This is a genomic window from Bartonella sp. AC329YNZD (assembly GCF_042196685.1).
In the GTDB taxonomy this organism is placed as follows: Bacteria; Pseudomonadota; Alphaproteobacteria; order Rhizobiales; family Rhizobiaceae; genus Bartonella.
On the sequence record NZ_JBHIQS010000001.1, the window covers coordinates 57,672 to 173,014 of the forward strand.

General features: G+C 37.3%; 88 protein-coding genes and 4 pseudogenes (2 of these 92 cut by a window edge). 48 read left to right on the top strand and 44 right to left on the bottom strand.

The genetic code is table 11. The features are described from left to right. Together uvrC and pgsA are read left to right on the top strand one after the other, a co-directional pair. Positions 1–1,185, top strand: partial view of an excinuclease ABC subunit UvrC gene (gene uvrC / locus ACFIMW_RS00260; protein ID WP_375607687.1) — the 3' portion only. It extends 795 nt beyond the left edge of the window; only the last 1,185 of its 1,980 coding nucleotides appear in the window; its start codon lies off the left edge, out of view; the stop codon is at positions 1,183–1,185. A 70-nt stretch (positions 1,186–1,255) separates the two neighbouring features. Then, the gene (gene pgsA, locus ACFIMW_RS00265; protein ID WP_375607688.1) at positions 1,256–1,837 is read left to right on the top strand and encodes a CDP-diacylglycerol--glycerol-3-phosphate 3-phosphatidyltransferase; all 582 of its coding nucleotides are present in this window, start codon (positions 1,256–1,258) and stop codon (positions 1,835–1,837) included. Positions 1,838–2,171: 334 nt separating this feature from the next. On the opposite strand, the gene ndk is transcribed toward pgsA, so the two are convergent. The 5 genes from ndk to bafA (ACFIMW_RS00290) all read right to left on the bottom strand — a co-directional run bounded on the left by ndk (position 2,172) and on the right by bafA (ACFIMW_RS00290) (position 14,788). Next, positions 2,172–2,594, bottom strand: coding sequence for a nucleoside-diphosphate kinase (gene ndk, locus ACFIMW_RS00270; RefSeq protein ID WP_375607689.1), 423 nt, complete (start codon positions 2,592–2,594; stop codon positions 2,172–2,174). Between the two features lie 383 nt (positions 2,595–2,977). Then, positions 2,978–5,545: a BafA family autotransporter gene (gene bafA, locus ACFIMW_RS00275; protein WP_375667042.1), complete on the bottom strand. Its 2,568-nt coding sequence runs from the start codon at positions 5,543–5,545 to the stop codon at positions 2,978–2,980. A 172-nt stretch (positions 5,546–5,717) separates the two neighbouring features. Then, positions 5,718–6,026 (bottom strand): hypothetical protein, encoded by a 309-nt coding sequence (locus tag ACFIMW_RS00280; RefSeq protein WP_375607691.1) that lies wholly within the window; start codon positions 6,024–6,026, stop codon positions 5,718–5,720. A gap of 354 nt (positions 6,027–6,380) precedes the next feature. Next, positions 6,381–8,945, bottom strand: coding sequence for a BafA family autotransporter (gene bafA / locus ACFIMW_RS00285; protein WP_375607692.1), 2,565 nt, complete (start codon positions 8,943–8,945; stop codon positions 6,381–6,383). A 359-nt stretch (positions 8,946–9,304) separates the two neighbouring features. Further along, positions 9,305–14,788 (bottom strand): BafA family autotransporter, encoded by a 5,484-nt coding sequence (gene bafA / locus ACFIMW_RS00290; RefSeq protein ID WP_375667040.1) that lies wholly within the window; start codon positions 14,786–14,788, stop codon positions 9,305–9,307. Positions 14,789–15,346: 558 nt separating this feature from the next. On the opposite strand from bafA (ACFIMW_RS00290), the gene ACFIMW_RS00295 reads away from it, so the two are divergent. Further along, positions 15,347–16,636: an MFS transporter gene (locus ACFIMW_RS00295; protein WP_375606276.1), complete on the top strand. Its 1,290-nt coding sequence runs from the start codon at positions 15,347–15,349 to the stop codon at positions 16,634–16,636. Here ACFIMW_RS00295 and ACFIMW_RS00300 read toward each other — a convergent pair. The 3 genes from ACFIMW_RS00300 to ACFIMW_RS00310 are packed head-to-tail and all read right to left on the bottom strand — an operon-like array spanning position 16,633 to position 17,508. Beyond that, a complete protein-coding gene (locus ACFIMW_RS00300) occupies positions 16,633–16,896 on the bottom strand; it encodes a hypothetical protein (protein WP_375607830.1) in 264 nt (87 codons plus the stop codon). The genes ACFIMW_RS00295 and ACFIMW_RS00300 overlap by 4 nt on opposite strands. Then, positions 16,886–17,062 (bottom strand): hypothetical protein, encoded by a 177-nt coding sequence (locus tag ACFIMW_RS00305; RefSeq protein WP_375607694.1) that lies wholly within the window; start codon positions 17,060–17,062, stop codon positions 16,886–16,888. Before ACFIMW_RS00305 ends, ACFIMW_RS00300 begins: the two co-directional genes overlap by 11 nt. Then, positions 17,062–17,508 carry a DNA polymerase III subunit chi gene (locus ACFIMW_RS00310; RefSeq protein WP_375607695.1) on the bottom strand — a complete coding sequence of 149 codons (447 nt, stop codon included), beginning with the start codon at positions 17,506–17,508 and terminating at the stop codon, positions 17,062–17,064. Before ACFIMW_RS00310 ends, ACFIMW_RS00305 begins: the two co-directional genes overlap by 1 nt. Before the next feature lie 389 nt (positions 17,509–17,897). Between ACFIMW_RS00310 and lptF the strand changes: the two genes are divergently transcribed. The 6 genes from lptF to rsmA all read left to right on the top strand — a co-directional run bounded on the left by lptF (position 17,898) and on the right by rsmA (position 25,437). Then, positions 17,898–19,088, top strand: a complete 1,191-nt coding sequence (lptF, locus tag ACFIMW_RS00315; protein ID WP_375607696.1) for an LPS export ABC transporter permease LptF — start codon at positions 17,898–17,900, stop codon at positions 19,086–19,088. Next, positions 19,085–20,176, top strand: coding sequence for an LPS export ABC transporter permease LptG (gene lptG / locus ACFIMW_RS00320; protein ID WP_375607697.1), 1,092 nt, complete (start codon positions 19,085–19,087; stop codon positions 20,174–20,176). The genes lptF and lptG overlap by 4 nt, the downstream gene beginning before the upstream one ends. After that, positions 20,177–22,537, top strand: coding sequence for an LPS-assembly protein LptD (locus tag ACFIMW_RS00325; RefSeq protein ID WP_375607698.1), 2,361 nt, complete (start codon positions 20,177–20,179; stop codon positions 22,535–22,537). A 109-nt stretch (positions 22,538–22,646) separates the two neighbouring features. Then, entirely contained in the window at positions 22,647–23,603 is a 957-nt protein-coding gene (locus ACFIMW_RS00330; protein ID WP_375606282.1) for a SurA N-terminal domain-containing protein, read from the top strand. After that, entirely contained in the window at positions 23,603–24,616 is a 1,014-nt protein-coding gene (gene pdxA, locus ACFIMW_RS00335) for a 4-hydroxythreonine-4-phosphate dehydrogenase PdxA (RefSeq protein ID WP_375607699.1), read from the top strand. The genes ACFIMW_RS00330 and pdxA overlap by 1 nt, the downstream gene beginning before the upstream one ends. Continuing rightward, positions 24,607–25,437: a 16S rRNA (adenine(1518)-N(6)/adenine(1519)-N(6))-dimethyltransferase RsmA gene (gene rsmA / locus ACFIMW_RS00340; protein WP_375607700.1), complete on the top strand. Its 831-nt coding sequence runs from the start codon at positions 24,607–24,609 to the stop codon at positions 25,435–25,437. The genes pdxA and rsmA overlap by 10 nt, the downstream gene beginning before the upstream one ends. Before the next feature lie 29 nt (positions 25,438–25,466). On the opposite strand, the gene gmk is transcribed toward rsmA, so the two are convergent. From gmk to ACFIMW_RS00375, 7 genes are all read right to left on the bottom strand, one after another. Continuing rightward, a complete protein-coding gene (gmk, locus tag ACFIMW_RS00345; RefSeq protein WP_375607701.1) occupies positions 25,467–26,144 on the bottom strand; it encodes a guanylate kinase in 678 nt (225 codons plus the stop codon). Positions 26,145–26,435: 291 nt separating this feature from the next. Further along, positions 26,436–27,545, bottom strand: coding sequence for an endolytic transglycosylase MltG (gene mltG, locus ACFIMW_RS00350; protein WP_375607702.1), 1,110 nt, complete (start codon positions 27,543–27,545; stop codon positions 26,436–26,438). A gap of 96 nt (positions 27,546–27,641) precedes the next feature. Then, complete coding sequence (fabF, locus tag ACFIMW_RS00355) at positions 27,642–28,904, bottom strand: beta-ketoacyl-ACP synthase II (protein WP_375607831.1); 1,263 nt, start codon at positions 28,902–28,904, stop codon at positions 27,642–27,644. Positions 28,905–29,005: 101 nt separating this feature from the next. After that, on the bottom strand, positions 29,006–29,242 hold the full coding sequence (locus tag ACFIMW_RS00360) for an acyl carrier protein (RefSeq protein WP_183193698.1): 237 nt from the start codon (positions 29,240–29,242) through the stop codon (positions 29,006–29,008). A gap of 262 nt (positions 29,243–29,504) precedes the next feature. Then, a complete protein-coding gene (gene fabG / locus ACFIMW_RS00365; RefSeq protein ID WP_375607703.1) occupies positions 29,505–30,242 on the bottom strand; it encodes a 3-oxoacyl-[acyl-carrier-protein] reductase in 738 nt (245 codons plus the stop codon). A 16-nt stretch (positions 30,243–30,258) separates the two neighbouring features. Next, the gene (gene fabD / locus ACFIMW_RS00370; protein WP_375607704.1) at positions 30,259–31,203 is read right to left on the bottom strand and encodes an ACP S-malonyltransferase; all 945 of its coding nucleotides are present in this window, start codon (positions 31,201–31,203) and stop codon (positions 30,259–30,261) included. A 76-nt stretch (positions 31,204–31,279) separates the two neighbouring features. Next, positions 31,280–31,867 (bottom strand): undecaprenyl-diphosphatase, encoded by a 588-nt coding sequence (locus ACFIMW_RS00375; RefSeq protein WP_375607705.1) that lies wholly within the window; start codon positions 31,865–31,867, stop codon positions 31,280–31,282. A gap of 335 nt (positions 31,868–32,202) precedes the next feature. Between ACFIMW_RS00375 and rpsF the strand changes: the two genes are divergently transcribed. The 10 genes and pseudogenes from rpsF to ACFIMW_RS00425 all read left to right on the top strand — a co-directional run bounded on the left by rpsF (position 32,203) and on the right by ACFIMW_RS00425 (position 42,223). After that, positions 32,203–32,610, top strand: a complete 408-nt coding sequence (gene rpsF, locus ACFIMW_RS00380) for a 30S ribosomal protein S6 (RefSeq protein ID WP_375606290.1) — start codon at positions 32,203–32,205, stop codon at positions 32,608–32,610. Continuing rightward, complete coding sequence (gene rpsR / locus ACFIMW_RS00385; protein ID WP_375607832.1) at positions 32,610–32,858, top strand: 30S ribosomal protein S18; 249 nt, start codon at positions 32,610–32,612, stop codon at positions 32,856–32,858. Before rpsF ends, rpsR begins: the two co-directional genes overlap by 1 nt. A gap of 151 nt (positions 32,859–33,009) precedes the next feature. Continuing rightward, on the top strand, positions 33,010–33,990 hold the full coding sequence (locus tag ACFIMW_RS00390) for a hypothetical protein (protein WP_375607706.1): 981 nt from the start codon (positions 33,010–33,012) through the stop codon (positions 33,988–33,990). Positions 33,991–34,015: 25 nt separating this feature from the next. Further along, positions 34,016–34,612, top strand: a complete 597-nt coding sequence (rplI, locus tag ACFIMW_RS00395; protein ID WP_375607707.1) for a 50S ribosomal protein L9 — start codon at positions 34,016–34,018, stop codon at positions 34,610–34,612. A gap of 590 nt (positions 34,613–35,202) precedes the next feature. Beyond that, complete coding sequence (locus ACFIMW_RS00400) at positions 35,203–36,693, top strand: replicative DNA helicase (protein WP_375607709.1); 1,491 nt, start codon at positions 35,203–35,205, stop codon at positions 36,691–36,693. Between the two features lie 649 nt (positions 36,694–37,342). Further along, a pseudogene (locus tag ACFIMW_RS00405) lies at positions 37,343–37,795 on the top strand (DnaB-like helicase C-terminal domain-containing protein); the annotation flags it as partial. Between the two features lie 6 nt (positions 37,796–37,801). Further along, positions 37,802–39,178 carry a DNA repair protein RadA gene (gene radA / locus ACFIMW_RS00410; RefSeq protein ID WP_375607710.1) on the top strand — a complete coding sequence of 459 codons (1,377 nt, stop codon included), beginning with the start codon at positions 37,802–37,804 and terminating at the stop codon, positions 39,176–39,178. Positions 39,179–39,320: 142 nt separating this feature from the next. Continuing rightward, on the top strand, positions 39,321–39,902 hold the full coding sequence (locus ACFIMW_RS00415) for a CvpA family protein (RefSeq protein WP_375607711.1): 582 nt from the start codon (positions 39,321–39,323) through the stop codon (positions 39,900–39,902). 78 nt (positions 39,903–39,980) lie between these two features. Continuing rightward, positions 39,981–41,471: an amidophosphoribosyltransferase gene (gene purF / locus ACFIMW_RS00420; RefSeq protein WP_375607712.1), complete on the top strand. Its 1,491-nt coding sequence runs from the start codon at positions 39,981–39,983 to the stop codon at positions 41,469–41,471. Between the two features lie 2 nt (positions 41,472–41,473). Then, a complete protein-coding gene (locus ACFIMW_RS00425; protein ID WP_375607713.1) occupies positions 41,474–42,223 on the top strand; it encodes an SDR family NAD(P)-dependent oxidoreductase in 750 nt (249 codons plus the stop codon). Positions 42,224–42,289: 66 nt separating this feature from the next. Here ACFIMW_RS00425 and pssA read toward each other — a convergent pair whose 3' ends face one another. From pssA to cysS, 5 genes are all read right to left on the bottom strand, one after another. After that, entirely contained in the window at positions 42,290–43,129 is an 840-nt protein-coding gene (gene pssA / locus ACFIMW_RS00430; protein WP_375606296.1) for a CDP-diacylglycerol--serine O-phosphatidyltransferase, read from the bottom strand. An 8-nt stretch (positions 43,130–43,137) separates the two neighbouring features. Further along, positions 43,138–43,836, bottom strand: coding sequence for a phosphatidylserine decarboxylase (locus tag ACFIMW_RS00435; RefSeq protein WP_375606297.1), 699 nt, complete (start codon positions 43,834–43,836; stop codon positions 43,138–43,140). 117 nt (positions 43,837–43,953) lie between these two features. Beyond that, entirely contained in the window at positions 43,954–45,837 is a 1,884-nt protein-coding gene (locus ACFIMW_RS00440) for an ABCB family ABC transporter ATP-binding protein/permease (RefSeq protein WP_375607714.1), read from the bottom strand. 116 nt (positions 45,838–45,953) lie between these two features. After that, a complete protein-coding gene (locus ACFIMW_RS00445) occupies positions 45,954–46,625 on the bottom strand; it encodes a DUF421 domain-containing protein (RefSeq protein ID WP_375606471.1) in 672 nt (223 codons plus the stop codon). A 40-nt stretch (positions 46,626–46,665) separates the two neighbouring features. Further along, positions 46,666–48,174, bottom strand: a complete 1,509-nt coding sequence (cysS, locus tag ACFIMW_RS00450) for a cysteine--tRNA ligase (protein ID WP_375607833.1) — start codon at positions 48,172–48,174, stop codon at positions 46,666–46,668. A gap of 489 nt (positions 48,175–48,663) precedes the next feature. On the opposite strand from cysS, the gene ACFIMW_RS00455 reads away from it, so the two are divergent. Then, on the top strand, positions 48,664–49,032 hold the full coding sequence (locus ACFIMW_RS00455; RefSeq protein WP_375606299.1) for a TIGR02301 family protein: 369 nt from the start codon (positions 48,664–48,666) through the stop codon (positions 49,030–49,032). 419 nt (positions 49,033–49,451) lie between these two features. Here ACFIMW_RS00455 and ACFIMW_RS00460 read toward each other — a convergent pair whose 3' ends face one another. Beyond that, a complete protein-coding gene (locus ACFIMW_RS00460) occupies positions 49,452–50,780 on the bottom strand; it encodes a dihydroorotase (protein ID WP_375607715.1) in 1,329 nt (442 codons plus the stop codon). Between the two features lie 64 nt (positions 50,781–50,844). On the opposite strand from ACFIMW_RS00460, the gene ACFIMW_RS00465 reads away from it, so the two are divergent. Together ACFIMW_RS00465 and ACFIMW_RS00470 are read left to right on the top strand one after the other, a co-directional pair. After that, a complete protein-coding gene (locus tag ACFIMW_RS00465; RefSeq protein ID WP_375606301.1) occupies positions 50,845–51,717 on the top strand; it encodes a YgfZ/GcvT domain-containing protein in 873 nt (290 codons plus the stop codon). After that, positions 51,710–52,327: a YfbR-like 5'-deoxynucleotidase gene (locus ACFIMW_RS00470; protein ID WP_375606302.1), complete on the top strand. Its 618-nt coding sequence runs from the start codon at positions 51,710–51,712 to the stop codon at positions 52,325–52,327. The genes ACFIMW_RS00465 and ACFIMW_RS00470 overlap by 8 nt, the downstream gene beginning before the upstream one ends. A 591-nt stretch (positions 52,328–52,918) precedes the next feature. Here the strand turns inward: ACFIMW_RS00470 and panB are convergent. The 11 genes from panB to rpoZ form a co-directional block, all read right to left on the bottom strand. Beyond that, positions 52,919–53,734, bottom strand: coding sequence for a 3-methyl-2-oxobutanoate hydroxymethyltransferase (panB, locus tag ACFIMW_RS00475; protein ID WP_375606303.1), 816 nt, complete (start codon positions 53,732–53,734; stop codon positions 52,919–52,921). Then, positions 53,731–54,591 carry a pantoate--beta-alanine ligase gene (gene panC / locus ACFIMW_RS00480; RefSeq protein WP_375607716.1) on the bottom strand — a complete coding sequence of 287 codons (861 nt, stop codon included), beginning with the start codon at positions 54,589–54,591 and terminating at the stop codon, positions 53,731–53,733. Before panC ends, panB begins: the two co-directional genes overlap by 4 nt. A gap of 43 nt (positions 54,592–54,634) precedes the next feature. Then, the gene (gene recO / locus ACFIMW_RS00485) at positions 54,635–55,366 is read right to left on the bottom strand and encodes a DNA repair protein RecO (RefSeq protein ID WP_375607717.1); all 732 of its coding nucleotides are present in this window, start codon (positions 55,364–55,366) and stop codon (positions 54,635–54,637) included. A 25-nt stretch (positions 55,367–55,391) separates the two neighbouring features. After that, positions 55,392–56,297: a GTPase Era gene (gene era, locus ACFIMW_RS00490; protein WP_375607718.1), complete on the bottom strand. Its 906-nt coding sequence runs from the start codon at positions 56,295–56,297 to the stop codon at positions 55,392–55,394. Next, positions 56,290–56,997 (bottom strand): ribonuclease III, encoded by a 708-nt coding sequence (gene rnc, locus ACFIMW_RS00495; protein ID WP_375607719.1) that lies wholly within the window; start codon positions 56,995–56,997, stop codon positions 56,290–56,292. Before rnc ends, era begins: the two co-directional genes overlap by 8 nt. Then, on the bottom strand, positions 56,978–57,790 hold the full coding sequence (lepB, locus tag ACFIMW_RS00500) for a signal peptidase I (protein ID WP_375607720.1): 813 nt from the start codon (positions 57,788–57,790) through the stop codon (positions 56,978–56,980). Before lepB ends, rnc begins: the two co-directional genes overlap by 20 nt. A 78-nt stretch (positions 57,791–57,868) precedes the next feature. Next, positions 57,869–58,270, bottom strand: coding sequence for a holo-ACP synthase (acpS, locus tag ACFIMW_RS00505; protein ID WP_375607722.1), 402 nt, complete (start codon positions 58,268–58,270; stop codon positions 57,869–57,871). Between the two features lie 37 nt (positions 58,271–58,307). Further along, positions 58,308–58,880, bottom strand: a complete 573-nt coding sequence (locus ACFIMW_RS00510; protein WP_375607723.1) for a DUF2062 domain-containing protein — start codon at positions 58,878–58,880, stop codon at positions 58,308–58,310. A 93-nt stretch (positions 58,881–58,973) separates the two neighbouring features. Next, complete coding sequence (gene pyrE / locus ACFIMW_RS00515; RefSeq protein ID WP_375607834.1) at positions 58,974–59,552, bottom strand: orotate phosphoribosyltransferase; 579 nt, start codon at positions 59,550–59,552, stop codon at positions 58,974–58,976. 16 nt (positions 59,553–59,568) lie between these two features. Next, the gene (locus ACFIMW_RS00520) at positions 59,569–61,794 is read right to left on the bottom strand and encodes a RelA/SpoT family protein (protein ID WP_375607724.1); all 2,226 of its coding nucleotides are present in this window, start codon (positions 61,792–61,794) and stop codon (positions 59,569–59,571) included. Positions 61,795–61,924: 130 nt separating this feature from the next. Continuing rightward, positions 61,925–62,323: a DNA-directed RNA polymerase subunit omega gene (gene rpoZ, locus ACFIMW_RS00525; RefSeq protein WP_375607725.1), complete on the bottom strand. Its 399-nt coding sequence runs from the start codon at positions 62,321–62,323 to the stop codon at positions 61,925–61,927. A 573-nt stretch (positions 62,324–62,896) separates the two neighbouring features. On the opposite strand from rpoZ, the gene ACFIMW_RS00530 reads away from it, so the two are divergent. Further along, positions 62,897–63,565 (top strand): uracil-DNA glycosylase, encoded by a 669-nt coding sequence (locus ACFIMW_RS00530; protein WP_375606474.1) that lies wholly within the window; start codon positions 62,897–62,899, stop codon positions 63,563–63,565. A 48-nt stretch (positions 63,566–63,613) separates the two neighbouring features. Here the strand turns inward: ACFIMW_RS00530 and smpB are convergent, their stop codons facing one another. Together smpB and dapA are read right to left on the bottom strand one after the other, a co-directional pair. Further along, positions 63,614–64,090: an SsrA-binding protein SmpB gene (smpB, locus tag ACFIMW_RS00535; protein ID WP_012231306.1), complete on the bottom strand. Its 477-nt coding sequence runs from the start codon at positions 64,088–64,090 to the stop codon at positions 63,614–63,616. An 18-nt stretch (positions 64,091–64,108) separates the two neighbouring features. After that, a complete protein-coding gene (dapA, locus tag ACFIMW_RS00540; protein ID WP_375607726.1) occupies positions 64,109–64,993 on the bottom strand; it encodes a 4-hydroxy-tetrahydrodipicolinate synthase in 885 nt (294 codons plus the stop codon). 250 nt (positions 64,994–65,243) lie between these two features. Between dapA and ACFIMW_RS00545 the strand changes: the two genes are divergently transcribed. Then, positions 65,244–67,331, top strand: a complete 2,088-nt coding sequence (locus ACFIMW_RS00545) for a lytic transglycosylase domain-containing protein (protein ID WP_375607727.1) — start codon at positions 65,244–65,246, stop codon at positions 67,329–67,331. Positions 67,332–68,104: 773 nt separating this feature from the next. On the opposite strand, the pseudogene ACFIMW_RS00550 reads toward ACFIMW_RS00545, so the two are convergent. Both ACFIMW_RS00550 and ACFIMW_RS00555 read right to left on the bottom strand, forming a co-directional pair. After that, a pseudogene (locus ACFIMW_RS00550) lies at positions 68,105–68,317 on the bottom strand (integrase); the annotation flags it as partial. 488 nt (positions 68,318–68,805) lie between these two features. Continuing rightward, positions 68,806–69,591 (bottom strand): energy transducer TonB, encoded by a 786-nt coding sequence (locus ACFIMW_RS00555; protein WP_375607728.1) that lies wholly within the window; start codon positions 69,589–69,591, stop codon positions 68,806–68,808. Positions 69,592–69,841: 250 nt separating this feature from the next. On the opposite strand from ACFIMW_RS00555, the gene ACFIMW_RS00560 reads away from it, so the two are divergent. From ACFIMW_RS00560 to ACFIMW_RS00580, 5 genes are all read left to right on the top strand, one after another. Beyond that, positions 69,842–72,019 carry a TonB-dependent hemoglobin/transferrin/lactoferrin family receptor gene (locus ACFIMW_RS00560; RefSeq protein ID WP_375607729.1) on the top strand — a complete coding sequence of 726 codons (2,178 nt, stop codon included), beginning with the start codon at positions 69,842–69,844 and terminating at the stop codon, positions 72,017–72,019. 266 nt (positions 72,020–72,285) lie between these two features. Then, positions 72,286–73,329: a hemin-degrading factor gene (locus ACFIMW_RS00565; RefSeq protein WP_375607730.1), complete on the top strand. Its 1,044-nt coding sequence runs from the start codon at positions 72,286–72,288 to the stop codon at positions 73,327–73,329. Between the two features lie 11 nt (positions 73,330–73,340). Further along, complete coding sequence (locus tag ACFIMW_RS00570) at positions 73,341–74,228, top strand: hemin ABC transporter substrate-binding protein (RefSeq protein ID WP_375607731.1); 888 nt, start codon at positions 73,341–73,343, stop codon at positions 74,226–74,228. A gap of 38 nt (positions 74,229–74,266) precedes the next feature. Then, positions 74,267–75,346, top strand: a complete 1,080-nt coding sequence (locus ACFIMW_RS00575; protein ID WP_375607732.1) for a FecCD family ABC transporter permease — start codon at positions 74,267–74,269, stop codon at positions 75,344–75,346. Further along, positions 75,343–76,149: a heme ABC transporter ATP-binding protein gene (locus tag ACFIMW_RS00580; RefSeq protein WP_375607733.1), complete on the top strand. Its 807-nt coding sequence runs from the start codon at positions 75,343–75,345 to the stop codon at positions 76,147–76,149. Before ACFIMW_RS00575 ends, ACFIMW_RS00580 begins: the two co-directional genes overlap by 4 nt. Positions 76,150–77,288: 1,139 nt before the next feature. Here the strand turns inward: ACFIMW_RS00580 and ACFIMW_RS00585 are convergent. Continuing rightward, positions 77,289–78,263 (bottom strand): phage tail protein, encoded by a 975-nt coding sequence (locus tag ACFIMW_RS00585; RefSeq protein ID WP_375607734.1) that lies wholly within the window; start codon positions 78,261–78,263, stop codon positions 77,289–77,291. Between the two features lie 2,337 nt (positions 78,264–80,600). Here ACFIMW_RS00585 and thiC point away from each other — a divergent pair. From thiC to ACFIMW_RS00630, 9 genes are all read left to right on the top strand, one after another. After that, positions 80,601–82,427: a phosphomethylpyrimidine synthase ThiC gene (gene thiC, locus ACFIMW_RS00590; protein WP_375607735.1), complete on the top strand. Its 1,827-nt coding sequence runs from the start codon at positions 80,601–80,603 to the stop codon at positions 82,425–82,427. Beyond that, positions 82,424–83,374: an FAD-dependent oxidoreductase gene (locus tag ACFIMW_RS00595; protein ID WP_375607736.1), complete on the top strand. Its 951-nt coding sequence runs from the start codon at positions 82,424–82,426 to the stop codon at positions 83,372–83,374. Before thiC ends, ACFIMW_RS00595 begins: the two co-directional genes overlap by 4 nt. A gap of 3 nt (positions 83,375–83,377) precedes the next feature. After that, positions 83,378–83,575 (top strand): sulfur carrier protein ThiS, encoded by a 198-nt coding sequence (gene thiS / locus ACFIMW_RS00600; RefSeq protein WP_375606321.1) that lies wholly within the window; start codon positions 83,378–83,380, stop codon positions 83,573–83,575. Positions 83,576–83,577: 2 nt separating this feature from the next. After that, positions 83,578–84,348 (top strand): thiazole synthase, encoded by a 771-nt coding sequence (locus ACFIMW_RS00605; RefSeq protein ID WP_375607737.1) that lies wholly within the window; start codon positions 83,578–83,580, stop codon positions 84,346–84,348. After that, positions 84,348–84,953, top strand: coding sequence for a thiamine phosphate synthase (locus ACFIMW_RS00610; protein WP_375607738.1), 606 nt, complete (start codon positions 84,348–84,350; stop codon positions 84,951–84,953). Before ACFIMW_RS00605 ends, ACFIMW_RS00610 begins: the two co-directional genes overlap by 1 nt. Further along, positions 84,944–85,702 (top strand): hydroxymethylpyrimidine/phosphomethylpyrimidine kinase, encoded by a 759-nt coding sequence (locus tag ACFIMW_RS00615; protein WP_375607739.1) that lies wholly within the window; start codon positions 84,944–84,946, stop codon positions 85,700–85,702. Before ACFIMW_RS00610 ends, ACFIMW_RS00615 begins: the two co-directional genes overlap by 10 nt. A 450-nt stretch (positions 85,703–86,152) precedes the next feature. Then, entirely contained in the window at positions 86,153–86,992 is an 840-nt protein-coding gene (locus ACFIMW_RS00620) for a uracil-DNA glycosylase family protein (protein WP_375607740.1), read from the top strand. A 73-nt stretch (positions 86,993–87,065) separates the two neighbouring features. Next, on the top strand, positions 87,066–89,696 hold the full coding sequence (pepN, locus tag ACFIMW_RS00625; protein ID WP_375607741.1) for an aminopeptidase N: 2,631 nt from the start codon (positions 87,066–87,068) through the stop codon (positions 89,694–89,696). Between the two features lie 288 nt (positions 89,697–89,984). Further along, positions 89,985–92,306, top strand: a complete 2,322-nt coding sequence (locus tag ACFIMW_RS00630) for an ATP-binding protein (RefSeq protein WP_375607742.1) — start codon at positions 89,985–89,987, stop codon at positions 92,304–92,306. A 9-nt stretch (positions 92,307–92,315) separates the two neighbouring features. Here ACFIMW_RS00630 and ACFIMW_RS00635 read toward each other — a convergent pair whose 3' ends face one another. Next, entirely contained in the window at positions 92,316–92,837 is a 522-nt protein-coding gene (locus ACFIMW_RS00635) for a methylated-DNA--[protein]-cysteine S-methyltransferase (protein WP_375607743.1), read from the bottom strand. Between the two features lie 708 nt (positions 92,838–93,545). Here ACFIMW_RS00635 and carB point away from each other — a divergent pair. The 3 genes from carB (at position 93,546) to ACFIMW_RS00650 (ending at position 99,020) form a co-directional block, all read left to right on the top strand. Beyond that, complete coding sequence (carB, locus tag ACFIMW_RS00640) at positions 93,546–97,031, top strand: carbamoyl-phosphate synthase large subunit (protein ID WP_375607744.1); 3,486 nt, start codon at positions 93,546–93,548, stop codon at positions 97,029–97,031. 258 nt (positions 97,032–97,289) lie between these two features. Continuing rightward, a complete protein-coding gene (locus ACFIMW_RS00645) occupies positions 97,290–97,499 on the top strand; it encodes a cold-shock protein (protein WP_100128310.1) in 210 nt (69 codons plus the stop codon). Between the two features lie 318 nt (positions 97,500–97,817). Next, positions 97,818–99,020 carry a pyridoxal phosphate-dependent aminotransferase gene (locus ACFIMW_RS00650; protein ID WP_375607745.1) on the top strand — a complete coding sequence of 401 codons (1,203 nt, stop codon included), beginning with the start codon at positions 97,818–97,820 and terminating at the stop codon, positions 99,018–99,020. Positions 99,021–101,073: 2,053 nt separating this feature from the next. Here ACFIMW_RS00650 and ACFIMW_RS00655 read toward each other — a convergent pair. Continuing rightward, a complete protein-coding gene (locus tag ACFIMW_RS00655; protein WP_375607746.1) occupies positions 101,074–101,979 on the bottom strand; it encodes a LysR family transcriptional regulator in 906 nt (301 codons plus the stop codon). Positions 101,980–102,021: 42 nt separating this feature from the next. Beyond that, the gene (gene trxB, locus ACFIMW_RS00660; protein ID WP_375606331.1) at positions 102,022–102,978 is read right to left on the bottom strand and encodes a thioredoxin-disulfide reductase; all 957 of its coding nucleotides are present in this window, start codon (positions 102,976–102,978) and stop codon (positions 102,022–102,024) included. A 310-nt stretch (positions 102,979–103,288) separates the two neighbouring features. Here trxB and ACFIMW_RS00665 point away from each other — a divergent pair, with 310 nt between their 5' ends. Further along, complete coding sequence (locus ACFIMW_RS00665; protein WP_375607747.1) at positions 103,289–104,683, top strand: TrkH family potassium uptake protein; 1,395 nt, start codon at positions 103,289–103,291, stop codon at positions 104,681–104,683. A gap of 1,234 nt (positions 104,684–105,917) precedes the next feature. Here ACFIMW_RS00665 and ACFIMW_RS00670 read toward each other — a convergent pair. Continuing rightward, positions 105,918–106,976 (bottom strand): glycosyltransferase family 4 protein, encoded by a 1,059-nt coding sequence (locus ACFIMW_RS00670; protein ID WP_375607748.1) that lies wholly within the window; start codon positions 106,974–106,976, stop codon positions 105,918–105,920. Positions 106,977–106,993: 17 nt separating this feature from the next. Continuing rightward, positions 106,994–107,467, bottom strand: a complete 474-nt coding sequence (gene greA / locus ACFIMW_RS00675) for a transcription elongation factor GreA (protein WP_375606334.1) — start codon at positions 107,465–107,467, stop codon at positions 106,994–106,996. A gap of 336 nt (positions 107,468–107,803) precedes the next feature. Here greA and ACFIMW_RS00680 point away from each other — a divergent pair, with 336 nt between their 5' ends. The 3 genes from ACFIMW_RS00680 (at position 107,804) to ACFIMW_RS00690 (ending at position 112,142) form a co-directional block, all read left to right on the top strand. After that, positions 107,804–108,118: an SH3 domain-containing protein gene (locus tag ACFIMW_RS00680; RefSeq protein ID WP_375607749.1), complete on the top strand. Its 315-nt coding sequence runs from the start codon at positions 107,804–107,806 to the stop codon at positions 108,116–108,118. 260 nt (positions 108,119–108,378) lie between these two features. Next, the gene (gene uvrB, locus ACFIMW_RS00685) at positions 108,379–110,688 is read left to right on the top strand and encodes an excinuclease ABC subunit UvrB (protein WP_375607751.1); all 2,310 of its coding nucleotides are present in this window, start codon (positions 108,379–108,381) and stop codon (positions 110,686–110,688) included. Positions 110,689–111,356: 668 nt separating this feature from the next. Next, a complete protein-coding gene (locus tag ACFIMW_RS00690; RefSeq protein ID WP_375607752.1) occupies positions 111,357–112,142 on the top strand; it encodes a BA14K family protein in 786 nt (261 codons plus the stop codon). A 68-nt stretch (positions 112,143–112,210) separates the two neighbouring features. On the opposite strand, the pseudogene ACFIMW_RS00695 reads toward ACFIMW_RS00690, so the two are convergent. Continuing rightward, positions 112,211–112,522 (bottom strand): annotated as a pseudogene (locus ACFIMW_RS00695) (MBL fold metallo-hydrolase); the annotation flags it as partial. A 4-nt stretch (positions 112,523–112,526) separates the two neighbouring features. Between ACFIMW_RS00695 and ACFIMW_RS00700 the strand changes: the two are divergent. After that, positions 112,527–112,925, top strand: a pseudogene (locus ACFIMW_RS00700) (sensor histidine kinase); the annotation flags it as partial. Between the two features lie 482 nt (positions 112,926–113,407). After that, the gene (locus tag ACFIMW_RS00705; protein ID WP_375607753.1) at positions 113,408–114,031 is read left to right on the top strand and encodes a BA14K family protein; all 624 of its coding nucleotides are present in this window, start codon (positions 113,408–113,410) and stop codon (positions 114,029–114,031) included. 67 nt (positions 114,032–114,098) lie between these two features. On the opposite strand, the gene ACFIMW_RS00710 is transcribed toward ACFIMW_RS00705, so the two are convergent. Next, positions 114,099–114,749, bottom strand: coding sequence for an MBL fold metallo-hydrolase (locus ACFIMW_RS00710; protein WP_375606477.1), 651 nt, complete (start codon positions 114,747–114,749; stop codon positions 114,099–114,101). Positions 114,750–114,893: 144 nt separating this feature from the next. Between ACFIMW_RS00710 and ACFIMW_RS00715 the strand changes: the two genes are divergently transcribed. After that, positions 114,894–115,343: the 5' portion of a response regulator gene (locus ACFIMW_RS00715; RefSeq protein ID WP_375606339.1), read on the top strand. Its footprint extends 255 nt past the window's final position; the window shows 450 of its 705 coding nt (coding positions 1–450); the start codon lies at positions 114,894–114,896; its stop codon lies off the right edge, out of view.

The following is a 115,343-nucleotide window of genomic DNA, read 5'->3' on the forward strand; positions in this document are numbered from 1 at the left end:
CGTGACCGCCTATCAGCCCTTTCTCACATACAAAGCCATCAAGGTATAAATCCTCAAACGATAAAAGAAGCGGATGTTTTTGCGATTGCGCAAAAAGAAGGAATGACCTGTATCCAAGTGTTCTTTTTTCGCATGGGGCAAAATTGGGGAAACCGTGCTTATTTTCCTAAAGCAGATCCCTCTTTTCCCCGTACTGAAATTTTAGCAAGTTTTCTTGCCCAATTTTATGATGATAAACCACTTCCCAAAAGCATCCTTTTATCTGAAGAAATTGAAGAAAAGACACTTCTTACAGAAGCGTTTAGTCTTAAAGCAAATCACAAAGTCTCTCTCTCTCTACCCAAACAAGGTGAACAGAAAAATCTTGTTAATCATGCCTATCTGAATGCTCATGAAGCACTTGAACATAAGCTTGCTGAAACAGCCACCCATACAAAATTGCTTCAAGGTCTTGCTGAAACATTCCAACTTCCTTCTCCTCCGCGCCGCATAGAAGTCTATGACAATTCTCATATTATGGGAACAAATGCTGTAGGTGTAATGATTGTTGCTGGTCAAATGGGATTTGTTAAAAATCAATACCGCAAATTCAATATTCGCTCAACAGATATTACGCCTGGCGATGATTTTGGCATGATGAAAGAAGTGATTAAACGAAGATTTTCACGCCTTATCAAAGAGCATGATCTCCCCAATAGAAATCATGACATAAAAGATGATGATCTTTTTCCCATCTGGCCTGATCTTATCTTAATTGATGGAGGCGAAGGACAAATCAACAGTGTACATGCAATACTTGATGAATTACAATTAAATGACCTCTTCACAGTTGTTGGAATCGCTAAAGGTGTTGACCGTAATGCAGGATGTGAACGATTTTTTATAAAAGGTTCCTCCTCCTTTACACTTCCCCCACGTGATCCTATCCTTTATTTTCTGCAACGTTTGCGTGATGAAGCTCATCGTTTTGCCATTGGAACGCATAGAATAAAACGAAAAAAAGCAACATTCAAAAACCCTCTTGATAAAATCGAAAATATCGGTCCAACAAGAAAGCGTGCGTTGCTTCATCATTTTGGAAGTGCCAAAGCTATTGCTAATGCCTCACTTGAAGATTTAAAAAAAGTTACGGGAATCTCTATGACAATTGCACAGAAAATTCATAACCATTTTCATGAAAAATAGACTTGTTTCATAACCTCCGCCTTGTTACGTTTAGGGAATATATTTTTTCACAAAAATTTAAAATGGCTCTATGAAAAATCATACTTTTTCTTTTCCAAATATTTTAACTTATGCACGAATTGTTGCAGTTCCAATGGTTGTAGCCTGCTTTTTTGTAGAAGGACGCCTACAATCAAGTGATATCGCACGCTGGATTGCCGTTTCCATTTTTATTATTGCATCTATTACCGATTTTCTTGACGGTTACCTTGCCCGTATTTGGGAACAAACATCCAATATTGGTCGCATGTTAGATCCAATTGCCGATAAACTTCTCGTCTCTGCTTGTTTGCTCTTGCTTGCCGCAGACAGCACTATCGCTGGATGGACTCTATGGGCAGCCATTATCATTCTTTGCCGCGAAATTCTTGTATCAGGATTACGTGAATATTTAGCTGAATTAAAAGTGAGTGTTCCAGTTTCTCGTCTTGCGAAATGGAAAACTTTTGTACAAATGATCGCTATTATCTTTCTTTTAGCGGGACCGGCCGGTAATAAAATTTTCCCTTATACGGTAGAATTTGGCATTACTATGCTGTGGATTGCTGCTCTCCTTACATTGTGGACAGGATGGGATTATTTTCGTGCAGGTTTAAAGCATGTTATTTTGTGAAAAGAATATGTAAGATTTATAATGATAATTTACCTTTTTGCCCTTAAACAAAAGAAGAAAGCCCGTGAGGCTTACTTATTTTAAATCTATTCACGAACAATCAATCAAAACACTTCTTTTGCACATCACAAACGAAGCTGGCATATAGATAAAAACTCTTTAAGAAAAAAATAAATATGCTTTTTGTCCCGCCTCGCAAAAGCAGTCGCAACATTAAAAGCTAAAAAAACGATGAATGCGATATGTCTTTGCAAAAAAATCTATAACTTTGTAAGCAAAAAACCCGAAACATAGTTTTTCAAGTTTTTTGCTTCTTATTTACTTTACGCTTTTATTAAGCAACAATTTCTATCTCAGAAAACCAAAAAGCGATTTCTGTTTTTGCTGTTTCAGCACTATCGGATCCATGGACAGAATTTTCGCCAATCGATAAAGCATGAACCTTACGAATTGTCCCTTCTTCTGCATCACTAGGATTCGTAGCCCCCATTACTTCACGGTTTTTAGCTATTGCATTCTCGCCTTCTAGAACCTGTACCACTGTTGGACCAGAAGACATAAATTCCACCAATTCGCTAAAAAAAGGACGCTCCTTATGAACAGCATAGAATTTTTCAGCCTCACGCTTACTCATCCAGACACGTTTAGATGCAATAACACGCAGTCCTGCATCCTCAAGCATTTTCGTAATTGCACCCGTCAAATTACGACGTGTTGCATCTGGTTTAATCATCGAAAAAGTACGCTCTAAAGCCATTTAACCACCTTTATTTCATTGATAACATTCTCTGGCTATTTCTATAACGAGCAAGCAGCCTTTTGCCAAGTGACTCTGCAAAAATCTACAAAAATTCTCAAAAATATAGAATGAATTATAAAGAACACTTAATAAAAATAGAAATACATTATAAGAGTGTACCCGCCTCTCAGAAAATGTTGAAGCTTCTTTTATACTCCCAAATGCTTCTCATCAAAATTATCATTTAAGCAATAAAAAATTATAAGAAAAATCCAACACGTAAAAATATATATACCTTTTATGAAAGCTTTATTTTTTTAAGAAAGCGAACCTAGACATTTCATATCTAGGTTTGAAAATCCCCTCACACACTGAAATCAATCAAAAAATACCCCTATAAATTAAAAACTATAGCGTACACCTAAAATACCCTGAAGGGACTGTTTTGTTTTACGTCCTTTAACATAATGGGCCTCACCATATAACTTTAACTTCTCACTCACCAAACTGCTTAAACCTATTCCTAATTTACCCGCATTGCCCGATAAGTCCGTGGTAAATGGATGGCGTTGATTAATTAACGTTTGATTATCATCTTTATTCTCACGCAACCATGCGGCTGTAATATACGCAAATGATGAAGAAGCCATGCGAGAACCAAATTCATATCCTAAAGATAAGCCCACCTCACTGCGTAATGAAGTAAATGGACGCATGTCACCTACCATGTCATTCGATAACTTGATTGCTTTACCCTCAACACGCAACCATGTAAATTGTCCATAAGGCTGCAGCCAACTGCTCTGTGACGTCTGAAGTCGATAACCGGCTTCAAAGGAAGTTCCCAATGCCCTTTGAGTATATGTTCCTTCAATCCCTAAGCCATTCGTTGAAACTGCCTTCAGAGTATTTTGATAATGATTGTATTTTAAAATACCGTCGAGATACCATCCACTATGATCCAAATAAGTGACATAAGCACCAACGCCATAAGTATTTATACCGCTGGTCCCCCCCCGTGCATGCGCAACACGGGCACGATCATAACTGCCAAAACCACCTATATAAAAATCTCCATTTTCCCATTCGTTTAAACCATTGATTCCTAAAACGATACCGGTCTGATCCAGTTTAAAATCTATATGCTTTGTCGCAATACTCTCTTTAGATTTGATCGCATAGGTCCATAAAGCCGTATTCTTTTTACTTTTATCTAGAATTCCTCTTCCCGCACGTACGGCTTGCATTTCATTGTGAAATACCATAGCTGGAGCTACAGACATAGACAATACGGCATCTGTAGAAGGCGTAGTTAAAAAGTCAGAAACTGGAAGCGTCTCACTCAAGTGTGGAGAAGGTTGTTCCTGAGTGTTTGGCCGCAAAGTCATCTGATCAGCTAAAGATGGTGAAGATGTTAAAACAGCAGCTTGTTGCTTTTCATCAGAAAGAGGATGAGGAACTGATGGAGGTAACGCTACACGAGTCTGATTTTCTTGAGAAGAAGATACCAAAACGCTAGAAACCTTCTGTGCTTCTCTTAAATGACGTGGAGGCCGTGACTTAGGAGGTTGCTTTTTAGATGGACGACGATCAGCCTTTTTTCCTCCAGAAGAATCCCCTTGATCAGACAAGGTAAGAGGAACCTTCATCTTCTTGTTTCCACATTGTATCTCAGTATTCGAACGTCCCATATCTTCAGAAGAATCCCTAGATAAATACCAAGTTGTAGAATAACCACTAGAACTCGCACATCTTTTTCTCTTCACTAATTGATACTGATAGGTCCCACCATCAACAGCTGTAATGCCCTTGCCCGAAAAATCTGTCAGAGTAAAATTAGCTCCTTCATTTTGGCTTCTATCGGTAACTAACGGAATCTCAGTAACAAAACTATTCCTTTGTGAGAGAGGACCTGTAATTTCAGCACCAGAATCTGCAACGTGTATTTTGTGATTACCTGCCCCCTCACCAATCGTCAAGTAATCACTTGCCTCCCAAGTAGCACTAATATTGAATCGAAAATGCAAATCCCCTGAAAGTTTCTCAACATGAAGTGAAATATGACGTGGATCATACGGAATAGAAGTAAAAATAACCGTTCCTCCATGTCCCCCTAAATCTTCAATTTCAATCTGAGGTTTTTCTCCTATATTCCGTTCACCGACCTCAAATATTGTTTCATCAGCTCTCTCTTCTATAGGAATCTTTTTCTTAGTGATATGGTTTGTCCTATCACCAGCAAACAAATAAAGTTCTCCATGATTATTGACCCTTACTTCTCCAACGACTTTTTGAATACCAGAGTGAAACCATGACCTAGCAGAATCCGTAATTGTTAAAGTATCCACAAACCCTTCAGGATATACAACTTGAATAGCCTTCTCCTTCAAAGTAGTAGCATAAGACTCTCCTAACGCTAAGACGTGTTGTCTGCCATTCTTAGAAATCTCAGCATACATTGATTTTCCCCCCTCTTGTCTTTGCTTCGCGTAAAGATTTTGTTCTCCGTTATCTCCTACTTTCGTATACCAAACCACTGCCCCATCATACACATTCTGCTGACCCACTGCTCCACTACCCCCAGAAACTGTAGTATTAGAAGCACTACTCCTTCTCTCCACGCTTGTAAGATCAAGGTTTGGTTCTTCATGAACAAACTGCTTACCTCCAAGAATTTTAGCATCTATTGCATTTCCTCCACGCGTAACTATTTGCATCCCCCCTTTTTTAATAGTGGAACCTACAGAAGTTGCTCCATTTTCAACAATCTCAACACTGCCATCCCCAACCACAATATTGCTGCTGAAAAGGGAAAGAGTCAGGGCTGAACCTTTTGGTATTTCTGCTCCATTTCCCACATATTCTACTATTGCTAGTCCTTTACTTCTGCTCTCAGCTGTACTTGCAATTTGCACAAGACAACTACTGATCATCAATACTGAAAAACTTAATTTGTATTTATACCGCATTATCCACACTCCATTCTCAATTATTTAGAAAAATATCCCACAGCTACGTAGGTAGCTCATTTTAGATTGTATCATAATGTGTTTTAATTATGTCTAAACACAATTTTTTAGTGTATTTTTTTAATCTAAACAACTATAAGTTGTTTATCTATAAACCACTAAAAACTCTAACTTAAGGCAGAAAAACTGAATAAAATTCAAAATATTTATTTGAATTCAAGGAATAATTTGCATATTTGGAATTATGGATGAAAAAAATGCTCGTGCCCTTTAATGGGGCACTATCTTCACGTGAAATAAAACGCCATTGGAGTGTACATTCACGCGCTTGTTTTAAAGAGATATCTCTCAAAGCCCCAAGCCCATTTCCTAACGTTGACCATGAATAGTATAATGGTAATCCATGAGCATCATCATCTTTACGCTTATGGCGAAGCAAACCAGCACCATCACGCACTTTTCTAGCTCTAAAATGCTGCAACGCAACACTCTTTTATACTTGAAGCAATTTATAAGAGGTACATTTAATTCTCTCTTGTACAATTTTTATCCACGCAAGCTTCCCCGCTTGTGACGTGTAAGAAAATGGTTTTGATTAATTTAACATGGAGCAGATTTGAAATAAGAGAATCTTACGATATTTGGAACTCTCATTCAACATGCAAAACAATGAACACTCTTTATAAATTAATACCTTATCTTAAAAGAGAGTATAAAAGCATCCTTACTCTTTGAGTAAGATCTCTATACTCTCGAGAAGACAGAGCTAGCTTTATCTGTTTAAGCTTACAAAATAATGACATTTATAAAGTTAATCAGCCGTGTACACACATATTTAGAAACTATAGCGTAACCCCAAAATACCTTGAAGAGCATTCTTAATCTTATGTCCTTTTAGATAGTATGTTTCCGCATAAAGTGTTAGTTTATCATTGACCGAACCGTTTAAGCCAATTCCCAATTTACCCGCACTGCCTGATAAGTCCGTGATAAATTTATGCTGGTTATTAATTGTCGTATAATTATTATCTATATTCTCACGCAACCAAGCTGCCATAATGTAAGCTGTTAATGAAGTTTCTGAATTCACAAAAAATTCATGTCCTGCAGTCAATCCAACTTCACTGCGGAATGAAGTCAATGGGCTTAAATCACCGACCATTCCATTGGAAAGTTTTATTTTTTTACCTTCAACCTGCAAACCTGTTAGCTTGATATAAGGCTGCATCCAAGTATTCTGTGCCGGTTCAAAATAACAACCAATCTCAAATGATCCACCTATCGCCCACTGATTGTAATGACTTTGAATCACTAAGCTATTCGTTGAGATGGCTTTCAAATCATCCTGGTAATAATTATATTTCAAAACACTATCCATATACCATCCACGATGATCAAAATAAGTTGCGTAAGTTCCAATGCTGTAAGAGCTCAAACTACTGTCACCACCTCGTGCATGAGAAACACGTGCTTGATCATAACTCCCAAAACCACCAACATACAACTCTCCATGCCTTAATTCACTCAACTGATCAGCACCAAAGACTAAACCTGTCTGCCCAAGTTTAAAGTGTGTATGGCCTGTCGCAACACGTTCTCTGCTCTTAATCGCATAAGTCCATAATTCGATATCTTTCTTATTTCTGTCCCAAATTTTTCTACCATTCCGTATAATTTGCAACTCATTGTTAAAAATAAGCCCAGGGACTACGGACAACGTTAACACTGCATCTGTAGAGGGAGTCGTTGATGTTTCACCAGGAAAAAAAGGATTTGTTGGATCTGGAATAGAGTTTTCTGGCCCACTGAGGCGGTCTGCCGATAAAAACCACACTTTTCCATTTTCATCCTTTCTTTCTTTCAATCCATACATATAAGTTCCACCATCAATGGCGTTAATTTTTTCACCCTTAAGATCTGTCAGCGTAAAATTCGCTCCACCACTTTGATCCGTAATTAAATCACGTTTATTTGAAAAAGGATCCGTGATTTCAACGCCAGAATCAGCAACAATTATCGTATGATTTCCTGCCCCTTTCTCAACCAAGAGATAATCACCACGATTATGGGCAATCGTAGTATTGAATGCAAAATGTAAACTGCCTGAAAGATTATTCACATGCAGCTGAGAATAATATGGATCGGAACCAGTAAATGCAAAAATAACACTCCCCTCACCACTTAATTTTTGTATCAAAGAGCTTTTTCCATCAAACTCATTAGTAATAGAGTACAGTTTTGTATCTTTTCCATTCAAAATAATATCTTCTACTGTAGTGCGATGTTGATTATTCCCAGCATAAAGATGAAGTTGCCCAGAATGATTTACCTGTATTTTGCCTTCTAATGTCGCTCCAGCATGCACCCATGATTTTGTTTCATCATTCATTGTTAGATTTTTTACAGATCCATCAGTATCTATTTCCTGAATAGCGTTCTCATTTAAAGTAACTCCAATGGCCTGACCACCTTTTAAGATACGCTGTTTACCACCACCAAAAACCTCTGTATCAAACGCAAAACCATTATTTTTTGCACTTTGAGATTTTTTTCCAATCTCTTGTACGCCCCCTCGCATAACTTTCGTATTCCAAACTTTTCCCCCATCATATACTTTTTGTTGGCCTAGTGTTTCATCTTGACCATAAATTACGGTATGAGAAGCACTACTCCCTTTAACCTCTTCTCCAACATCCCCTTCCCCAAAAACCAGTTGCTCACCACCATAAATTTTAGTCCCCTCTACTTTTCCTCCATTTCCAACACTTTGTTGTCCGCCTTCTTTAACAACAGCATTTTTCGAAAGTCCTTGTTTTCTCTTTAAAGCCTCAACATTTTCAATTCCACCATGTTCAATTTTACTATTCTCACTGAGACCTCCTGCATACACATAAAGCTCTGCACCATTCTTTACTGTATTATTAATGGATCGCCCAGGACTATCAATCTCACCATCATTTGAGATGTATGCTTTACCTTCATTATCAAGGATATAATTTTCTAGCAGGGCCCCATCTTTAATGGAGATAAGTTCAGGTTTTTTAAGAAACGCAGTATTTTGTTCTTGTGTATTATATCCAATATTGTCACGATAATTGCTGTCAAGCGCCTGTTGACTCACGAATACTCTAGAACCCTTATCCATAATAAAATCACTAGGCTTTTTTAAAAAGTCTAATTCATTGCGCGTTCTTACCATGACATCATGAGAGGCTCCAAGGATGCATCTTGCTGATTTCATATCCTCATTGTATTGATTGTGAAATACTTTGTCATTTTCATAACTTGAAGATTGACAAAAAAGCGGTGCCCCCCCCTCATTTGCAGAAGCAGCATGCACAAAACAGCTGCTCAACATGAGTATCCAAAAATTTCGTTTCCATTTATATTGTATCGCCATATCCTCCCCCTTCACGTCTGCATAGACACCAAACGTAATTAGCTCTACAAAACATATTTTCAACCTTAGATTGCAAACAATCCTTTTTAAAAATTCTCTTTATCTCATAAAAAATTGTTCTTTACAGTTTTTTAAATACTTTTTTGATCACGAATATAAGGGCGTTTTTATAGTGCTTCTTTAGCATTTCCTCGGAGTTTTCTTATCAAAGAAAAAAGTAATGCATAATAAAGTATATAAGGGTATACAGCTTATCATGAAAAGCAAAACTGCATGCTCTGAAAAATTGTTCTCTGAACCTTTATTAAAGACCTTTAAACAATCATACATTTAAAGGTAACTAAAAAATAACCATATAATTAAAAACTATAGCGTACACCTAAAATACCCTGAAGGGACTGTTTTGTTTTACGTCCTTTAACATAATGGGCCTCACCATATAACTTTAACTTCTCACTCACCAAACTGCTTAAACCTATTCCTAATTTACCCGCATTGCCCGATAAGTCCGTGGTAAATGGATGGCGTTGATTAATTAACGTTTGATTATCATCTTTATTCTCACGCAACCATGCGGCTGTAATATACGCAAATGATGAAGAAGCCATGCGAGAACCAAATTCATATCCTAAAGATAAGCCCACCTCACTGCGTAATGAAGTAAATGGACGCATGTCACCTACCATGTCATTCGATAACTTGATTGCTTTACCCTCAACACGCAACCATGTAAATTGTCCATAAGGCTGCAGCCAACTGCTCTGTGACGTCTGAAGTCGATAACCGGCTTCAAAGGAAGTTCCCAATGCCCTTTGAGTATATGTTCCTTCAATCCCTAAGCCATTCGTTGAAACTGCCTTCAGAGTATTTTGATAATGATTGTATTTTAAAATACCGTCGAGATACCATCCACTATGATCCAAATAAGTGACATAAGCACCAACGCCATAAGTATTTATACCGCTGGTCCCCCCCCGTGCATGCGCAACACGGGCACGATCATAACTGCCAAAACCACCTATATAAAAATCTCCATTTTCCCATTCGTTTAAACCATTGATTCCTAAAACGATACCGGTCTGATCCAGTTTAAAATCTATATGCTTTGTCGCAATACTCTCTTTAGATTTGATCGCATAGGTCCATAAAGCCGTATTCTTTTTACTTTTATCTAGAATTCCTCTTCCCGCACGTACGGCTTGCATTTCATTGTGAAATACCATAGCTGGAGCTACAGACATAGACAATACGGCATCTGTAGAAGGCGTAGTTAAAAAGTCAGAAACTGGAAGCGTCTCACTCAAGTGTGGAGAAGGTTGTTCCTGAGTGTTTGGCCGCAAAGTCATCTGATCGGCTAAAGATGGTGAAGATGTTGAAACAGCAGCTTGTTGCTTTTCATCAGAAAGAGGATGAGAACTTGATGGAGGGGCACCTTCAATCATTTGACCTCCCAGAGATGAAACAATTGGAGAAACAGAAGCTGAAGATTTTTGACTCAAGTTTCTGTGGTTTTCTCTTGGACGTGGCAATTTAATAGCATGCTCTTGTGGTGCTATAATCGTTGAAAGAGAAGAAACCTGTTGTTTTTGACTTAAATGCTGCGGAATTCTGCTTCTGCGTGGCGCATTATCCATGTAAACTGCAGTCAAATACCAAATTTTTCCCTCTTCATTCTCAATATTTTTGTGTTTTAAGCCATAAGTATAAGTTCCCCCATCAACCATTATAGTTTTTGCGCCAGAAAAACTTTGTAGAGTAAAAGATGCGCCGCCACTTTGATCAAAAATTAAATCAAGTCTTATTGAAGAAGGATCAACAATTTCAATACCAGAATCTACGACACTTATTGTGTGAAAACCACTCCCATTCTCAATAAAGAGGTAATCACCTTTTTCTTCTGCAAGACTAACATTAAAGTCAAAATGTAGACTCCCTGCTAGATTATCAATATAAAGCTGAGAGTAATATAAATTATCTTCAAAAGAGGTAAAAATAACTTTTCCTACACCGTTTAACTGCTGAATGCGTGTACTTTTGTCGTCAAACCCACAAGCAACAGAATATAATTGAGCGTCTTCTCCATTTAATTCAATGTTTTCTACTATAGTTTGTTGACCATCATCTCCAGCATAAAGATGGAGTCCCCCAAAATCCTGAACTCTTATTTCTCCTCTTAATATTGCACCAGGAGAAACCCATGAATTGGCATTACCTTCAATCGTTAGATCCTTTACAATTCCACCTGCATAGACTTCTTGAACACCACCAGTGCGTAAAATGGCTGTATGTGCTTCACCTCCTGCGAAAACACGCTGCATACCCTCTGAAAAGACTTCAGTATTTATGGCCAAACCGCCAGCTTTTTCTGCAAAGTTATCATCATCAGGAAACCATTTAGCAAGAGTTTGTATTCCTCCACTCATCACTTTTGTTCCTACAGCCATACCATCATCGTATACGTTCTGCTGTCCCAGTGTGTCACCTTGACCATAAATTGTCGTATCATAAGCACTGCTCCCAACAATCCCACCGTTCACGTACCCATCTCCGAAAACAAGCTGCTCCCCACCATAAATTTCAGCTCTCAATGCAGATCCTCCTCCCTCCACTTTTTGTTTTCCACCCTCGTAAATAATCGTAGATTCTGAAATCCCTTGTTCCCCTATAATCTCAGCACCACCATTTTCAATTGTCGTATTCTTACTGAAACCACCAGCTTGAACATAAAGTCTTCCTGATCCCTGAATTGTATTATTAATAGACTTCTTAAGAACACCTTGCTCTCCATCATCAGAGACATAAGCTACGTTATTATCACCGAGCAAAGAGCTTTGTAGAATTCCTCCTCCTTCGCCAATACTGTAATCAATTACATCAGAGATACTAAAATCTTTTGACGATGTCATATTTTCTTCTTTTTCAGGAAGCTTATCTATAGGTAACTCCGCGTGAGATGAAGGGATTACAGGAGCAGAAATTATTTGTGGCGTAGCCAAATACCAAGTCTTTCCCCCATTATCATCTTTTGTTTTTAAGCCATACATGTAGGCTCCACCATCAATCGTACTCGTCTCTTCACCAGAAAAATCTGTCAGAGTAAAATGCGCATTTCCGCTTTGATCATGAATTAAATCAAGCTCCAAAATTAAGTTCTGATTTTGTAGAAGAGAATTGGTAATTTCAACACCAGAATCGATAACGCTTATGGTGTGATTACCTGCTCCTTTTTTTATCAGAAGATAATCACCGCGCTGTTCTGCAAAATTAGTCTGCAACCTAAAATGTAAACTCCCTGAAAGATCATTGATCTCAAGTTTAGAGTAATGTGGATTAAACACGGTGGAAGTAAAAATAACACGGCCATCACCACTTAAAGCTTCAATCAAAGAGCTTTCGCCATCTATATTAGAAGCAATAGAATACAATTTTGTATCTCTGCCATTTAACACAATTCTTTCTACTTCAGTACGAGACTGCTCTGCACCAGCATAAAGATAAATCCGTCCAGAATCATTAACCGTTGTCATTCCTTCCAATGTTGCGCCACCATGTAACCACGTTTGTGCTTGATCCTTAACGGTTAAATCTTTTACATAACCTCCTAAATCTATTGCCTGAAAAGCAGTCCCTTCTAAAAGAACGCCAATCGCGATTCCTCCCGCTAAAACATGTTGCTGTCCACCAGAAAAGACCTTCGTATCAAAGGCAAAGCTGCTATACTCGTTTAGATCCTCTTCTCCATAAAGATTTTGTATCCCGCCTTCCATGATCTGTGTGTTAAAAACCTCTCCATCATCATACACATTCTGATATCCTCGCACTCCATTCTCACCAGAAACGATAGTGTCATGGGCGCTGCTCCTCACCATCGCACCCTTGATCTCAGACTTTCCTGAAACAAACTGCTCACCACCGTAAATTTTAGCTCCTTCAGCTTTTCCCCCCTCTTTAACCTTTTGTTGCCCCCCTTTATAAACAATAGTATCCTGCGAAAGACCCTGTGTTTTAATAATCTCAGTACCGCCTCTTTGAATTGTCGTATACAAGCTAAAACCACCGCTATAAACGGAAAGCTTTCCACCATCTTTAACTGTATTACTAATTGAAGTTTCTCCATTGCTATCAACTTCCTTGCTGCTCGTGTCAAAGCTAGGATCCGCAATAGAAACAGTTGTTCCTTGATCAATTGTGAGTTCTGTGAGTAAATCACTTGATGAACCAGTATATGGTTTCAATACACTATCAAAAACTTGAGAAGTTGTCTCATCAATGGTGTGGTTTGCATCTAAGTACCAAATTTTACCAGTACCCTTATTGTTTCTATGTTTCAAACTGTACCGATAGGTTCCGGCATCAACAGTTCCGATTTTTTCACCAAAAGTGTTTGTCAGAGTAAAATGAGCATTTCCACTACGATCAGTAATTAATTTAAGCTTTTTATAAGAAGAATTTGTAATTTCACGCCCAGAATCAGCCACACTTATTGTGTGATAACCTGAACCACTTTCTTTAATGACAAGATAATCACTAAGATGCTTGGCAAAGTTGACATTAAAATCAAAATGTAAAGAACCTGAAAGATCATCAATATTAAGCTTAGAGTAATGCTTATCAGCCCCTAAGTATGTAAAAATAACTCTGCCACTTCCAGTTAAATTCTGGATATTAACGTGAAGTTTTTTGCTGTTATCTTCAGGAGCAATAATGTATAGTTTGCTATCTTCTCCATTTAAATTAAGATTTTCTACTTCCGTAACAGCTTCACCATTCCCAGCATAAAGATAGAGGCTGCCAAAGTCATAAACATTTGTGTCCTTATCTAATATTGCCCCCGCAAAAGCCCATGACCTTGCTTGATGATTAATGGTTAGATCATCCGTATATCCAGAATCATATATCTTCTGCGTAGCTCTATCGTATAAAGTAACTTCACTCGCATTCCCTCCTGCAAAGATATTCTGCATACCATTTTTAAAAAGTTCGGTACTCAGTGCAAAAGCCCCTTCATTAATTGTAAAATCTTCATTTTCTATATCGGCTGTATCAGCATCTTCTGAGAAGCTATTATGAAAATTCTCTTTACCATCAAGATTCTGGACACCACCTTTCATAATCTTTGTGTCAACAGCCATCCCCCCACTATAGACACTTTGTATTCCTAACATTCCATCTGCCGCATAAATTTCAGTGCTATAAGCACTACTTTCCTTATCTTTACGCGACAAACCATCCCCAAGGATCCCCTTACCAAAAATAATCTGCTCACCACCATAGATTTTAGCTCCCTCAGCATTTGCACCACTCTCAACAATTTGTTTACCCCCTTTTTTAACAGTGGCATATTCCGAACTGCTCAGATTTTGGACGAATTCAATACCACCACTCTCAATTGTCGTATCCCTGCTAACACTTGCTGCATCAATGTAGAGTTTTCCACCTTCTTGAACCGTATTATTGATGGAATAGCCTGCTTCTTCATAGCTAAAGCTATTTATTTCAAAACCTTCAGAGTCACGTTTAGTAATATAGACAATAGCCCCATCGCTTATTACTGAATTTGTGAGAACTTCAAAGAATAGGTTTTCTAATCCCTTCCTTTCCTCTTCTGAAGACTTACTTCCTTCTACTGTCTGTTTATTCTCTATCTTTTTTGATTCCCCCTTTTTTTCTTTTAATCCCCTCACTTTTGATAACGATGTTCTTGTCTCTTCTAGATGTTCACTGATATCTACTGGTGTTAATAGCTTTTCTTTTGGTGTCTCTACTCCATCTGCACTCGCAATCTTGACAAAAAAACCACTGGTCATTAGTGCACAAAAACTTAATTTCAATTTGCGTTGCATTATTCACACTCCATCATTCCAAATTAAATCCCCCATTTAGAAAAAAATGCACAGACCAAAACAACACAATGTTGCTCACCCTCATGTCTTTTAAGATAACGAAGCATTCGATAAATTAAGCTTTGACAGATCAAATATACACCATGTGTTTTAAAATATATGCACAACTAAAAGATTTAATTAGTTTTATATACACCTAAAAAGTGTTATAATTACATCCATGAAAATATTTTTGAGACAATAAACACTGATCTACAAATAAGGCTGATCCCTCAAGAGATAAAAACAGCATTGAACTTTAAAGGAAACAGCAATGTGAATGAGAACAACGTTTATGGCTACGTATTTCCATCTTCTACAGCATTTAAAGCAGTGCCTTTATTCTATTCAATTTGTATAATCTATAGAACACTTAATTCATGCTCATCAGTCTATACTCATTGTCCTAATATAGAGGAAACGTCATAATATTGACTCGACACTGATTTGAAATTTTTATAACTATAGTTAGTTAATTCGTCATTTGATTTGTCATACACTGAAAGGGACATTCTATTCATGTCTACAAACTTAGAAATGCAAGATAAAAACAACAGAAATTCCCCTCGTCGCATTTTGTTTGCAAGCCTTATTGGCCCAACAGTTGAATTCTTTGATTTCTATGTCTTTGGCACTGCCGCAGCTCTCATATTTCCTCATGTGTTTTTTCCAACACAAAATGATCAGGTTGCCATTTTACAATCTTTCCTGATCTTTGGAGCAGCCTTTTTTGCTCGCCCCTTTGGATCAGTTGTTTTTGGACATTTTGGAGATAAAATTGGAAGAAAAGCAACACTTATCGCTTCTCTTCTCACCATGGGACTTTCAACAGTCATCATTGGTTTTCTTCCTACTTATGAAATGGCTGGGTGGTTTGCCCCTTTCCTGTTAACCTTATGCCGTATTGGACAGGGAATGGGATTAGGAGGAGAATGGGGAGGCGCTGTTTTGCTCGCAACAGAAAATGCCCCTCCAGAAAAGCGCGGCTGGTATGCGATGTTCCCCCAATTGGGCGTTTCAATCGGTTTGTTTTTATCTATTGCTGTTTATTTGGGTCTGCTGCATTTCCTTGATCGCGCTGAACTTTTAGCTTGGGGATGGCGCATTCCTTTTATTGCTTCAGTTGTTTTTATGATTATAGGATTATGGGTTCGTCTTTCAATCAATGAAACTGTGCAATTCAAAAAAACTCTTGAAAGTAAAGAACATGTCAAAGTGCCTATCATAGATGTCTTTTTAAAATGTCCACGAATCCTATTTCTTGGAATATTTTCTGGTATGGCAACTTTTGTTTTATTTTACTTGGTCACGACATATTTGTTAAGCTATTCAACAAACCATTTGCAATTGCCATTTCATCAAGCTCTTCAAGTCGAAATTGTCGGTGCTGTTTTCTGTGGAATTTTTACTGTCATCACTGGGAAACTCGCTGATCGTATTAGACGTAGAACTTTGATGATTTGGATTACAATCATCACCGGTATGTATTCTTTCGCAATTCCTTATTTCTTAAATTCTGGAGTTATGGGAGTCCTTGCAATGTCTGTCATTGGCTTGTCTCTCATGGGAATGATATACAGTCCTCTTGGTGCTGTTTTGGCTTCACCGTACCCAACAGCAATTCGTTATACTGGTTCTTCTATCACTTTCAATTTATCTGCTATCGTAGGAGCATCTCTTGCACCTTATATTGCAGAATATCTGGTACAACATTTCGATACGTCTTATCTCGGCTACTATTTGCTTTTTGCTTCTTTTATTTCACTGATTTGCTTCGTCGGATTTACAGAGGATGAAATATCCAACTAAAATATAATAACGAAGAATAAAATAAGGACTGGCAGCGAAAATGCTGCCAGTTTCATTTTTAAAGACATGGGTTGAGGTATCTTCCACCACAATATTCCCGCAAACAATGCACTCAAAAAGAAAAATAAAAAATCTGCAATATTGCTTATATAAGCAACAGTAAATATTTCTGATAAGATATGCGTTGTCCCCAACCACGAAACGCAAAAAAAAGCTAACATCACACCCCATAAAACAAGCAAAATCCGATCAATCATCATCATGGCATTTCATTTTTTTAATTATAGTCCATATATTTAGCATGCCTAAAAGAAAAACCACAATAAAAACCCAACGCCCTCCCCCTGATCCTTGCGCAATAAAAAGTGCTGGATTTACTATTCCTACCACTCCTATAAAAATCAGAACAACAGACACGAAACGCATTAAATTTGTTTTTCCCAACGATGATCTTCAGTCTGTTGCCAATACGTTAAATTATGATTTTCCATTTTATATTTTTTCCACTGTGCACGAACGAGATTCAACTGCTCCTCACTTTCACCATCAAATATCACGACAAGCCGTTGATAAGCATCAATATCCGAACAAACAGCGCCCTCTATGAGAAAACGAATCTTTGAATCATTCGGATTTTCTTGTCCTGTCGTAAGAAATACAGGCTGAAAGTTTGAATATTGATCACACTCAGTTCCATGTCCAATAAAGGATTCATCTGCATAAACCCATAAATGTGTATCCATAAAATCGCGTTGTTCTTTACTCACACATTGTATTGTTACTTTTCCAAAACGAGCCAATGCACGCTCCACAAGCGTCGGCAAAATATCTTTCAGCGTTGACTGCGTCAAATGATAGAATAAAATGTCCAACCTCTTAAGCCCTCATCATTCTTTATAAAAAAGCTAACGTCTTTAAAAAACTTCTATGTCCCTAATACAAAGGAAACGGTTCAAGATATAAACCTGTTTTTCGATTAAGATGCATTCTCTTTTTGCACATGTTTTTAAAAGACAAAAAATTGTTATTTACACATTAATAAGAAAGTTTTTAAGCTATCTCCTATATTCTAGGTAGACTATAGTTGGAAATAAAATATAATATATGGAAAAATAGAGAAAACTTAATAGGCAATTTTATATTATTTATTTGGTAAAAATGTGCATTTCATGGAAGTTTTTTTTAATTTTATTACATTTTAACCGAAAACAGTATAAAATATTTACTATCAAATTAAAGACTGAGGGTGTTCTCCAAGTTTATGCGTATTATTGAGTTCTACATCCTGAAACGTGTCTTTGTTTTATTTAGCTCTGTCATGATTGCAGCAGTGGGTGTTAGTTGGACAGTACAAATTCTTGCACGAATAAACTTTCTTACAACAAGTAAACAAACACTCCTCACAGTTTTACAATTTTCACTCTCATTGGTTCCTTCTGTTGTTTTTCTGGTCATTCCATTTGCATTAGTAATCGCAATTACAACCATCCTTTCAGCAATGAATCAAGACTCTGAACTTGCTGTTATCAATGCCTCTGGTTTTCCTAAAAGTACTGTTTGGAAACCTATTCTTCTTCTTGCTATTGTTGCATCATGTATCTCCTTTTCTATAGCCAATTTTGTTGTTCCTCAAGCACGTCTTCAGATGCGACAAATGCTAGCAAGTGCCCATTTTGATCTTATTAGTCTTTTCATCAGTGAAGGGAGCTTTCAAAAACTTGCCAATAACCTTTACATAGAAATTGGCGAACGGAATCCAAACGGAACCTTTGAACGTCTTTTCATTGCCGACCAGCGTGATCCTAAGACTAACCTTTTTTATTATGCAACAAAAGCATCAATTGTAAACAATCAAAATGGTCGTTTTTTAATCCTCAATAACGGTGAAATAGAAAGAGTCAATCATCAAAATAACAGCGTTTCAATCGTTCAATTTAGCTCATATACCTTTAGCCTAGGGGAGTTTATCCCCAGTGATAAAACACCTACTCTTTATCCAAAAGATCGGTCTCTTTCTTATTTACAAAATCCTGACCCAAAAGATCCTTACTATCAACGAAAACCGCTCCAATATAGAGCTGAGTTTCACCGCAGACTAACACAATGGCTCTACCCTATTGTTTTTTCACTTATTGCATTAGCAGCGGCAGGAGATGTAGGCTCCCATCGACAAGCTCGTCATTCCGCAAATCTCTCGGCCATTGCCCTTTCTTTGGTGGTATATTGGATAGGATATTTTTTCGCCGAAAAAGCAAAGAATGATCTTGCATACGTTCCGCTCCTTTATATTACACCCATAGGAACAAGTATATTTGTCTTTTTTATGCTTTTAACGAATCATAAAATTGGACTTCCCACAAAAGTTAATGAGGTACTGCAAATCGTTTTTCAAAAAGTAATGAATAAATTTGAACATCCACAATCTCAAGATTCCTCGGATAAAATATCATGATTGGGTGGACACTTGGACGATATTTTTTTATACGTTACCTTAAAATAACTTGTTATTTCTGGGGGAGCATTTTTGTTCTTGCTCTTTTAATCGATTTTACAGAAAATTCCAGTAAGCTATCCTCCCTTCCGCACTATACAGCAAAAAATGCATTTCTGCTCTCTGTTTTACGTATCCCTTTTATCATGCAACAACTTATCCCTTTTATTGCACTCTTTTCTGCAATGGCAACACTTATCTCGCTTAACAAAAAACTTGAACTTGTGATAACTCGTTCAATCGGTGTTTCTGCATGGCAATTTCTTATGCCAGCTTGTTTGGGAGCTTTGCTTTTGGGATTATTTTCAATTCTTCTCATTAATCCACTCGCAGCATGGGGATTTTCTCAATCAGAAAAAATGATGACTGAATGGCGCAATAATAATATACTAACACCTCTTCATAATACACGTATTCACTGGTTAACCCAGCGTACAAATTTAGGCAGAACAACCATTGGTGCTAAATTTATCACTGATCAAGGACTTTCTCTTCTCGATGCAACCTTTGTACAATACAATGACAACGCAACCGTAAAAAATTGGATTAACGCCCCAAAAGCAACATTAACCAATGGCGCTTGGCTATTAACAAATGGAACAATCTATAAAATAGGACATCCACCTGAAAAATTTACCGTATTGCAAATAAAAACCAATCTAAAACCTGAATTTTTAACGGAACGTTTAGTGAATCCCGCAACTATTTCATTTTACCAATTGCCACAAAAAATTATGATTGCACGTTCATTTGGCTATTCTGCTCATAATTTTGATATGTATTTACAATCTTTGATCGCATTACCAGCATTGCTAGTGGCAATGACTCTCATTGCAGCAACTGTATCTTTAAATTTTACACGTTTTGGGCAATCTAGAACGTTGATTCTTGGTGGTGTCATAGCTGGGTTTATGCTTTATGTTATTTCCGTACTCATTCAGGCTTTTGGTAATGCTGGATATATTCCACCAGTTATTGCAGCTTGGACACCTGTTGTTATTGCTTTATTCTTGGGAATCTCTTTTTTACTTCATAAAGAGGATAGCTAAGTGAAAGCATTAACAGGTAAGAAAATCATTTTAACAAAATTAAGTGCTCTCGCTTTTAAAAGTGTTATGGGGATTATTTTAGGGGGAACTCTGGTTTATTATGCGCACGCTCAAAGCCTTATGTCTCCCTCTCAAAGTCGCATTCAAAATCCGGAAAGTCCTCTTTTGCTCTCTGCGGATGAACTCATCTACAATCGTGATGAAAACACTGTTTCTGCACAAGGTAATGTCCAAATCGAATATGATGGCAATAAAGTTATCGCTCAAAAAATCATTTACAATCAAAAAACAGGACGGCTTATAGCACAAGGGAATGTTGAAATTACTCAAAAAGATGGTAATAAAATTTATTCCAATCAAATTGATATGACCAAAGATCTTGGCCAGGGTTTTGTAAACGCCTTACGTATTGATACAGCCAATAATGTTCACTTTGCAGCCCAAAATGCTACACGTAAAAACAATCAAATAACAGTTTTTGAAAATGCAACGTATACAGCCTGTGAACCTTGCTCTTACAAACCAGATAGAGACGTCCTGTGGAAAATTAAAGCAAGAAAGATCATATGGAATAATAACGTCAAAAAAATTCGGTTTGAAAATAGCAGTTTTGAAATTTTGGGCGTACCGATTATAAAATTTCCAAATTTTGAACTTTATGATCCAACGGTCAGACGTGCTAGCGGTCTGCTTACTCCTCATTTTTTTTATACCAATGATCTCGGCATGGGGATAAAGAGTTCTTATTTCTGGAATCTCGCTCCTCATTACGATTTCACACTTTCTTTTACGGTTTATACCCAACAAGGGCTTTTAACCGAAGGGGAATGGCGTCAACGTTTAAAAACGGGCCGTTATAACATTCGCTTTGCTCATATATATCAAATGAAACCGCATAGATTTGATAATGATACGATTGATGCCCAACATAAAAACCGTTATATGCTGGCGACAAAGGGGGATTTTCGTATTAATTCACACTGGACTTATGGATGGGATATTCTTGCACAATCAGATCGGCATTTTAGTCGTGCCTATAAACTTGAAAACTATAACAATCCCACACAACTTTCTCAGATCTATCTGAATGGTCTTGCAGGAAAAAACCATTTTGATATGCGTTTTTATCATTTTAAAGTTCAAGATTCGTTATTGAATGATTATCATTATGAACGTCACTCTCGGCAAGCATGGGTTCTACCACGCATCGATTATACTTTCACGCCAGATGAACCCATTTATAATGGAGAACTGACCTTCCATAGTAATATGCAATCAATTTATCGTCGTCATGCTGACTTCAATTCACCCGACAAGAACGGAAATCCTCTCAACATAGTAAGACTTTCTGGTATAGCTGGAAATAGTTTGCGTTTCACAAACGAGCTTCAGTGGAAAAAGCGCTTCAACACACACAATGGACTCATCTTAACCCCTCTTCTCTCTCTACGGGCTGATATCATTACAACCAATGTACGTGAAAATCATGATTCTTCTATAAAAAACACTGTGTTATCCGAAGTTCGTGGTTCAGCAATTCGTGGCATGGCAACAGCAGGGTTAGAACTACGCTATCCTTTCCTCATTACAGCTGATCATTCTAAACATATTATAGAACCAACCGCACAAATTTTTATACGCAATAATGAACAATATATCGGACAAATTCCTAACGAAGATGCTCAAAGCTTTGTATTTGATGCAACCACTCTCTTTCAACGGGATAAATTTTCTGGTTATGATCGTGTAGAAGGTGGCACAAGAGCCAATATAGGTCTAAGATACTCTGGAAGCCTTAATGATAATTGGTCTCTTTATGGTCTCATTGGACAATCCTTTCATCTAGCAGGAAAGAATTCTTTTGCAGAAAAGGACTTTATCAATGTCGGTACTCATTCTAGCTTAGAGGCAAAACGTTCAGACTATGTTGCAATGTTTGGTACAACCCATAAAAGTGGTTTTTCCTTAGAAACGCGTGGACGCTTTGACAAAAAAACAGGAAAAATCCGCCGTAGTGAAATCGAAGCATCACAAAAATGGCAAAATTTTTGGGCGGCTCTACAATATGCCTATATCGCAAAGCAACCAGATTATGAATATTCTCAAGAGCGCCAAGAAATTTCTTTTCAAACAGGACTTAAATTGGCAGATTATTGGTCCATTAATAGCAACGCCGGTTATGATTTAGTATCTGGTACATTTATAAAGCGAGGAATTAGCTTGAGTTATATGGATGAATGTTTCGGGTTAACATTCGGTTATCAACAGGTAACGAATCCAGGCAGGAAAGCACCCTTGCAAAACTTTAATTTCTCTCTTTCATTGCGTACGATTGCAGATATCGGAAAAAAGATAGATTAATTTATAAAGGGAATGTATCAGTCATTTAACTTATCATTGTTTTTATGAAAGAAAGCGTGTATTTTAAGTTGTTGATGAGAATTAATAAACAATGCGAAAGCCTATTTATATGAATAAATTGAAAAAGCGTTTTCTTGCTTTATTTTATATTGCGTCTTTGAGCGTAAGTAGCCTGTTAATAAATGGATTTTTGATTCCGACAGTCTTTGCGCAGACTTCTATTGTTGTTACAGTTAATGGCAACCCCATCACAAATTATGATATACAAAGGCGCCTTGCTTTTCTCAGATTACAACAAAAGCAAGGCAATTTGGTGGCACAGGCTAAAAAAGAGCTTGTTGACGAAAAGCTAAAAAATATTGAAATAAAACGTCTTAATATTGAAGTAAGCAATGATGAAGTTGATAAAGCTTTTGAGAATTTTGCAACACAAAATAATATGACGATTGATCAGCTCAACCAGATTCTGATCCAAACTGATATCACTGTGCAACACTTTAAAGATTACATCCGTGGACAAATAGGATGGGGACGTCTTGTTAGCGCACGCTATCAATCTGAAACAGGTATGATTAGTGAACAAGAAGCTGTACGCAGAATATTAAAAAATGGTGGTGTAAAACCTTCAACCAACGAATATACATTACAGAGAATTGTTTTTGTCATTCCAGCACATCGTCGTTCAGAAATCTTTGAAAGACGTCAAAGAGAAGCAAGTAATTTTCGCGCACATTTCCGTGGATGTGCAAATGCTCACAATCAAGCAAAAGGTATTTTAGACGTTACTATCCGTCACTTAGGAAAGTTTCTGGAGCCCCAACTCCCCAGTGCATGGGAACAAGCTATTCTTGCAACACCTGCTGGAAAAATGACAAAATTACAAGAAACATCTGATGGAATCGAAGCAATTGCTGTCTGCAAAATAAAGAGAGTTTCTGATGATTATGTCGCTCGGCTGATCTTTTCTCTTCAAGATAGTAAAAAAAGAAGCCCGCAAAAACTTGAAGAATTAAGCGACAAATATTTAGAAGAACTGCGCCGAGTGGCGCGTATTCAAAATTCATAATGGCTATTCTTGTTGTTAGCGGTGGTGATCCTGCAGGAATTGGTCCTGAAATAGTACTAAAAGCGTGGAATTTGCGTGTTACGCGTAAAATTCCACCTTTTGTACTTCTTGCTGATCCAGATGTTATTCGTTCGCGCGCTCGTTTTTTACAGATTGATGTTGAGGTGCAATCTGTTTTAATCAATAATCCTACAAAAAATTTTCAAAACGCTCTTCCTATCATACCGTTAAAAAACAAACAAAGTGATCAATTAGGTATACCTTCATCGAATAATGCTGCTGGAATCATTGAAGCGATTAAACGCAGTGTTCAATTGATTCAAAGTGGCCATGCATGTGCACTAATCACTTGTCCTATTGCAAAAAAAAATCTTTATGATGCTGGTTTTCAATTTCCAGGTCATACAGAATTTTTAGCCGATTTGGCATATAAAGCTTTTCATAAATGTTATCATCCCGTTATGATGTTAGCAGGACCTCGATTAAAAACGGTACCAATTACTGTTCATATTCCATTCAAAGATGTTCCTTCACAGCTTACCCGTGATTTAATTATTCAAACGGTACTTATTACTGAATGTGACTTAAAAACACGGTTTAAAATAACATCACCCCGACTAGCTGTTGCTGGTCTTAATCCTCATGCTGGAGAAGGAGGAGCAATGGGAAAAGAAGATATTGAAGTTATCACTCCTGCTATTGAATATCTTAAAAAGAAAGGACTCAATATTGCAGGCCCGCTGCCTGCCGACACAATGTTCCATGAATGCGCAAGAAAGGCATATGACGTTGCCATTTGTATGTATCATGATCAAGCCCTTATCCCTGTTAAAACATTAGACTTTGATACCACCGTTAATGTTACATTAGGTTTACCTTTTATTCGTACGTCTCCAGATCACGGGACTGCTTTTGACATTGCTGATAAAGGGATAGCCTCTCCCGAAAGCTTTATTGCTGCTCTTAAACTTGCAAATCAACTTGCAAAAAATAGTTTGAACCCATGCCAATAGATAATCTTCCTCCTCTGCGTGAGGTTATTGATATATATGGATTACAAGCACATAAATCTTTGGGGCAAAATTTCCTTTTTGATCTTAATTTAACCTCTAAAATTGCTCATCAAGCAGGAAATATAGAAGGAAAACCTGTTATTGAAGTTGGGCCTGGTCCTGGAGGTCTCACACGTGCCTTGCTGGCAAAGGGTGCCATTGTAATAGCAATAGAACGCGATGAGCGTTGTATACCGGCTCTCTTAGAAATAGAAAAACACTATCCTCAAAAATTAAAACTTATTTGTAATGATGCTCTGAAGCAAGATTTCTCAAAACTCTTTGAAACAAGCCTAGAAAAACCACGCATTATTGCAAACCTTCCCTATAATATTGGAACACAACTCTTATTAAATTGGCTTTTGTCTGAACCATGGCCTCCTTTTTATGAGTCAATGACATTGATGTTCCAACGTGAAGTTGCCAAACGGATTACGGCTCAACCTCAATCTGCTCACTATGGACGCCTTAGTGTTTTAGCTGGCTGGCGTACCGTTGCTAAAATTGCTTTTGATGTTCCTCCTCAAGCCTTTATACCAACGCCCAAAGTAACCTCTTCCGTTGTTCATATTATTCCGCGCCCCCGACCTCTTGCCTGCTCTGCACAAAAACTAAGCCTCGTTACAAAAACTGCTTTTGGACAAAGACGAAAAATGCTTCGTCAAAATCTCAAAACACTTGGAGGTGAAGAGCTGTTAGAAAAAGCTGGAATTGATGGAAGACGCCGTGCTGAAACACTCTCGGTTTCTGAATTTGTAACTTTAGCGCATCTAGTGCTCTAAAAAATGCACTTTTTGTTTTGCATTCTTTTTTAATAAAGGCATTTATCGATCTTTTCAGCAATAAGCCCATCAACAAAAGAGGCAAGATAAGAACAGCGCTCGCGTTTTTTGGTTTCAGCTAAATAAATCGACTTAATAAAAGATAAAGATTGATCTAAATCTTCGTTAATCACAACATAATCATAAGAATGCCAATGCTTCAATTCCGTTCGTGCATTTTCCAATCGTAAATTGATGATATCTTGACTATCTTCGGCTCGACGATGTAAACGCGAAACAAGCTCTTTCATTGATGGTGGAAGAATAAAAACAGATACAGTGTCTCCTAGCATTTTTTTTTGCAGCTGCTTAGTACCCTGATAATCAATATCAAATAGCATATCACGGCCGGTATTCAATGTTTTTTCAACAGTTTCACGTAAAGTGCCATAATAATTCCCGTGAACTTCTGCCCATTCAATCAATTCATCTCTATCACGCTTATATTCAAACTCTTCCTTTGAAATAAAGTGATAATGAAGTCCATCCACTTCACTGTGACGCCTCTTCCTTGTAGTTACACTTACCGAAAGCTCTAATTGTCCATCTTTTAGAAGTAATCGAGAAATTGTTGATTTACCAGCGCCTGAAGGTGAAGAGAGAATAAATAAAAAACCGCGGCGTTGATTTGTTTTTATGGCACTGAATTTACTTTCAAAGGCTGTCATCACACCACTCTACTTTGTTCATAAATTTTTCTTCAAAATTTAAATAATACATTACCTCAATGTTTCTCTCAACCAATGGTATTTGCTTTAGCAGCTAGATCTCAATGTTATCTTGTTCTTCCATTAAAATAATTTATTAGCAGTATATTTACTTCTTTCTTAAATATTTTTATCCATACGCTAACCTCTTTTGTAGCATACAAGAAAATGATTTTTATAATTCTTATAAAAAATTTTACTATACTTTGGATTTTCATTTTACGATGCAAACAGATACATTATCATTATAAATTAATTTCTTGCCTTAAATTCTCGCCACTTACGAACATTCATATTATGTTCCTCTAAGGTTCGAGAAAAAACATGCCCACCTGAACCATCCGCAACAAAATAAAGTGCATCACTGCTTGGTGGATGTGCCACCGCTTTCAAGGAATCTCGACCTGGATTTGCAATAGCTGTTGGAGGCAAACCATTAATCTTATAAGTATTATAAGGTGTTTCCTTCTCAAGATCTGAACGATAAATTGCACGACCGGATGGTTTTCCTTTTCCTCCAAAGAGACCATAAATTACTGTTGGATCAGATTGAAGACGCATATGCTTTGTAAGGCGATTATAAAATACTGCAGCAACCATTGGTCTTTCTGCTGCAATTCCCGTTTCTTTCTCAACAATTGAGGCTAATATAACAAATTCATCAATCGATTTAATGGGTAAATCAGGTGAACGCGTAGCCCATATAGCATGAATTAATTTTGTCTGTCCTTCACGCAATCTGTTTACAATCTCTTTACGCGTTGTCCCCCGAATAAAGCGAACAGTATCCGCCATTAAATAGCCCTCTGGAGGCAAATTTTTTGGAAGGTCTCCAATCAAAATTTCATTCGCAGCTAATCGATCGAAAACTTGCTGAACCGTTAAACCTTCAGGTACTGTAAATGTATACTCAATAGATTTTCCTTTCACAAGAATATCCATAATATCCTGCATCGAAGCATGAGCCGGAATCAAATATTCTCCAGCCTTCAAATGCGTTGTTTTTTGGTGATAACCAACCCCATAAACAAAAATATCTGATGATCGAATGAAACCACGTTTTTCTAGTAATGAAGCAATTTTACGAATTCCTGTACCAGGATGGATAAGAACAATTTGTTCTTCCTCAATTTTTCCCTTTTCTTCAAAAATACTTTTTCCAATATAAAGAGGAATACTTATGCCCAAAAGTATAACCACAATCAGCATGAGAAAAAAATGGCCGAGAACAACCAATGGATTACGTACGATAGATGATTTCTTTCGCTTTTTATGTGCTAACATGTCATGACTATCTGCTAAATGATTCGAAAAGGAATCACTTATGTCCTTTAGTGATTTTTCATTTTTCACGTCGGACATAAACCCTCAATAGCGATTAAATACAATATTATTACTTCTCATTCACCTTATAATAAAGTAAAAAACTCAGAATAAGAAATTAAATGAAAATACTTATTACCCTCTAAAACGTTGCATTACCAAAGATGCGTTTGTTCCACCAAATCCAAAAGAATTGGAAAGAACCGTGTCAATCTTTCGTTCACGCGGTTTGTATGGGACAAGATCAATTTTCGTTTCAACCGATGGATTGTCAAGATTAAGTGTCGCTGGAGCTATATTATCTCGGATGGCTAAAACACAAAAAATAGCCTCAGCAGCACCGGCAGCACCAAGTAAATGCCCGATAGATGACTTCGTTGATGACATAGAAATTTGTGATGCATAATTCCCTAAAACACGTTCAACAGCTGCTAACTCTATGGAATCTGCCATCGTTGATGTACCATGAGCATTAATATAATCAAGTTCATTCACATTCACTTGTGCACGCTTAAGAGCAGCCATCATACTACGCTGCGCACCTTCACCACTTTCTGAAGGCGCTGTAATGTGGTAAGCATCACCAGATAAACCATAGCCGATAACCTCAGCATAAATACGTGCCCCTCGTTTTTTTGCATGTTCTAGCTCTTCTAAAACAACAACCGCCGCACCTTCCCCCATCACAAAACCATCACGATCTGCATCATAAGGACGTGACGCTCGTTCAGGATCATCATTACGACAAGTAGAAAGAGCTCTACAAGCAGAAAAACCTGCAAGGGATATCCGATTTATCGGAGATTCTGCTCCCCCTGCGACCATAACATCCGCATCACCGAACATAATCAAACGTGCTGCATCACCAATCGCATGCGCTCCTGTCGAACAAGCCGTTACAACCGAATGATTAGGACCACGTAAACCATATTGAATAGACACATAACCAGAAGCAAGATTAATCAAACGGCCCGGAATAAAAAAAGGAGAAAGACGACGGGGACCTTTATCACGAATCGTATAACCAGCTTCAACAATGCCCTCAATTCCCCCTATACCCGAACCAATTAATACACCTGTACAAATCTGATCTTCATCACTCTTAGGAAACCATTCGGCATCTGTAAGCGCTTGGTTAGCAGCAGCCATTGCATAAACAATAAATGCATCAACCTTACGTTGCTCTTTAGGTTCCATATACAAATCAGCATTATAGGACCCCTCTTTTCCATCCCCTAAGGGGATACGCGCAGCAATCTGGCATGGCAAATCTGACACATCAAATTCAGTAATACGTCGAATACCACTTCTTCCTTCAATAAGCCGTTTCCAACTATATTCAACATTACCGGCTAATGGAGATACCAATCCTAAACCAGTAACAACAACACGTCTCATAACTTCTAACCTTGCACTAAACTTCACCTCTTAAAGCTCTTTTTTCAAAAGAGCTTCGAAGAATACAGGCAAAAGCAATTGACGCCTTTGCCCTTTAGTCATCATGCAGAAGCTTTATCAATGAACTTGACTGCATCACCAACGGTGAAAATCGTTTCCGCAACTTCATCTGGGATTTCTACACCAAACTCTTCTTCAAAAGCCATAACGAGTTCAACCGTATCAAGGCTATCAGCCCCTAAATCATCGATAAAGCTTGCATTTTCTACGACTTTATCTGCATTAACCCCAAGATGTTCCACAATAATTTTCTTAACGCGCTCTACTGTATCACTCATGTTGAAATCCTCGAATTTATATTTTCCTATAATTTGGTTAACTATATCGGCTCATCTAATCAAGCAATAGATGCATTACTTTAAAAGATTTTAGCAATAATTTAAAACATCCTGTGGATATCCCCTACAAAATGAACCAATCTGACATTCTGACATCAATTGATCAACGACCATTTTAAAGAAATAGATATATCTTTCCATTTCAATCGCTACTATCTAAAATAATATAGCTTATAAATCAATGTGGAATACAAGAAAATACTTAAATCATTGCCATTCCACCATTGATATGAAGTGTTTGACCTGTCATATAGGCAGCTTCATCGCTCGCTAAATAAATAGCTGCAGCGGCTATTTCTTGTCCACTCCCCATACGCTTCATTGGAATCGCAGCCATGATATGTTCTTTTTGCTTTTCGTTAAGCTTATCTGTCATTGCAGATTTAATAAATCCTGGAGCAATACAATTGACAGTGATGTTTCGTGAAGCAATTTCTTGTGCTAATGCTTTAGTAAAACCTATCAAGCCTGCTTTTGCAGCACAATAATTTGTTTGTCCAGGATTTCCCACAACACCAACAATAGATGTGATGTTAATAATCCTGCCATAACGGCGACGCATCATAGAATGTGTTAATTCACGTGTCAAAAGAGAAGCAGCTGTTAGGTTAACTTCTAAAACATTATCCCAGTCCTTATCTTGCATACGCACAAAAAGACCATCTCTGGTGATTCCCGCATTGTTAACCAAAATATCGACACCATTCATTTCTCTTTCTGCAGCTTCAGCCAACTGTTTAATTGATTGGCGTTCAGAAAGATTAGCGGGAAAGACAAAAACGTTCTGTCCTAATTCTGCCGCCAATTCTCTAAGCTTCTCTTCACGTGTTCCATGAAGTCCAACAATGGCTCCTTGTGCATGGAAGCAACGTGCTATGGCCTCACCAATTCCTCCTGATGCCCCCGTTACAAGAGCCTTACGTCCTGTTAATTTAAACATTTTTAACTCCTACAGATTAAACGCCAAGCATTCCTAGCGCTGATTCTATTTCATCAACTGTTCCAATTGTTACCCCCTTTATATCTCTGTTAATACGACGCGTTAAACCTGTTAATACTTTTCCAGAACCAACTTCAAAAAGCGTATCAATCCCATTCGCAGCAATCCATTCTATTGTTTCACGCCATCGCACCCTCCCAGTCACTTGTTCAACAAGAAGAGTAGCAATACGTTCTGGATCACTTTCTGGGGCAACAGAAACATTGGCAATCAAGGGAACAATAGGGGGCATTTTGTTAACAGTCAAAAGCGCTTTCTTCATGGCATCAGCCGCAGGCTGCATTAAAGACGAATGAAAAGGTGCAGAAACCGGAAGAAGAAGTGCACGTTTTGCACCTTTTGTTGATGCAATCTTTACCGCTGTCTCAATTGCTGTTGCTTGACCTGAAATAACAATTTGCCCACCACCATTATCATTGGCAATCTGGCATAGTCCTTCTCCAGAAACATTTTGGCAAATTTCTTCCACAACTTGCTCTTCCAAACCGATAAGTGCTGCCATAGAACCTTCACCAACCGCAACAGCAGCCTGCATGGCATTGCCACGAATACGCAAAAGCCTTGCCGTATCTGTGAGACTAAACGTACCAACAGCACAAAGCGCAGAATATTCTCCTAAAGAATGGCCAGCAACAAACCTTACCTTTTCTTCTATATGAAACCCTAATTGTTCCATCACACGAATGACAGCCATGGATACAGCCATTAATGCTGGTTGTGCATTTGCTGTTAACGTTAAAACATCTGCTGGTCCTTCAAAAATGATCTCTGATAATTTCTCACCCAACGCATCATCAACTTCCTCGAAAACCATCCGCGCCGCAACAAATTGCTCTGTAAGCGCTTTCCCCATACCAACGATTTGGCTCCCCTGCCCTGGAAAAATAAAAGCTGCACCCATTAATCAACTCCTAAATTGTGCAATTAAATTATTTTCTTTTGACCTTATTCATCCACACAAATCAAGACACAGTCCTTTATTTAGAACGAATATCTCTCTTAAAATTATATTTTAAGGGTGGAATTTGATATAAAAACTTAGGAAAATATGGTGCTATAAACTGAATAATACTCAAACTTATAAAACTTCCTAAAACTACACCTGCTAAAATATCAAAAGGGTAATGTACACCCACAAAGATGCGCGCCCAACAGATTAAGAATAAAAACACCACAGCAAATCTAAAAGCCACTTTGTATCGGTAAAAATAAAAGTTAGCTGTATAAGATGCAATGGTCAAGGCATGATTACTAGGAAAAGAAGCCGTTGCACGATGTTGAATCAGGGATGTTGTCAGCCCTACAACGAATGGGCGTGGATGAAAGTAAAAAAGAGAAATAAGATAGCCTATGAAAAGAGAAGTACAAATGCTCATGCAAATGCTTAACACGACACATCGTTCCCTTTCTCTACCACAAAACCACAACGCAAAAAGATGAATAGGAATGATGTAAATTAAAAACTTTGCACAAAAAATACTAAACAAAACTAAAATCGACCAAGATTGATGATTGCCAACAAACATTTCAAAGAGTGAAACATCAATCTGGTTTAAAAAGTCCATTTTTTTCTCCTTATTTTTATAGTGTTACAGAACTATCTCTTTGTAGAAGAGGAAAATATATCAAGATTTAATAAATCAATTTTTTTATGTGCGTAAACTTGCTATTTTTAAAGATAACCTGTAAATATGGAGTATTCGTTGCCGGCACTTTAGCTGGAGGTTGAACGGAGGGCTGTGAAATCAGTAGGAAATACAATGTTTCCGACCTCCCGTGTCTCCGCTCTGAGATGTCTCGAATTGTAAACGCGTCCTTTCTTCTTTGGGTTTCCAAAAAAGACAAGTCGCAGAGGCTTTGCGCTAAAACCGGTGAAATTTAATTGAAGAAAGGCAAAACAATGGCTCTTTATGAACATATGTTCCTTGCTCGACAAGACATTGCACCGCAACAAGTTGATGAACTTTTGAGTCTCTACAAAGGTGTCATTGAAGCGCAGGGTGGAAAAGTTGGGCGTGTAGAAAATTGGGGACTTCGTCCTCTTGCTTACCGTATTCGAAAAAACCGTAAGGCTTATTATGTACTGGTCAATATTGATGCACCAGCTACAGCAATTGCTGAAATGGAGCGTCAGATGCGCATCAATGAGGATGTTTTGCGTTACATGACCATTCGTGTAGAAAAACATGAAAAAGAAAAATCTGCTATGCTCTCACATCTTGATCGCAATAGCCACATTGGTCATGATGAGGAGCGTTCTCGTTCCCCACGTCGTCAACGTGAAAATGCTATAGAAGGGGTAGAATGATGACTGATACTAATCAAAACTCTGCACGTCGCCCCTTTCATCGCCGTCGCAAAACATGTCCTTTTTCAGGAATTAATGCACCGAAAATTGATTATAAAGATATCAAATTGTTACAACGTTATATCTCTGAACGTGGAAAAATTGTTCCTTCACGGATTACAGCTGTTAGTCAAAAAAGACAGCGTGAATTAGCTAACGCTATCAAACGTGCTCGCTTTTTAGGCTTACTTCCGTACGTTATAAAGTAAACTATAATACATTCTAGCAACTGGAGAATCTCTCCAGTTGCCTTTCTTGTATGATTTAGAAAAATGGCTTATTGTGTATTAGATTAAGCTGTAAAATATCAAAGTTGGGGTATTGATATACCTCTAACTGCAGAAAGCAGGACAGCAATAAATGAAAAAAAATCGTACTTATAAGATATTAACCGGCGTTTTGGCGGGATTATTTGCTGTTGTAGTAGGAATGGCCATCATCAGCGTTGCAAATATCGCGCCCTCTTTTTCTCTTTTTCTTGGCTGCTTTCTCTCATTGCCAATTTTTATTGTTGCGTTCGGTCAAGGAACATTTGCCAGCTTTGTTGCCTTAATAAGTGCTACTGTTGTTCTTGTCGTAACCGCTAATATCTATATTGCTCTTGGTCTTATGTTGTTATCTTTTCTTCCCGCTGTTTATGCCTCTTGGCTTCTTGGACTTGCACGACCAGCGCAAAAAGAAAACACACTGATATGGTACCCATTATCATCCGTTATTTTTCATTTAACCAACTTTATTGCTCTAATAGTAACCTTCATTGGACTCTATGTAAAATCCCGTCCAGACACCCCTCTCATTGCAAAAACAATCACTGAAAATATCGTACAAACCCTACAACAATCGCAGTCATTAAAAGAAGCTAATATCCTTACTGTTAGTGATTTTTTAATGGCGCATGCTGCAACCTTAGCAGCTATCGCTCTGACAGTTTATAGTTTGATTTTTCTCATCGGTAATCTTTATTTTTCAATGATAATAGCCCAATATATGAAGTGGCTGAAAAGACCTCGCGATGATTGGAGCAAAATGCTTCGCCTTCCAATTTCTGGAATTGTCATTTTCATTGTTGTTTCCATCGCGTCAATGGTTGAATTAAGCACTTCTCTTAATTTGGGTACACGTGTCTTTAGCTCTGCTTATACTGTCATTATATCAATTAGTGGTCTAGCATATCTTCACAATATTACAAAAGGGGTAAACGGTCGGATTATTATACTTTCTCTTGTTTATATTGCTATTTTAACTGTTGTTTTTTCTCCACCTATTTCTTTCATGATGCTTTTGATGGGTATTTGGGCTGCTATTCAATACAACATTCAATCACGTAAAAAACTTCACTAAATTTATTTGTTCGAAAGGAAAAACTATGGATATTATTCTACTTGAGCGCATTCCTCGTCTTGGTCAGATGGGTGATATTGTCTCAGTGAAAGATGGTTATGCACGTAATTTTCTCTTACCTCAAGGGAAAGCTTTACGCGCAAATGAAGCTAATAAAAAACATTTTGAGGTACAACGTGCGCAACTTGAAACACGTAATCTTGAGCGCAAAAGCGAAGCGCAAAAAATTGCTGAAAAACTTGATGGACAATCATTCATTGTTGTTCGTTCTGCTGGTGAAACGGGACAACTTTATGGTTCTGTATCAACACGTGATATTGCTGAAATCATAACAGATGAAGGCTTTTCTATTGGAAGAAATCAAATCGAACTTAATCATCCAATAAAAATGATCGGGCTTTACACTATCACTCTTAGTTTACATCCAGAGGTTCAAATTTCTGTGGTTATTAACGTTGCACGTTCCGCCAGTGAAGCACAACGCCAAGCAGAAGGTGAAACTCTCATTTCCACTAAAGAAATATATAATATTCAAGAAAAAATATCAGAAGAAAAGCAGGAAGAATTATTGGCAGAGGAAATTAATGACAACGATATAAATAATCCTCATCAAGAAGCTTAATTACTATTTTTGCTCTCTGTTTTGTGTTTTTATTCCATTTAATATTTGATCATAAAATACTCACTTCTTAAAACTGAGTATTTTATGACTGTCATACATAAAGAATCTAATTTTTATGCAAAAATTATAGGCATGTTATATAAAGGCATTGCACGCCAGAAATGATCATATCAATCAGAATAAATGCTCCTTATTTTCCAATATAGAAGCAAAAATGATTTAAAGTTCTACCCTTAAGGATAAAATTTACATGAGTGGTAAGTTGATTATATCCTTACATTATCTGAAATAATTTCAATTATAGAAAAGTCATTCTACTTACACCTATATTGGAATTTTAAGATTACGTAGCTTAAAAATACTTAAATTGAGAATATCAAAACGACCATTTAAAGAATCACATATTAAAAATTAAAACATAAGAAATAGATATTACTCATGCACTCATGATAAATGAGCCATTCAAAGGGAGTTTCAAAAATTATATGCTTTTAACTTAAAATGAAGATTTGTAGCTCTATTCTTTTACTATACGGCTTTCAATTTATCGCCTAAAGTAGCTAGACTTGAAATTTTAGTGGAAAAATATTATGGAAGAAATTAGTGTTGTTAATATCAGCTCTTCAAAAAAAGAAGATTCCCCTTCTTTTCGACAACTTCCGCATAATATTGAAGCTGAACAGGCATTGCTTGGTGCTATCTTTATCAACAATGATTCTCTTGACCGCGTTTCAGATTTTCTAAAACCAGAACATTTTTTTGAACCATTGCATCAAAAAATTTATCATGTTTTATCTCACCTTATTAAAACAGGAAAACTTGTAGATCCAGTTACAATCAAGCCCTATATTCAAATGGAAGAAAAAATTGGAGATATTACCGTATACCAATATGTTGTTCGCTTAGCCACTGAGGCTGTCACTATTATTAACGCTGAAGATTATGGACGCGTCATTTACGATCTTTTTATCCGCCGGTCTTTGATTAACCTTGGAACTCAAGTTGTCAATACAGCCTTTGATGCTCCTGTAGAACTCACGCCTACCCAACAAATTGAAACTGTTGAAAATCAGTTATTTGAGCTAGCAGAAAAAGGGAAATATGGAGGTGGATTTGAAAATTTTAATGAGGCTATTAAAAAAGCTATCGATATGGCAAGTGCTGCGAAAAAGCGCTCTTCACAATTATCAGGGATAGCCACCCATATTAAAACACTTGATGAAAAAATGGGAGGATTACAACCATCCGACTTAATTATCCTTGCGGGCCGCCCTGGTATGGGTAAAACCTCACTGGCTACCAATATTGCCTTTAATATTGCCAATGCTTATAATCATAATGGCAATATCCAAGAAAATGAAGGCGGCATTGTAGGGTTTTTCTCACTTGAAATGTCCTCTGAACAGCTTGCAACACGTATTATTTCTGAACAAACAGAAGTCTCTTCTTCTGATATTCGACGTGGTAATATTTCAGATGAACAATTTTCAAAAATTATTCGTGCAGTGAACCAGCTCCAAAAGGCACCGCTTTATATCGATCAAACTGGAGGAATATCAATTACGCAACTGGCTGCCCGTGCACGGCGTCTCAAGCGGCAACATGGTTTGGATATTTTAATTATCGATTATATCCAACTCATGACAAGTAAATCAAAACGTTCATCTGAAAACCGTGTTCAAGAGATTACAGAAATTACGACAGGACTCAAAGCCTTAGCTAAAGAATTGAATATTCCTATTATTGCTCTGTCACAACTTTCACGCCAAGTCGAAAATAGAACAGATAAACGTCCACAACTTTCAGATTTACGTGAATCTGGTTCTATTGAGCAAGATGCCGACATCGTTCTGTTTGTCTATCGTGAAGAATATTATTTCAAAAATGAAGAGCCCAAATTAGGCACTTTGGAACATCAAAAATGGCAAGATGAAATGGATAAAATTATGGGAAAAGCTGATGTCATTGTTGCAAAACAACGTCATGGACCAACAGGAATCGTGTCTCTTGCCTTTCAATCTGACTTCACACGCTTTAGTGATTTGGCTGATAGCAATTATCTTCCAGAGCAAATTGGCTAAACCACCATGGTACGGAACCGTATTCAATTTATCTGTCAAAATTTCAGAACCATCCATTCTCGTTGGGCAGGAAAATGGATGATTTTGGCCATTATTATTTGCTATCTAAAAAGCTCTTGAATAATATTAATCTTAATAATATGAAAAGATAATACATCTTTTTAGCGTTGCAAATAGGATACAAATATCCAAAATCTATAGCTAATCTAAATCTTTCTATATTGTTCCTTCTTTTAAAAAACGCCTTCTCACAAGACACTCATTTTCTTGTTTTTAAATTCAAAAATAATTGCTGATGTTGCGCAAGACTGGCTATTATGTAAAATATCAGAAAATTTCCTCTTTATAGGACAATCTCTAACCTTTTAACAAAAATATTTTCTAATCTATCTGAAAAATTACCCTAATTACCGCAATATAAAAAACAAGCAGTGTTTTAAATACTACAGCACAGAGAAAATTCTATAACATGCAAAATATTCTTGATATAAAATTGCATAAAAACTGATATATAACAAAAGGAAAATGTATAATTATGCTAGAAAAAAAAGAAGACTGCGATAGTGGATTTGACAGTCTTGATGAAGCTATTAAAAGAGTTATTGATATAGCAGGTGCTGCAAAAAAGCGCTCTTCGCAAATATCAGGGATAGCGACTCATATTCAACTCATGACAAGTGATTTAAAATACACATCTGAATATCGTATTCAAGAAATCACTGCAGAATTAAAAGCCTTAGCTAAAGAATTAAATATCCCTATTATTGCTCTTTCACAACTTTCACATCAAGTTGAAAACAGAACAGATAAACGCCCAAAACTTTTAGATTTAGGTGGATTTGGTTCTATTGAGCAAGATGCCGACATCGTTTTATTTGTCTATCGTGAAGAATATTACCTCAAAAATGAAGAACCAAAGTTCGGTAGCCTTGAACATATGAAATGGCTAGAAATAATGGACAAAGCTTTTGGAAAAGCTGATGTTATTATTGCAAAACATCGCCATGGGCCGACAGGAATCGTTCCCCTTGCCTTTCAATCTGACTTCACACGCTTTAGTGATTTGGCTGATAGCAATTATCTTCCAGAGCAAATTGGCTAAACCACCATGGCACGCAACCGTATTCAATTTATCTGTCAAAATTGCGGAACCATCCATTCTCGTTGGGCAGGGAAATGTAGCGCTTGTGGAGAATGGAATTCTCTTGTTGAAGAAAATATAAATGGCGGCATAGGAAGTGGTCCTAAGCAGAATACGCGTAAAGGACGCATCGTTGCCCTTACATCTCTTTCTGGAGATATCCAAGATGCTCCACGTATTCATTCTGGTATTGCGGAACTTGATCGTGTTACCGGTGGGGGCTTTGTCCGTGGATCAGCACTTCTTGTTGGTGGTGATCCTGGTATTGGAAAATCAACATTGCTGACACAAACAGCTGCTGCTTTATCCCGCAAAGGACATCATGTCATCTATGTCTCAGGTGAAGAGGCTATTGCGCAAATTTGTCTGCGTGCACAGAGGCTTGGAGCGAACAATACAGAAGTAAAACTTGCCGCTGAAACCAATGTAGAAGATATTCTGGCAACCTTAAGCGAACATAAAAACCTTGATATGGTGATTATCGATTCGATTCAAACTCTATGGTCAGATACAGCAGATTCAGCACCTGGCACTGTCACACAAGTACGTATTGGCGCTCAAGCAATGATCCGCTTTGCCAAGAAAACAGGAGCTGCTGTTGTTCTTGTTGGTCATGTTACAAAAGATGGGCAAATTGCTGGTCCTAGAGTCGTTGAACATATGGTTGATGGCGTTCTCTATTTTGAGGGTGAAGGTGGACATCATTATCGCATTCTTAGAACTGTAAAAAATCGCTTCGGGCCAACAGATGAAATTGGTGTCTTTGAAATGTCTGATAAAGGATTACGCGAAGTGATAAATCCATCCGAATTATTCTTAGGAGAACGTAATGAAAAAGCACCAGGCGCTGCTGTTTTCGCCGGCATGGAAGGAACACGCCCAATATTAGTAGAAATTCAAGCGCTTGTTGCTCCTTCTTCCCTTGGGACACCAAGACGTGCAGTTGTCGGATGGGATGGAAATCGTCTTTCTATGATTCTTGCCGTTTTAGAAGCCCATTGTGGCATTCGTTTTGGACAGCATGATGTCTATCTGAACGTGGCAGGTGGATATCGCATATCAGAACCCGCTGCTGATTTAGCTGTAGCCGCTGCTTTGGTATCCTCTCTTGCCAATATTCCTTTGCCAACAAATTATGTATATTTTGGTGAAGTCAGTCTTTCAGGAGCTACCCGCGCTGTTGCACATTCAGCACAACGCATCAATGAAGCAAAAAAACTCGGCTTTCAGGGAGCCTTTCACCCCACAACAACAACCGAAATGATGAATTCGCTCAACTTTCAACAAAAAACTTTCTCCGACCTTCCCGAACTCGTTGCTACTCTTACTGTAAGTAAAAAATGATCTGTACCACAGGCAAAGTAATATAGAAAAAAATATATAAAATACAAAATATCCTTGCTATAAGAACAAAAAATTGCATAACAAAAAATATATTTGCATACTGACTTAAAAGAACACAACTTTATGTATAAGGAACAAACAAATGATCATAACAATCCTTGATGGAATTGTCGTAATAATCATCCTGTTGTCCGCTTTTCTTGCTATGCTTCGAGGATTTTCACGTGAAGTGTTATCGTTGATTTCTTGGGCAGTTACAGCTGTTACGACACTTTTTTTATACAAGCCTGTCTTACCTTTCTTTGAACAATATCTCTCTAATAAAATGATTGCATTGGTCACAACATTGATCACAATTTTTATTATTGTTCTTATTATTACGTCAATTATTACAATGAAAATCTCCGATTTTATTATTGATAGTCGAATTGGTATCCTTGATCGTGCTATTGGTTTTATTTTTGGAGCACTTCGTGGTTTACTTATCACGGTTATCGGTATGTTGCTGATTAATGCACTAATTAAACCTGAGCACCAAGCGAACTGGTTAAAAAATGCGAAAACAAGACCTATTTTAGATTCACTAGGACAAAAAGTTTGGGAAATACTCCCAAAAGATATTGGATCTATTCTCGAAAAGGCAGAAAATTTATTTAAAGACAGGGATAAATATATGCATGAGAAACAATCTCATGAAAAGATGATTTTAAAAAATAAAGAATAGCTTTTCATGAAGAAAGAAAACTAAATGATGTAAAATGAGATATTAATGATTCCTCTATATCACAGCTGAAAGAATATCATGATAAAAAGCGATATTTTCTGTCAAGAATTTTCATTAGATGATGATACCCTTCATGAAGAATGTGGGGTTTTTGGTATTCTTGGGCATGAAGATGCAGCAACATTAACGGCTCTTGGACTCCATGCACTGCAGCATCGCGGCCAGGAAGCAGCCGGTATTGTTTCCTACCATAATAAAATGTTTCATCAAGAAAAGCATTTAGGTCTTATTGGTGATCACTATACAAACCCTGCAACACTTGCACGTTTACCAGGAAATCGTGCTATTGGACATACCCGTTATTCAACAACTGGAGAAGTAGCATTACGCAATGTTCAACCCCTTTTTGCTGAATTAAAAGCGGGAGGTATTGCTATTGCGCATAATGGTAACCTTACCAATGGTCTTACATTGCGCCGAGAACTCATCGCTTCTGGTGCCATCTGTCAATCAACATCAGATTCAGAAGTTTTTCTCCATCTTATTGCCCGCTCACGTTATGAATCGTCCTCTGATCGTTTTGTTGATGCGATTCGGCAAGTAGAAGGTGGCTATGCTATGTTAGCACTCACACGTACAAAGCTTATTGCTGCACGCGATCCAACAGGAATTAGACCCCTCGTGATGGGGGAACTTGATGGTAAGCCTATCTTTTGTTCTGAAACTTGTGCACTGGATATTATTGGAGCAAAATATGTCCGTGATGTTAAAAATGGGGAAATTATCATATGTGAAATACAAAAAAATGGGGAAATTACTAAAAAAATTATAAAACCAGAAAATACAAAACCAGAAAAACTTTGCTTGTTTGAATATGTTTATTTTGCCCGTCCTGATTCAATCGTTGGAGGGCGTAGTGTTTATACAACACGCAAAAATATGGGGATTCGTTTAGCACAGGAAGCTCCTTGTAAGGGTGATGTTGTGGTCCCTGTTCCTGATGGAGGAACACCCGCTGCAATCGGCTATGCACAAGAAATTGGAATTCCCTTTGAGCTTGGTATTATTCGTAATCATTATGTTGGACGGACTTTTATCGAACCAACACAACAAATTCGCGCTTTTGGCGTCAAGTTAAAACATTCTGCAAACCGTCCTGTGATTAAAGGAAAACGTGTTATTTTGGTTGATGACTCTATTGTCCGTGGAACAACATCCCTCAAAATTGTGCGAATGCTCCGCGATGCCGGAGCAAAAGAAGTGCATATGCGCGTTTCTAGTCCTATGATTTTCTATCCGGATTTTTATGGCATTGATACACCTAAAATTGAAAGCCTTTTAGCAAATCAATATCCAGATTTAAAATCTATGTGTGATTTTATTGGAGCAGATTCATTAGAATTTCTTTCAACGGATGGGTTGTATCTTGCTGTAGCAGGCGAAAAACGAAATAATGCTGATCCACAATTTACTGATCATTATTTTACTGGATATTACCCTACTCATCTAGTTGATCAAGAAAACCTCTCCAAAATTCATCAATCATCTGTTCTTAAAACAAAAGATTAACGATGGCAAAATATGACTTTAGTCTCCATGGGCGTGTTGCACTTATTACGGGCGCCTCAAGAGGAATTGGCTATTATTTGGCACTCGAGCTTGCTGCACGCGGCGCTCATATTATTGCTCTTGCACGAACAGTCAGTGGACTTACTGAATTAGATAATCAAATCCGAAAAAAAGGGGCTCATGCAACCCTTGTTCCCCTTGACTTGCATCATATGGAAAACATCGATGCTCTTGCTATCTCAATTGCCAAACGCTGGAAAAAACTCGATATTATCGTTGCTAATGCAGGAATCCTTGGAACACTTTCACCAATAGCACATATAGAAAACATGGTATTTGAAGATGTTTTTCAAATAAACCTTATCAGCCAATGGCGCTTAATGAAAGCCGTTGAGCCTTTATTACGTGAATCTGATGCTGGACGAGCCATCCTATTATCCTCAAGCGTTGCGCATGCTGCGCGCCCTTTCTGGGGAGCTTATGCCGCTTCTAAAGCTGCTTTAGAGATGATTGCCCGCTGTTGGGCAGAAGAACTTAAACAAACCCCTATAAAGATTAATTGTGTCAACCCTGGTGCCACACGAACTGCCATGCGCGCTGAAGCTATGCCTGGTGAAGATCCACAAACCCTTCCTACACCACAAGAGGTTGCAAAAAAAATAATCCATTTGCTATCGCCTGATTTAAAGGAAACTGGAAAACTCTTTAATGTCCGTAAAAATCGGTTTGTAGATTATCATATACCTGATTGATCACATCTGAGAGGTAAATAGTTTGGATCTCTCTCTTTTCTTTGCTACTCAAAAAAATGTAACATTTTATGATTCTTGGATAGCTTTAGCGTCAGCCTCTTTCTCTTCTAAAGCCGAACGTTTATTATAAGCAACAAAACTACAGGGGAGAAAAATCATATAGCTAATAGCCGTAATCAATAAAGTTTTCCACGTGTAAGTCGCAAGAAAACCGACATAAATAACAATGACCAACATGCACGGTATAACGATATCACGCCTTAAATTTTGATCAATTGTTTTTGCATTCCATACCGGTAAACGACTAATCAAAAGAAAAGCAATAATTACAGTATAAAGACTAAAAAATAATGCCCACCCCCAATTAGGTACCAAACCAAGAGCACCTAAATACGTAGGTAATAAAAGTAATAACGCTCCTGCTGGTGCTGGAACACCAACAAAATAACTTTTCTGCCACTTAGGTATATTGGGATTATCTAACATCACATTAAAACGTGCTAATCGCAAACAACAAGCAACACAATAAACAAGGGCTGCAACCCAACCAATGTGATACGCTTGATTTAAGATAAAGGAATAAACAATAAGGGCAGGAGTAACACCAAAATTTATAACATCAGCAAGAGAATCCATCTGTGCCCCAAAAGATGAGCTACCATCTATTAAACGCGCAATGCGACCATCAGCACCATCTAAAATTGCAGCGAAAAGCACCATTAAAATAGCAGCCTCATAGCGATGCTCAAAAGCCAAACGAATACTGTTCATCCCTGCGCAAATTGCTAAAATAGTAATAATATTGGGAATGACATACCGCATTGGGATAGGTGAACGCCTCCGATTTGCAACATCATCATGTTGCCCCTCAGGATTGAATGAAGAAAACGGTGAAAAATTTTTCATTGTGTTTCCTAATCATATCTGAAATCCGTTATGGCATTCTTATCATCAAAAGAACCCAAAACCGTCTCTCCAGCAATTGCTGTCTGTCCAACTGCAACACGCAATTTCATTTCAATTGGTATATAAATATCAAGGCGAGAACCAAAACGAATCAATCCAAATCGCTCACCAGTCATAACGGCATCGTTTTCTTTTGACCAGCAAACAATCCGGCGCGCAACCATTCCCGCTATTTGTACGACACCAATTTTACCATGTTTGCTATCAATTACCACCCCATTACGCTCATTAAACTGACTAGCTTTATCAAAGTCAGCATTGGTAAATCGACCTGGATGATAAACGATAGACTCTACTGTACCACTGATAGGAATACGATTAATATGGCATGAAAAAACATCCATAAAAATAGAAATACGGATCATTTCATCTTTCCCTAAACCTAATTCTTCAGGTGGAACACATGATTCCACACATGAAATACGCCCATCAGCAGGCGACATCACCCAATTTGAATTCAAAGGGATCACACGATCTGGATCACGGAAAAAGTATATACACCACACCGTGAGAACGAGACCAAACCAAAAAAACGGACTCCATATCCAACCAAGAATGAGCGAAATAACAAAAAACGCTACAATAAAAGGATAACCTTCTTTATGAACCGGTACAAAGCTATTATGGAAAGATTGCAGAATACTCATATAATTTCCTATTCATCGTAAACTTAAACAAGCAACAAAGCTTTTTGTTCCTCTTGTGTCTTTTTATGTATTTAATCAATCACTCCATATAAAGATATAGATTACATTTTGCTCTATTTATTTTTTACGATTAACAACACTCGTCTCATCTTCTTCACGCATTTTACGTAATTTTTCTTCAGCTTGCGATGCTTCAAGCTGCTTATTCCACATTGAAGCATAGAGACCTTTCTTGCGTAAAAGCTCTGTATGTGTCCCATTTTCAATAATACGACCACTTTTAAGAACCAAAATTTCATCAGCATTGATAACCGTAGAAAGACGGTGAGCAATAATCAATGTTGTACGTCCACGGCTTACAATATCCAATGCTTGTTGAATTTCCTGTTCTGTCGCCGTATCAAGAGCCGCTGTTGCTTCATCTAGAATAAGAAGTGGGGGGGCTTTTAAGAGTGTCCGTGCAATAGCCACACGTTGTTTTTCACCACCTGATAATTTGAGACCACGCTCTCCTACCATAGATTGAAAACCTTCTGGTAATATCTCAATAAATTTTGAGATCTGTGCCATTTCAGCAGCTTTGCGCATCTCTTCATCTGTAGCACTTGGACGCCCATAGCAAATATTATAGGCAATTGTATCATTAAATAACACCGTATCTTGTGGTACCATGCCTATCGCTTCGCGCAAACTTTTTTGTGCTACATCACGAATATCCTGCCCGTCAATTGTAATAGAGCCCGAATCAACATCATAAAACCGAAAAAGCAACCGAGAAATAGTTGATTTCCCTGCACCCGATGGACCAACAATAGCGACTGTTTTTCCTCCAGGGACTTCAAAATCAATATCTCGAAGAATCTGACGCGTCGAATCATAGGAAAACTTTACCTGATGAAAACGAATGGTTCCATCGCTTATCTCTAACGGTTTGGCGTCCGATTTATCAACAATCTCCTGTTGAACATCTAAAAGATCAAACATCGCTTCAATATCCGTTAAACCTTGCCGAACATCACGATAAATTGAACCAATAAAATTCAGTGGAATAGAAAGTTGCATTAAAAGTGCATTAATAAAAACAAAGTCTCCTAAAGTTTGTGTCTTATAATAAACTTCATAAGCTGACATCAGCATTATGATCGTCATTCCAATACCAAAGATAAGAGCCTGACCAAAATTAAGCCAGCTTAATGATGTCCAAATCTTTGTTGCGGCTTTTTCATAACATACCATAGAAGCATTGAAACGATCAGCTTCTAGAGTTTCATTGCTAAAATACTTGACCGTTTCAAAATTCAAGAGAGAATCAACAGCGCGCGTATTCGCCTCAGTATCCGCTGTATTCATTTGTTGCCGAATACGAATGCGCCAATCACTCGCCTTAATGGTAAACAAGGTATATAACCCAACCGTTACAACAACGATGAGAAGATAATACCACCCATAACTTATGTAAAATACAAGTGCTGTTAATATAAATTCTAAAACTGTCGGTATTGTATTGAGAATTGAAAATCTTACGATAGCTTCAATTCCTTTTGTACCACGCTCAATCACGCGAGAAAGCCCACCAGTTCGGCGTTCCAAATGAAATCGCAAAGATAATTCATGAATATGTACAAAGGTTTTATAAGCTAATTGACGAACAGCATATTGACCAACAGTGGCAAAAAGAGAATCGCGTAATTGATTTAATCCAGCCTGCATAATACGTGCAACATTGTACGCCAAAACGAGCATAATGGGAATAATCCAATTGGATGGAAACCATTCAGGTAACTGAAAGCTGGCATCAAGCACATTCGTAGAATATTTAAAGAAATACGGTACAGATATGAGAACGAACTTGGCCAAAACAAGATAAAATATTGCCCATAGCACACGCATTTTTAGATCACGCCGATCTACTGGCCACATATAAGGCCATAAATTGTAAAGTGTGCGCAGAGTTTTCCCCGTATCTGATGATACAGTTTTTGTTATTTCATTACGTTTCATAAAGCCCTTACTTCTCTATCATCCACACGAAAAAGGCAAAACACCCCCCTGTGGTTGTTTATAGGTTCATCTCTTCATTATGCTTCCAATAAGCTATACCTACTCGTTGTTTGAAGTTAGACTGTTTTTGAAAGAGGAACAAGAAATAATCCACTATATAATTTATTATTTGGGTCTGTATTCTCATACCACTCTGCTGCAAATAAATTTTCAACTTTTACATGCTTTTTTTTCAGTTCTGCATGAAGCCACTTTTTTGTTTTACCAATCTCTTTCAGCCCCTTATCAAGAATTTCGCCATTTTGTATTAAAATGATAGACTTCTTTCCTTCTTCCTTTTTAATAACAGAACAATCGCCATTGGTTTCTAAACGAACGAAAGCAGCTTCGTGTAAACTACAGCCTTTAATACGCAACATTGTAATCAGATCATTCACACTGATACCTAAGTTTTTAATCTTATCCACTTGAAATACTCCGTCTAAAACCAATGCAATATGACGTCCTGCAATGAGACGACGAAAAAAAACTGAATAGCGCATCAGAAAATTAAGAGTGGTGACCAAAGTCTGCCAAATAAATAAGACGATCAATAATTGAATACTGCTAACATCCGGACTATAAATAACGCCTCCAATGATACTTCCCATCACAAAATTACTTACCAAATCAACTGGCGTCATTTGACTAAGACTACCACGACCTGTGGTTCTTAAAATCAAGAGGAAAGCGATAAGGCCTACAACTAATTTTAGTGCGACATACCCATAATGATATAAAAATTCCATCATATTCTCCTTTTTCATGAGAGCTGCTGGAATAGAGACATTAGTGTCGCTTTATTTCCCACACGGTTATGCGCTTACCACTCTGCGGATCCTTACTATCTTTTAAAAGAACCCCCTCAGCTGCAAGCTCATCACGAATTATATCCGCAGCTTCCCACTCTTTATTATGGATAAGCTGTAGTCTTTCGGCAATGCGCTGATCAATAAATTTTGAATCAAGAAAAGTTTTTCTTGTAAATAATGGGCAGTCTATTTCTTTAATCCATTCTTTTCGTAACAGTCCTAATAAATTCATCCCATTAACAAGAGCCAAAGCATCTCCTTCTTTATAAAATTTTCGCAAAAGAGTCAGTGCTTTTGGAGTATTAAGATCATCACTAAGTGCATCTATCAAAGTATCATCAACTACTTCATTGTTTTTCATCTCACTCTTTTTGCTGCGAAGCAATTCATACCAACGATACAGTTCGCTGCTCGATTGTATTAAACGCTGTGCTGTCCAATTTAATGGTTCACGATAATGTGTTTGCAACATCGAAAAACGCGCAGACAAACCAGCCCAATTTTGCTTCATTTCATCGGATAAAATACCATTAAACTCCAAAAAATTATTCTCTAAAACAGAACGAATAGTTATGAAATTGCCAAAGCTTTTCGACATCTTTTTACCTTCAACTTGTAAAAAGCCGTTATGCATCCAAAAATTAGCCATTCGCTCCGTCCCAAAAGCTGAACAACTTTGTGCAATCTCATTTTCATGATGAGGAAAAATTAAATCAAGTCCACCACCATGGATATCAAAAATATTGGCGGTCGGATCATCACAAGTTAAACCACCACCATAGGGCGCTAATAACTTTGCCATTGACATTGCAGAACATTCAATATGCCAACCTGGACGACCTAAAACAGGAATTCCGCCCGGTGATTTCCAACCTGGTTCTCCTTCCTCAGAAGGCTTCCATAAAACAAAATCCATCTCTTCCCTTTTATAAGCAGCAACATCAATACGTGCCCCCGCCCTCATTTCATCTAAAGAACGATTTGCAAATGCCCCATAATAGGGAGGATTTTTTATACTACTTACAGAAAATAATATATGATTTTCCGCTTCATAAGCGTGCCCCTTTTCAAGCAACCTTTCAATTAAAGAGCGCATCTCCTCTAAATGCTCGGTTGCGCGCGGCTGGCTGGTTGGCAACAGACAACCAAGTGCTATTGTATCTTGTTGAAATTGGAAATATGTACGTTCTGTTAATTGACGAATAGCCTCATTCAATGACAAGTTTGGATATTCGCAAGCTGCTCGTGCATTAATTTTATCATCAACATCTGTAATATTACGTGCATATAGAACATGCTCATAGCCATAAACATGACGCAATAAACGAAATAAAATATCAAAAACAATAACAGGGCGTGCATTTCCTATATGTGCATAATCATAAACTGTCGGTCCACAAACATAAAGACGTACTCTTGTCGCATCTATTGGTGTAAAATTTTCTTTTTTACGTGTTAGCGTATTATAAAATCGCAACTCTTTCATCATTGGCTCCATGAACGATACCACGCACCGCTCTTTTTAAATGTATCTTACCTCAAATTATCGCATTATGCGGTTTAGGCTAGAACTTTTATCTTATAGTAAATTTTTCTTATCATTTTCCCATTGTATTCACGGCTGTATCCATCATTGATCGTAAAAACAATCTATTTTATTTGATTAGACAAAAGCATTCTGTAGATAGAGATTTTTTCTCTCCTTGAAGAAAACGAGCTTTAAAAAATTCTATAGGCGTTACACTATAAATTTATGTGAAAAATAGATTGCAGGAAGCAAATCTTAAATTTTTCACTACAAAAAACTCCGTCAGTATTTTCAATATTTCATTATGGTTTCCTTACTGTCTCTTACGCCCTATATTTTATAAGTAAGTGAGAATAATGTAACAATTAACCCTATTTTTTGACATCGTTTTCATGACACAATTATTTTATTTGTACAGAGTTTTATTCAAGGAAAACAATAACAATAATGCGTAATAGATTGATGAACATCATTATTTTAATATTCATTGTAAGTTCAATGCCAACCTTTGCGCAACAATCTCCACCTTATGAGAAAAAATTACTCCGACTAGCGGAAATTTTGGGATCTCTGCATTCTCTTCAAAATCTTTGCGAGACTCCAACAAACCAATGGTATGACTACATGAACGCATTGATTGAAGCAGAAAAGCCTATCCCACAAAGACGCGCTTATTTTTATGAAGCGTTTAATGAAGCATACCGTGCTTTCTCAGAAAATTATCATCATTGTACACAAGCAGCAATTGAAGCCAATCAAAGATACGTTGAGGAAGGAAGAACTTTATCCGAAAACCTCCTCATGCATTATAAATAATTAATCTATACAAAAAGTGTCTTCTTCAATTTCAGCAATATCAACCATGTTCTCTCACAAATGAGGGGAGCTGTAAATCTACTCTGAAAATAGAGAAGTTTTTGAAAAATAATTCCTCGACACGTTTTTATTCTTGTGAGCATCTTTCCCCTGAACAAAATCGTTCTTTGGCTTCCTGCCCACCCTCAGAGCTTGTTTATCAATAGGCTGGGTTCTTGTTGAACAGATTCTTCTTGGCTTCTCACCCATGTTATTACTTAAACTAAAAGTACTAAAGGCTTGACAAACAAGTCTAAAAATATTCACCATACACTTAAAAAAATACTTATGTGCCAAGGAAGCTAGCATGCCTTATATCACCGCTCTAAAAGGCGATGTTTTATGGCATAATAAAATAAAACCTATAAAGTTTAATCTATTTACACCAAAGTTTCTATAAATTTAACAGGCTCTCCTTGTGAAGAAGTAACAATTTCACCTTCCCACATCACACGCATACCACGGATAATGGTCCCAACAGGCCAACCTTTAACCTTTTTACCATCATAAGGTGTCCAACCGGCACGCGAACCAATTAAGCCATTCGTAATAATTTCTTCTCGCTTAAGATCAACAATTGTTAAATCAGCATCGTATCCAACAGCAAGGCGTCCTTTACAGCTTATACCAAAAATACGACTAGGGCCATGTGACGTGAGATCAACAAAACGCTCAAGAGATATCTTTCCTGCATTCACATGTGTCAACATAATTGCTGCTGTTGTTTGCACCCCTGTCATTCCTGAAGGTGAAGAAGGATAAGATTGAAGCTTTTCTTCCAAAGTATGAGGCGCATGATCTGAGCCTAAAACATCAATAATCCCCTGTTGAACACCGTACCAAAGAGCTTCACGGTGGCGCGGCTCACGAATAGGCGGATTCATCTGAATTAATGTACCAAATTGCTTATAATCATCAGCCGTGAGCGTCAAATGGTGTTGTGTCACTTCAATTGTTGCAACATCCTTATGTTTTTTTAGAAAATCAATTTCTTCTTCTGTCGAAAGATGTAACACATGAATCCGAGCCTTCGTCTCATGAGCAATTTTTACCAAACGCTGCGTACATTTTAATGCCGCAACTTCATCACGCCAAATCGGATGTGATGATGCATCCCCTTCAATACGCAGTATTTTACGCTCTTTGAGCCTCGCCTCATCTTCAGAATGAAAAGCCGCACGACGGCGTATATTCTTCAAAATAAGGCGTACACTTTCATCATCATCGACCAAAAGATCACCCGTAGAAGACCCCATAAAGACTTTAATTCCAGCTGCACCAGGAAGTCTTTCTAATTCAGACAATTCATGAGCATTTTCACGCGTTCCTCCAACCCAAAATGCAAAATCACAATGCATTCGATGAAATGCGCGTTTAACCTTATCGCTTAATGTAGCTTCTGATGTTGTCAATGGATTGGTATTAGGCATTTCAAAAACTGCTGTCACCCCCCCTAACACAGCAGAATACGAGCCACTTTCCAAATCCTCCTTATATTCATTACCTGGCTCGCGAAAATGTACTTGGCTATCAATAATTCCCGGTAAAATATGAAGCCCCGTACAATTAATCACCTCACCTGCCGATGCACATGTAAGGTCGCCAATTTCAGCAATACGGCCATTTGTAACACCAATATCACGCTTGCTTCTTCCATCATGATTCACAAGTGTTGCACCTTTAAAAATTGTATCAAATGTTTTAAACATAGCCACGCTCCTTACATATTCCTCTCTTATCGATTATGTAACTTTGAGCAGAAAGGCAAGAACCATGATTGAAAAACAAAATGCCATTTGCTTAAAAAATCGCGCAATTATTCAAATTACAGGCGAAGAAGCAACAGATTTTCTGCAATCCCTAATCACAACAGATGTAAAAAAAATCAACCCGCAAGAAATTTTCCCTGGAGCCCTCTTATCCCCTCAAGGAAAGGTTCTTGCTGATTTTCTTATTGGCAAAAAAGAAGATGGTTATTTGATTGATATTATCATGCCTTTAGCTGATATACTCTACAAGCGTCTGTTGCTTTATAAACTGCGTAAAAAAATAGAAATTACACAACCATTCCAAGAAGTTGTTACAGTTTCTTGGAAAAATGAATCAGATACTTTAAATTTTGATTCAAGTTTTGTTGATAAACGATTCCCAGAAAAAGAAAAAATAATACGAATCTATGGCAAAACATCTTTTTTGGCTTCAGAATATCATAACATGTGGAATCAATTGCGTATCCGTTATGCAATTGCAGAAAGTGGTCAAGATTATGAAGTTGGTAAAGTCTTTCCTCATGATATTAATTACGATCAAATAAATGGACTTGCATTCAACAAAGGGTGTTATATTGGACAAGAAGTTGTTTCACGAATGCACCACCGCCAAGCAGCACGTCGCCGTATTTTAATTGTAAAAGGCCAGCATGAATTGTCCCCTCAATCTAGCATTGAAGCAGGAACAAAAGTATTTGGATCCTTGGGAACATGTGTAGACAATGAAGCTCTTGCTTTACTGCGTATTGACCACGTAAAAGATGCTATGGATCATAACATCCCCTTTACTGTAAAAAACATTCCTATCACCATAAGTATTGCTGAAAATATGAATTTTACCTTTCCTGAAAATACTGTAGAAAATACGCATGGCTAAAGCTGAATTATTAAAAAATGGAGAAGCACGTGCTTGGCAAAGAATGCTTTCTGGAAGGCGACTTGATCTTCTCAACCCTTCTCCTTTTGATGTTGAAATTGAAGATATTGCCCATGGACTTGCTCGTGTAGCACGTTGGAACGGTCAAACACGAGGAGAACACGCCTATTCTGTTGCACAACACTCACTTTTGGTTGAACAAATATTTCAAAAACTTTTTCCACAATCGGGAAGCAATGAATGTCTTTATGCCCTTCTTCATGATGCTCCAGAATATGTCATCGGCGATATGATTTCCCCTTTTAAAGCTGTCATAGGAAAACAATATGAACGCGTTGAAAAGCGCATCCAAGATGCTATCCACATGCGCTTTTCTCTTCCCGTTGATCTTTCTCAAAAACTTTTAAAAAAAATTAAACAAGCCGACCGTATCGCTGCATATTATGAATCGATTACGCTTGCTGGATTTAATACAGAAGAAGCCCTTCGCTATTTTGGCTCTCCCAATAATATTTTACCCGATGATCTGAATTTATCCTCCTATTCTACCCAACACATTGAAAACGCATTTTTAACGCGCTTTAATGACTTGGATGTCCAAAGATTATAGCCCCTTCGCATTGTTGATTCCTTGTCATTACAGACTCATCACACTGACTTATAATAATAATTCATTGTTTTTTCATTTTGAATGAGAGCTCCTAATATCGTAAGCTTCACTCATTTCAAATCTGTTTATATTGGATCAATCAAAATCATTCTCTTGCACACCACAAGCGGGGCTGGCGTGTGAGTAAAATTTTTTAAAGAAAGAGTTAAAACGCTTCTTATGAACCATCTCAAGTGCTAAGCGCTGTCGCAGCATTGAAAATTGGAAAAGTGTGTGATGATACCGGCTTGCTCTCTTATGAAGCGTAAAGACGGAAGTGCTCTATAAATTTTATACATTTCATAAGGGAGTTACCACTATACTATTCACGAACGCCGTCGCGAAATAGGATTGGGTGCCTTAGAAAGCTTTCTTTAAAAAAACACCTGAATTAGCGACCCAATGGCGCTCTGTTTTGCATGAGGAACATGACTTCATTAAAGAAATGGAAAAAATCACAGTTCAAATTGCATACAAAATACATGAAATAATGACATTCATTATCAAAACAACAAATGTTCTCTTTTCAAACTGCTGATCTTAAACTGAAATCTATTTTAGTTTATAAACCTCATTATCCGCTGGAAAAGCACGAGAGGTAACATCCTCTGCATAATTCTTGATTGCAATTTCCATGGCTTGTTCAAGATTTCCATAACGACGAACAAATTTTGGCACATGGGCACCATAACCTAACATATCTTCCATAACCAATACTTGCCCATCACATTGATTGGACGCCCCTATACCAATCGTAGGGATAGAAAGTTTATCCGTCAGTTTCACCGCTAAAGGTTCAACCATTGCTTCTAAAACAACAGCAAAAGCACCAGCCTCTTCAATCGCTGCTCCATCTGCTTCAATTCTTTGCCAATCATTCTCCTTGCGTCCTTGTGTTTTAAAACCACCAAAACGATTCATTGCTTGGGGTGTAAGACCGATATGCCCCATCACTGGAATGCCACGTTTACACAAAAAATCTATTGTTTCGGCTATATAAACGCCACCTTCAAGCTTAACTGCACCACACCCCGTTTGTGCAAGAATGCGCGATGCATTTAAAAAAGCTTGCTCTGGACTTTCCTCATAAGATCCAAAAGGCATATCAATAACAACAAGAGCTTTTTGAGATCCACGCACCACGGCTTTCCCGTGTGAAATCATCATATCTAAATTAACAGGAAGCGTTGTCTCAAACCCATACACAACCATCCCAACGCTATCACCAACCAAAAGGATATCGCAATATGGATCAGCAATCCGCGCAGTATAAGCTTGATAAGCTGTTAAAGAAACAATTGGCTGTTGTCCCTTTCTTGCACGTATTTCGGAAGATGTCATACGCTTTACGGTTTTATGTACACTCATTTTCCACCCTTCTCTTGCAATATATATTGATCAATAAGTCTTACCTCACCAAAGCGGACAGTAAGGAGTAAAACCGCCGGTTTATTCAATGTTCCTTTGATCACGCATAAAGTTTCCATATCCCGTAAATCTATTGCTTCAATGATTGCACGCGTTTCTTGTTGTAAAATATCACGAACAGTTTTGCATAATTTATCAACCGACCGTTCACCTTCATGGTAAAGCTTTTCAGCAGCTTTTCCACTTTTAGGAATAATTTTGGCAGCTTTACGATCTTCTAATGTTAAAAACTGATTGCGTGAAGAGTGCGCAACTCCATCTGCTTCACGTAAAATAGGAACTCCAACAATCTCAATAGGAAAAGCCAAATCTTCAACCATACGCCGAATAATTAAAATTTGTTGAAAATCCTTTTCCCCAAAAAAAGCCTTATCTGGTTGGACAATGTTAAAAAGCTTAGCAACAACACTCGTTACACCACAAAAATGCCCTGGACGTAATTTTCCTATCAAAATACGTGATAATTTTTCCACCTTCACAATTGTCTCATTTCCCAGTGGCCACATTTCATCGACAGAAGGAGCAAAAACACATTCAACACCTGCTTCTTTTAACAAAGCACAATCGCCCTTCAAATCTCTTGGATATTGAGAAAAATCTTCATGAGGTCCAAATTGCTTTGGATTGACAAAAATAGAAACCACTACGCGATCACACATTGCTCTTGCATACTGTACTAATGCAAGATGCCCCTCATGGAGTGCCCCCATTGTTGGAGCAAAACCAATCGACAGACCTAAACGCCGCTTCTCTGAAGTATATCGGCGAACCTCAGCAATTGTCTTTAAAATTTTCATTTTCCCATTCTATTCAATTATTATCAGATCAACAAATTAACGCTTACATACCAAATCGGCGCTTAAACAATTGTATCAAATTCATGCGTACTGATGGCTGCTTTATATCTCGTGGCTCCCAAACATGACGCATAAGAAAAAATCCAGTTAGTATAAAACCATTGATTATGTCACTAAAATCAGCAGGACGGGTTGCTCTTTTCACAAGAAACTGTGGGAGAATGAGGAGCTTTTTTTTCCAAGGTTCCCCTGCTTCTTCACAAACAGCCCGTCCAGACTTTGGCGATACATAATAAAGCCTTTCCTGACGACCTGTTGCAGCACAACAAGATAAATCAAGACCAAAACCAAGTTCTTCAAGAAGCCGCATTTCAAAACGTACCAGCAATTCCGCATTGATAAATGGTTCATCAAAGTTCCGCATAAAAATGTGTAAAATATCATATAAAATGGGATGGGGATCACGCTCGGGAAGAAACCGTAAATGAAAAGCTATCAATTGCAAAGCATAAAGCGCTTCTGGTAAACAAATTAATCGAGCTGCATGCAAATCAAGAGCTTCAAGCCGAAAAAGCCCCAAATGTTCTTCTAAACGCGCCCACCATTCAGCCTCAACAAAATTTCCAGGTTGAAGAAGAGCGGCCATACGACGCGAACGTCCCCCTTTTACCACTCCCATATAACGACCACGTTCACGTGTCATAATTTCAAGAATAACACTTTTCTCACCATATTGACGTGTACCAAGAATAACGCCTTGCTCTTTCCACTTCATTTTATTTAAATTATTTTTAAAAATCTTATTTTAAAAAACCCAATCCCATTTCGTGATAACGTTCTGGATCGGCGTCCCAATTGTCACGCACTTTCACAAAAAGAAAAAGATGAACTTTTTGATCCATAATTTCCATGAGTTCCTTACGAGCGGCTTGACCAATCGCTTTAATTGTATCGCCTTTTGCTCCTAAAACAATTTTTTTCTGACTCTCACGCTCGATATAAATAACTTGATTAATTTTAACAGAACCATCTGAACGCTCTTCCCAGCTTTCTGTTTCAACCGTTGAGGAATAAGGAAGTTCATCATGAAGACGAAGAAAAAGTTTTTCCCGCGTAATTTCAGCGGCAAGATGACGCATGGGCATATCTGAAATCTGATCTTCCGGATAATACCATGGCCCCTCCTGCATCATGTTACTCAACGTATGAAGTAAATCCTTGCAGCCAGAACCGTTTAGAGCAGAAATCATAAATGTTTGTGCAAACTTCACACGTTCATTTATTTTAGCAGTTAACGCTAGAAGAGATGATTTAACAACTGTATCAATCTTATTAAGAACAAGAATTTTTTCCTGTTTCATATTTTTTACAATATCTAACATCATATAAACTTCATCCGAAATGCCACTTTGAGCATCAATTAAAACGAGCAAGACATCGGCGCTTTTAGCGCCTCCCCAAGCAGCAGATACCATAGCCCGTTCTAACCGCTTGTTGGGACGAAAAACGCCTGGTGTATCGACCAATACAATTTGCACATCGTCATGAATGATAATACCGCGGATCAAAGTGCGCGTTGTTTGGACCTTATGCGTTACAATTGAAACCTTTGTTCCAACCAATTGATTAACCAATGTCGATTTCCCAGCATTAGGCATCCCAATAAGCACAACAAATCCAGAACGCGTTTTCATAACGTCACTCATGATCATTTTTTCCTACTGTTTTCCAGACACCCTCTCGTCGCAAAATTTTTTCAGCTGCCATTCTTTCAGCATATCTTTTGGAACTGCCCTGCCCAATCTCTGAAGCAAAACCAGCAATATTTACCTCTACCATAAAAACAGGATCGTGATCTGGACCTGAACGTTTTATAACCTGATAATGTGGTTGTGCATTGCCTTGGATATGCGCCCATTCCTGTAATTCTGTCTTGGCATCACGTCGACCAGCATCCATTTTCTTTGCCCGACTTTGCCAATATTTTTGAATAAAAGGGCGAACGCTTTCCAATCCTCCATCGAGATATATCACAGCAATTAAAGCTTCCACGACATCTGCATGCATATTGATGAGTCGACGCCCTTCGAAATTTTTCATCTCAAAACCAACGTGGATCATGTCAGAAAGCTTCATTTCGCGTGCAATATCAGCACATGTCTGTGCATTGACCAAATGATTCAAACGGACTGATAATTCACCTTCACTTGCCTGAGGAAAAAGTTGATACAGCATTTCTGCAATCAAAAGCCCTAAAACCCGATCCCCTAGGAATTCTAGCCGTTCATAATTCTCCTGTTCCGAATCTTGTACACTCGAGTGTGTTAATGCCTTCTTTAATCTCTCTTCATCTTTAAAATGATGTCCCGTCAGCTTGACAAGCCGATCAATCATTAGACGTTTCATCGTTGTTTCCTTGCTTGATAAGCGGCAAATCATGAACCGTATTTATGAAAGAAAACAAACGCTTCCAACGCACATCAAATGGCCAACGCCAAATCTGCCAACCACTTGAACCATTACTGATAGAAAAGAAAATCACGCTCGCGCGACCAATAAGATTTTCTTCTGGAACATAGCCTACATCCAAACGACTATCATCTGAATTGTCGCGGTTATCTCCCATCATAAAATAATGTCCTTGAGGAACTTCAAAGACTTCTGTATCGTCAACTTTTGGGATGAAAGCTAAATCAAGTGTATCATAGCTAACACCATTAGGCATTGTCTCGCGATAAACCTTAACAGGATAGTTCACTTCTGTTATATCAGAATTATCAATCTCTCCCATAAAGTGACGCGAAACAGCCTCATCATTAATATAAAGAACACTTTGACGAACTTGTATACGATCACCTGGTAGCCCAACAACGCGCTTTATATAATCAATCTTCGGATTACTTGGTAAGCGAAAAACGACAACATCTCCACGTTGAGGTTGAGATGCCCAAATACGTCCGGAAAAAAGAGGAGGAGAAAAGGGGAGGGAAAAACGAGAATACCCATATGCATACTTAGAAACAAACAGATAATCCCCCACAAGCAAAGTAGGACGCATTGAACCGGAAGGAATACTAAAAGGCTGAAAAAAAATTGCTCGAATAAACGCTGCTAAAAGCAAAGCCTGTATTAAAACAGAGATAAATTCAAGAATTCCACCTTTTTTTTCTTTTTTATGCACTTTCTCTTTTTGGATCATCACCAACTGCCTTCTCATCTCAGATATAACTTTTTTATCATAATATTCAAATAACAAAAGCACAATCTCTCACGCTATCTATCCACGTGGAAGTGCTTCGATAATAACAAACGCCTGCGCCCAAGGAAAATCATCTGTTATGCTAAGATGAATAACTGCATCATGATGAGGAGGTAATAACTTTTGAAGTTGCACTTGCGCACAATTTGTTAATTGCATTGTTGGTTTTCCAGACGGCAAATTAACTACCCCCATGTCTTTCCAATTGATACCATAAGCGATTCCCGTTCCTAAGGCTTTAGCACATGCTTCTTTCGCAGCAAATCTTTTTGCATAAGAAGAAGAACTTTTTTTAAGATTTTCGGATCTAGTCCTTTCAATATCCGTAAAAATACGTTGGATAAAACGCTCACCATAACGAACCAACATCCTCTCAATACGTCGTATATCAATAAGATCATTTCCAAGACCAACAATCATAAGATATTACCCGATCTGTCCTACGATGAATGCTCCTTTAAACGCGCTTTTTTATAATCTTCTGATATCGCTTTTGTTTAAAACGAATCGTTGCTCTGTAAACACCTATATAAGATAAACCACCCAAAACAATACCTAAAAGAGTTCCCCCTAAAATCATAGGACTCATAATTGTGTCCCATGCGCCTTTAAAAAGGAGAGAGAGATTTGATAATGTCAAACTATTAAACAGAGCACGTATTTGCGAAAGAGAAATCTCTTTGACATCGCTAAAAAGTGATAAACAAAAATACCCTACTTTATAATCAGCCATGACAATCAATAAAAATGTGAGTGGATTAGAAAAAATCGTCCCAATGATTGCGGCAGCAAAGTTTGCACGCAAAAGCCAAGAAAAAAATATTGCCAAAATAATATGCAGCCCAAAGAAAGGGGAACACGCTAAAAAAACGCCAACAGCAACCCCTAATGCAACTTCATGCGGTGTTGCTGATATACGCAAAATACGTTTATGTATGTAGCATAATGAGCGAGAAAATGAACGACGCGGCCATAACCAAAGTCGAATACGCGTCACAAAATCTATTGGTTCTCGACGACGAAAAAGCATATGACTCTCAATATACATCTTTTGATGATAAAATAATTTATATCATCCAAATTAATCTTTTTAATCTTTTGCACAAAAAAAATAGCAAGACAATTAAATATTTCGACTGCCTGGTTTAATTGCTGGAAGAACAGAAAGGGCTGCAGGAAGTTTATCACTAGCATAAGAGGCAATCTCGTATTTAGCAAGCGCAATCAATGGAACTCCAACATTGACCTTCCCGCCAGAACGATCAAGAATACATGCACTTGCCAGTACCTCTGCTCCTACTGTAACGAGCGCTTCAACAGTCTCACGAATGGAAAGACCCGTTGTCACAATATCTTCGACGATAACAACCCGTGCGCCCTTCTTGATTTCAAAACGACGCAATTCAAAGACGCCATTTACACGCTCTACCCAAAGAGAAGGAACTCCAAGGTGACGTGAAGTCTCATACGAAGGAATAAGGCCGCCAATTGCAGGACCAACCACATAATCAATTTTTCCCTCGATAGAATTTTTGATTTTTTCAGCCAATCCACGACATAACTTTTCCGTCAAATTAGCATGCATGAATACTTTCGCCTTTTGCATATAAGTCGCACTATGGCGCCCCGATGTTAAAATAAAATGCCCCTCTAGAATAGCATCTGCTTGTTTAAAAATATCAATGACATCTTGTGTATTCATTGCAAAATCTTTCTTTTTATCCATGAACCCGCCGTACTGTACTTACTGAACCTGCCTTTTTTAACTGAGAAAAAATACGATTCAAATGTTTTAAATCCCAAACTTCCAAATCAATCATAATTTCCGTAAAATCTGGTGCTATACGGATACAAGATAAATTCTGGATATTGGCATCGTTAGCAGAAATTATTTGCGTAATTTCAGCCAAAGAACCAGGACTATTTACAACCAAAATATTCATCCGTGCAGGGAAACGTTCATTCATTTGGGCATCAATATCCCAGCGGACATCAATCCACCGTTCTGGCTGATCATCATATGCCATCAAAGCCGAAGACTGTATCGGATAAATAATGATCCCAGCCCCTGGCTGCATAATACCAACAATCCGATCTCCAGGCACTGCTCCTTCAGGTGAAAAGCGTACGGGTATATCTCCACGGGTTCCCCGAATAGGTAATGCTTTAGATTGATGATTCTCAATCATTTCATCCTTTTCATTTTCTGGGACTTTAAAAATCATCCCTTGAGCATTTTCAATATTAAACCACCCCTCTTCCCCAGGCTTAAAAGAGGACTTTTGTACTACACGGTGATCTTGATAATCAGGATAAACCGCTTTAATCACATCAGCGGAAAACAGCTCACCACGCCCCACAGCAGCCAATACATCCTCGACATCTTTACGTGCTAAACGTGATAAAACTTTCTTCAAAACGTCTTTTGAAAATTTTTTTCCCATATATTCAAATGAACGCTCAAGAATACGATATCCTAGACCCGAATATTGCTTACGTACCGCTGCACGACTTGCTCGTCGAATAGCTGAACGTGCTTTACCTGTAACAACAAGGAATTCCCATGCAGCTGGTGGAATTTGAGCATGTGAGCGAATAATATCAACCTCATCACCATTTTTTAATTTGGTCATTAAAGGCATAATACGACCATTGATTTTCACGCCCACACAAGAATCACCAATATCTGTATGGACAGCATAAGCAAAATCAATAGGCGTAGCTCCCTTAGGAAAAGCAATTAATCGACCTTTTGGCGTAAAACAAAAAACTTGATCTTGAAAAAGTTCCAGTTTTGTATGTTCTAAAAACTCTTCCGGATTATCTCCATCAGACAAAGATTGTATCGTTTGACGCAACCATGCATAGGCATTCGTTTCGCTTGACAACTTTGAAGTCGAATAATTAGAACCATGCTCTTTATATATGGAATGAGCAGCAACCCCATATTCAGCAACTTCATCCATAGCAGCCGTTCTAATTTGCAATTCAACGCGTTGTCTCGAAGGCCCCACAATTGTTGTATGAATAGAACGATAATCATTTTGTTTTGGTATAGAGATATAATCTTTAAAACGACCAGGAACCATCGGCCATGTCGTGTGAATGACACCAAGAGCACGATAACAATCATTGACTGTTTCAACAATTACACGAAATCCAAAAATATCTGATAACTGTTCAAAAGAGAGTGCTTTACTTTCCATTTTGCGAAAAACTGAATAAGATTTTTTCTGACGGCTTTTAACATCTGCTTTAATACCATTTTCCAAAAAAAGTTTTGTCAATTCATTTTCAATTGTGGAAAGCAAATCACGATTGTGTTTCAATAACTCAGAAAGTCGATGGGTAATCGTACGGTGACCTTCTGGATTTAAATAAAAGAAAGAAAGATCCTCTAATTCCTCGCGCATATCTTGCATACCCATACGGCCCGCAAGTGGCGCATAAATATCCATCGTCTCTTCAGCAATTCGTCGACGCTTATCATCACGCATAACACCAAGGGTACGCATATTATGAAGACGGTCAGCAAGTTTGACTAAAAGAACACGAACATCATCAGAAATAGCAATAAGAAGTTTACGAAGATTTTCTGCCTGTACAGCTTTCTTTGATACAAGATCAAGCTTATTAAGCTTCGTAAGCCCTTCAACCAACTTCCCAATTTCAGAACCAAAAAGCTGATCAATTTCTGCTCGTGTAGCGCTTGTATCTTCAATTGTATCGTGCAAAAGAGCAACAGCAATCGTTGCCTCATCCAACCGCATATCCGTTAAAATAGCAGCAACTTCCAAAGGATGAGAAAAATAAAGATCACCTGAAGCACGCTTTTGATGTGCATGCTTTCTCATTGCATAATCATAGGCTCTGTTTAAAAGAGCTTCATCTACGTCAGACTTGTAACGTTTAACACGCCCAACAAGCTCACACTGACGCATCATACGAGCATATCCTTTATCTTTTCATACCCCGAATCCTTATTGAACATGAATATCTTATCAATAAAGACAAGAAAAATAACTACTCTTAAATGATAAGGTCTATTTATTCCTGTAATATAAATTACCGCAATTAATAATCGTCACTTTTTTCTGGAACAACCAAACCTTCAATACCCGCTAAAAGCTCTTCTTCTGACATATGATCAAATGAAGTGCCTTCTTCTTGCGATGATATATTAAAAACACTTTCGGCTTCACTTGAATGGGTAATAAATTCATTTGCCATTTCTGGTTCATCTACTTCCACATGCTTTTGCAGAGAATGAATAAGATCTTCTTTTAAATCAGCAGGCGACAACGTTTCTTCTGCTATTTCACGCAAAGCAACAACAGGATTTTTATCATTATCACGATCAACCGTAATCTGCGCCCCTTGTGAAATCTGACGCGCCCGATGACCTGCTAAAAGTACCAATTCAAAGCGGTTATCAACTTTATCAATACAATCTTCTACTGTTACGCGGGCCATTTATGCCTCTTTCTTAAAGATTAAAAAACTTCATAGTGGGTATAGAGTATATACAATAATCAAAATAAAACACAAGGAAAACAACACAGACTTTCATATTTTTTGCTTAAAGAACTTACTTTAAGTAAATTCTTGGAAACTTTATACAAAATATATAGCGTATTCATACCCGATACCAAAACTGCTCTAAAAAGTATTCCAATAGATTAGAGCCAAACAAAAGAAGGGGTTTCTTGACAAAATACCTCTCTAGAATCCTTACCCTTTTAAAAAGAATACCAACTCTTAAAAATCCTTCGCAATAACAACAGTTTTATGCACACTTTTTATAATAATAGATTTATTAAAGACAAAATTTTTTCTTTGAATATCATATGGATTATACTCTTATTCATTGAATAAATTACTGAAAATATTGCCTCTTTTTACATAATAATGAGCAATAAGTTTATATTAAACTTTCTTCTAAAAAAGTTTATTTATATTCATTATAGATTGTTTATCAAACCATAACCCGTCATATACGCTATAAAAGACTCAAAAAAAATAGAAAAACGATTGATGCCTAACACCATGAATAGCCAATTAACATCGCTTTGCCCAGAACCACCCCCAAATTGCAATTTATGTCCTAGGCTTCATCAATTTATCGCTGGCTGGCGTGTAAAAGAACCAAGTTGGTATAATGCACCGGTGCGCCCATTCTTTCCTTATAAAGGGCCAGACACAACACGCCTTCTTATTGTTGGGCTTGCCCCTGGATTACGCGGCGCAAATCGAACTGGACGTCCATTTACTGGTGATTATGCTGGGCACTTACTTTATTCAACTTTAAAAAAGTTTGGTTTTGCCCAAGGAACCTTTGAAGAAAGAGCAGACGATACTCTTGAACTGATTGATGCAGCAATTGTTAACTCTGTTCGTTGTGTTCCACCAGAAAATAAACCCACCGGTGCAGAAATTAACACGTGCCGCTATTTCTTCTCACCTCTTTTAACAAATCTTCCCAAACTTAAAGCTGTTATTACTTTAGGCACCATTGCGCACCATTCAACAATACGTGCCCTTAATGCAAAAGTTTTAGCTCACCCTTTTGGACATGGCGAAATCAATAATATCGGTAGATTACGCATCTTTTCAAGCTATCACTGTTCTCGTTATAATACGAATACTGGCCGCTTAACAGACGCTATGTTTCACCAAATTTTTCAAGCAGTAAAAACATACTTAGATCAATGCTAAAACTGTTTTAGAAACATTCTCAATACAGGATATCCAAATCCTACCTCATCATCCATATCTTTTTAAAAGTCTTGCTTTTTCACGTCCCCAATCGCGTTTTTTTTCCGTTTCGCGCTTATCATGAAGCTTTTTCCCTCGCGCTAGAGCGATCTCCAACTTAACGCGCCCTCGTTCATTAAAATAAAGTTTGAGAGGAACAAGTGTCATTCCTTCACGAGACGTTGCATTAAAAAAACGTGCCATCTCACGTTTTGAAAGTAATAATTTGCGCAAACGTCGTGGTTCATGATTAAAACGATTAGCCTGCGTATATTCAGGAATATAGCTGTTTACTAACCATAATTCCCCATTCTCAAAACTCGCATAGCTTTCAGCAATATTGGCATGATTGGAACGTAAGGACTTCACTTCCGCTCCCTGAAGGACAAGACCAGCCTCGAGATTATTAAGGATTTCAAAATTAAAACGTGCTTTACGATTGTCAGCAATTATTTTCCGTACGGGCGCGTTCTTTTTTTTATTCATGACTTTTTCAATATCATTTTATGCTTTTAAAAGACCAGCATGGCTGAGGGCTACATCAATAACCTTCTTTGTGCTCTCTGTTAATGGAACAATCGGAGAACGTACAGTCTCACCACAAAGCCCCAATTTTGTAGCAGCATATTTAATCCCTGCTGGGCTAGGTTCAATAAACACAGCACGATTGAGAGGCATGAGGCGATCATTTAATTCTCGTGCTGTTTTATAATCACCACGAAAACACGCAGCTTGAAGCTCTGCACAAAGCTTTGGAGCAACATTCGAGGAAACCGAAATACACCCCATACCTCCATGTGCATTAAATCCTAACGCTGTACAATCATCACCGGAAAGCTGCATAAAATCCTTGCCACACTTTTCACGTTGCTCACTAACGCGCTCAATTCTGCTCGTCGCATCCTTAACACCAACGATATTTTTAAAATCTTGATAAAGATCTCTCATCGTTTCCACGGCCATATCGATAATAGAACGACCAGGGATATTATAAATTATAATCGGAATAGAAACAGCTTTGGCAATAGAAGAAAAATGCTTGTATAAACCAAATTGATTTGGTTTGTTGTAATAAGGAGTGACAACCAAAACTGCATCTGCACCAGCCTTTTCTGCATATTGTGCAAGCTCTATAGCCTCACTTGTGCTATTTGATCCCGCTCCCGCAATAACAGGAACACGCTTTGCGACCTGCTTGACACACAATTCTATAATTCGCCTATGTTCTTCATGACTTAAAGTTGCTGATTCACCTGTTGTCCCAACAGGGCTTACACCATTAATCCCTTGTGTAATCTGCCATTCAACAAAATCACAAAATGCCTTCTCATCAATTGCGCCCTTGTTATCAAACGGGGTGATAAGCGCAGTTACAGCTCCCTTGAGCATAATAAACTCCCTATAATATTCGCTTTTATTTTTTTAATAATCGCCTTTACAAATTTTAAACAGAGCATAATCTTGCTCTATCATTGAAGCAAGATGAATTTCAAAAAAAGCCTCTACAAGATGGACATGTCCCTCCTTAAATTTTGAACATTTCTTTAAAATAAGCTGTCTGTATTAACGCGTTTTTCATGCTTGTGTTCTATAAACCCTTAAGTTTTTACAAAAAGCAAGATCTCAAGGTCTTTTCTCTATGCGTGTATTTTCTACCTCTCTTTTCGTATCAACCTTTACTGCGATTATACTGGCAATAAAAATTTTATTTTCAAGTGCACATGCACAAACACCCCTTTTACATGGGAAAATACCAATCCCTTCGACACGTCCTACCCCCATTGCCATAAAACAAAAAGCTCAAGAACCTCTTCAACAGAGACACACGACATCGTACAATACCGTGACACTCAAACAACTAAAAGCTGGATTAGATGCCCTTGCAAATAACAATATTGCAAAAACAATAAATCTTCGTAATTCAATGGAAAAACATAGCCTTGATCGTTATATTTTGACATGGGCGCTAGGACTATCAAAGCAAAATAATATACCAAGCTCTGAAATATCTAATGCAATTAACATGCTAAAAGGATGGCCTGGTATAGAAACGATGCAACGCAATGCTGAACGTGCTTTTCTTAACGAAACCAATATCACACACGCCATTATCCAAAAATTTTCTCATCATCCCCCCCTTACAGCACAAGGCATGGCTCTCTTTGCTAAAGCACTCATTGCAACAGGACAAATCACCCGTGCTCAACACATTATTGCACCATGGTGGCATAAAACACGGCTTAATGCACAAGAAGAAGTATTTGTTCTTAAAAATGCAAGTGCTGCCTTAAAACCTATTGATCATTTAAAACGCATGCAGTTTATGTTGTATGCACATCGTTTTGATTCAGCGGCACGCGTTGCAAAATTAGCCCATGCTCAATCTCTTTTTGATGCTTTTGTAGCGGTTGAAAAAAATGATCCTAGCGCAACACAAAAATTAAAAGCTTTAGAAAGAGTATGGAAAAAAGATCCTCTCTTCCAGTTTGCTCGAATGCGCCATCTGCGGCGAACAGAACAATATGATGCAGCCGCAACACTCATGATGAAAACATCACAAGATGCATTCCATCTTATGAACCCTCAATCATTGTGGAAAGAGCAACGCGCCCTTTCTCGTGAAATGCTTGATTTAAACAAACCCCAAATAGCTTATCAACTCGTTGCAAGGCACACTGGTATGACATCTGCATTAGCCGTCGATGCTGAATTTCACGCAGGATGGTATGCACTACGGTTTCTTCATAACCCTAAGTTGGCAATGCAACATTTTTCACGCATTCCTCAACTCTCCTCTTTACCTTTTGCTGCATCACGTGGATATTACTGGATGGGACGAACAGCAGAAACGCTAGGAGAACATAAAAATGCCCAGCTGTACTTTCATCGCGCCGCTCATTTTGGCGCAACGTATTATGGTCAATTAGCCGCTGCGCGACTCAACCAAAAAAAAATTAATATCTCTCTTCCTAAACCAACAATCGCTGAGCGACAACATTTTAGTGCACGAAAAGCGATCAAAGCAATTCAACGTCTTGAAGAAGCTGGATATGCTGAGTTTGCTAAAGTTTTTTATAGAGAACTCGGAAAAAAAATAGAAAGCCCCGGTGAATTAGCTCTTCTGGCTGTTATGGCAGAAAAAAATGGTGACTATTATACCAGCCTCAGAATCGGAAAAATGGCTGCTTTCCTAGGAAAAAATGTTGGAGCACTCTCTCATCCTCTGGGAGCTATACCAGACTCTGCTCATATTTCTGTAGAAGAAAAATCGCTTATCTATGCCATTGCACACAAAGAAAGCGAATTTAATCCAACAGCCATATCACAAGCAGGTGCACAAGGGATACTCCAATTGCTTCCTACAACTGCAGAAGCACTAGCAAAAAAATACTCAATCGCATGGTCTCCTAAAAGATTTAGCAGTGATGCGCGTTATAATGTGACATTAGGCGCCCATTTTCTCAATGAACAATTGGAACGTTTTAATGGATCCTATATACTAACTCTTATTGGCTATAATGCGGGCCCCCGCCGTGTCAATGAATGGATCAAGCGCTATGGCGATCCTCGAGGACAACCTCTCAATAACGTCATCGATTGGATTGAACGTATCCCTTATACAGAAACACGGAATTACGTGATGTGTGTCATGGAAAATTACGGTGTTTACAAAGCGAGACTCACTGGGAAAATAGATATAAAAACCGACCTACTTTCTGGTCGATAAAAATAATTTGCCTTAACTTTCCAAATAGTATTGCGTTCTTAAGAGGCATTTTTATTCCTCCCTAAAGAGTATCCACCTATAGCCTCACTCTTGACGTGCAAGTAAGTGATTTTAATTGATTCAGTATCAGTAGAGTTGAAATGGAAATCAGTAGAGTTGAAATGGAAAAATTCTAAGCTATTCGAGGCTCGAATTTCAAATACAAAATAATAAATTATTTATTATAAATCATAATGTTGTATAAATCATTTAATCCCTCTCAACACATAAACGATAATATTATAGAGCTTATCAATGTAAAAAGACTAAAACGAATAACGCATCCTTTTATTATTGCTTATTTAATCAACATTCAAATATTTTAAAATGGCATGTTTTGAGGGTGTTTTTTCTGCTTACAATATTTCTATACCCAATAGGGGCGCATTATTGTGTATATCTTCTGGAGCAGAAAAACAGACTCATTGAGCTAGAAAACCTTAAAGGTAAAAATAGCTTCTTGCCCTTCTCCTTACGTTCGGCTTTACGACTTTCGAACATGTCGATAACAAGATCTTTAAAAAAATGAAGATTTAAGTATTGCCTTTCGTTTTTCTCATTTTTACATATGAGCTGCCATCCTTCACACAAAACAGAACATCCTAAAGCCCAAATCGTATGTGTTTCTTATTTATGTTTTTGTTTTAATTTAAAGGTTTCTAAGTCTATTTCATAATGGTATAGTTGAAGAGTCTTTTAATGGGCGAACGCCCTTCACGTAAAACAGAACGTCATTGGGTTACAGTTTCATGCGCTTGTTTTAAAGAAACATCTCTCAAGGCACCCAAGCCTCTTTCACGCTAGCGCTCGTAAATGGTATAATGGTAAATTCATTGAGCACCTCCATCTTTATGCTTATGGAAAAGCAAGCCGGTACTATCACACACTTTGCCAGATCGTGGGTATTGCGACAACATATTGACATTAAGACGATTCATAAGAACCATTTTTAGTCCTTTCGTATACAGTTTTATCCCCATACTCACTCCCACTTGTGATGTGCAAGAAAGTGATATTGATTCAACATACACAGATTTGAAATGAGAGAATCTGATGCAACTCAAGGTTCTAAATTCAATATGGACAACGATAATTATCTTTATAAATCAATGCATTATGCTTTTAAATATCCTATTATAAATGGTATAAAAATCTATTAGATAAGCCCATTACCTTTACTTCATAAAAGCTATAGCCCTCTCATCCCCTAACTCCCAATGTCGTAACAACTCTTTCATTTAGAGTATTCATAAGAGGTATGTTCACTGTTTTTTAAGTTTTTATGCCCATGCTCCCTACTTGTGTCATAAGTTAAACGAATGATTTTGATTGCTTAAATGTCAAAAAGATTTAGAAAAACTATCTTAGCTCTTTCATTTAAATGATAAACAAATCATTATAAATCAATATATTATCCGAATAGCCTCCATAAAAATTAGCTAAATATCAAAGATACTCTGATTGTTTTATTCACTTTTGATGGTGGAGGGGGAGGAAAAGAACCAACGCGTTGAAGTGCTGCCATAGCTAATCGATCAAGTTCTGGATCTCCAGCAGAAGTGACAACACGGCTAGCAAAAATATTCCCCTGCTTATGCACCTTAAATTCTAACTTAACCGTTCCTTTTACCCAACTGGTACGCTGTCCCACAACATAATTTTTTTGCTTTTCTAATTGTGACTGTACCTTTGCTAACCACTCCATTAACAATATATCTTCAAGCGCAGCTGTCCTGCCGCTCTGTCTAGCGGTAGATGAACGCATAGCCTTTGCAGACGGCAGTTTCACAACTGCTTTTGGTACCGGTATCGCTTTTTTTTTTAATATTGTATCTTCTACTTTCTGAGGAAGAGATTCTTCCAGAGATTTTACTGCAAAATCATCTTTTTCTACAGTATGTTGGAGATCTTCCGGTTGACCTTCCTCCACTGTTTCCAATATCTCTGGCTCTTGCTCTACAAGATCTGGCTGCAATCGTTCTGGTTCTGTGCTGACACTTGATAAATCTATATCACGATCTGGATTCGACGAATCTATATCAACATCAAGATATAGAGCCTCTTGGGCAAGAGTTAGCATAACCGTCGACGGGAGCATACCATTATTCACACCAGTATTTCGAAAATAAAACTGTGCTCCCAATGCTATATGCAAAGAAAGAGCGCCAACAAATGCACCAATCCAAAGAATTGATAACTGCCTCATATTTGTAAAGCTCATAGTTTCTTCCGCCGCACTTTCTCTGAAGTGCAATTATTGAGTATTTCATCTCATTAAAACAGGCTATTTTGAAATTGCAACTTTTTTCTTGACTGATTTTATCATGTTTAATATGGTCTCTACTATGATTTTATCTTTTTAAATCATTCCTGCTTGGTTGGCTAATTTATGATAGGGTTAAATCAAGCATTTTTATAGGTAAAACTTTAAACTGAGAGAGGGGATGTTTAAAAAAAGGTTATAATGTGTTATGCGAATAAGACGAGAAAATATCCATAAAAGCTGCATGATTTTAGGTGCGCTGTCAGTCTGTATACCTTCATTTGTTTTTGCACAAAATAGCGAGAAGAATGTTGTAACTGAGCTTAAACCAATCCTTATTAAAGGAAAAAAGATAGAGGATACTTCAAATTCAATAACCATTCTAACTGATCGTAAAACCGATAAAAATATTGATGAAAAACAAATAAGTGATGTTTATGACGTTAATCGTCTTAATCCTTCCGTATCCTATAATTCAGAAAATAACAGTTTTGTTGTTCGTGGCTTAGATGCAAATCGTGTTCTTACGACAATGGATGGTATTTCTCTTCCATGGTTTAATGATATATTCCGTGGTGGAGGTGGAAACACAACTTTTGACTTCAATGCTCTTTCTACGTTTGATACTATTCAAGGATCAGATTCTAGTCTTTATGGTTCTGGCGCCTTAGGGGGAATCATTGCATTGCGTACCCTTAATCCTGAAGACCTTATTGTGGAAGGAAAGAATTGGGGAAGCCTTATAAAAGGTGGTTATCACTCTGTTGATAACAGCTGGCGCATCGATCAAGCTTTTGCTGTACGTAATTACCAGACATTTTTGCTTTTCCAAGGATCATATGTAAATGGTCATGAGCGAAAAAATATGGGAACGGTGGGAGGATATGAAGAACGTACACGTAAAAACCCTTCAAACTTTGATAAAAATAACTTGCTTTTTAAAATTCATCAATATTTGAGTGATAATCACCGGCTTGGTTTTACCGCAGAGCGTTTTGGTCATAAGAGTAACACACATGAATTAAATGCGTCTAAAAGATATGCTCCAGGTTCCGTTTATGAGCGGGATAATAAGCTTCGTGAGCGGTTTTCTCTTTCTTATAATTATAATGGTAATGGTGATGCGGTTCTTGATGCGTTTAATGGGGTACTTTATTGGCAAAGGCAATCAAGTCGTTACGTTATGACTGGCGTTCGTGTTTCAGCCCCCAAAGGAGATTATTTAAGAGATAATTTCTTGCGTAATATCAATTATGGCTTCAATGCTGATGCACTTAAAGAAATGGACTTTGGCACTATAAACCATACGTTAAAGTTTGCAACTAATGTTTCGTCATCTAAATTTCATCACTATTTGTTAGGTAAAGACAATTGTCATGTAAAAGAATACGCTCGAGGATGTCTTTTTGTTCCTGCTAATCGGTCGGATTCACCAGACACCAATGGTTACAATTTAGGTTTTGTTTTTGAAGATGAAATTGGTTCGGTTGATAATCGTTTTCGTGTAACACCAGGAATTCGGTATGATTGGTACAAATATGTTCCTCAAAAAACATCTGCTTATGAAGAAGCACTAATTTCTGATAGATTCCCTCCGGAAAGGGCTGGATCGCGCTTTTCTCCTAAATTGCGCATGGAATGGGATATTCGGAATCAAATAACGCTCTATGCTCAGTGGGCACAAGCTTTTCGTGCACCACGTGTTTCGGAACTTTACGTCTCTTATATCAAACCTTCTGCTTATTATGTGAAAGGAAATCCTGATCTTCAACCAGAGACAAGCAATGGGTATGATGTTGGTCTTCGGTATGGAAATGTAAATTTCGGTGGTTCTTTCAATGCCTTTATCAATCAATATAAGAATTTCATAGATACCGAGGATAGAGGGCCCTCAGAAGAATTTAGGTTTGCGCGTCGGCATTACATGAATCGTTCGCGCGTACAAATTTTTGGTTTTGAAACAAAAGCGCATTTAGTTCTTAAAAATGGTTTTCATAGCAATGTTGCTTTTGCTTACTCCCAAGGAAAAGACCTTGATAAAAATGAATACCTTAACTCAATTCCCCCTTTGAAAGCCGTTATCGGATTAGGATATGCAAAAGAGATTTGGGGAAGCGATATTATCTTTACTTTGGCAGCCAAACGTGACAAAGTCGCTAAGGGGTCTGACTACCAAAAAATTCCAGGGTATCATGTCGTTGATATGACAGGGTGGTGGAAGCCATTCGGTGAAACGGGACCTGTTCTAAGAGCTGGTGTTTATAATCTTTTCAATACAAAATATTGGAATGCGTCGAGTCTTCCTTCTGGTAAAAGTTCAACACCGAAGGATTATTATAGCCAGCCTGGTCGTAACTTTAAGGTGTCGTTCGTACAAAAGTTCTAATCGCTTCTATTAACTATTAGGTCAATAGAAAATCATATCGATAAAAGGATAAATTATTTGTGTTTCTATTTTCAAATATCTTTAAAATTATAAAGGTTTGATAGAGCGATTTTAATTCTTTCTATTTTATCATTTTTTGACTGTTTTGCTATTGGTGATAGAGGCATATTTTGTGATAGATTGAACTCTTTAAGAGTTCAATCTATTGCCTAGGAATTATAAAATTTAAAAGTTAGTTCTTGGGTCAGTAACATAAGGTAAAATCCATGGCACATACAGCTGAAATGATTATTCGTTTGCGTGAAGAAAAAAAAGAAATGCGAAACCGTGATTTTGCGGTTTCTATTGGTATATCTGAAGCGGAACTTCTTGCAGCCTATTGTACAATTGGAAAAGCAAAAAGGCTACAAATTGATGTTGCTACTCTCTTAGAAAATGCTCCTCGGCTTGGAACAGTCATGACATTAACGCGCAATGAACATGCCGTTCACGAAATAACAGGGTGTTTTGAAAAAATTGTTCAAAACCAACATGTTCCTATAACACTTGGTGAAATTGATTTACGTATTTTTGCAAAACAATGGAAGTTCGGTTTTGAGTATGATGTCATTGTTCTTGGAAAACCTACAAAAAGTCTACAATTCTTTGATCATCATGGCGTTGCTATTCTAAAAATCTATTCTAAAGATATGACAAATATGGAAGAATGGAATAAACTTGTTGAAAAGCTCCTTCTTGAAGATCAGTCTCCTGTTCTTAACATTATTCCCGTTTCTCTCCCAGCCCAGTGTGACATAACAGAATTGGATATTGAGAGTTTTCGGGATCGTTGGCGGAAAATGACAGATGTACACCAACTTCATAAAATTATTTCCGAATTTAAGATTAATCGACATCATGCTGTAAAATATGTTGGCAGTGAATTTGCGGATGAATTACAAGTAGAAGCTGTTGAAATGATGCTTAACCAAGTCGCACGACAAGAACTGCCAATTATGTGCTTTGTTGGTAATAAGGGATGTGTTCAAATTTTTAGTGGGACTGTAAAAAATATTAAGCAAATGGGGCCTTGGCTTAATGTTCTTGATCCAAAGTTTGATCTCCATTTACTCACATCTGGGATTGCTAGTGTATGGCATGTTCGCAAGCCTATCAGTGATGGTTATGTCAGTTCACTTGAAGTTTTCGATAAAAATGATGAAATGATTGTTCAGTTCTTTGGCATGCGCAAAGAGGGTCAAAAAGAGCGTGAGGATTGGCGTTCTTTATTGAAGTCTCTTCCTCCATATCAAGAATCAGTTGTCGCTTAGAAAGATACAATATGCTGACTCTTCTTTTGTGCAGACAATTAAGGTTTTTTCTTCTTTTTATACTTCTTTCTTTTAGCTTCTTTTCTCAGCGCGCCATCGCTGAACCTACCACATATTTTTCTGAAAATGCGCGAATTGTCTCTATTGGCGGCTCTCTTACGGAAATTGTTTATGCATTAGGAGCGCAAGATCAACTTGTTGCCCGTGATAGTACAAGCGTTTATCCAAAAGAAGCCCTCAAACTTCCTGTGCTTGGTTATATGCGTGCTCTTTCACCTGAAGGTGTTTTATCTCTTGCTCCAGAAGGTATCTTACTCGTTGAAGGAAGCGGTCCTGCTTCAACAATTGAAATTCTCAAAAAAACATCAATTCCTATCGTGATCATACCAGAAAATTATTCTCGAGAAAGTGTGATAGAAAAAATTCGTCTTGTTGGAAAAGCCATCCATCGTGAAGCACAAGCTGCTGTATTAATTCAAAAAGTGAGCCGTGATTTTGTAGATAATGATGCTCTTTTGGCAAAAGTAACGAAACCAAAGCGTGTCCTTTTTATTTTGTCGGTACAAAATGGGCGCGTTATGGCATCTGGAACAGATACAGCAGCAGATGGTATCATAAAACTTTCAGGTGGGATCAATGCTATTACTGATTATAAAGGCTATAAACTTCTCAATAACGAAGCGTTATTGAAAGCGAATCCTGATGTTATTTTACTTATAAAACACGGTGAGAAATCCATTAATCTTGAAAAGGTTTTAGCTATACCAGCTATCCAAGCAACAACTGCAGCAAAAAATCATGCTATTAAACAAATGGATGCTATGTACCTTTTAGGATTTGGTCCACGTACTGCAGACGCATCAAGAGAACTTATTCATATGCTTTATGGTGCAAACTAAAATGGTAAAAACGGATAAAATTGGTAGAGAATCCATCTATGGTTTATGCATCTGAAACAAAAAAAAATAAAAAAATGAATCGTAAAAATTTGAGAACAATACTCTTATTAGGTCTAATAATGTTCCTTATCTTGAGTATTTTGGGCGGACTTTTAAATGGTGCTTCAAATACTTCTTTCTTTGATTTTCTTAATATCATGTTTACGCAAGAATTTTCTGTAAGTAGTAAAACACGTGATTATCTTATATTTATCGATATAAGGCTTCCTCGCGTTATCCTAGGATTATTGATCGGGGCTGCTTTGGCTGTCTCTGGTGTTATGATGCAAGGACTTTTCCGTAATCCTCTTGCAGATCCTGGAATTATAGGTGTATCAGCAGGAGCTGGTCTTGGTGCCGTTTTAGCAATTGTTTTAGGTTTTGCTTTTCCTGTTTCATTTGCGCCTTTTCTAGAGCCTTACAAAGTTATCATGGGTGCTTTTTTGGGTGGACTTTTATCAACGATTGTTCTCTACATAATAGCGACGCATCATAACTTTACCTCTATTGCAACTATGCTACTTGCCGGTATTGCTCTTGGTGCATTAAGCGGTGCAGTTGTTGGAACATTGATTTTTATTGCAAATGACCAACAATTACGCGATATCACTTTTTGGAGTCTTGGCTCTCTTGCGGGCGCGACATGGTGGAAAGTATGGCTCGTTCTCCCTTTCATTTTTATTGGTCTTCTTTTTTCTCCCTTTTTATCACGAGCACTTAATGCTCTTGCGCTTGGAGAAGCTGTTGCTGGCCATATCGGTTTCCATATTCAACGCGTTAAGAATATTGCAATTCCCCTCGTTGCTCTTATGTGTGGTAGTGCAGTTGCTGTCAGTGGTGGTATTGGTTTTATTGGTATTATTGTTCCTCATATTTTACGTCAGATCATTGGTCCTGATCACCGCTATCTTATTCCTTACTCTGCTCTCTTGGGAGCATCTTTACTTATTTTTGCTGATACGTTTGCACGTTTAATTGTTGCCCCCGCGGAATTACCAATTGGAATTGTAACAGCGCTTTTTGGTGCCCCCTTCTTCCTGTGGATCCTTATATGCAAACGAGGGACTGCCTTTTCATGATTGAAGCAACAAATATTTGCGTTCAGCGCGGAAAAAAACAGATTCTCAATCACATTAATCTTCAAGCTAAAAGTGGTGCTTTTACCATCATAATTGGTCCTAATGGATCGGGAAAAAGTACTTTTGTCAAAGCACTGAGTGGGGAAATTCCTTACAGTGGGAAAATAACCTTAAATGGTTATGATGTGCGCCAAACAAAAACTTATGAAATGGCAAAAATGCGCGCTGTGCTCCCACAATCAACAACGCTTGTCTTTCCATTCTTAGTCCATGAAGTTGTAAGACTTGGCCTTTCTGTAAACCAACTCACCATTGCCAAAACCGAGTTACAAAATCTTATCCAGAAAGCTTTAGATCGCGTTGACCTTTCTGATTATGGTAACCTATATTATCACCAATTATCAGGTGGAGAACAAGCACGCGTACAACTTGCTCGTGTTCTTTGCCAAATCTGGAAACCCATTTATAATGGAATTCCTCGTTGGATGATATTAGATGAACCTATTGCTAGCCTTGATATTCAACATCAAATTATCGTTATGGATATCGCTAAACAATTTACCCATTCTGGTGGTGGCGTTCTCGCTGTTCTTCATGATCTCAATCTCGCAGCACATTATGCAGATAGCATGATCTTGCTAAAGGAAGGAGAGATTTATTGCGAAGGAAATGCGACTAATGTTTTGACAACACAAAATCTACGCGATGTTTATCATTGTTCCTTAAACGTTTCTGAATTACCTAAAGAAGATATCCCTTTTATACTCCCTCAAACAGCATCCTCTTATGAATTTAGATCCTAAAGCAGTCAGCTTCAATCTAAAAATTAATGTACTTAGCACAATAAAGTACGCAAATATTCAAGATTCTATTTTATTTTTAATGAACTCCTTTCTATCATTTAACGTCTTCCGCTCACATCAAAGATATTTTTGGAAAAAACTATCTATTTAAAATCTTTCAAGATTTTACGTACTAAAAATATTTGAGATTTTGTTTTGCTATCATACTTTTATATAATGCAAGTTTATATGACATAAATATGTATTTTCCTCGCTCTTTCTATCACTCTTGTCTTTAATAAAAATGATCCAGAAATACATACAAATACCTTTGTCATAATAATTATATGGATTCTTTATATTTTCTAGGGACTAGATAAAAATTAAGTACCTCTTGACAATCTGTAAAATATTTATTTGTTGCTTTAACGGCGTTATTTTTTCTCATAACATATATGCTTTTGCTTTATCTTTTTTATATTGATTCTTTATCTATCTCTGTAGTCAATAAAAAAATTAAATATAATCGTATTTTTATTTTTCTTCCTCTATTAGAAAAATTGTTTATTGGTACATCAAAAGAATTAAACTATTGAATAAAATATTAAAATAAATTCAATAACGCTTCTTGCCGTCCCCTTAACGAAAAAACAATGCGTAATATAGGGATGAAAAGAAAGTATAACGATAATTTCACTCAAGGAATATACCATTTACAAATATAACCTACATCATAGCATTGCAAAGAAATAAAATTGATAAAGAGATGAGAAATCTCTTTATGAGATCAATTCGCGGATACAAAGATATACTGTTTTTTTGTAATAAAACGCTACAAATGTTGCACTTTTTCATGCCTCAGATTGAGTAATTGTATCACTTTAGCCCCTATCAAAACACCTGATGAAAAGATATATCTCCAAATCATTTAATGGCAAATTTAAAATAATTTTTACATATTTTCTCTTCATAATCATACAATTATAAAAAATTATATCATTAACTCTTCCCCCCCCAATCATTTAAAATTATTTTTTAACTCTCTCAAATATTGTATAAAGAGTATAGATTTCCTCTTCACATACATAAAAAATAACGCGGAATTGCTCCGCGTTAACAAAATTACCAAGGTGTATAGATTATTTATGAACCGACCATACTCATGATTTTATAGCATAGACAACAGTTGCATTAACAGGGCGCGTTTCTGCCTCACCCGTATGAGAAAGAGTTACCTTGTGTGTATGTGCACCAGCAGAAGCTGTTCTTCCTTTCAGGGTCGCATTATAAGTATAATGATTCGGTAGTCTTCCAATATCACCAGTTGGCCATCCTACCCCTTGATACTCAAAATTGTGTGCATGCTCGCCTGATTCTTCAATGGTTCCAATATGCGTATGCGATTTTATGCTATCTTGTTGTTTATCTGCAAATTTTCTACCACCATCTAAACCACGGCCATCATCAAAGCCGCGTAAAAACATACCTCTAAAATCAGGAACTTTAAAAGTTCCATAGCTGTTTTTCCCCCATTTATCACCTATTGCCTTGAATAACTGCGGATAATCCTCACACTTATAGGACTGACCATCACATAAAAGCCAACCATTTGGCACACTTTGCATAGCAAATGTTGCAATGAATCCAGCAGGAAAATTTTCTATTTTTGGTGATGTAGGATTTAATAAATACCACCCTTCATGCTCTTTTATTAAAACACCATTATTATATACCATTTCATAAATGCCACCTCTTTGCAGTTCTCCCCCTTCTAAGGGGATAACCCCCACATCAGTGGCTTTATAGATAAGCTTTTCTCCTATATTATTAACAGTTATTGTCGTCGTGCCAATATTCATGCCACGAGCTTTAAAACGTATGATGATATCATTGTTGTATTTCTTTATCGGTGAAACTGTCTTTAAGGTAATTAATGTTGTTTTATCTTCCGCATTTACCATAAAGCTTGAGTCAATAGATCCACCATTATCTGCAAGATATTCTCGTACGCGCTGCATCATCGCCCGAGCACTATCATTAACAGAACTAGGCGGCTGACCTTCTGCCCAATTAATGATACTATCTGAATGAGCATTTTCATCGGCCTTTAGCGACCAATCATAAATATTAGACATTTTAAATCCCCCATTATTTTCATAATTTTTCTAACAATTTCTCATTCTGTGCACTAGAATGCGCTGCCATTTTTTATTGCTACATCATAACCACTGCACCATCCGTATTTACACATTTTATCTCTCTTCCCTCCTTCCAATTTAATAACCTAAATTCATCAGACCTTCTTCATAACATCAGCATTAATACAACTAATTCTAATGTGTAATATGAGCCACCTCATCTGAGGTTACTTAATATCTTGTTTTGTTGTTGTGCTGTTGTTATACAGTTATATTTTCAATATCTTGCAATCTCATTGCAAATTATAAATACTGTTCAAAATTCCCCCTACTATGGATTTCATAGAACTGTTATTGAATGTAATAACTTATCATCCGCATAGAAAGTTTCTGATTTAAACATTCTCTTTTTTATTTTTTTCAATAGCTTAAATTTATTTCGTCGATATTTTATACTCTATATTTTAAACAAAGAATCTCTCTCTTTTGACTTCCATTTATCTTAAAATTCTAAAAGTTAACTTCAAATTCTTTGTATGCATCATTATGTTTTTATTCATATGCAAATACCTTGAAAGGCTCTATTTTATTCAATTTATTCCTGAAATTGTTTTACTCGATCAATACCAACATTTTTTAAACAAGCTTCTGTTCAATCTTAATGCACCATAGGAAATATATTCACTATGACAGTTTTTTTACACCTTAATTGAACTAGAAATGAAATACTTTAAATACTAAAGAAATATCACAAACCCTCATCAGATCTGATGAATATCAATTTCTTTTACTTGAATTAAAAAATAGCCCTTACCCCCTATAAAATGCGCGCCATTTTCACCTTTAAAGAGCTGTAAGCGCCCATTGTCCTCCCCCACCTAATGCGATTACCCACATGTAATATTCTATTATATATTGATTCTTTTTGCAAGAACAATAAATCCTTCTGAACATGCACTCGCAATTATTAGCTTTCTCTCTCCTTGTGGAAAGATAAGAGTAAAGATTTACTGTTTTGATAACAAATTCTGTACTGGCTAAAACAACAGAGCAAAATACATCATATCATCGAACTTCATTGTAATCATGATTTAAAAATTTAAGTAGGCTTTCTTAATATTTTACTTTGTTACATCATCAGCTTTTATAGAAAAAATCTCAACCGTGCTTACAATATCTATACCACCATTATTTCCTCTTAGAAGAAGAAAAAGATCTCTCAATAATGATAAATAAAATTATGAAAATTGAATAGCTTACTGTTTTATATAAGAGATTAAGCCATCATTCCCACACTTCTTACCTTCTTTTTCAGAAACTTTCAACATTGTGTTTTTTTAAGAGGTATAGTTTTATTGAAGCACCTTCACTCCATTTGATACCAGCAATTTGTGAGGTCATTTTTACATCGTCTGCTATATTTGATATATTTTATTCCTTATATAAAAAACCATACTCACACTGCCTTTGCGAATAAAGAACTTTTCTGTAATTTCATATATATTTAAACTATAAGAATTTATAAAATACGATTTGTTTTATTATCAATAAAATAATCTATATGTCGTGATTTTTTATATAAAAATACCTTATATTTTATTCATAAAAAATAAAACTCATCTTTATTAAATATAGACGTTATTAAACTTTTTATTATTGATCATGTAAAATAGTAAATAGAGTATATTCATCATTTTCTTATTTATAATGATATCTTAATTGAACACAACTATGAAAAAATAAGAAAGTTTTATTTTATATTCTAAATACGTAGAATAAACATAAATTTAAAGGATATGTAATAATCTGTCATGATTTCAGAAACAAAAGCATCACGACATGACACTTTATAAAAAGGGTGCTATTGTCTGAAGATGAGTGACTAGCTTAGTAAAAAAGCTACATAAAAGTAAAAGAATAAAAATTAATGGAATTGCGCAGCATATACCCTCTGGCTTTAGCTATAAATTTTATCCTCATCATTTCTTTATAAAAAGATTTTAATATTATCACTGGTTATTTCATAGTATCTGCTTTTATTTCTAACGAATGTAGAAAAATCGTTAAAAATATATCTTTGTGATTGACAATGTCAGTATTTAAGCCAATCATGTGTATCCTGGCAAAAGTGTTTACGTGGGGGAGTGCAAGTATTATTTCAAAGATATTGCGTTGATCTTTTCAAAGTAAATCTTCTTAAACTTTATTGAAGATAACTTACTATAAAATATTATAAGCATCTCTTCATTCAAGATACATTATTGATCATTTAAATATATCTCCATTAACATCACGCCTTAGTTTTTAAACTATGTGTTTAGAAGGAAAAAGTTTGTGCCGAAAAATATTCCATCAATCAGTTGTAGTCCCTTTCCTGCCTCACGCAAAATTTATCAACAGAGTCCTCTTTTTTCTGATGTGCGTGTTCCATTGCGTGAAATTTCATTGACCGATGGGAGTGGTGAAAAACCTTTAAATGTTTACGATACTTCTGGTCCCTATACCGACAAAGATGCAGTCATTGATCTTACAAAAGGTTTACCTGCAATTGGCTCATCTTGGCTCTTTCAGCGTGCTGATACTGAACCTTATCCTGCACGCTTAGTTAAACCTGAAGATAATGGATTAACCTATAATAGCTCTGCTATTCCAACATTTGAACAAAAACGACCTATTTTACGAGCTAAAAGTGGCAAAGCAATCACACAAATGGCGTATGCACGCGCAGGTATTATTACCGCCGAAATGGAATATGTTGCTATACGAGAAAATGAAGGACTGGCAATAAAAGATCAACAAAAAGTACACTCAGATACATTGGATGGAGAAATACCAGAAATTTATACTGCGGAATACGTTCGTAATGAAATTGCAAATGGACGAGCCATTATTCCACAAAATATCAATCATCCAGAATGTGAACCAATGATTATTGGACGTAATTTTCGTGTTAAAATTAATGCCAATATTGGCAATTCAGCAGTAACTTCATCGATGGCAGAAGAAGTTGATAAAATGGTTTGGGCTATTCGTTGGGGGGCAGATACAGTTATGGATCTCTCAACAGGAAGAAATATTCACAATATTCGTGAGTGGATTATTCGAAATTCTCCTGTGCCTATCGGGACTGTTCCTCTTTATCAAGCACTCGAAAAAGTACAAGGTATTGCTGAAAATCTAACATGGGGTATTTTTCGCGATACTCTTATAGAACAAGCAGAACAAGGGGTTGATTATTTTACCATTCATGCAGGCTTAAGATTACCATTTATTCCTATGACCATTGATCGTGTAACAGGTATTGTTTCACGAGGCGGTTCTATTATGGCAAAATGGTGTCTCCATCATCACAAAGAAAGCTTTCTCTACGAACATTTTGATGAAATTTGTGATATTGCAAAAACATATGATATCTCTCTTTCATTAGGAGATGGATTACGCCCTGGCTCTATTGCCGATGCCAATGATGAAGCACAATTTGCCGAACTTAAAACTTTAGGAGAATTGACAAAAATTGCTTGGGAAAAAAATGTACAGGTTATGATTGAAGGACCAGGACATATCCCAATGCACAAGATTAAAGAAAATATGGAGCAACAACTCAATCTCTGTCATGAAGCACCTTTTTATACTTTGGGACCTCTTACAACTGATATTGCTCCTGGTTATGACCATATTACATCAGCAATTGGTGCTGCTATGATTGGATGGTTTGGAACTGCCATGTTGTGCTATGTAACGCCTAAAGAACATTTGGGACTTCCCGATAAAAATGATGTCAAAACGGGGGTCATCACTTATAAAATCGCCGCTCATGCTGCTGATCTTGCAAAAGGTTTGCCTAGAGCACAGTTGCGCGATAACGCTCTCTCACGTGCACGATTCGACTTTAGATGGCATGATCAATTCAACCTGTCTCTTGATCCAGAAACAGCTTGTACCTTTCATGATGAAACAATGCCGAAAGATGCCCATAAATTGGTGCATTTTTGTTCCATGTGTGGACCAAAATTCTGTTCTATGCGTATTTCTCATGATATTCGTGATGCTGCAGCACTCAAAAAAACAAAAGGTGAAGGTATGATTGCTATGGCTGAAAAATATCAAGAAAGTGGTGATCTTTATGTCGATGCATCTCAAAAAAAGAGAGTAAATAGTTGAAGAATATTCTTATCAAAGGTGCGGGCGTTGCTGGTTTAACCGTTGCTTTTATGTTACAACAAAAAGGCGCTCGTGTTACTGTATCGGCTCCACTAAACTCTCCTATAGGATCGTCCAGTTGGTATGCTGGAGGAATGCTTGCTCCTTATTGTGAAAAAGAAAATACTGAACAGATTGTTGAAGACCTTGGTGTACAAGCTATACACTGGTGGCGCAAAATATTTCCAGATCTTGTTACACAAAAAGGTACTTTAGTGGTTGCTCCTACGCGTGATAGAGGAGAACTTGAACGATTCTCACTTCGCACACATCATCATAGAACCATAAACCGTGCAGAAATAGCCCATCTTGAACCAGATCTTGCAGAACATTTTGACTGTGGGCTTTTTTATGAAAGTGAAGCCCACCTTGATCCTCGTAAAGCACTTATCGCTTTAAAAGAAAAACTGATAACAAATGACGCATGTTTTGTTGATGTTAAAACATCTGAAACAAATTTTGATATGGTCATTGATGCAACAGGAATAGCACGTTTAGGAAAAGATAAAAATATACGGGGCGTGCGTGGTGAAATGCTACTCTTGCGGAGTACAGAAATTAAGATTTCCCGCCCAATTCGTCTTCTTCATCCACGATTTCCACTTTATGTTGTTCCACGACAGGATGATATTTTCATGATTGGCGCAACGATGATTGAAAGTGACTTTGGTGGTCCAATCTCGGTGAGATCAATGATGGAATTGCTCAACGCGGCCTATACATTGCACCCTGCTTTTGCCGAAGCAGAAATTGTTGAATCCGGCGTTGGTATTCGTCCAGCTTATCCTGATAACTTCCCTTCTGTATGCAAATATGGTAACCATATCTCTATTAATGGATTTTATAGACATGGTTTTCTTTTGTCTCCAGAAATGGCAAAACGAGCGGTGAAATTGGCATTGGAATAAAACATGCAAATATTTGTTAATGGTGAAACACTTCAAACAGAAGCTCCTTTTCTTAGTCTCTTGCTTGTGGAATTGGGGTATGAAGGAAATTGGCTAGCAACTGCTGTTAATGCTGAAGTTGTTCCTGTAGATGCGCGTGACCAATTTATTTTGCATGAAGGAGATAAAGTGGAAATTTTAAGCCCAATGCAAGGTGGTTAATTATGTTGAATCTTTATGGACGACAATTCACCTCTCGTCTTATGTTAGGTACAGCGCAATATCCTTCTCCTGCCATCCTTCGTGATGCTATTCATAAATCGAATACAGAAATTGTAACCGTTTCATTACGTCGAGAAAGCGCAGGTAGAAAACAAGGAGGGCAGTTTTGGCAATTCCTTCAAGAGCTCGATATAACGATACTTCCCAATACCGCTGGTTGTTATACTGTTAAAGAAGCGGTGACAACAGCCCATTTAGCTCGTGATCTCTTTAAAACCTCTTGGATTAAACTCGAAATTATTGGTAATTCAGATACCTTACAGCCAAACGTCTTTTCTTTAATTGAAGCAGCAAAAATTTTAAACAATGAAGATTTCAAAATTTTTGCCTATACAACCGATGATCTCATTGTTGCTGAAAAACTCTTAGATGTTGGCTGCCGTGTCATTATGCCTTGGTGTGCCCCTATTGGATCAGCCAAAGGCCCTCATCATACCGATGGACTGCGTTCTATCCGTGCTTATCTTCCAGATGTTACTCTTGTTATTGATGCCGGCATCGGGCGCCCATCCCATGCCGCTGTTGCTATGGAACTGGGTTATGATGCGGTCCTTCTTAATACCGCAGTTGCTAAAGCAGGTGATCCTGTTTTGATGGCTGAGGCCTTTTCCAAAGCTATTCAGGCAGGGCGTATGGGGTATAAAGCAGGTATTCTCGAAGCACGCAATATCGCGGTCCCTTCAACTCCCGTCATTGGTAAAGCGGTATTTTGATGAAATTGGATCCTTTTTACCTCATTGTTGATACTGCTGAGTGGGTTGAACGTTTGATTCCTCTTGGTGTCAAACTCATACAATTGCGTATGAAAAATGAAGATCTTAAAACGATCCGTCAACATACCAAGCGTGCAAAAAACATATGTGATAAATGGGGGGCACAATTAATTATTAATGATCATTGGATCATAGCCATTGATGAAAAATGCAATTTTATTCATCTTGGGCAAGAAGATCTATGCAATGCTGATCTCCTTGCAATTCGTAAAAATGGTATAAGATTTGGTCTTAGCACCCATGATGAACATGAATTGGATATCGCGCTCTCTGTTAATCCTGACTATATTGCTCTTGGTCCTATTTATCCGACAATCTTAAAAAAAATGAAATGGAAACCTCAAGGATTAGAAAAAATTAAACAATGGAGAAAGCGAATTGGTGCTTTACCTCTCGTTGGCATTGGTGGTTTAACACCAGAACGTGCAGTTTGTGTTTTAAAAGCAGGAGCCAATAGCGCTGCTGTTGTGACTGACATTATCCTCCATAAAAAACCTGAAGAGCGGGTACAACAATGGATCAAGGGGACCCAACCATGGCGTTAACGCCTTCTATTCTCATTGTTGCGGGTACTGATCCAACAGGAGGTGCTGGCATTGTTCGTGATATAGAAACCTCTACGCATTTTCAAATAAAAGCAAATTTAGCAATTACTTGTGTTAACGTACAAAATGATCATCACGTTGCTGAAATTGTTCCCATGAATGAAAAACTTATCGCCGCGCAAATGCGCATAGCCTTAGAAGCTAATCCTATCAGCGCAATAAAAATTGGTATGACAGGAAATCAAGCAATTATAGCAGCAATTTGTCATGTCCTCGAAGATTACCCCCATATTCCGGTTATTCTTGATCCTGTGCTGGTTGCCTCATCAGGAGGAAAACTGACAACAGAAAAAATCATAGAAATTATGATCAATCAGCTTCTCCCACATGTCACTCTTTTAACACCAAATAGAGATGAACTTGCTCTTCTTAGCCAAACCCCATTGGCATCTCATGATAAGCAAGCAATACAACAAGCAAAAAAACTTTTGTCATTGGGAGCTCGCTCTATTTTAGTAAAAGGGGGACATGCAGATGGTCCTCTTGCAATTGATAGATTCATTGACAAAACTGAAATCATCAATATTTCTGCTCCACGTTTAAAAGGAACAATGCGTGGAACAGGTTGCATTCTCTCAAGTGCTATTGCAGCCCATTTGGCACTCAATGAACCTCTTATTTCAGCTGTAAAAAAAGCAAAAATATATACCCACACATTGCTTTTAAACCATTGTAAAAACAGTTTTTAAAAGTCTTAGTATTTCTCATAAAAGTAATATTATTCTTTTATTTATAGAGTTAATATTTTTAATAAAAATTATTAACAAAGCTAAAAATATAATAATAAAAAATTTATAGTTAAATTTACAAATAAAATACTATAAAAGTTACTTTCATTAATGATTAAATAGAGCATATAATGGTCATAAATGTTATCATTTATGCCACTTGTGTTCAGTAGAAAATTCTTTTACCATAAAGAGATTAATCTGTTTAAAAAACTAAAATGGTGCATTTGAACAAATTGTACATTTTAAAATGTATATAGTCTCAAGCACCTGTATTTAAGATCTGCCTTTTTTGTGAAAAGAGAGAATCCTATCAGCATTCTTATACATTAATGGCTAGCGAATACGTTTATAAAACTTGAAGGATAATTTTGTTTGATCTATAATCCCTAGATCATTAGAAAAAGTAAAATGTTAAATCAAACGCCGCACTCGATTTCCTATGAAGAACTCTTAAACTTTTATAAAGAAAGTGGTGCGGATGCCGTTCTGACAGACTTCCCTATTGATCGTTTTAAGCAGTCTGCTTGTTCAGAGAGAAAATTAACGCCTGTTGTTAACATTTCTGGTAATCAACAAACATCTGCCAAAACATCTCCAAGCGTAAAATTAGATAATCATCCACTGTATAATTCTAGTCCTATACAAAACGAATCCGCTGCTATAGAGAGTGCAAAAAGTGCAAAGACACTTGATGAATTAAAATCTGCCCTCCTTGCATTTAATGGCTGTTCACTAAAATTGACAGCAAAAAATACCTGTTTTTCAGATGGAACAGCAGGAAGTCCCCTAATGCTCATAGGTGAAGCACCAGGACGAGAAGAGGATATACAAGGAATTCCTTTTGTGGGAAAAGCAGGGATGTTACTTAATAAAATCCTCGCATCAATTGGCTTAACAAGAAATAATGTTTACATCGCCAACACTATTCCTTGGCGTCCACCAGGAAATCGTACACCAACACCAAGAGAAGTGGCATTGTGCCGCCCTTTTATTGAACGGCACATTTCTTTAGCACGTCCTCGTGTTCTTATAGCACTGGGAGGCGTTGCTGCACAATTTCTTACTGGATCTCAAAATGGGATTATCCGAACAAGAGGGAAATGGCATATCTATGAAAGCGAAGATAATATAAAAATACCTGTTATGCCAACTTTTCATCCAGCTTACCTTCTTAGAACCCCTAGTCAAAAGAAGCTTACATGGATAGACTTCTTAGAAGTAAAAAATCGCCTCGACAGCCTTTTGTAATTCTTTAATCCTATCTTGCTTCTAAAATTAAAACACCCTTCTTTAACTCTTAAAATACTAATGGGAAAAAACTATGAAACAGCCAATAACATCTATTTATCGTTTGGAAGATTACCAACCAACTCCTTACGCTATCCCTAAAACACACCTTTCTTTCCAATTGGCACCAACAAAAACCTATGTTACAGCCATATTGTTTATTGAGCCTCGTCACGATACAAAAGAATTAACACCTCTCGTTCTTTCTGGTGATGATCTTACTTTAATTTCCGTTTCTATTAATGATGAGATATTAGCCCCAAACACTTATAGAGTGACGCCTTCACGTTTAGAGATTACAACGCCACCAACGGCTCCTTTTACATTAAAATTGGTTACGGAACTGAATCCTGAAAGCAACCGCCAACTTATGGGGCTTTATCTTTCAAATGGTGTTTATTGCTCACAATGCGAATCGGAAGGTTTTCGTCGTATCACTTATTTTTACGACCGCCCAGATGTTCTTTCTACCTATAGAGTAAAAATTGAAGCAGATTCCAAAACAATCCCAATCTTGCTTTCAAACGGTAATCTCGTGGGAACAGGAACTTTAGAGAATAATCGTCATTTTGCTATTTGGGAAGATCCTTATCCCAAGCCATCTTATCTCTTTGCTTTAGTAGGTGGAGATCTTGATAAGTTAGAAGACCATTTTACAACTGTATCTGGACGACGTATCGAGCTTGGTATCTATGTAGAAAAAGGAAAAACCGAACGCGCAACCTATGCAATGGATGCTCTTAAACGTTCCATGCGTTGGGATGAACAATGTTTCGGACGCGAATATGATCTTGATGTTTTCAATATTGTTGCTGTGTCCGACTTTAACATGGGAGCAATGGAAAACAAAGGCCTTAACGTTTTTAATGATAAATATGTTCTTGTCGATCCTGAAACAGCAACCGATCAGGATTATAGAAATGTTGAACGTGTCATTGCCCATGAATATTTCCATAATTGGAGCGGTAATCGTGTTACCTGTCGCGATTGGTTTCAACTCTGTTTAAAAGAAGGATTCACTGTTTATCGTGATCAGGAATTTTCATCAGATCAAAATATACGCAGCCTACAGCGAATTGAAAATGTAAAAGCATTAAAAGCGACGCAATTTACAGAAGACGCAGGACCTCTTGCGCATCCTGTACGTCCTCGTCAATATAGCCAAATTAATAATTTTTACACCACAACTGTTTATGAAAAAGGTGCTGAAGTTGTTCGCATGATACGAACTATTTTAGGTCCTACTCTGTTTCGTAAAGGCACTGATCTTTATTTTCAACGTCATGATGGACAAGCTTGTACAATTGAAGATTTTATTACCTGTTTTGCTGAAGTGTCTGGTCAAGACTTCTCCCAATTCATGCTATGGTATGAACAGGCAGGAACACCCAATGTAGAAATCGATAGTCATTATAGCGATGGTGTTTTAACAATTCATACAAAGCAACATATTCCCGCAACCCCACAACAAAATACAAAAAAGCCTATGCTTATCCCTATCGTATTTGGCTTGTTAGGACCTAACGGAGAAAACCTCGCTTATGAAGCGGATACAGATATTCAATCAGACGTTATGCTTTTATCCAAGGAAAGCCAAACGTTTACATTAAAAGGACTGCGTGAAAAACCCGTTTTATCACTGCTGCGAGACTTTTCTGCACCAATCATTCTACACACGCCATTTAATGAAAGTGAACTTATTTTTCTTGCACAACATGATGACAATCACCTTAATCGCTGGCAATCTCTTAATCATTTAATGACGCAAGCTTTGCTTCAAAGCATTCAAGATAAAACACAAGCAGCAAAAGAAACAATCTCCTCTGCTTTGCTAAACCTGATTGAAACAATCATAACAGATGAAACCTTAGAGCCTGAATTTCGTGCCTTCTGTTTAAATTTACCTAGTGAAGTTGAGCTTGCTCATACAATCGGTAAAAATATTGATCCAGATCGTATTCATTACGTGCGCAATCAGTTTCTCGCTTCACTTGCACAAACACATCAAAAACTCTTAACAAAATTTTATGAACAAATGCAAACCCAAGAACCCTATTCACCAGACACTGTACAAGCCGGAAAGCGAGCATTCAAGAACATACTATTGGATTATCTTTCCATTTCTGAGAACAATCCAAATCGTGCGGCAACACAGTATGCAACAGCTGATAATATGACTGACCGAATGGCGAGTATTGCTGTTCTCGTGAAGCGTTTTAATGAAAGTGAGCAGGCACAAAATGCCTTAAATGATTTTGAAAACCGCTATCGACATGACCCTTTGGTTATGGATAAATGGTTTTCTATTCAAGCAATGGTTGCTGGCACATCAACACTCGAAAATGTTCAAAAGCTCATGCAACACCCGCTATTTTCAAAGGATAATCCTAATCGTGTACGATCTCTGATCGGTGTCTTTGCCTCTAACAACCCCACAGGCTTTAACAGAGTTGATGGTGCCTCCTATGATTTTCTTTGCCAAATCATTTTAGAAATTGACAAAAAAAATCCACAGCTTGCTTCACGATTATTAACAACTTTGCGCTCTTGGCGACAATTAGAACCCATTCGGCAACAAAAACTTGAAACGGCATTAAAAACGATTGCTGCCGCGCCAAAATTATCAAGCGATGTTTCTGATATCATCAATCGTCTACTCACTTGAAACAAAAAAACATTTTAAATCAATATACTATAATATTTTTAAAAATAAACTCTACAAGCTACTTTGATCATCATTAAACCTATAAACAGGCAATCTAAGCCTGTTTATAGGCCATGTTTAAAATGCCTTTTCCTTTTCATATTCCAAATTCATAAAAGTAAAATACTTTTTTTTAAAAAAAGACTGGACAGAAGACTCCTGTTTTGATTCATTGCACTCTCATGGGGTTATTAATGAATATCGAAGCAGTTTTTAAATCACATTATTCCGGAATTAAAGGAACAAGAGATGGCTAAATTGGACGCATATAATGCGCCAACGGAGATATATGCTGATTCAAAATCGAGCGCTCAAAGCCATAAAGCGCAGACAAAGCGTATTCATCTGTTTTCTGGCTCTACCTATCAAAAGCTTCTCTTTATTGAACCTTGGTTGCGACGCTCACTTCCCTTTGTCATTGTGGCATTTCTTATTGCGCTTGCTGTAATTCGTTTTGTATCAATCTATGATTGGCGCAACACAATTGATAAAAGCACACGTTCGACCATCATTCTCTTAGCTTCTCATATTACCAATACAATTGATCATGACTTATTGGCCGTTTCTCAGAAAGAAAAAAGCTCTGCCCTTTCTCATAGTCATTTGCAAGATATCCTCTCCACTTTTCGTAATCAAGATCTTATTAATCCCAGCACTCTCATCGCCATCGTTGATGAAAAAGGCAATGTCTTGGCTTCATCCAGTTCAGAGATCATCCTAGGAAAACCTTTGCAAGATTTTATCTCTGACAGCATTGCTTTACAATCTCTTGGACAACACGCTGGAGTTATGAAAATCACAATAGGCAAAGATACCCCTGCTCTTGCTTCATTTCACCAAACAGAAAATGGACAATATGGCGTATTCATTAGCGAAAAGATGCAAAATAGCGCTATGGAATGGCGCAAATTTTTTTCGCTTAATATAACTCTATTCATCGGAACGAGTGGTATTATTCTTGCTCTTCTTTATGCTTATTACAATCAACTTTTACGAGCACGTAAGACTGATCTTATTTCAGAAAAAATTCAAAACCGTATTGATATGGCAATGATGCGTGGGCGTTGTGGACTATGGGATTGGAATATGGTAAGCGGACGCGTCTACTGGTCACGAGCAATGTATGAAATGCTCGGCTATGTCCCTCAAGATGCATTGCTCTCAATTTCCCAAATTAGCACCATTATCAATCCAAATGATGCCAACTTTTTTGATCTTGCTCAAGAATTAATGGGAGGCAAAAAAAAACATATTGATATCAATGTTCCCATGCGTCATGCTGATGGTCATTATGTATGGATGCGACTGCGCGCCGAAGTTACTGAAGAAGAAGAACCCCATTTGGTTGGTATTTCTTTCGACATTAGTGAACAGCAGCAATTGGCTGAACAAACAGCTCAAGCCGACCTTCGTATTCGTGATGCGATTGAAAACATTTCAGAATCTTTTGTCTTGTGGGATGCTGAGGGACGTTTAGTCATGTCCAACAGCAAATTTTGTGAATATGCCGCTATTCCTAAACAAATTCTACAATCAGGTATCCAACGTGCAACCGTCGAAGCCATGACCCGTCCTGCTCTTAGTGAATATCCCCTTAAAGATGATGGTACGGGTAATTTAACCAGTATTCGCCAAACTGCAGATGGTTTTTGGCTCAAAATTAATGAACGTCGAACCCAAGACGGAGGACTGGTTTGTATCGGGACTGACATTTCTGAACTTAAACAACAACAGGAAAAATTTGAAGACAGCGAAAGGCGTCTTTTTTCTTTCATTCAAGAACTCAAACGTGCGAGAGGAAGTGCTCAACAACGCGCAACAGAAGTTGAAAAACTTAATAAAAGTCTGAAAGCAGAAAAAGAACGCGCCGAAAGTGCCAATAAGGCTAAATCAGAATTTTTAGCCAATATGTCTCATGAATTGCGCACTCCACTGAATGCTATTCTCGGCTTTTCAGATATCATGTTACAATCAACCTTTGGTCCTCTTGGTTCACAACGCTATAAGGAATATATGCATGATATTTATAATTCAGGAACTCATCTTCTAACCCTTATCAATGACATCCTTGATATGTCAAAAATCGAAGCTGGAAGATTTACGCTTGATTGTAAAAATACCGATCTTGAACCCATCATTAGTGAAGCAGTACGAACACTAACGCCTCAGGCTCAAGAAAAAAATATTGCTGTTACAACAAACATTACCCCAGAACTTCATGCTGAAGTTGATGGTCGTGCAATGAAACAGATTTTCCTTAATCTCATCTCTAATGCCGTTAAATTTACTCCTTCTGGCGGAAATATTGATGTCTGCGCTTTCAAGAAAAAAAATAATCTTATTTTTAAAATTACAGATACAGGTGTTGGTATTCCACAATCAGCAATTAAAAAACTTGGACAACCCTTTGAACAAGTTGAAAATCAACTTACTAAATCTCATACGGGCTCAGGTCTTGGGTTAGCCATTTCACGCTCTCTGTTAGAACTACACAAAGGAAAACTTGAAATTACTTCAAAAGAAATGAAAGGAACAACAGTAACCATTATAATGCCCATCACACAAAGTTAAATTCGTTTTTTATCCTTCATTTTGTTCTCTTTGTAACAAAATCTTTTTCCGTTTGCCCCCCCAGCGATACCCTGAAATAAAACCATTTTTACGCACAACACGATGACACGGAATGATAACAGCCAATTCGTTACGTGCACAGGCATTAGCAACGGCACGAAAAGCATTCGGCATACCAATACGGCATGCTAAGACCTCATATGAAATTGTTTCACCACATGGTATATCACATAGTGCCGCCCATACTTGTCGTTGAAAAAATGTACCATTTATATCTAAGAGAAAATTATATTTTTTTACCAACCTGGGCGTTTCTATCATGGCTATAATATGAGCAACTTCTCTCTTAAATGTATTATCACCCACAACTTGTTGTGCATCACCAAAGCGTACCGTAAACTCTTGTAATAATTGCTCTGTAGTATCTCCTAACGCTATATAACAAATTCCTTTTTTAGACTTAACCACCAAAAGCTTTCCTATTGAGACATCTTCTAGACAAAATATTCTCGTTTGGGAAATATTTAGCATTTTCATTTTCTTTATATTTTTAAAAGTTTTGAACATTATACATAAAGTAAAGGGAGGATATTTTTAATCACTTTATAAAACCAAACAAGATCATCTTGAAACTATCTGCTTAGTCATTGTATTAAAATATACTCTTTTATGGAATGGAATCATACATAGATTGACTTTCTTTCTAGCCTAAAGAATCAAGTCTTCAACCAGAGTTGATTTATCAACAATCTAACTTTTTGTTTAATATATCCCAACCGCAACTATTTTATAGGATTCAGTTCATAAGTCTACAAACAAATCCTACACTAAATTTTATCACATACTCCAACCAAAACAACTAATATGTAATTTTCATGCTCTATACCACCTCTCTAAATGTTAGTATTTTACGGGATAACAAGATAAGATTTCTATTTCATTTTACGAAACTCTATTGAACCATAAATAATGGCTTATATTTCATTTCCCACAGTATACTTGAATATTCTCGTTTTTTGGAAAACTACTACTTTTTATCAAATATCATACTTTTTATATACTGATTGGATAACTCAAACAAAAAAAGAATTTTATCTTCAATTTGATGAAAAAAAGCATGGAAAAGACATTTTAGTGCTTACTTTCTTTGTCACTTAACTTATAAAATGACTGTAGCCTCAAAACGGAAATATTTTGCCTGCCACAATCATGCACGGATATTTGTTATAGGAAAAAGCCATGCCCAAACGTACAGATATAAAATCTATTCTTATCATAGGAGCAGGACCTATTATCATTGGTCAGGCATGCGAATTTGACTATTCAGGTACACAAGCTTGTAAAGCATTAAAAGAAGAGGGTTACCGAATTATTTTGGTCAATTCTAATCCTGCTACAATTATGACAGATCCAAATCTAGCTGATGCAACTTATATAGAGCCCATTACTCCTGAAATCGTTGCCAAAATTATTGCCCATGAACGTCCCGATGCCCTTTTACCCACTATGGGAGGACAAACTGCCCTCAACACCGCTTTATCATTAAAACGTATGGGTGTTTTAGACCGTTATAATGTTGAAATGATAGGAGCCAATGCCGATGCTATTGATAAAGCAGAAGACCGTGCTTTATTTCGCCAAGCGATGACAAAAATTGGTTTGGAAACACCACGTTCTATGTTAGCCAATGCAACAGAACTGAAAGAAGAAAATCGTCGACAGCACGCAAAAACGCGTACTGAACTTAAAGAAAAACTTTCTGGTGCTGCGCTTGACAAAGCACTTGAAGAACTTGAGCGCAACTGGCGATATACCGAAGCTGATCGCAAACAACATTATATTGCCCATGCAACAGCAAAAGCAGTTCAAGCTCTTGATATTGTTGGGCTTCCAGCTATTATTCGCCCTTCATTCACCCTTGGTGGGACTGGCGGTGGAATCGCTTACAACCGCTCTGAATTTTATGAAATTATTGAACGTGGTCTTGAAGCTTCACCGACAACAGAAGTATTGATTGAAGAAAGTGTTTTAGGGTGGAAAGAATATGAGATGGAAGTTGTTCGTGATAAGAACGACAACTGTATCATTGTTTGTTCTATTGAAAACATTGACCCAATGGGGATTCATACCGGTGATTCTATCACCGTAGCACCTGCTCTTACCTTAACCGATAAAGAGTATCAATGTATGCGCAATGCCTCGATTGCTGTCTTGCGTGAAATTGGTGTTGAAACGGGTGGATCCAATGTACAGTTTGCTGTCAATCCTGAAAATGGGCGCCTCATTGTTATTGAAATGAATCCGCGTGTTTCTCGCTCTTCAGCGCTTGCCTCAAAAGCAACAGGTTTTCCCATTGCCAAGGTAGCAGCTAAACTGGCTGTTGGTTACACACTTGATGAATTAAAAAATGATATAACAGATGGTGCAACACCAGCATCATTTGAGCCTTCTATTGACTATATTGTGACCAAAATTCCTCGTTTTGCTTTCGAAAAATTTCCTGGTTCATTACCTGTCCTCACGACTGCGATGAAATCTGTAGGAGAAGTCATGGCAATTGGACGTACTTTTCAAGAATCGTTGCAAAAAGCACTCCGTGGTCTTGAAACAGGACTCACTGGTCTTGATGAAATTATAATCCCTGAACATGCTGAAGGTGATGAAAAAAATTCTATACGCTCAGCCATTGCAATACCAAGCCCTGATCGTCTGCGCTACATTGCCCAAGCCATGCGCGCTGGCTTATCTTTAAATGAAATTCACCAAATCAGCAAAATTGACCCGTGGTTTTTAGAACAAATAGCCTCCATCATTGAAATGGAACAACGTATCCGCATCCATGGATTACCCCAAGACGCAAATAACCTACGTATGTTAAAAGCTATGGGCTTTTCAGATGCACGATTAGCCACCCTTACCGGACAAGAGCCTGATGACATTGCAGCTTTGCGCAAATCACTGAATGTTAAACAAGTCTTTAAAAGGATTGACACTTGTGCGGCTGAATTTTCTTCTCCTACAGCCTATATGTATTCAACATATGAAATTCCCTTTGCAGGTGTAGAACACTCAGAAGCATACATTTCTGCACGAAAAAAAATTGCTATTTTAGGCGGTGGACCAAACCGCATTGGGCAAGGTATTGAATTTGATTACTGTTGCTGTCATGCTGCTTTTGCACTACGTGATGCAGGCTTTGAAGCTATTATGATTAACTGCAATCCTGAAACAGTTTCAACCGACTATGACACCTCTGATCGCCTTTATTTTGAATCTTTAACAACAGAAGATGTTATCGCTATTTTAGAAGCAGAACAAGAAAAAGGCGAGTTGGTTGGAGTCATCGTCCAATTTGGCGGACAAACACCCTTGAAATTGGCAAGCGCTCTAGAAAAACACAACATCCCCATCCTAGGCACTTCACCTGACGCCATCGATTTAGCAGAAGATAGAAATCGCTTTCAAAAACTGTTATTTAAACTTAATTTAACACAACCTCAAAATGCTATTGCTCACTCTATCGAACAAGCGCGACTCATTGCCCATGAACTAGGATTCCCATTGGTTGTACGTCCCTCTTATGTTTTAGGAGGACGTGCTATGCAAATTATTCGCGATGAGCGTAGCTTGCAAAATTATTTGCTTGAAAGTGTTCCTGAATTAGTACCAGAAGAGATTAAAGCCCGTTATCCCAATGACAAAACAGAACAAATCAATATATTGCTTGGTAAAAATCCACTTCTCTTTGACACCTATCTAACAGAAGCGATTGAAGTAGATGTTGACTGTCTCTGTGATGGCAACGAAACACTAATCGTTGGTATTATGGAACATATTGAAGAAGCTGGTATCCACTCTGGTGATTCAGCTTGTTCTTTACCAGTCCATACGCTCTCAAATAAAATAGTCGCTGAATTAGAGCGTCAAACCAAAGCATTAGCACAAGCACTTCATGTTCGAGGCTTAATGAATGTACAATATGCCATTAAAGATGACACCATTTATGTCTTAGAAGTCAATCCCCGTGCTTCACGTACTATTCCATTTGTTGCAAAAACGATTGGTCGTCCTATTGCTAAAATGGCTGCACGTATTATGGCAGGAGAAACGCTTCACGATGCTCTTCAAGCTTATGGTGGATTACCTTCTTCGCAGAAAAAACAACATATTGCCGTCAAAGAAGCAGTGTTTCCTTTTGCTCGTTTTTCAGGTGTTGATACACTTCTGGGTCCAGAAATGCGCTCAACCGGTGAAGTTATGGGACTTGACTATGAGTTTGCGCTTGCTTTTGCTAAAGCGCAGCTTGGGGCTGGTGTAAAACTCCCTAAGGAGGGAACTTTATTCGTTTCTGTAAGAGATGAAGATAAAAAGCGCATCTTAAATCCTATAAAACGTTTAACAGAGCTTGGCTTTTCTGTTGTTGCCACAAGTGGAACACAAAAGTTTCTCACCGAACATCATGTTGAAGCAAAAAAAATCAACAAAGTTTTAGAGGGGCACCCACATATTGAAGATGCGATTCGTAATCGCCAAATTCAATTGATTTTTAATACAACCAGCACTGCCAGTGCCATCTCAGATTCCAAATCATTACGCTATGCAGCACTCATGCAAAATGTTCCCTATTATACAACAATAGCGGGAGCCGAAGCCGTCGTAGAAGCGATCAAAGCAATCAAGAAAAAGCGCCTTGAAGTACGTTCCTTACAAAGTTATTTCAGTTAAAGTTCTTGCTATGTGGAAAAGCATACGCCTTTTGATACTCTTTCTCGATTTTTTCTTTGTACAAAAAATAGCAATTAAAGCTTGCTTTTTATTATAAAGGCTCTTATATGAGTTTTATCGAATTTTCGGTTACGTGACTTTCTTTCCTGTGCTTTCTGCACTTTTGACGAAACTTCTCCCACCTAATTTCGATCTAAAACCGTATTGAAGAATTATAGCTTCAGTACACAATATAATTATATATCTAAGGAGTTTCCTATGTCTACAGGAACAGTTAAGTGGTTTAATACAACAAAAGGTTTTGGATTCATTCAACCTAGTGATGGAAGTGCAGATGTATTTGTACACATTTCCGCCGTTGAGCGTTCTGGTCTAAGTAATCTTAATGAAGGGCAAAAAATTTCTTATGATGTTCTTCAAGATCGTCGTTCAGGAAAATTTGCCGCTGGCAACCTTGCAGCCCTTTAAAAGTTAAATTCTGCAATATTTTATTTAAAAATCTTCGTCGTTATAGGCGAAGATTTTTTTATTTTGTATAAAGCATAATTTTATCTTGTAAAAATAAAAGACTTCTTGTCTCCTTTGCACAATTTATCAAACCTCCTCTATCTTTCCTCTAAATCTTTCATAAAACCTAAGAAGAAATGACCTTGCAAAAATCTCAAAAAAGAAGAATATAAAGCCTATGTAAGAGTATTGTGGAAGTTTTTTATTGCATACAATATAATCTCTTATAAAATATTCTTAAAGCAATAATCATTTGATATAATATAAGGATTTTAAATTATGGCTTTTATTGCCGACAAGCTGTCTCGTATCAAACCTTCTGCAACAATTGCGGCTTCCCAAAAGGCTCGCTATTTAAAAACATTAGGGCGCAATGTTATTGCTTTAAGTGCTGGAGAGCCAGACTTTGATACCCCAGACAACATCAAAAACGCGGCTATTGAAGCTATTCGAAGGGGAGAAACAAAATACCCTCCCATATCTGGAATTCCAGAATTGCGCCAAGCAATTTCTGCAAAATTTAAAAGAGAAAATAACCTTCTTTACCAACCAGAACAAATTATTGTTGGTACTGGTGGAAAACAAATTCTCTTTAATGCATTTATGGCAACTTTAAATAAAGGAGATGAAGTCATCATTCCATCTCCTTATTGGGTTAGTTATCCAGAAATGGTCACACTTAACGATGGTACGCCTGTCTTTTTAGAAACAAAAGCGGAATTTTCTTATAAACTCCAACCACAAGAGCTAGAAGCTGCCATTACCCCAAAAACCAAATGGTTTATCTTTAACTCTCCTTCAAATCCATCAGGTGCCGCTTATACATATAATGAACTGAAAAAACTCACCGATGTTTTAGTAAAATATCCTCATGTATATATTCTCACTGACGATATATATGAACATCTCACGTATGAGGGTTTTACCTTTGTTACTCCAGCTCAAGTAGAACCAGCGCTTTATGATCGCACACTCACAATGAATGGTGTTTCTAAAGCCTATGCGATGACGGGCTGGAGAATCGGTTATGCAGGCGGACCACAAGAACTCATTAAAGCTATGGATACCATTCAAGGCCAGCAAACATCTGGCACGAGTGTTATTTCACAATGGGCTGCAGTTGAAGCTCTCAATGGACCACAAGACTTTATCACTAAAAATAAAAGTATTTTTCAAGCACGCCGTGATCTCGTTGTTTCCATGTTAAACCAAGCTCCTGGCATTCACTGTCCAACACCCGAAGGTGCTTTTTATGTTTATCCTTCTTGCAAAGGACTTATTGGTAAGAAAACACCTAACGGTCAATGTATTATGAATGATGAAGACTTTGTCATAGCGCTTCTAGAAACAGAGGCTGTTGCTGTCGTCCAAGGGTCTGCTTTTGGACTTGGATTAACTTTTCGTATTTCTTATGCAACATCAGAAAAACTTCTTGAAGAAGCTTGCTTACGTATCCAGCGCTTTTGCAACAGTTTAATTTAAAGTTTTTAACATCATTTCTTGTGATTGTTTTTCTGCCGAATGTCAGTATATCTGGGAAAATATTGGAAACTGTATCATGGGACAAGCCAATCGATTCAGCAAAAACATCCGTTAATAAACACAGTACAAAAATGGAGGCGGCAAGTAAAAATCAAAAAAATTCAACTACCCAATAAGTAAATCGATCTATTGTCATAAGAGATGAAAAACCTATTTGGGGCTTCCTTTACCAAGAACAAAAATTTCGAGCTTATTAGGAATAATCTGAACTTAAAAGTTGATTTATTTACTCCCCTCATTAGGAAGTACGATGCATTATACTCTGTTGTTATAAATGTGCGATCAAAAACTGAATTTTAGATGAGCCTCAAATGTTATAAATCCATTTATTTTAATTTATAGGTAAGAGCATCCTCCTAACGAATTTTAGTTGAATCATAATCAATGTTTTTTCCAGATACAAAGGGAATTTGTAGAAAATTGGTATCTTGATACATAAAAAATTTAATTGTTTTTTATAGTTTTTGAACACATATATACATATATCACATGACAGATTATCAACCAAAACATCTCCAGCAGAGTTTATATTATATAATATTTTCCCCAAAACCTGAAAATCTGTTGAAGTCTTTTATCCTCCTATGGAATGAACTGATTTAAATTTTGCATCTTTTTATTTTCTCCAAGTGGAATACAAATCATACTGTATTTTATAATTACGTTAAGTTATAATAAGTGATATATAAAGAGATAAGTAATTATAATAATTCATTGATTTTAACTTGAATTATCTCTCCTAGAGAGATTCTCTTATTTCAAATCTGTTCATCTAAGACCAATCAAAATCGTGTTCTTGCATATCACAAGCAGAGTTGGTGTGTGGATAAAAACACTTTAAAAAGAATAAAAATAACTCCATATCTCAAATGCAAGAATTACGCAACTATTGAACGCTGATAAATAATAATACCAAACATGCTTCTTCATGAGTATAACAATAGTTGTAAAAAATAAATCATATACTCTTCACATATACCGTTGTGAAATAGCGAATACTGAAAAATATCGCTGAAAGAAGCGTGTGAATTGATAAATTTTTTCTTTTCTATTTAATTGATAACTCTAAAGAAGACCTAGTATTTTTAAACATAATCGCTCTTATAATTAAGTGGCCCTTACAATTAAACATTTTCTATTTTTCGCCTTCCTCTTCACCCTAAAACGAAGAAGAATCTACCTCCTGCCGTTGTATAAATAGTCTAATCTCTCTTAATGGTTCTACCTACTAATCACTTGATTTACTTCATGGGATTTACGAGTCCCTATCTTAAATATTCACCTCACATTCTCATAAAAAGCGCTTCATATATAAAAATTTACATACCTTATATCAGGTCCTAAAGACAATGTTTATGGCGTAATAGAACAAATCTCTCTCAAATTCCTCATTGAACTCTAGTATACTTAAAAAAAATTATTGAATATCCATAAGTTTTAAAATTTTTTCCTTATCATCTTCCCCTGTATGCAATTTCTAGGAGCTCTTCTAAAAATAAAAAAAAGCCGGACAAATGCCCGGCAAATTTGGAAAATCCTCAGAGATTAAATCAATCTGACAGATCTTCGTAAGGGAACACTCAAGAAAATGCAATGGGAGGCAACATAATCAAGAGATAGCATTCTATGTCATTTTATAAGAAAAAGCACAATAAAGACTTAAGCGTATCTGCTATGCAATAAACACATAGCTTTAAATTTTTCTCAATCGTGTAGCACTCTCTTTCATTAAATATACAAAATGTAAGCTACACTATTATATGATTGTCTGGTTTCCAATATTGTGACAGCCTTTACATTTGAGAACGTTCATAAAAGACATTTTATCCCTTTCTTCAAAAATGTTTATTCCATACGGACGGACTCTCTCCATTTGTCGCATGCAGCGAATGGTTTAATTGATTCGATATAAGCAAATTTGAAACGAAAGAATATTACGGGAGTCTCAAGTTGCAAAATAGCTAATTGTCCCTTATAAATTAAGATATTAATATTAAAAAGACCACTGACGAGCTTTTAAAAAAATATAATCTCGAAAAGCATTTAACCTTGCCAAATTCTTTAAATTATAAGGATAACAAAAAAAAGTATCAAAAGAAGGAATATCAACCATATCAGGAAAAAGACGCACTAAATGCTCATCATTATTGACGATATAATCAGGAAGCACAGCAATCCCAAGATCACGCATAAGCGCATTCTTTATTGAGATGATATTGTTGATTTGTAGAACTGAAACGCGCAATGATCCATCACTTCTACCAGCCTTTTCCAACCAATTTAAACCAGACAAATAAGGTGGAACCGGTTCACCGAACGAAATAATACGATGCTCATCGAGATCAGACAATTTTTCCGGCTTTCCATAATTTGCAATATACTTTTCCGAAGCATAAACATGCATATGAATTGTAAAGAGTTTTCTTTGTATAAGATCAGGTTGTTTGGGTTGATGTAAGCGAACAGCACAATCCGCATGACACATTGTCAAATCAAGCTCTTCATCGGAAAGCAAAAGCTGAACCTGCATATCAGGATAAAGACTAAGAAATTCTGGCATACGCTCTGCAATCCACCCTGCCCCCATTCCAAAGGTCGAGGTCACACGCAAGTGCCCCGTTGGTTTTGCATAGCTTTCACTTAATTGCAAACGCACACTTTCAAGCTTCATCAAAACATCATGAGCTGTACGATAAAGAGTTTCTCCTTGTTCTGTAAGAATCAAACCACGCGCATGACGTTGAAATAAGGATACCCCAACCTCTTGTTCTAAAGCCGAAACCTGTCGTGAAACGGCTGATTGAGATAAATGAAGTTTTTGAGAAGCATGCGTAAAAGATCCCGCTTCTGCTGCAGCGTGAAAAACCCTTAACTTATCCCAATCCAACGGTGGCGCCACAATTAATTTTACCTCTATATTCTCTATGTTCTCAATGGGTGACTAACGCTTGAGTATATCCAAAAACCGTTCTGCTTCCAACGCTGCCATACATCCTCTTCCCGCAGCTGTTACAGCTTGGCGGAATGTTTCATCTGTCACATCCCCAGCAGCAAAAACACCAGCAATGCTTGTTGCTGTTGAGTCCGGTGCTGTCCATAAATAGCCACTTTGTTTTTGTTTCAGCTGTCCTTCAAACAGAGAAACAGCAGGATCATGCCCAATGGCAATAAATATGCCCTCTGCATTCACTTTCATCTCGTGACCTGTCTTAACATTTTTCAGACGTGCCCCTGTTACAACAGCGCCCATTGAATCTTGAGCGGGTAGCCCCAAAATTTCTTCGACCACATGATCCCAAAGAACACGTACATTATTACAAGCTAGCAACCTATCTTGCAAAATTTTTTCTGCCCGAAACTGCCCCCGCCTGTGAACCACGCTTACACTTTTAGCCAAATGCGATAAATAAAGTGCTTCTTCAACAGCCGTATTTCCTCCTCCCACGACAATAACGTCCTTATCACGATAAAAAAAGCCATCACATGTCGCACAAGCGGAAACACCTCCGCCCATAAAGGTCTGTTCACTTTCTAAACCAAGCCAGCGCGCTTGAGCTCCTGTTGCAATAATCAGTGCATCACAAGAATATTGTGTTCCTGAATCCCCATATAAAACAAAAGGATACTTCAACAAATCAGCCTTTATAATTGTATCATAGACAATTTTTGTCCCCATATTCTCAGCTTGTTTTGCCATTTGCTCCATCAACCATGGTCCTTGAATGGGATCTGCAAAACCTGGATAATTCTCAACATCAGTTGTAATTGTTAATTGCCCACCCTGCTGCAAGCCCGTCACCAAAACCGGCTTAAGCATTGCTCTTGCTGCATAGATCGCCGCTGTATAACCAGCCGGACCTGAGCCAATAATCAGCAGACGAATATGAGATTGTACCATTAAATCCCCTTCACTTTATTATAAATTAATTATTCTATAAATGATAACGGAATGCAGCCTTTTAAAAAAATATTTTTCAAGAGCCCTAATTATGTTATGTATACTTCTTTTCAAGTTTTATGAAAAGGTCTGATTACCAATTCATCAAGGCGCGCTAATGTTAAGAATTAATCCTTATCCTATAAAGAGAAAAATGTAACTTCTTATGAGCACAAAACCATAATAAAAAGAGATACAAAGATAGGGAACGATCATTTTTCAATTTATTATCAATGTCTGTGCACGTTTTGCCTTAATCATGGGAGGAGCAATGCTTTTGCCAATTTTTGTGGATTTGCACGACAACAATCGTAATTGGATAAGCTTTCTCTATTCTTGTGCCATAACCACCATGTTAGCAACGCTGATTCTTTTAGCAACTAAGGGGGCTACTTGTCGTTTTTCAGCACGCCTTGGTTTTATGCTCACTGTGTGTCTTTGGCTCACAGGAAGCATCGTGGGTGCCTTACCTCTTTATCTTTCCCCTCTACCCATTTCTCTAGCAGGTGCCATCTTTGAATCTGTCTCTGGAATTACAACAACAGGCTCTACAGTCCTTTCGGGTCTTGATAATTTGTCGCGAAGTATTTTGTTATGGCGTTCTATCATATGCTGGATTGGAGGCATCGGTTTTATCGGTTTAGCCCTCTTGATTTTGCCTTCACTGCGTGTGGGGGGAGTACGACTTTTTCATATGGAATCATCTGATAAATCTGAAAAAATATTGCCTCGCATCAACCAAATTGCTAATGGAATTATCATAGCTTATGTTGGTCTCACATTGGCTTGTATGCTTTCTTATTTTGCTGCAGGCATGAATTTATTTGATGCCATTAACCATGCAATGAGTACAGTAGCAACTGCTGGTTTTTCGACTCACGATGCTTCTTTTGGCTATTTTTCTAATACACCAGCTATCTTAATTATCTCAACAATCTTCATGTTGCTTTCTGCTTTACCCTTCGTCCTTTATGTTAAATTAGTTCTTCCTGGACACTCCAAACGCTTCCTTGATCCACAAGTAATTGTTTTTCTCCATATCGTTCTCCTTTTCAGCTTTGCTTTAGCAGTGTGGCTACGGTTTCATGATCATCGCGCTTTCCATTTGGTTTTTCTTGATGCCATTTTTCACCTTTCATCCATTATTAGTACCACAGGTTACAGTGCTGAAGATTATCAACTTTGGGGCCCCTTTGCGCTTGGAATTTTCTTTATTGTTTCTTTTACAGGTGGGTGTGCTGGTTCTACTTCTGGTGGTATGAAAATCAATCGCCTTATTATTCTTTGGCGTATTACACAAACAAATATACAAAAACTTCTTTCTCCTAATGTTGTCGTAAAAGCTCGCTATGATCACTCAAATATATCAAACGATGTTGCTCAAGCCGTTTTATTTTTTGTATGTCTTTATATGTTCTGCCTTGTTATCGGCACTGCACTTTTGCTTACAACCGGTCTTGACTTTACCTCTGCCTTTACAGGTGTCTTAACCGCACTTTCAAATGTTGGTCCAGGCTTTGGAGATATCATTGGCCCTGCAGGTAATTTCTCTACAATCAATGATAATGCTTTATGGATTTTAAGTTTTCTAATGTTAGCTGGACGCCTTGAAATCATAACAATATTCGTCCTTTTTATTCCCGCTTTCTGGCGTGAACAATTTTAATGCATAGAGTATTTTATGCTACCATGATAAAAAATTTACAAGATAAAAAGGCGAGAACAGTATGCGTCATAATATTCACCCCTCACCCAATCTACTGAAGATTTCCTAAAATTTCATACAAAACATCATATCAATGATATAAAAATAATTCAACAAAAACAATCAAATACCAATACTCTCAAAGCCATAACATATAAAACTTCACTTTATTGATCTTCTTTATCAAATAAAATGGACGCATAGAACATTCTTTTTTACGAATAATCCCTCATGCAAAAATATGAATATTTGCTGATAAAAGTGTTTTTTCTCTTTAATAGAACAACATCTTTATGGAAAATAGAATGCATGCTATTACAAATTTACAAGCTTGTTAAAAAACATCTCACAATACTCATCTTATTCATTTCACAACAATTCTTATGAAAGGTATAAGATCTAATTGGTCCCATCATTTTTACTTAAATAATAAAGTGCATGCCGAAACCACAACATAAGATACAATTAGCACCATCATATTATTTTTCTGCTGTTAATGTGCAACAGACTGCATTTCAGACAATTTATAAGAAATCTCTTTACACCTTTCTTAAATAGTTTTTATCCGCCACATGCTCTCTTCCAATTGTGACGTGCAAATGTATAGTTTTTATTGATTTTCTATAAACAGATTTAACATGGAAGAATCATACGATATTGAAAGTTCTTATTCAAATTGCAAAGATAAATTATTTATATGATATCAATATATTAATCAGAGCACATTTTGTTTATGAATTTCTACTACCCGAAAATATGTACAGCTATTTTATCCATGAAAATACTACAGAAAACCTCAAAAATTTTCTCTCATTTAAGATAAGAATTTTTTTGCTCTATATTTAAGTCTTACAAAACGTAATAATATTAGCATGACAGCGTTAAGATAGTGCATAAATCTCTAGACTTTAAAAGTTAAAGTATTATTTTCTCATTCTAAAATATTGCTGGAATTAAAATAATTCTTCTCTCTCCTCGTATGCTTTGTCATAAGCCATATATCGCTCTCAAACCTATAGATTTTTTAATCTTTGATCCCAAACTTTGAGAACTTCTTATAGCGTTATATGAAAGACATGATAATTTTTTTGAAATAACACTTAATATAATTGAGATGTTTTCTTGATGATCAAGAAAGACCTTTAAAGGAAACACTTTTTATCATTCCTCAAGAAGATTTTTGATATAATATATTTTAAAGTATTTTTTCCGCAAACAGTTCTTTGTAAATACTTCCAATCTCAATTGCCTCCTTTTCCAAAGGAAAGTGAGTACGAACATGGGTTAAAGCTTTCTTTCCGGCTGCTAATGTTTTTTCTACATCAGAAAAATAAAGTTCAATCGCTGCCGTTAAAGCCGAACCATCTCCTGCTTTTACAACCGTTCCTGTTTCTGCTACTACCAACTCTTTATAAGCTCCCGCATCACTCGTTACAACCGCAACCTGTGATGCCATTGCCTCTAATGGTGTTAAACCGAAACCTTCTGTACGAGAAGGTGCCACATAAAGTGATAAACGACGATACCATAAAGGTGTATCCAGAATCTCACCAAGAAAAATAATGCGATCATTCAGATCAGCCTTAGCAATCTTTTGGCGTAATTCTTTTTCAAAATGATAATGTTGTTCTGTCGTACGACCAGCAATAAGTGCTGTCCACTCAGGATAGTGGGGCAATAATGCTATCATAGCATCAACAAATAAATCTGTTCCCTTTGAGCTACGCACACGTCCAAAACATCCTACCGCATATTTTCCTGGAAATCCTGTTGAAGAAAAGTAATCATTAAGAGTCTGTGGTGGCGTAAAACGCCTTACATCCACCCCATGCATAATAACCTTGTGAGGCACTTCTAGATAAGCGCCCGTATGCGTACTGGTAGCAATAACTCTATCCATACGGCGAATCAACCATTTGGTAAAAGGCTTATGATGGCGTTGTGAAGCCGATGTGAATATAAGCCTCAGCTTCATTCGCAAGATATCGCGTAAAAAGATCCCACAAAGCATCTCAATATTGCGTCGTGCATGCCAAATACGAAATGATTTCCCTTTCGGACTTTTCCAAAGTCCGAAAAGGTCCCTAAAGGTAAGAGCAGGCAAGTTTTGTGGTAATCCAAATCCCAAAGTAGATATACGCACCCCCTGTTCGCGCTGTAGTGGAATAAGCTGAATAATCGTAGATGTCACTCCCGACAAACGCTTTTTTAAATGAGGCGCAATAACCTCAGTTTCTTCCAAAGAGATACGCATAATAATCCATATGTTATTTAGATGTACTGAACCTTAATGATCTCATAATTATGCGCACCACCTGGTGCATTCACCTCAATCACATCACCTTCTTGCTTGCCAATAAGTGCACGTGCGATAGGCGAAGAAATAGAGATTTTACCAATTTTTACATCAGCTTCTTGATCCCCTACAATCTGATACACTTTTTTTTCTTCAGTATCCTCATCCAAGAGTTTAATGGTTGCGCCAAATTTTATTTTGTCACCTGAAAGACGCGAGACATCTATCACTTCTGCTCGTGCGATATAATCTTCAAGCTCATTTATACGCCCCTCATTAAGACTTTGCGCTTCTTTAGCTGCATGATACTCGGCGTTTTCTGACAAATCACCATGTGCTCGCGCCTCAGAAATTGCTTCAATAATCCGCGGACGCTCCTGTTGTTGACGCCAACGCAACTCTTCTTTAAGACTTTCAAAACCAGCTGTAGTCATCGGAACTTTTTCCATAATCCGTCCCTTTCTATTACACGGAAAGTTTAATAAAAATACAAAAAACGGCTTCCAAAATTACTTTTGGAATCCGAAAACTACGATCTTTTTCATTATATAGTACAGTCTCTCTGTTTTCCATATAAAAATAAATAAAGGGAACAAAACATGCACCAATAGTGTTTAAAACATCTCATTTTGGTGTTTAAAATATTAAAATTCACTCTACTGCTGAGTCTCCTAAAGAAGAAAGAATTGTATTTTTTTCTGTTTTATCATAGTCTGGCAAAAGAAATCATATGTGATACGAAGAGAGAAGGATAGAAAATTACTAAAGAAGTTCTTTGCAGTAAAATGAAAAAAATCATAATTTTTTTTATGTTTGTTCCTTTCTTTTTAACTACAACGATATCCGAGGCAGCAGAGGCCTTTGTTACGAGAAATCTTAATTTTAGAGCAGGCCCCAGCACTCAGTATGCGCTTTGTGGCTTAATCTCTGCGGGGGAATTGGTCTTTGTCAAAAACTGTGAAGGAAACTGGTGCCATATCCGATATAACGCTCAAATGGGTTGGGTGTCATCTCGTTATCTTTCATTTAAAGATGGAAATGATCTTTATCACACATACACAATGCCTTTAGTGCCCAGACGTACCGATTATTCTCCATAACAGCCATAATAACTTATGCCCTCTTGAATATCATCATGGAAAAAATGCAATAGTGTCTATGAACAACCACAAATATGCTCCCTCCAAAGAAATACTTCGAAGAATTTGTCTCATAGAAAAAACTTGATCAAGATCCTAATGAAAGCTCCAATAAACCAAAACAAATCTGTTCAATAATGTTTTGCTGTTGTTGTAATGAAATTGTAAAAATTAGTATTTTCTTTAAAATCACCAGCACGCTTCTATCAAAGGATACAACAATGAAAAATGGTGTTACTGCAACAGTAGAAGCTCTTTCTGCTCTCATTGCTTCAGGTAATCCTCTTTTTAAGAATGGTGCATTATGGACACCTCACCGCCCTATTCGTCCTGAAAAATCTGAAGGTGGTATTCCATTTCAACTCGAAACATCTTTTAAACCAGCGGGAGATCAACCTCAAGCCATTAAAACTCTGGTTGAGGGAATTCAAAAAGATGAACGTACACAAGTGCTTTTGGGTGTTACCGGCTCAGGAAAAACCTATACAATGGCCAATATCATTGAAAAAACACAGCGTCCAGCTCTGATTTTAGCTCCAAATAAAACTTTAGCGGCACAGCTTTATGGAGAATTTAAAAGCTTTTTTCCTCACAATGCTGTCGAATATTTTGTTTCTTATTATGACTATTATCAACCAGAAGCCTATGTTGCACGCTCTGACACTTATATTGAAAAAGAGTCCTCTATTAATGAACAAATCGACCGGATGCGTCATGCTGCAACACGTGCCGTCTTAGAGCGTGATGATGTTATTATCGTCGCATCTGTCTCCTGCATCTACGGAATTGGTTCCGTAGAAACCTATACGGCTATGACCTTCGAAATAGAAAAAGGGGACAAACTCAATCAACGAAAACTCTTGGCTGATTTAGTCTCTCAACAGTATTATCGACAAGATATCAACTTCGTTCGTGGTTCCTTTCGTGTACGAGGGGATACAATCGAAATTTTCCCTGCCCACCTCGAAGATCGTGCTTGGCGTATTTCGCTCTTTGGCGATGAAGTGGAAACAATTACGGAATTTGATCCTCTCACCGGACAAAAAACAGGCGATCTTCAATCAATTAAAATTTATGCCAACTCACACTACGTAATACCACGCCCAACACTTAACCAAGCGATGAAATCTATCAAAATGGAACTCGTTCAACGCCTCGATGAGTTGAACGAAGCTGGGCGTCTTTTAGAAGCACAACGTTTAGAACAACGTACAGTTTTTGATTTGGAAATGTTGGAAACCACCGGTTCATGTCCGGGAATTGAAAATTATTCACGTTATTTAACAGGACGAAATCCCGGTGAACCACCCCCAACTTTATTCGAATATATTCCACTCAATTCTCTTGTTTTTATCGATGAAAGCCATGTAACCATTCCCCAAATTGGTGGTATGTACCGAGGTGATTTTCGCAGAAAAGCAACTTTAGCAGAATATGGTTTTCGCCTCCCTTCCTGTATGGACAACCGTCCTTTGCGCTTTGAAGAATGGGATGCCATGCGCCCACAAACAATTGCTGTCTCCGCAACACCTGGACGCTGGGAAATAGAACAATCCCATGGTATTTTTGCTGAACAAATCATTCGCCCAACAGGGCTTGTCGATCCAGAAACAGAAATTCGTCCAGCACGCACTCAAGTCGATGATGTTGTGAATGAAATTCGGAAAACAATTCAAAAGGGCTACCGTACATTGGTGACAGTTCTCACAAAGCGTATGGCCGAAAACTTAACTGAATATCTCCACGAACAAGGTATTCGTGTACGCTATATGCATTCCGACATTGATACATTAGAACGCATTGAAATTCTACGCGATCTTCGGCTTGGCACCTTTGATGTCCTCATCGGTATCAACTTGCTCCGAGAAGGCTTAGATATTCCAGAATGTGGTTTTGTTGCCATTCTAGATGCCGATAAAGAGGGCTTTTTGCGCTCTGAAACTTCCCTCATACAAACAATCGGACGTGCTGCACGTAACGTAGATGGCCGTGTTATCCTCTATGCAGATACGATCACTGGTTCCATAAAACGAGCCTTACAAGAGACACAAAGACGTCGACAAAAACAAATAGCCTATAATGAAGAACACCATATCACACCGAAAAGTATCAAAAAAAATATCGGAGATATTCTCAATTCAGGCTATGAGAACAACCATATTCGTACAAATATCCCTGATGTCATCGAGAAAAAAAATATGGTTGGCAACAATTTAGCATCTCATATTAAAAACCTCGAAAAATTAATGCATGAAGCAGCTGCTGATCTTAATTTTGAAGAAGCAGCACGCCTTCGCGATGAAATCAAACAATTACAAAAGATAGAACTAGAACTCGCGGAGAATCCCTTAACACATCATAGAGAACAATCCCCCCAAGAGCCCGTGTTACAACCAAGTCTTTTCTCCAAACCAGACCTTGCACACATGGGACCAACCATGGACACTGGTATTTTGGAAAATCAAAAAGGAAAATCTCGTAAAAACACCCCTAATCAAGCAACAATAAAACGAAAAAAACGCAATCAATGAAGGAGCAAGAAATTTCACACCGCCAAAACTAATCTTTAGCTCTTCTAAAAAAACTGACTATCGATGAAGAGCAAACAGTATTGCCCTAAAAATAGATAACAGCAAATATTAAAAATATTCCAATTTTTCTAAGACAACATAAGAGAGGATATTTTACAAAAAATGCCTAAACTTATTGACTTTTTAAAAAATCTTTCTTGTTCAACCTTATTATAAAAATCTTTAAAACTGTAAAAACTTCTAAAATATAAATAAATGCAGACAAATTTTAAAAAATATCTCCCATGAAACAAAATATTACTACAAATATATTATATTTATACAATTATACTATAATATATAATTTAATATTAATCATAATTATATAGTGATAAAACTATAGGATTTATTTATAAAATAGTTATTAAATTACATTAAATTAATTGATAGGAACAAATTATTCCCAAATAAATACTTTATACAACATAGTAAAAATCATCTACTACCAATACAATCTTATCAATTAAATACATTAAATTGAAATCAAAATTTTGTCAGTATCTATGATAGCTTTTACTAAATGGCTTATTTATTTGTTTTGTCACAATAAAGTCCCAAATTGTTCAGGCTCTATTCAGTTTGAAACGTGTAGGATGTGAAAAATACGAATTAACACAAGGAGCATCATTATGAAAAAAGTGATCAGGTTAGCGGTATTATCAGCAATGTCAACTGTGACCATTTTGATGCCGCTAAATGCAACGCTTGCGGATATGGCATGGAATCGTAGTGACTCTATCTCGAGAGAAATAGATGATATGATGAGGAAGATGCGTAAAGAAAGAGATGATGCGATAAGGGAAATAAGGAAGAGAGCTGATATTCTGCCTTGCGGTTTTTCTCACTCCCATTGTTCTGATAAAAAACGTGGCTTTTTTTCTGATGATTTCCAAAAGTTTGTTGATGATTTCCACAAGAGTTCTGATGACAACAAGAGAAGATTTAAAGCCAAACATGAAAGGTCTGTAGCCAAACATAGTAAGACGGAACAACAACAACATCATCATCACCACCACCACCATTATCATCATGTTGAAAACAAAACATATCATTACGTCGAGCGCAAAAAGACAAAACACAGTAATATTCATATAGACAACTCAGGAGATGCTTTAGCGGTGGGCATTCTTGGTCTTGCAACAGGTACAATTCTTGGTACAATTTTAAAAAAACCAGAACAGCCACAAGTGGTTTATCAAATAGTACCACAAAGTCAGGTAATTTATCAAAAAGTTCCGCAAAATCAAAGGGTTTATCAAGTGCAGCAAACGGTGGCATATGAGCCATTCCAGCAATCATTAGAATCTGATTGGCTTAACTATTGCAAGAAAAAATACCGTTCCTTTAACCCTAAAACAGGGACCTTTCGAGACCGTAATGGTTTGGAACACATTTGTTATGCCCCAATAAATTAACTTCTGTTGCGTCCTACTAAAAAAGTTTTAAATGGCAAAAAAACGCTTCAAAGCGTTTTTTTGTTTTCTCATATATTAAAATCTTGAAGAAAAGGATTATTTTGGCGCTCATAGTCTATACTACTTTTGGGATCATGCCCACAGATAAAACAAACATCATCGCCTAAGGGTAAAACTTTTTCTCGAAGGGATTTCATCAATTTTTCATAAGAACAGAAGGGGAAGTCCGTACGTCCAATAGAACCACGAAAGAGAACAACACCCAAGAAGGCTAAGCGCTCTTTCTCATTGAAATAAATAACATGACCAAGGGAATGCCCCAGTGTATGCAAAACCCTAAACTCATGTCCAGCAAAATACACACACTCACCATCTTCTAACTATATCGAACAACGCCCCATGATGCTTGCGGATGTAAGCCATGATTTAAGAACCATTCTCACCCGTTTTAAACTTCAGCTAACATTAGCAAATACTGACTTTGATATCAAGCCGCTTGAGCAAAATGTGAGCGACATGCAAAACATGTTAGAAGATTACCTTTCTTTTGCCCGTAGTGAAGAAAGTGAGTGTGTTAAAACTTTTGATTTAAATGCTCTTATGCAAAAATTCTCTACCGATGCACATCTTCACAAACGTCAATTTTCCTACACCATTGAAAGCCCTACACAAATACAAGCACGCCCACGTGCCTTCACGCGTCTCATCAGCAATCTTGTGTCAAATGCATTTTGTCATGCCAATACTGTCAAACTAACAGCCATATCCCAACAAGAATGTTTCCCATATATCAAAAAAAGTTCCCGCAATATATTATATTTATACAGTTATAATATGATATCGAACTCAATATTTAGCCTCACAAGAGAGTAGTGAAACAGGACTGTATTCAATCACACAAATAAGGTGAAATAAGGTTCTATCTTAGCACCATAAGCCTATAATAAAAAACGATAACTTTTATTCATACACCTATTGTTCAATTCATATTGTATCAAGCAATAAAAAAGTACTCATCAATAAATAATTTATAACCAATAGTAAAAAATCTGGTGCTCTAAATACAAGCTGCTTAATTAAGCTTAAGAAGAGTACATTAATTGAAATCAAAATTCTGTCATGATTTTATTTTATTGTATTGATAATAGTTTTAACTAAATGAATTTTTATTTTTTTGTCACAATAAAGTCCAAAATTGTTCAGTCTCTATTCAGTTTGAAACGTGTAGGATGTGAAAAATACGAATTGACACAAGGAGCATCATTATGAAAAAAGTGATCAGGTTAGCGGTATTATCAGCAATGTCTACTGTAACCGTTTTGATGCCATTAGATCCAACGCTTGCGGATATGGCATGGTATCATAACTATGATATGAGAAGGGAGGCTGGTTTACCGTCTCACAATTTTAGCTCCCATTTTTCTCATAGTGAACATCACTCTTTTGATAATCCCCACAAGCGTCATTATGTTAGCCATAAATGGGGAGCACAACAACACCATCATGTTGAACACAAGACATATCATTATGTCGAGCGCAAAAAGACAAAACACAGTAGTATTAATATAAATAACTCAGGAGAAGCTTTAGCAATGGGCATTCTTGCTCTTGCAGCAGGTGCACTTCTCGGCAAAATTTTTAAAAAACCAGAACAGCCACAAGTTGTTTATCAAACCGCACCACAGCATCAAATTGTATATCAACAGGTTCCACAAGAACAGATAATTTATGAAGCTCCGCAAACGGTGGAATATGAGCCAGTACAACAATCATTAGAATCTGATTGGCTTAACTATTGCAAGAAAAAATACCGTTCCTTCAACCCTAAAACAGGAACTTTCCGAGACCGTAAAGGCGTCGAACACCTTTGTTATGCCCCAATAAATTAACTTCTGTTCTGCCCTACTAAAAAGTTTTAAATGGCAAAAAAACGCTTCAAAGCGTTTTTTTGTTTGCTCATATATTAAAATCTTGAAGAAAAGGATTATTTTGGCGCTCATAGCCTATGCTACTTTTGGGACCATGCCCACAGATGAAACGAACATCGTTGCCTAAAGGTAAAACTTTTTCTCTAAGAGATTGCATCAATTTTTCATGGGAACAGAAGGGGAAGTCCGTACGTCCAATAGAGCCACGAAAAAGAACATCACCCAAGAGGGCTAAGCGCTCTTTTTCATTGAAATAAATAACATGACCAGGAGAATGCCCTGGTGTATGAAAAACCTTAAACACATGTCCAGCAAAATGAACGCACTCACCATCTTCTAACCATCGATCAGGAATACAAATGCAAGCATCAGTGATGCCATAATTTTTTGCGCTTTCGCTCACGGCATCCATCACAGGCTTATCATCGCGATGTGAACCGATAATTTTTACATTAAGCGCTTCTTTCACTTGCATTGCTGCTCCTACATGATCAAAATGACCATGTGTTATCCAAATAGCCTCAACGATAACACCATTCTTTTCGATTACGTCTTGAATCCGCGGCCAATCACCACCAGGATCAACGAGAACCCCCGTTTTACATTCACTATCAAAAAGCAAAGTGCAATTTTGTTGGAATGTCGTAACTGGAATAATATGTATATTAAGACTACCCATCATATCCTTTTCAAAAATAACTTTTTTCAATTTATAAATAAAACTTTCTCTCCTTTAAGGTAAAGGTGCTGCTCGACAGCTTTATACAACTTATGTAAACTTGCACTTTGTGTAAACTAAATTTTTATCAAGGTTTTTTTAAGAATGAGCAATCACGTTCAAGTTTTGTGTGACGATGCCCCTCACCTTCTTGTGATTGATGACGATACGCGTATTCGCAATCTTTTATTTCAGTTTCTCATTAAAAATGGATTTCGTGTTTCAGTTTCAGCCAATGCGAATGAAGCAAGACGACTGTTAGCAAGTTTAGATTTTGATCTTCTTATTGTTGATGTCATGATGCCTGGCGAAAACGGTATTGATCTCACTCATTCACTCCGCCAAACAAAAGATGTCCCTATTTTCATGTTAACAGCTTTATCAGAAATAGACAATCGTATCCGTGGATTAGAAGCAGGGGCAGATGATTATCTGGCTAAGCCGTTTGACCCTCGTGAACTTCTCCTTCGCATCAACGCCATTTTACGACGTGGTTTTCCCCTTAGCCAACCTAAAATTGAGCAAATCATTTTTGGTCCTTATATATTTTCAATT

Excerpts from the sequence above, each read along its gene's own strand:
- pgsA (WP_375607688.1), top strand. The coding sequence starts at position 1,256 with ATGAAAAATCATACTTTTTCTTTTCCAAATATTTTAACTTATGCACGA.
- ndk (WP_375607689.1), bottom strand. The coding sequence starts at position 2,594 with ATGGCTTTAGAGCGTACTTTTTCGATGATTAAACCAGATGCAACACGT.
- bafA (WP_375667042.1), bottom strand. The coding sequence starts at position 5,545 with ATGCGGTATAAATACAAATTAAGTTTTTCAGTATTGATGATCAGTAGT.
- bafA (WP_375607692.1), bottom strand. The coding sequence starts at position 8,945 with ATGGCGATACAATATAAATGGAAACGAAATTTTTGGATACTCATGTTG.
- bafA (WP_375667040.1), bottom strand. The coding sequence starts at position 14,788 with ATGCAACGCAAATTGAAATTAAGTTTTTGTGCACTAATGACCAGTGGT.
- ACFIMW_RS00295 (WP_375606276.1), top strand. The coding sequence starts at position 15,347 with ATGTCTACAAACTTAGAAATGCAAGATAAAAACAACAGAAATTCCCCT.
- ACFIMW_RS00300 (WP_375607830.1), bottom strand. The coding sequence starts at position 16,896 with ATGATGATTGATCGGATTTTGCTTGTTTTATGGGGTGTGATGTTAGCT.
- ACFIMW_RS00305 (WP_375607694.1), bottom strand. The coding sequence starts at position 17,062 with ATGCGTTTCGTGTCTGTTGTTCTGATTTTTATAGGAGTGGTAGGAATA.
- lptF (WP_375607696.1), top strand. The coding sequence starts at position 17,898 with ATGCGTATTATTGAGTTCTACATCCTGAAACGTGTCTTTGTTTTATTT.
- lptG (WP_375607697.1), top strand. The coding sequence starts at position 19,085 with ATGATTGGGTGGACACTTGGACGATATTTTTTTATACGTTACCTTAAA.
- ACFIMW_RS00330 (WP_375606282.1), top strand. The coding sequence starts at position 22,647 with ATGAATAAATTGAAAAAGCGTTTTCTTGCTTTATTTTATATTGCGTCT.
- pdxA (WP_375607699.1), top strand. The coding sequence starts at position 23,603 with ATGGCTATTCTTGTTGTTAGCGGTGGTGATCCTGCAGGAATTGGTCCT.
- rsmA (WP_375607700.1), top strand. The coding sequence starts at position 24,607 with ATGCCAATAGATAATCTTCCTCCTCTGCGTGAGGTTATTGATATATAT.
- gmk (WP_375607701.1), bottom strand. The coding sequence starts at position 26,144 with ATGACAGCCTTTGAAAGTAAATTCAGTGCCATAAAAACAAATCAACGC.
- mltG (WP_375607702.1), bottom strand. The coding sequence starts at position 27,545 with ATGTCCGACGTGAAAAATGAAAAATCACTAAAGGACATAAGTGATTCC.
- fabF (WP_375607831.1), bottom strand. The coding sequence starts at position 28,904 with ATGAGACGTGTTGTTGTTACTGGTTTAGGATTGGTATCTCCATTAGCC.
- ACFIMW_RS00360 (WP_183193698.1), bottom strand. The coding sequence starts at position 29,242 with ATGAGTGATACAGTAGAGCGCGTTAAGAAAATTATTGTGGAACATCTT.
- fabG (WP_375607703.1), bottom strand. The coding sequence starts at position 30,242 with ATGTTTAAATTAACAGGACGTAAGGCTCTTGTAACGGGGGCATCAGGA.
- fabD (WP_375607704.1), bottom strand. The coding sequence starts at position 31,203 with ATGGGTGCAGCTTTTATTTTTCCAGGGCAGGGGAGCCAAATCGTTGGT.
- ACFIMW_RS00375 (WP_375607705.1), bottom strand. The coding sequence starts at position 31,867 with ATGGACTTTTTAAACCAGATTGATGTTTCACTCTTTGAAATGTTTGTT.
- rpsF (WP_375606290.1), top strand. The coding sequence starts at position 32,203 with ATGGCTCTTTATGAACATATGTTCCTTGCTCGACAAGACATTGCACCG.
- rpsR (WP_375607832.1), top strand. The coding sequence starts at position 32,610 with ATGACTGATACTAATCAAAACTCTGCACGTCGCCCCTTTCATCGCCGT.
- ACFIMW_RS00390 (WP_375607706.1), top strand. The coding sequence starts at position 33,010 with ATGAAAAAAAATCGTACTTATAAGATATTAACCGGCGTTTTGGCGGGA.
- rplI (WP_375607707.1), top strand. The coding sequence starts at position 34,016 with ATGGATATTATTCTACTTGAGCGCATTCCTCGTCTTGGTCAGATGGGT.
- ACFIMW_RS00400 (WP_375607709.1), top strand. The coding sequence starts at position 35,203 with ATGGAAGAAATTAGTGTTGTTAATATCAGCTCTTCAAAAAAAGAAGAT.
- radA (WP_375607710.1), top strand. The coding sequence starts at position 37,802 with ATGGCACGCAACCGTATTCAATTTATCTGTCAAAATTGCGGAACCATC.
- ACFIMW_RS00415 (WP_375607711.1), top strand. The coding sequence starts at position 39,321 with ATGATCATAACAATCCTTGATGGAATTGTCGTAATAATCATCCTGTTG.
- purF (WP_375607712.1), top strand. The coding sequence starts at position 39,981 with ATGATAAAAAGCGATATTTTCTGTCAAGAATTTTCATTAGATGATGAT.
- ACFIMW_RS00425 (WP_375607713.1), top strand. The coding sequence starts at position 41,474 with ATGGCAAAATATGACTTTAGTCTCCATGGGCGTGTTGCACTTATTACG.
- pssA (WP_375606296.1), bottom strand. The coding sequence starts at position 43,129 with ATGAAAAATTTTTCACCGTTTTCTTCATTCAATCCTGAGGGGCAACAT.
- ACFIMW_RS00435 (WP_375606297.1), bottom strand. The coding sequence starts at position 43,836 with ATGAGTATTCTGCAATCTTTCCATAATAGCTTTGTACCGGTTCATAAA.
- ACFIMW_RS00440 (WP_375607714.1), bottom strand. The coding sequence starts at position 45,837 with ATGAAACGTAATGAAATAACAAAAACTGTATCATCAGATACGGGGAAA.
- ACFIMW_RS00445 (WP_375606471.1), bottom strand. The coding sequence starts at position 46,625 with ATGGAATTTTTATATCATTATGGGTATGTCGCACTAAAATTAGTTGTA.
- cysS (WP_375607833.1), bottom strand. The coding sequence starts at position 48,174 with ATGAAAGAGTTGCGATTTTATAATACGCTAACACGTAAAAAAGAAAAT.
- ACFIMW_RS00455 (WP_375606299.1), top strand. The coding sequence starts at position 48,664 with ATGCGTAATAGATTGATGAACATCATTATTTTAATATTCATTGTAAGT.
- ACFIMW_RS00460 (WP_375607715.1), bottom strand. The coding sequence starts at position 50,780 with ATGTTTAAAACATTTGATACAATTTTTAAAGGTGCAACACTTGTGAAT.
- ACFIMW_RS00465 (WP_375606301.1), top strand. The coding sequence starts at position 50,845 with ATGATTGAAAAACAAAATGCCATTTGCTTAAAAAATCGCGCAATTATT.
- ACFIMW_RS00470 (WP_375606302.1), top strand. The coding sequence starts at position 51,710 with ATGGCTAAAGCTGAATTATTAAAAAATGGAGAAGCACGTGCTTGGCAA.
- panB (WP_375606303.1), bottom strand. The coding sequence starts at position 53,734 with ATGAGTGTACATAAAACCGTAAAGCGTATGACATCTTCCGAAATACGT.
- panC (WP_375607716.1), bottom strand. The coding sequence starts at position 54,591 with ATGAAAATTTTAAAGACAATTGCTGAGGTTCGCCGATATACTTCAGAG.
- recO (WP_375607717.1), bottom strand. The coding sequence starts at position 55,366 with ATGAAGTGGAAAGAGCAAGGCGTTATTCTTGGTACACGTCAATATGGT.
- era (WP_375607718.1), bottom strand. The coding sequence starts at position 56,297 with ATGAGTGACGTTATGAAAACGCGTTCTGGATTTGTTGTGCTTATTGGG.
- rnc (WP_375607719.1), bottom strand. The coding sequence starts at position 56,997 with ATGAAACGTCTAATGATTGATCGGCTTGTCAAGCTGACGGGACATCAT.
- lepB (WP_375607720.1), bottom strand. The coding sequence starts at position 57,790 with ATGATCCAAAAAGAGAAAGTGCATAAAAAAGAAAAAAAAGGTGGAATT.
- acpS (WP_375607722.1), bottom strand. The coding sequence starts at position 58,270 with ATGATTGTTGGTCTTGGAAATGATCTTATTGATATACGACGTATTGAG.
- ACFIMW_RS00510 (WP_375607723.1), bottom strand. The coding sequence starts at position 58,880 with ATGCTTTTTCGTCGTCGAGAACCAATAGATTTTGTGACGCGTATTCGA.
- pyrE (WP_375607834.1), bottom strand. The coding sequence starts at position 59,552 with ATGAATACACAAGATGTCATTGATATTTTTAAACAAGCAGATGCTATT.
- ACFIMW_RS00520 (WP_375607724.1), bottom strand. The coding sequence starts at position 61,794 with ATGATGCGTCAGTGTGAGCTTGTTGGGCGTGTTAAACGTTACAAGTCT.
- rpoZ (WP_375607725.1), bottom strand. The coding sequence starts at position 62,323 with ATGGCCCGCGTAACAGTAGAAGATTGTATTGATAAAGTTGATAACCGC.
- ACFIMW_RS00530 (WP_375606474.1), top strand. The coding sequence starts at position 62,897 with ATGAATAGCCAATTAACATCGCTTTGCCCAGAACCACCCCCAAATTGC.
- smpB (WP_012231306.1), bottom strand. The coding sequence starts at position 64,090 with ATGAATAAAAAAAAGAACGCGCCCGTACGGAAAATAATTGCTGACAAT.
- dapA (WP_375607726.1), bottom strand. The coding sequence starts at position 64,993 with ATGCTCAAGGGAGCTGTAACTGCGCTTATCACCCCGTTTGATAACAAG.
- ACFIMW_RS00545 (WP_375607727.1), top strand. The coding sequence starts at position 65,244 with ATGCGTGTATTTTCTACCTCTCTTTTCGTATCAACCTTTACTGCGATT.
- ACFIMW_RS00555 (WP_375607728.1), bottom strand. The coding sequence starts at position 69,591 with ATGAGCTTTACAAATATGAGGCAGTTATCAATTCTTTGGATTGGTGCA.
- ACFIMW_RS00560 (WP_375607729.1), top strand. The coding sequence starts at position 69,842 with ATGCGAATAAGACGAGAAAATATCCATAAAAGCTGCATGATTTTAGGT.
- ACFIMW_RS00565 (WP_375607730.1), top strand. The coding sequence starts at position 72,286 with ATGGCACATACAGCTGAAATGATTATTCGTTTGCGTGAAGAAAAAAAA.
- ACFIMW_RS00570 (WP_375607731.1), top strand. The coding sequence starts at position 73,341 with ATGCTGACTCTTCTTTTGTGCAGACAATTAAGGTTTTTTCTTCTTTTT.
- ACFIMW_RS00575 (WP_375607732.1), top strand. The coding sequence starts at position 74,267 with ATGGTTTATGCATCTGAAACAAAAAAAAATAAAAAAATGAATCGTAAA.
- ACFIMW_RS00580 (WP_375607733.1), top strand. The coding sequence starts at position 75,343 with ATGATTGAAGCAACAAATATTTGCGTTCAGCGCGGAAAAAAACAGATT.
- ACFIMW_RS00585 (WP_375607734.1), bottom strand. The coding sequence starts at position 78,263 with ATGTCTAATATTTATGATTGGTCGCTAAAGGCCGATGAAAATGCTCAT.
- thiS (WP_375606321.1), top strand. The coding sequence starts at position 83,378 with ATGCAAATATTTGTTAATGGTGAAACACTTCAAACAGAAGCTCCTTTT.
- ACFIMW_RS00605 (WP_375607737.1), top strand. The coding sequence starts at position 83,578 with ATGTTGAATCTTTATGGACGACAATTCACCTCTCGTCTTATGTTAGGT.
- ACFIMW_RS00610 (WP_375607738.1), top strand. The coding sequence starts at position 84,348 with ATGAAATTGGATCCTTTTTACCTCATTGTTGATACTGCTGAGTGGGTT.
- ACFIMW_RS00615 (WP_375607739.1), top strand. The coding sequence starts at position 84,944 with ATGGCGTTAACGCCTTCTATTCTCATTGTTGCGGGTACTGATCCAACA.
- ACFIMW_RS00620 (WP_375607740.1), top strand. The coding sequence starts at position 86,153 with ATGTTAAATCAAACGCCGCACTCGATTTCCTATGAAGAACTCTTAAAC.
- pepN (WP_375607741.1), top strand. The coding sequence starts at position 87,066 with ATGAAACAGCCAATAACATCTATTTATCGTTTGGAAGATTACCAACCA.
- ACFIMW_RS00630 (WP_375607742.1), top strand. The coding sequence starts at position 89,985 with ATGGCTAAATTGGACGCATATAATGCGCCAACGGAGATATATGCTGAT.
- ACFIMW_RS00635 (WP_375607743.1), bottom strand. The coding sequence starts at position 92,837 with ATGCTAAATATTTCCCAAACGAGAATATTTTGTCTAGAAGATGTCTCA.
- carB (WP_375607744.1), top strand. The coding sequence starts at position 93,546 with ATGCCCAAACGTACAGATATAAAATCTATTCTTATCATAGGAGCAGGA.
- ACFIMW_RS00645 (WP_100128310.1), top strand. The coding sequence starts at position 97,290 with ATGTCTACAGGAACAGTTAAGTGGTTTAATACAACAAAAGGTTTTGGA.
- ACFIMW_RS00650 (WP_375607745.1), top strand. The coding sequence starts at position 97,818 with ATGGCTTTTATTGCCGACAAGCTGTCTCGTATCAAACCTTCTGCAACA.
- trxB (WP_375606331.1), bottom strand. The coding sequence starts at position 102,978 with ATGGTACAATCTCATATTCGTCTGCTGATTATTGGCTCAGGTCCGGCT.
- ACFIMW_RS00665 (WP_375607747.1), top strand. The coding sequence starts at position 103,289 with ATGCTTTTGCCAATTTTTGTGGATTTGCACGACAACAATCGTAATTGG.
- ACFIMW_RS00670 (WP_375607748.1), bottom strand. The coding sequence starts at position 106,976 with ATGCGTATCTCTTTGGAAGAAACTGAGGTTATTGCGCCTCATTTAAAA.
- greA (WP_375606334.1), bottom strand. The coding sequence starts at position 107,467 with ATGGAAAAAGTTCCGATGACTACAGCTGGTTTTGAAAGTCTTAAAGAA.
- ACFIMW_RS00680 (WP_375607749.1), top strand. The coding sequence starts at position 107,804 with ATGAAAAAAATCATAATTTTTTTTATGTTTGTTCCTTTCTTTTTAACT.
- uvrB (WP_375607751.1), top strand. The coding sequence starts at position 108,379 with ATGAAAAATGGTGTTACTGCAACAGTAGAAGCTCTTTCTGCTCTCATT.
- ACFIMW_RS00690 (WP_375607752.1), top strand. The coding sequence starts at position 111,357 with ATGAAAAAAGTGATCAGGTTAGCGGTATTATCAGCAATGTCAACTGTG.
- ACFIMW_RS00705 (WP_375607753.1), top strand. The coding sequence starts at position 113,408 with ATGAAAAAAGTGATCAGGTTAGCGGTATTATCAGCAATGTCTACTGTA.
- ACFIMW_RS00710 (WP_375606477.1), bottom strand. The coding sequence starts at position 114,749 with ATGGGTAGTCTTAATATACATATTATTCCAGTTACGACATTCCAACAA.